Source organism: Candidatus Acididesulfobacter guangdongensis, assembly GCA_004195045.1.
Classification (GTDB): Bacteria; SZUA-79; SZUA-79; order Acidulodesulfobacterales; family Acidulodesulfobacteraceae; genus Acididesulfobacter; species Acididesulfobacter guangdongensis.
Genome location: SGBC01000003.1, coordinates 173,014 through 288,356, shown reverse-complemented (window position 1 = coordinate 288,356; position 115,343 = coordinate 173,014). Strand labels below are relative to the sequence as shown.

The window sequence follows — 115,343 nt, the reverse complement described above, 5'->3', positions numbered from 1 at the left end:
GATTCTGCTATTGAAAAATTAGAAGCCGGCATTACTTCATACGATGAAATATCGGAATATTTGTCGGAAGAAGAAAAAACGTCATAAATAAATATAAAAAATAAGATTTATTTTTCTACAATTTATATTTCTTCATGAGTCGAAATATTGTCTTTGCGGTATATTGCGGTTTTTTTATATCTTTCCTGTTTTTCGCTCTTATCTTCTGAGGCTTTTTTATAACCGTCTAAATAGCCCTTATTATATCCTTCCTGATAATTATTTTCAATCTTAAATAATCTAGTGATTAAAGTTTTAAAAAACATAATATCTGTTCCTCGTATTTTTCCGCTGCCGCACTTTTAGTTATGTATCCTTATTTTACAATATGTTTATGTTATTGAAGTATAATAATTTTTACTTATTAAATTATAAATCGTCACAATTGTCATTATTAAGCAAAGAATGAAATATTTTTTGCTTATCGCTGAAAATTACATCTACCGCAGGTTTTAATTCATCATATTCTAATCCGGTTCCTATGTCTCTCGCGTTTTGAAATAATTTAGAATCTGATAATATTTTCAAATAACCGCGGATTTTTTGGCTGCTGCTAATTTCAAATTTTATCAAAAGCGATTTAAAATTATTATCTATCATAATTATAGCGCCTAACTTTTGGTCATTAAAATTTTTAATAAGCGTTATGTCTGAATTTTTACCCGCAAAAGTATGCGACAGATAAATAAGGTTATCATCGTTGTTTAATCTGATAACCTGCAATAGAACAGGAAATTTTTTCTTATTTAAAACAATATTGCGTCCGCATACAAAATACTCTGCGTTAGGATTTATTAGAGAATCTATTACACAAGATTCTTCTTTTATTACTATAAACAATAAATCAGGGTCTTTAAAAATTTCGGAAACCGACGACTTGCTGTAAAGAAAATTTTTTACGATAATAAAATTTTTTATTTTTAACAATTTCAAATGTTCTACGATGTCTAATAATATCATATAGATTTTAAAATATTACATGCAAATATAATTTAGCTAATTTTTATTAACTGCTACGCTTATAGTTTATCTGTATTGAAACATCGCCGTTATCGCAGCCGCCAAATCGTTTGCGCAATGACGAAATTTAATCTTTTTCTATATGCTATTTATTTATTCAGAAGAGATCCTGCAGATATTTCGTTTTCTATGTGTTCGTCTATTATTTCCATTATTACCTTTTCTATATTTTCGGATATTCTTTTAATTATTAACGTTGTTTTTACGTCATATCCTTCCGTATTTTGTATCTTTTGAAATCTTGACGCTATGCTCTGTTTTATTTGCAGCAATAAATCAACGCTTACAAAACTCCTAAAATGAGTTTCTGCTGAAATTAAACTTGACATAACATCTTCTTCGCTGATATGCTCCGAGCTTTCGTCCTTTTTTAAAAAACCGGCTATATCGTGGGCGGCAAACTGTATTGACGCTGCGGTATTACATAACTGCTTCAGCTTATCTTTTAATTCTTCTTTCGAATATTTAATTTTATTATCTATAGTTATCATAGTAAATTATTTATTATATAAAAGGTTATTTTAATATAAATTATATATTATTGTTAATTAATTTTATAATATTCCACCAACGAATACAAATATTTTTTTAAAATTTTACAATCTGATTTTATAAATTATTATGTCTTGAGCATCAACTTAAAAGATATAAAGCTATAAAGGAAAGGAAAGGAAAAAGTGAAAGCAAGACAACTAGAAATAATGACAGAAATAAGAATAAAATAACAATAATAATAATTAAGCATACTCTGCTCAGTATGCAATTGCAAATGCGCAATTACATAAGCAAATATCATCAGTATTGCAATTTAATTTCTATTGTCGCCATTACTGCAGCTATAAATATAACTTATAAGCAGTATTACAATATAACATTATTATATTATAGCTGCGTGCTGAACGATTCGATTTTTATCATTAAAACTGCCCTTATCCATGAATATTTTGATTTAACCCTGTCGAAAATTTCTCCGGAATATACGAATTCGCCTTTTCCGAAAATGCTTATGCCCTGACCTGCGCCGTGAGCGCTTTGAACCTGCTTAGAACCTATTAAAACTTCTATATTATTTTTAAGTTTTAAATTTTCCTCTGTTTTGCTTAATCCGCCGGAAGGTATTAAAATTATTTCATCGTCGATTAGACCGATATTTTTTACATACTCACCCCATGTCGCCGACAGATGCACGCCGTCTGCGCCGCATGTCCCAATTACCAGCATTTCAGTTTTATCCAACACCTCTTTTACAATATTATTAATTTTAGCCATGATTTCTCTCCGTTATTTTTTATAGAAATTATTTTATTATACGCATATTATTATTATATCATATTATGTCATACAATATTACGGGAACAATTTTTCTATAAAATTAAATTAATAATAGCTGAATAATATTTTTATCGTCATCCGTACTTAATTTAAACCTTAAAAACCGCAACTAATTTCGACAGGTTCACGGCAAGATTTGCAAGCTCTTCACTTGAAGCCGAAACCTGTTTTGAACTGCTTGTAGCATTATCCTGAGCTACAAGAATAGCTTCGGAAGATTTAGAAATTTCTTCGGAAACCATAGACTGCTCTTCCGATGCCGTAGCTATGCCGGTTATCATCTCTTTCAGTTTGTTGGTTAAAATATTTATGCTTTGAATAGATTCAGAAGCCTTAGAAACCTTAAGGCTGCCGTTATTGACGTCTATTTTCCCTTTTTCCATAGATTTAACGGCTTTATGCGTTTGATTTTGAATATTTACCACTATTGATTCTATTTCTTTTGTAGCCTTTGTTGTTCTTTCGGCTAACTTTCTTACTTCGTCCGCCACTACCGCAAAACCTCTCCCCTGCTCTCCGGCTCTTGCCGCTTCTATTGCAGCGTTCAATGCAAGAAAATTAGTCTGGTCGACTATGTCGTTAATGACGGAAATTCTATACTTACACTATTATATAGTCGCACCAGTTATATGAACTGCTCTCGCCTGAGAACCGGAGTATTCTTTCTTTTTTTTGATAAAACCAACTTTATCAGTTATATAAATAAATTAAAATAATTAAAAAAATTAAAGTAACTAAAATGACTAAAATGACTAAAATAACTAAAATAACTAAAATAAGATACAATATAGCTTATTATAATAATATATGCAATAAAATATTTAGGACAATCATCAAACTTTGACGCATAGTTCATTAATAATTAATAATATAATATATTACCATAAAATTATGTGCACAATTAGCGGCAAAATTAGGGACGGTCACTATTTTTGCTGTAAATTTCCGTTTATTTTCTGTCCTTATTATTTTATTTCTATAAAATGTTTTTCTATTTATGATATAATATTTTACTATAAAATCTTGTATCGCAAGCTTGCCTATCTGAAATTATTTTTTTAAATGAATTCTTATAAAATTTCATCAGACACATTAAATTTCTTTAATTTAATGAATAAATACGGCGAAAAAAGAGTCGGCTTCGTATTTATTATTGATTTTGAATTAGAATATCCTTTGATATTTGAGCTGCCGAACACAAACGCCGCGGACGCAAACCCTTCGGATTGTCTGCAAAAGCAATGTAATCATGATAACGATGAAAAACATAATAATCTTGATAAATACCGCGCTAATAGATATACCGGCAATAATAACAACAGGTATGATTATTATGAAAAATACAATAACAATAAAAAAGAATATGATAAAGATGACAAATTTAAAAAATCTAAATATGATGATATTCTGCTTAAATACAATATAGACGGGTTTAAAAATTATAATTATAACCCATTTATGCATAAAGTCTGGAAAAATAAATATATGAAAAAATTTCCTATAAATTTTGAAACGTATAATGACTGTTTTAAATTGGTGGCGGATAATCAGAAAAACGGCAATTCATATCTACTAAATCTGACTTTTAAAACGCCTATAGAAATTTATAATTTTTCTTTAGAAGAAATTTTTTATCTGAGCTGCGCAAAATATAAGCTTTATTTTAAAAAAGACGATTATGAGTTCGTAGTTTTTTCACCGGAATCATTTATTAACATAGATGAGAATAACAGAATTTTTACATATCCGGTCAAAGGCACAATTAATGCCGGATTAAAAAATGCCGAAAAGATTTTAATAGATGACGATAAAGAATTAGCAGAACATATTACCGTTGTGGATTTATTAAGAAACGACCTGAATATAATCAGTTCGGACGTAAAGGTAAACAAATTCCGTTATACCGAAAAAATTAACACAAACTCGGGTTCATTATTCCAGACGGTTTCTGAAATTGAGGGCAAATTAAAAATTAATTATACCAATAAATTCGGAGATATCTTTCTAAGCTTATTGCCTGCAGGTTCAGTGTCCGGAGCGCCTAAAGACCAGACTTTAGAAATTATTAAACAGGCAGAATTAGAAACGAGAGGATATTATACCGGAGTTTTCGGCTATTACGACGGAATAAAAAATTGCCTTAAAAGTTCCGTTATGATAAGATTTATTGAAAATATAAACAACAAATTATACTATAGAAGCGGCGGAGGCATAACTGTTTACAGCACCGCTATAAAAGAATATAACGAGATGATACGGAAGATATATGTGCCGATTTATAGAAACAGTTAAATTAGAAAACGGAAACTACAAGCTAATAGACTACCATAACAAAAGACTGAACGACACTATTATTCATTTTTTTAAAAAAAACCTGCTGAAAAGCGAATTTATAGATATCGGAAAATTTCTTCCGTCCCCCGCAGCAGAGTTTAAGAAAGGAATATTTAAATGCAGGATAGTTTATTCAGATAAAATAGAAAGTATTGAAATTTTACCGTATATAAAAAAAAATATTAAAAGATTAAAGCTTGTAGAATCGGATATAGATTACAGCCTAAAATTTGAAAATAGAGATTCTATTAATAATTTATTTAACGAGTCTAAAATTTTCAAAAATAAAAATCAGTCAAATTTACCTGCAAATTTAATCAATAATAACAAAGATAATAAAAATTCGCGCAGCAGCGATAGTCTTCGTCGCGGCTATAACTCACACGACGACAATAATCCTTGCGGCGACGATTTTGATATTCTTATAGTTAAAAAAGGATTGATAACAGATACGTCTTATTCTAATATTATTTTGTATGACGGCAAAGAATGGGTGACTCCTGAAAGTTATCTGCTGAACGGAGTCAAAAGACGGTATCTTTTAAATGAATGTATAATTAAAGAAATTAAAGTTCGTACGGCTGATTTGAAAAATTTTAAAAAAATTTCTTTAATTAATGCGATGCTTGAACCGCATGACATAGAAATAGATATAGACAATATTGTCTGACACCTCTTAATCGCTATTAATTGATGCATATATTAATTGGAAGCGGACACTATTTTTTACTATTAATTAAGGATTAACTACATTTTAAATAAATATTGTCTATTCCCAATTATCCCTATTATCCCCAACTATCCAATATAATAAAGTTTCCATTCTAACCAATTTTGTTATTATCTGTTAATATATAAATATAAAACGAATAAAAAACATTGCCGCAAGATGATAATTAATTATTAATTGGCGATGTGGTATAATGTAAATAAGTATTGGAAATAATATGCGATAATAACAATCACAAGTCGTATGCAGCATTTTTTATACAATATATTAAAATATTAACGGCTAACATATTAATGGAAAAACGAATTAATAAACAACGAATTTTAATTTAATATAATTTTTTTATATGGAGAAAATAAAATGAGAAAAAATCTTATCTTATTGCTTTTCTTATTTATGATTGGCTTTATAACACTAAGTTTATCGGGATGTGCCGTCCGCGGCGGTTTTTATGGACCTCCGGTGCCTCAATCTTACGGACCTCCGCCCCCGCCGCCTCCTCAAGGACCTCCTCCTCCGCCACAGGGACCGCAGCCTCAATCTTACGGACCTCCTCCTCCGCCACAAGGACCGCCGCAGCCTCCTCAGGGACCGCAGTCTTACGGACCGTCGTTTCAAGGTCAAGTATATCCTTGAGTCGTATCGCTATATTTACGGATGCGTAATTATTATTTTATAGACATTGCAATGTATATAAATCGCAGCTATGTACATTGCAATCGTCATATATTAAAGACAGCGATTTAAAACCGCTTTATCTGCTCTTTATGTCTATTATTCAGTGATTTTTGCTAATCCTGCTCGCTCGATTCATCTAACTGCCGCAACTATAACTTTTCTGGTTCTGGGACCGTCAAATTCACATAAAAAAATACCTTCCCATCTGCCGAGAAGAAGTTTTCCGTTTAAAATCGGAACAATTCTAGAGTTGCCGATTATTGAAGATTTTACGTGAGCGTCTGAATTTCCTTCAGCGTGATTAAATTTGATGCCGGCGGGTATAATACTTTTTAAAAAGTTTTGTATATCTAAGACAACATCGGGATCGGCGTTTTCGTTTATTATTATTCCCGCGGTTGTGTGCGGAGTATATATCAGGCACAGTCCGCTTGTTGAAAAAGCTTCTTTATTGCCGGAGTCCGGTTTGTTAAAGCAGGAATTCATTGAATTTCTGACTTCATCCGTAATGTCGATAAAATTAGTCTTTTTTAACGTGTTAATTTCAAAATCGGATATCATTTTTTTAATAATTTTTTATAATTTTATAATTATTTGACAGGTTAATAATTAAATAATTTATAATTTAATTATTATTTTAAAAAATACAGTATGGGAAATTTATTGCCGTAGAAAACTAAAACCCTTTTATTTATATCCATCTTATATATAATAAAAATACATTTATTTTTATTGCTGATATTGAGAAAATATTTATCGTTCTTATTTTTATCTATAGCTTTAAGCGTCAAAACGATTTGATTATCTTTTGATATAAATTCTAATATTTTATTTTCAAAATCAATCGAAGTTACTTCAAGTTTTTTAAATAAAAACAAGTGCTCCGCAATATTAATTGCAATTAAGAGACTGAGAAAAGATAGCGATATATATAAATAGATAAACATAAGATTATTGTAATTATTTTGTTGTATTCTTTTATTGTTTTATCATTATACCATATTTATTTAATTTTTGAACTCCGCTAGATTTTAGTTTCTTTGAAATATAAAAATTCGAAATAATCATTAGAACAAAGGTATCCGATTTATTTATTAATTTATTTATTGCAACCTCGTCAAATGCTGTCAATGTAAATAGTAAGAATAAATAAATCTGACACTTTTTTACTTGACACCTTTTTACTCGGAATGAAAGCCCGCCAAGCTGATAAACAACTGCTCTGCGGCTTTATTTTTACACCTTTATTTTTGACACCTTTAATTTAATTTAAAAAAGATTATCAATACAATCCTTCTTCTTTAAGGACGGCAATAACGTTTTCTACTGTATAGTTTACGTTAAAAGCAATCTGTTCCGGAGTAGCTTTAAAGTTCCTGCGTAAGTTTATTATAAATTCCCTCTTGGCAGCTGATGCTCCTTCCGCTTTTCCTTCCGCTTTTCCTTTTTCAATTCCTTTTTCAATTCCTTTTTCAATTCCTTTTTCAATTCCTTCCTTATAGAAAGGATCATCTTCCAGTTTTATGGTAATAGGCATTTTATCCTCCAGTTCTTTAGCAGTCTGTATTAAATTAGGTCTTAGATGTAATAAGTTTATAAGCTTAAGTTTATAATCTTCAAGTTCCAACGGTTTAAGAGACGAAAGACGTGAAGTTACTTCCAATATTAAAGTTCTTTCATCTTTGGCGGAACAAAGCACGGAAAGAACAACATCGTTTAAATCGTCTGAACTTAAAAGTTCGTTGCAGTCTATGCTTTTTATGTCTTTAATAGAGTAGTTAAAACTAAGATGTTCTCTAATAATGGAGTTTTCCATGCTTAATGGTTTAGAACCTATATAAAGAACCGTCTGTTTTGGTTCTTTAGAGTAGATTGAATATATATAGGTATAATACTTAAGCATCCTTAAGGGCATCAAAGAATCGTTTTCCGTTTGAAGTTCAAGATGAAATATGCTGTCATCTTCAAGCCTTAAAAGAAGATCCGCCCTTAGCTCCTCTACCTTAGGAAAACTGACGTCTAAAGACTCAATCGCTTTCTTGCCGGTAAGTATCTCTACAAACTTTTTAGGATAACCTTTTAGTATATCCTTTAGAGTTCTGTCATACTTGAAGTTAAAATCCGGCATAGTGCTGTTAGATTATATTTTTTTATTTGTTTTATAGTTTCAGCATTTTAATATCTTTTCTTTATTATATCATAACATGTTGAAATTTGTAAAAAAATTATCTTTTAAAATTTAACCAAATTTTTATCCTTCGGTTAAGTTAATTATATAGTGTCATATTTTATTCCAGTCAATTGGGGGGGGCTGATACATTGGTAAGTCAAGTATTTTTTTGCATAAAATTTTCGCCCTGGAATTGCAATATTTTTTTACATTACAAGTTAAGAATACTTTATTTTATTTTTTTATTTATTATTTAATTAGATTATTTATACGATAATATTGCATTTAAATAATATTTTATATAAAATATTCTTATGCTGAATAATAAAAAAATAATAGTAGTTATGCCTGCTTATAATGCTGAAAAAACGCTTGAAAAAACCTATAGCGAACTGCCGAAAGACGGTATAATAGATGATATAATAGTAGTTGACGACGCAAGCACGGATAAAACAGCAAACGTAGCAAAACAACTTGGATTAAAAGTAATAGTTCACGATAAAAATAAAGGGTACGGCGGAAATCAGAAAACATGTTATAAAGAAGCTCTTAAACTGAATGCCGACATTATAGTTATGCTTCATCCCGATTATCAGTATTCCCCTAAACTCGTTACCGCTATGGCAGCTATGATAGCCTCGGATGATTACGATATGGTTCTCGCCTCAAGAATAGTCGGCAAAAGCAACGCTCTTACCGCAGGAATGCCTATATACAAATATATATCCAACAGATTTCTTACATATTTTGAAAATTTTGTATTTAATCTTAAAATGTCCGAATACCATTCCGGCTACCGCGCATTTTCTTCAAAATTGCTGCTCAAAGTTCCTTTTGAAACCAACTCTGACGATTTTATATTTGACAATCAGATTATAGCGCAGTCTCATCTTTTCGGCTTCAGAATAGGAGAAATATCATGTCCTACAAGATATGAGCGAGATTCTTCTTCCATAGGCTTCAGCCGCAGCGTAAAGTATGGTCTGGGCGTTATTAAAACGGCTTCGCAATTTATATTATGCAAATACAATATATATAAATGCGACTATTTAAATAAAAACAATAAAAAAAATAATATGCTGTAAATATAATTATAATGCAGTATAAATTCGGTCGATAATATTATATTATTATATATTAATATATTACGCATTATATATTATATATTCCGTATTTTATATTTCACGCTGCGCATTACAACATTACACATTGCAAATCGCGATTATATCGTTCAGTCTATGTTTATTCCTTTATTGTAAATTAATATAACATACGGCGGCATAGTATTTTTGCCCGCGGGTCTTCCGTAAGCTCTTCCTATAGTGCCTTGAAAATCTTCGATATAAATTTTGCCGGGTTTTCCAAACTCTTTAATAATAAGCCGTTTATTAATACTGCCGTATATAAAATGCTCCGAATATATCACAAAAAAACCTTTCTTTTTATACCATCCTGTTTTAGAGAGCCATTTATACTGGACTAATTTATCGGAATAGCTGCTATTAAACAGCGTCTGCCTCACTTTAACCTTTCCGTCAGTCATCAGGGTTATAATGCCGGCATCGCAGTAAGAACCGTAACCGTAATTCAGATGATGTTTCAAAAGCCATTTTCCAAGCGGTCGGAATGGGCTCTTCGGTATAGGATACATAGCTTGATTGATAAACGCAGCCATATAGACGACAATTATAAACGCCGCAACAATCTTAAACTTGGTTTTTTCAATATATTTAAATATATAACCCGGCACAATCCTAAAAGATAGAATCAAAGCGTAAACCGCCACGGGAGTGAGATATCTGGCAGAAGCCCTGCTTATGGCAATATCGCTTAGCAGAAAAGCAGCGCTTAAAAATATTACGGCTGCGGAAAGAGTAAAATCTATAAAATCTTTATCTGCTGCATCAAATTTTAAACTGCCTGCTTTGTCTTCACTTTTAAATCCGCTGTTTTCCGATTCTGACTTCGGCTTTAGCTTCGATTCCGGCTTCAACCCAGATTCCGACCACGACCCCGACTCCAATTTAGATCCTGTTCCTGACCCTGATTCCTGTTCAGGCTTTAATTCAGATTCTATATTTTTGGCTTCCGGTCTGACGATAGTTCCTGTTTTTTTAATTAAAATTAAGTTAATTGCATTAGAATAATTTTCTTTAATTTTGGCTATAAGAGCATAAATTACTAATCCAAAGACGGCTGCAAGAATTATAAACTTTGAAAGCGTCAGGAAGGCAGATTCGCTGAAAAGCATTTTGCCGAAGAAATTAATGTCAAAAAGCCTCAGCAAACCGTCAAAGTAAAAATAAATATTTTCAGATATTTTTCTTAAATGAATAAAAGCTACCGGAAGAGCTCGCGAAACCTTGAATCCTCCCATATTTGCGATAAGATGAACCGCTGCTTCTTTTATCAGTACCGCCGATATTATCGCTGCCATTGCATAAAAATAACGATTTTTTATATAAGAAAACGTCTGCTGCGCTGCGGCGGCAGTATTTTTGTAATAATATAAAAACAGAACCGCAAAAAGCGGCGCTGCGCATATAATCAGCGAAAGATTATCGTTTAAAGCATCGATTGCCAAAACAGCGGCGCCTGTCGCAAGAAATATAAATCCGCCTGATTTAACCTTCAGGAAGCGGTTAAAGAGCAGAATGGCTATCAGAGATATAACTATCGTTGAACCGTGAAGTTCCTGAAGCATAAAAAAAGCAAATGCTTTAACTGGTAAACCGAGAAACAGAAAAATCATCAGAATACCTGCCGCCGATATTTTCCGGTAATTTTTATCTTTATGCATATTTACTATTTTTAGTTTATTTACTCTGTTTATTGCATTTGTTTTATTTGTATGCGCATTGTCATTATGTATATCCGTATTATGTGTTTTTGTATTATTTATATTTGTATTGTTTATTTCTGAATTATTATATTTTTCGCCTGTTTTAATTCTATTATTATATGAAACATACGGCTCTCTTACATATAAATAGGCTACGGCTATCAAGGCAAGATATATAAAAAATGGAACTATATGTATTAAAAGGGGTCTAAAACCTAAAAGTTTTATGAATAGCGCGTTAAGATACAAATCAACCGGATAATATGTTACGAGAGAAGAAAGATAATATCCTTTAAGCAGAAAATTGCCATGCAGTATGGCATTTCCCGCTATAACCGGAAAAGCGTTGTCGCTGTCGCCCCTCCATAAATTTGATATATGAAAAAGACCTGTAAGCCACAGTCCGATAAAACCTGCCAAGAATATCAGGATAAAAATTTTATATAAAATATTTAAGGTTCTTTTCATTATTTGCAAATGCGTTCAAATTCAAATGTACTATATTGTATTGTGCCATTGCACTATTGTGCAATTATACTATTGTATAGCGTATATAACTATATAAAGGCTATAACGTATATAACTATATAAAGGCTGTATCAAAGTGCCGTATTATTCCCGAGTTATGCATAATTATGCTTATATCTTTATATGGATATTTTCTTCAAATCCGCAAATTTTCAAGTCTGCAAGGCTGCTGGCGTGCGTGCTGTTTTATTATTTTAAGATAAGTATCATAATATTTTTTCCGTTATACAGCACTCCGACTTTGCCTTTTTCCGCCTTTATAAATTTATTTATGTAATACAAAGATTTTTGTTTAATTTCCAAAGGCGTTAGATTTCTTTTTACCGCGCTGCCGTAAACTATCCGCTTAACAATGTTTTTACCGTCCGTACCGTTCAGGGAATTATGAATATCCCTATTATTTTGATGTTTTTTACCGTCTGTATAATTTGGGTTTGCAGCGTCGTTATAGACCCCCGCATAGCCGTCAAGCCTGTTTTTGAGTATTAAAAGATATTTCACCTTAAGTATTTTTAAATATTTAAAATTTCTTATCAAATAATTGGGCATACCGAGTCTGTAAATATCTACCTGATTATAATTTGTTTTGTAATTTTCTCCATAAGCGTCATAAAACCTGTAAGGCAGATATTTTTTATATAGATTATGAAAACCGTATCTTATGACGTATCCGGCATACATAGGCTTCTGATAAATTGTCTGCTGATACATCTTAAACCCGCCTTGAATAAAAGGAATAACAAGAACCGGACCGTAAGGCGCTTTCTTTAATTTATAAATTCCTTTCGTTATTTTAAAGTCGCGCATTTCAAAACCGAAAGAGCTGTATCCGGCTATTGTAAATATAAATACAGCAGCTATAAAGGAAATATAAGAGATTTTATCGTAAAGATTTTTTGAGTTTTTGCCTGTATTATTGATATTTTTTTCAATTCCCGTTTTTTTAGACGTTTCTGTTTTTATCGGCATTCCCGTTTCTTTCGACTTTTCAGTTTTTTTAGATTTTCTATCTTGTATTTTATTGATTATATAACGGCTCAAATTATATTTATATAACATTTCAGGATTTGATTTTACGCTTTCTAAAAAATATTTTAAACCGAAACCGGCGCATATGCCGAAAAAAAGCATCCCGATTATCATATACCTGCCTGACTCCTGCACGTCTTTTATTACTGGCAGAATATCGAGGATATAGACAAAAGGGTCAAATACTCTTATGTTGTCTGCTATATGGATTAAAGGAGACAACGCCATTAGCAGAAAAAATATAAAAGCCGTTAAATAAAATTTAAAATTATCTAATTCGTCTTTATCAATTTCTTTTTCGGCATTTTTATAAATATTATTTTCAGTTTCCGGCTGATTTTTTATGCCGTTATTTTTTATCTTATTATTATCTATATTATTTTCTATATTTCCGATATTTTTAACGCCTGAAGAGTTAAGAGGTTCAATAGATTTATTTTCAATAGATTTATTTATGTTATATATTTTCAAACCGCTTTTCTTTTTAAGTTTAAAATAATAATATATGCCCGCCGTAAAAAACAGAATTGGAACGTAGCCTAAAAAGTTATTAGAATTCATTCCTCTGTCGATAATGGGATAAAATTTATTAAAATAAATAGCTTTTGTTAACGGCAGAAGCGCATGGTTAAAGAACGGCGGTATAAATAAATTGATAAAAGTCGAACTGTAGGCTTTAGTCCAGAACAAAGTCGGATTAAGCTCCAATATTCCGGGTTTTAAATAAACGTAATATACGGCTGGAAACAAAAAAGGCGATGAAACTAAAACAAATAAACCGGTCATTAATAGCAGGCTTTTTATATATTTCCTATTAAATATTCTATTGCCGCGAATATTGTTTAAAAACCGCTGTTTTATATCCGCGCAAGTTAAACCGGCAAGAAATGTTTCGCGTATTTTACCGGATGCCCCGCTCTGCGCTTTTTCTACATAATGCGGCTTTTCTTTCCCTGTTTTGTAATTTTCTTCGATAAATCTATAAACTATGAAAAATAAAGAATAGACTAAAAGCATAGCGGTAAATTCGTAAAATCCCGCATAAGTGGCAAGAAACAGACCTGCTGCCGCGCCGACTGCGTTTTTTGTTTTCGGTTCTTTATAAAGCCTGTTGAAAAATAATATATATAAAGGAATGCCGTAACAAGACCAGATATTTATATCGCCCCATCTCATCTGTTCTATTAATACAGGAGAAAAAGCAAATATAAGTCCCGCAAAAAATGAAGCGGTTTTATTTTTTAAAACATCTTTTGCAAGAAGATATGCAAAATATCCGTTTAAAAGACTTGATAATAAAAATATTATATTAAACGCAAGCAGCAGATTATGAGAAAAATAATAGATAACGGAAGCTATGAAAGAATTAACCGGCATATCGGTCGTAACGTATAAAGGAACGCCGAAGGGATAATAAACTAAATGCGTAAAATAAGGAAACCTGTGAAGAACAAAGACGTAATGATAAAACTCCCAGAAAAACCAAGTCATTAAATACTGGTCTCCGCCGTTTCCGGGAATTGCAGAAGAAAAGCGAAGTATTAAAGGATAGGTCATAAAAACAAAGACGAGAAAATACAGGAATAAGATTAATAATGCAAATCCGGCTGTTTTTAATTTCTTTGTTTTCATAATCAGGCTATTTTGAATAGATTAAGTAAGGAGCAGATAATAAAATAAATCAGATACCTTAACTATAAAATAAATATTCCCCTTTATCAAGCATCTGATAAAGGGGAATAAAGCTGCACGCTACGCTCAAACGTTTTAAAACATCATTCCGTATTTCTATTAGAATGAATGACCCAGCGTTAGAGTAGGCGTCGTCGCATAATCGTTAATAGCGTAAATTTGAGGATTTGAACCTGCAAAATCCGTTCCGGCTAAGGCGGTTAAACCTCCGCCGCAAGATCCGTCGGTTGCCGTACTCGGAGACATTGAGGTAACACTAGTACCTGTCGGAGCTGTCGTGTTGGCAGCCGGGGAAGTTGAAACTTGATACCAGAAATACAAACTGCCTTTAGGAATGAAACCCATTGTGGCAAATCCGCCAGCACTCGGACCACCAGTTCCTGTATAAGGTGTTGCCGCAATTGCTACTCCATTAGTGATAGTATATGTGCTTGTAGGTACTAAAAGATTAGCTGTACAACTAAACGGTCCGTTTGAAGCGTCAACAGTTTGCCCAGTTGGGTAGAATGTGTGGACGGCTGTTGGAGTCGTCAAAGAAGAGGATATATCCGGCATTCCCGTCGATTCAGCATTTCCTGCCGAAATATAAACCGAATTTGTTGCGGCAAACGCCGTTTCCGACGTGAATATCGCGCCCAGATTAGTGTGAGCTTCCGAATCCTTTGCTCTGTTAACGTAATTCAAATACGTCGGAATAGCTATCGCCGACAATATGCCGATAATGGCGATAACAATCAAAAGCTCAATCAGTGTGAAGCCTTTTTGACTTTTGAGTCTGTTAATGTTCATTTTGTTGCCTCCTTTAATTAAAGTACTTTGTTTTTTATTCTTTTTATTATTTTTTCTTTTCATTATTATAATATGCAACTAATATGCCAATCTTAATTTTTTGTCTATTTAACGTTAATTTTAACGTATTTATTTTTAGTTTTTATATTTTTAATTGTCGTAATTATTTGAATTTATTATAAAATTTGTTTAAATTCAAATTATTTATTTGTTATATCGTTGATAAATTTTACTAAAAACAATATTAATATTTACAAATAATATAGTGGTTATTTTTAACATAGCTGACAAAAATTGTCAACATTTTTATAAAAATTAACCTATTATTTTAAAATTATTATAATTTATTCTATATTATCAATAAGTTATAAAATTATATAAAAAAGCGACAAAAATTGTCACCTATTGACAAAAATTGTCGCTCTTTTTAGTTTCTTCTTTCTAATCCGTTGCATAATTTGCAATTATATAAACTAAACTAATTTTTATAATTATAAATTTAAAATAATATAATATACTATGAAGAGGTTTTTTTATATATTAGCCCCCCCCCCCCCAATTGACTGGAATAAAATATGACACTATATAATTAACTTAACCGAAGGATAAAAATTTGGTTAAATTTTAAAAGATAATTTTTTTACAAATTTCAACATGTTATGATATAATAAAGAATAAAATATTAAAATGCTGAAACTATAAAACAAATAAAAAAATATAATCTAACAGCATGATGCCGGATTTTAACTTCAAGTATGACAGAACTCTAAAGGATATACTAAAAGGTTATCCTAAAAAGTTTGTAGAGATACTTACCGGCAAGAAAGCGATTGAGTCTTTAGACGTCAGTTTTCCTAAGGTAGAGGAGCTAAGGGCGGATCTTCTTTTAAGGCTTGAAGATGACAGCATATTTCATCTTGAACTTCAAACGGAAAACGATTCTTTGATGCCGTTAAGGATGCTTAAGTATTATACCTATATATATTCAATCTACTCTAAAGAACCAAAACAGACGGTTCTTTATATAGGTTCTAAACCATTAAGCATGGAAAACTCCATTATTAGAGAACATCTTAGTTTTAACTACTCTATTAAAGACATAAAAAGCATAGACTGCAACGAACTTTTAAGTTCAGACGATTTAAACGATGTTGTTCTTTCCGTGCTTTGTTCCGCCAAAGATGAAAGAACTTTAATATTGGAAGTAACTTCACGTCTTTCGTCTCTTAAACCGTTGGAACTTGAAGATTATAAACTTAAGCTTATAAACTTATTACATCTAAGACCTAATTTAATACAGACTGCTAAAGAACTGGAGGATAAAATGCCTATTACCATAAAACTGGAAGATGATCCTTTCTATAAGGAAGGAATTGAAAAAGGAATTGAAAAAGGAAAAGCGGAAGGGAAAGCGGAAGGAGCATCAGCTGCCAAGAGGGAATTTATAATAAACTTACGCAGGAACTTTAAAGCTACTCCGGAACAGATTGCTTTTAACGTAAACTATACAGTAGAAAACGTTATTGCCGTCCTTAAAGAAGAAGGATTGTATTGATAATCTTTTTTAAATTAAAGTCAGCTATATTATTTATTCTATGTGTAATTGCAATCAAAAATAAAAGCTATCCGATTTATTTATTCTATTAGTCCTGATTGCATTTGCCGGTTTCAAAAAAATAATTATTCTTGTCTTTATAATCTGTAAAAACAAATAAAGTAATTCTAAAGAACTATCGTCACCGAATGTATAATACCAAAAATACCGAATTAAAATTCTACAATGAACCAATAAATTAAGACAGCTTTTTTAAAATTAAACTTCCGCATCACAATAATTATAAAAATCCGTTAAAATTTATTATTATTATTTAATAAGAAAAATCGCAATATACGGCTAAGAATTTCATTAATAAAGACATGACGAAACTGAGCTGCCCGAACGTAACTCATTTGACGAATACGCTTGTTTTAACTAATATTGATTACAGACAAATAAAAAAAGCTAATACGCAAATAAGACTTGACAAAGTAAAATAGACTGGTGTATTATACAAATACAAACCGAACATTTGTTTTGTTATTTTGTTTTATAAAATTGATTTTATTATTGAATACTAATTATGAGAACAAATGAAGAAAGGTCGGCATCAACGCGCGAAGAGATTCTTAGAAAAGCAATGAAACTTTTTGTTGCTCGAGGTTATCATAATACTTCTATCAGAGATATAGCAAAAGAATCCAAGATAAGTACCGGTGCTATATATCACCATTTTAATAGTAAAGAAGAAATAGCCGTCGAACTTTTTAACAGCACGGTTTTATTTTTAAGCAACCTTTTTAATAAAATTATAGATTCTGAAGAAACGACAAAAAACAAAATAAAAGATTTAATATATAATCTTCTTAAAATAGCAAAAGATGATAAAGTAATTTTAGAATATGCCTTAAATGTTAAACATAAAGAATTTATAAAAGACGGCAAATCGATTTGTTCTTCTGAACCGTTTGAAACATTGCGAACATTTCTAAAAAATGAAATGGAAAAAGGAAACATAAGAAAAATGGATACGTATATTTCGGCAGTTTGTCTGACCGGTATTCCCGTAAGGCTAATCCAGATTAAATGGGACAATGTTATAACTAAACCATTAGATGAATACAAGAATGAAGTATTTGAATGCGTATGGAATGCTTTGAAAATAGACAACTCTTGATTTATATACTAATTTTAATACCGAATGTTCGGTATTAATTAAACAATAAAATTATAAAAGGAGGTATCATCATGAAAACTTTGGCTATTATTATTCAAAAAGATGCTTATGATTTAATTCTTACACCTTTGGCATTTGCTTATTTAGGAACTACTGTTTATGATGAAGTCAATATTTTATGCGTAAACTGGGCTGTTAAATTACTTTCGAAAGAAGGCGTAAAAATTAAATTGGATCATCAGGACGCTTCGCTTGACCTTATAAAAGAAAATGTAAAAAAAGCGGGGCTTCCAACTGATCTATATGAAATAGTAAAAGCTTTAAAAGCTACCGGAAAAGTTCATCTTTATGGATGCAGTCTCGCTGCAGCAGTTTTTGGAGTTGAAGAAAAAGATCTTATTCCTGAAGCAGATGGGATACAGGGAGCGACGTGGTTTCTTACTGAAAAAGCAGAAAAAGCTTCAGTTTTTATGCAGTATTAATAAATTAAAATTAATAAAATTAATAAATTGAGGACAGACAGCATTTAATTAGCACAGAAAAACTAAAAATAAGTTTTAAAATTTTAAATAAAAATACAGCAATCAAATTATAGCGGCATCGAAAAAGAGCATATATTAAATCTAATAAAATGCACCAATGAGGCAGCAGATTTTACATAGAATATATGCTCTTTTCCTTTATAAAAGATTGGAGCGCTCTTAATGATAGGTACAATATAAAGCTATCCGATTTATTTTATTTCCAAGTAGAAAGCTCACTAAAATATATTTAAATGAAGAGGTTTTTGAAAATGGGAAAGATTAAATATAAAAATTAAAGGGGTCTGATTTATTTATTCCTATACTCCCGCTTGTAGTTACCTGCTTTTCCATTTATACTTAAATTGATATAAAGATGTCCTGTTTATTTATTTTCTTTCCGCTTGCTAAGCATAAAGCGGAAAAGAGATAATCATTGAGATAAATTATTAAAATTATTTTAATAATTTAAGAAATGCAGTATAATAAATATAAAATCATTTTAGTGTTTTTTAACATATTTTTTAATATATTAACCAGATTTGAGATGTATATCATAAAAAAAAATAAATATCGCTTTTATTAAAACTCAACCCGCAAAAACTACATGCCGACATTATGTTTTCCGGCTTATTAACTGAGCGACGCATATTATTTACAACGCTTCTAGCGGAAGTTCAATTGTAAAAAATCTATCTTAATTTATATAATTTATGGGTTCATGATAGCTTGTTTCTTCCTATATTCCTGAGCTTCTTTAACAGCTATTTTGATTTGTATCGCATTCAGACGGCATTTGACTAAATTATTCAAAGCTCTGCGAAACAGGCAGTATTTTTTGTTGAATACAAAACCGTAAGAGGGAGCAATAATAAACCATTTAAGGGCTTTAATATAATTTTTAGCTATCCCGTTACCTTTATAATAGGCATATCCTAAAAATGCCTGTGCGGAGGAATCTCCCTGATTTGCAGAAAATCTAAACCAATAAACAGCCGATTTATAGTTTTTTTTAACACCTGTTCCGTAATAATACGATTTGCCTACATTATATTCCGCTGTAAAATTACCTTGATGCGCAGCCAAATTAAACCAGAAAAACGCGATTCTATAATTTTTCTTGATACCGTGTCCTAAAAAAAAACAAAGTCCCAAATTATTTTGCGCGCATGCGTCATTTTGTATAGCTGCCAGATTATACCAGTAAACAGCTTTTTTATATGCGCCGTGCATATAGTTATTATGATAAGCGGCATTTATTTCAGACCTGATAACTTTATGTCCCTGATTAATTGCATATCTGTACCAGTAATGCGTTTTTATCCATTTTTCAGATATTAATTTTCCGTTATAATACATATATCCGAGTGTATATTCTGCGTATTTTCCGTAAATATTGCTATGATTTGCCACTTGTTTATACCATCGCGCGGCTTTCTTGTAGTTTTTTTTAATTCCGTATCCGTAGTAATATATAAATCCAAGATTATATTCGCCGGAAACGTATTTTTGATTAGCGGATAATTTCCACCAGTAAAGAGCTTTTTTATAATTTTTAGGCATTCCTAATCCGTAGAAATAATCGTTGCCTAAATCCATCTGTGATACGGCATCTCCTTTTTTTGCCGCTAATTTAAACCAGTAATTTGCTTTCCGATAGTTTAACGGCACGCCGTAACCCATATAGTACATAAAACCGAGTTTTCTCTGAGCTGCGGGATTGCCTTTTAAAGCAAATACTTTGAGAATTGAGAAAGCTTTTTTATAATTATGCTTTGCCCAGTATGAATTTACTTTATTTATCATAACGCCGTACGGTTTCATAGCGTAAGAAGTTCCTGAATCAAAGAGCATGAGACAGAAAAACAGCGAAAATGATATTATTTTAACTTTATTCATTTATATTATGGCTCCAATAAATTATTAATTACGTATTTATTTTTTAATTTATATTATATTTTATATTTAAGAAAAAGATGAAAGGAATTTTTTATATTAAATTAATTTTTATGCAATAGCAATTATAATCATAAAGTATTTTTACAAATTAAAAATAAAATTTTGCTTGCATAATTTTTTAAAGAAATAATAGTGTACAATATTAAATGAGAATATCTATGATATTATTAAATTTAATAAAATTAAATAATAAAAATGATTTATATACAGGGAAACATTGATATTTGCCAATCTCTGAAATATTTAATAACAGCGCGGGTTCAAGAAATTTTAAATGTTGTTAATAATGATGCGATAGATTATAATACGGCTGAAAACTTTCATGAGCTGCGAAAGCAGGTTCGCGCATTGCGTGCCTTATTAATTTTCATTAAACCTTTAGACCGTGAACATCGCCTTAATGAAGATAGAAAAAAATTACGGGACTGGTTTATAGCAAGTAATATCCGCCGCGATTTAGACTCTCTTAACGATTATTGGAAAATATTGAAAGAACGGCAACCGTCGTCTTTCAGCGATGTTTCTCTTTTAAGTAAATATTTGCTAGACTGCAGCCTTTCAACAATAACCATTGCACCTTCTAATCAGTTAATTATGCCGCTTTTAGATATAAAGGCGGTTATGGAGCAATGCAACAAATGGAGCACGAAAAAAAAATCTCTTACAAATTTTGTTAAAAAACGGTTGCGCAGTTGGGATAGAACGATAAAAAATAAAGGGGATTCCTTTGATCTAATGGATAAACAAGAGTTGCATATCTTGCGTATCAAGTGTAAGAACCTTCGTTATACTGCAGAAGCATTTTTGCCGCTATGGACAGGAAAAGATAACGGCGCATCAATAGTTAAAGCGTTAACGAATCTTCAAGACATTCTCGGAGAAATTCACGATATAGATTACACCCCCGTTGTTATATCCAACGCTTTAAACGATCAAAATCCTCATTTAGCTTTTGAAATTGGATTTCTCCGCGGCTGGCAGACAGCCTCGCGCATAAATAATATACGCCTGTTAAAAAAGAAATGGAAACAATACCGTAAAGCTAAGCGGCCTTGGCGTAATGCTAATTAGCTATTTTTATTAAATTATTATTAAGTTAAATGAATCAATTCTTGATAATTATAAAAGCGATATCGGAGATTATCTGCGTTTAGGTATGAGGAGTATATCAAACTAATCCTGATTTTTTTACTTCTTCAAGATACATTAAAGCATTGGTATTTATTTCAAGAATATCGGAAATTGAGGCGTTAGGGTTAATTCTTTTAAGAACGGCGCCCGCCAAAATATAATTGCCGCTGTTATACTCGTCCATAAATTCGGCTAATTCTCCCAATTTGCCTTTATGATCTGCTAATGCTTCATAAATGACTGGAGCGACAGTTATTTTATTTAATAATTCTTCAAGGGATATTCCCAGAGCAACATTAACCAAAGAAAGCATTCCAGCCAGAAAGGCTTTATCGGAAAGATTTTTATTTATATATTTTTTGCATATATCTTCCATCATTCTTCCTTTTATTATAGCGCTTTCCAACAAAGGATCAGACCTGAAATCGCTTTTTTTGGAGGCAAGAATAATAGTGAGCATCCATCTTGAAACATTATCGTATCCTAATAGCGCTATAGCCTGTTTTACCGAGGATATTTTTGCCATAAATTCGTAAGCTACGGAATTTATAAGTATAAGCAGGCGATATATCAAGTCCGGGGTCATTTTAAAAAGCGATTCAATTTTCTCTATGTCCTCATTTGACTGAAAGGAATTAAATATATTAAGCAGTATTGCATAATCAGGGTCTAAGGTAACGGAAGAAATTATGGCAGGCTTTTGAAAAAAATACCCTTGAAAAAAATCGAAACCGAGGCTTTTATAAAATTGAAAATCTTCATCCGTTTCTACTTTCTCTGCCAAGAATTTTACTCCGTAATTTTTCAGAAGCAAAAGCATTTCCTTTGTTTCAGTTCTCGAATATTGTTTAACATCGAGTTTAACATAATCTGACAAAGGCAGAAGCGGCTCCCATTCCTCCGTATAAACGAAGTCGTCTAAAGCAATGCCGAACCCTCTTTTTTTAAATTCATTTACGATAGAAACGGCATTATCGTCAATTTTGCTTGTTTCAAGTATTTCAAGCACAATCTTATCTTTAGGCAAAAGCTCCATCATGCCTTTTTTTAAAATGTCCGGAGTTACGTTTATAAATGCCGGTTTTTCGCCCATTAGAGCTTTAAGACCCATATCGTATATATTCTCAAGCACATTTGCGGTAGCGCTTAAATTATCAGATACCGATACGCCGGAAGAGTTTTCTTCGGCTGTACTTCTGAACAGTATTTCATATCCGAATATGCTTTTGTCGCCGTTAATTATTGGCTGTCTTCCGATGAAGATTGGTTTGTTCATGTTCTCTCCGCTGCACATTCTTTTTAGACTGCGCTAATTTAAAACTAGATAATACGAAAAAGTAATATTATTTTTTACCGCTTTTCTTTGTATTGACCGTATTAACCGCATCTTTTAACGATTTGCCGGCTTTAAATTTAGGAGCTTTAGAAGCTTTAATTTGAATTGCTTTTCCTGTCTGGGGATTGCGTCCGTTTCTTGCGGCTCTTTCCATAACGCTGAAATTTCCAAAACCTATAAGTTTAACTTCGTCTCCTTTTTTAAGAGCGGCGGTAACGGCATTGACAAATGAATTTAAAGCCTTTTCGCTGTCAATCTTGGATAAATTTGATTCTTCTGCGATAGCGTCTACCAATTCTTTCTTTGTCATAATAACTCCGATTGTTAATTTAAATTTGTTTATTTTTTTAATACGTCAAATAATAAGGCTTTTAGGATATTTTAAATATTATACGGTAAACGGAGATTTGTCAATAAAATATTAAAAAAAATACAAAAGTTTATTTTAAAAAAAAATAAATTTAAACTCTTTTTAACCAAACATTCATCATTCCTTAACATTTCCGTCATAATCCCGCAACATTCGTTTGATATAATTATCTCTTAACCTTACATCAACGGAGACTATATGTTGTTTGCCGAATTATTATTTTTAACTTCAGAAATTATATTTTCATTTTATCTTTCCCTCAGATATAAAAAGCTTGCCGGCAAAGAAAAAATAGCAGACGAAGAATTATTATCTATCCGCAGTTAAAAAGAATCGCTCGCTGAGCTTGAAAAAATACTAAAAGAGGACTTATCTTCAATAAAAGCTCAACATTTTAGGTAGGTTTTGAACCTTTTATTACGCAATCGTTAATTAATTTTCCAATATTATTGTCAACAGGCATGAATTTTATTTTATTAGCTTCATTAATTTCTTTTCTTAAATGTTTTATAAACGATAATATTTTTATTAAATTCAAGAGTAAAAAATTAAAATTAAATCAGTAAAATTTAAATCATTTACCAAATATTTATTTTAAATTAACATTTATAGTATATAATCATTTTATAAATGATTATAGCAGGTTTTAAATATTGTTCGCTTTAATTATTAATTGAATTCAATTTTTAATTTTTTATAAACTATTATTACTACTATTACATTTTATGGCAAAAGTTATAATGATAGAAGACGACAAAGAAATTGCCGAACTCTTAAAAGAATATCTTCATAAATTCAATATAGAGCTGGTAAATTTTGAAACGGCCGAAAGCGGGCTTATGGCTTTAAAGGAGAACGCAGGCGGTTTTGACCTTTTAATTTTAGACCTGACCTTACCCGACGCTGACGGATTAGAAGTATGCAAATCGGTTTCGCAGCGTTACAGTCTTCCGATAATTATTTCTTCGGCAAGAGGCGATTATTCCGACATAGTGACGGGACTTGAAATAGGAGCAGACGATTATGTCGCAAAACCTTATAACCCAAGAGAACTTGTTGCGCGTATCAGAGCCGTATCGAGAAGGAAAACCAGAGATAATTACACCGGCAATAGTATTGGTAACAAAAACGGCGGTTTTGAAGTAGAAGAAAACAAAATGCTTATTAAAAAAAACGGGGAAGCCGTAGATTTAACCTCTGCGGAATACGAACTTTTTTTACTTTTATATAAAAACAAAGGAAACGTTATTACAAGGGACTATATCTTGGAAAACATTAAAACTATGAGTTATGAAAGCATTGATAGGACGGTCGATGTTTTGATAGGAAGAATAAGAAAAAAAATAGGGGACGATCCGAGAAATCCTAAATACATAAAGTCTATAAGGGGTTACGGATATAAATTTTACGTCGATGAAAATTAACAGACACTCCGTATTGTTTAAAATAAATTTAGTTTTTATTCTGTCTTTTGCGGTATTGCTGTTTTTTTATTTATTTGCGCATAAAATAATTAACCGTGTCGAAACTTTCAAATTTATAAGAAAAGCCGTATTTCTCGTTAAAAAAAATAAATTGAAAGACGCTAAAGTGTTCGGCGTTAATTTAATAAAAAATCAAAAAAATATCAATAAGATTTTAAAAAACGGCAAAATTATATTAAAGAGAAATCCTCCCCGTCTTGATTATACTTTGAATTTATTAAGCTTTAACGGAAACAAGTATTTATACTTCAAGTCGAAAACCGAAAAAATCAATCTCTTATTAGAAAGGATTTCCGGTATAAACGAAAGGCAGAATATTTTATTAGCCGCTTGGGTAGGTTTAAACGTTATACTTATTCTTTTGTATATCAGCATATTCCGCTCTATAAGACCTCTTAAAAAATTAAGGGACAATATCGAAGAATTTAAAAACGGAAATATAAACGTCAATTTAAGCAGCTATGCTTCAAGAAAGGACGAAATAGGATTTTTGGCAAAAGAATTTAAAGAAACTATAGACAATCTGAAAAAAACTATGAGTACCAGGATCTGGTTTATAAGAAATATAGCTCACGAATTAAAAACGCCTATTACTAAAGGCAAGATTGCACTCGAATTATTAAAAGACGAAGATGAAAATAAAAAAAGAATTTTTTCTGACATATTTAACAGGCTTGAAATGCTTATAAACGAACTGTTCGCAGCTGAAAAAATAGCTGCTGGAAATGAAATTTTAAATACAACTGCCTGCAGTTTAACCAGCATAATAAACAGGGCAAACGAACTGCTTTTCGTAAAAAACGACGGTGTTATAAACATTGTTTCCGATAATCCCGATTATACGGTTAAAGGGGACTGCGAACTGTTAAGCATCGGCATAAAAAATTTAATAGACAACGCCGTTAAATTCAAAACCAATGGGAAATCTCCCGTCACGGTAAGCATCAAAAAAGGTGTGTTAAGCATAATAAACGAAGGACCAAAGCCGCCTATTTCAGAAGACGTTATGTTTGAACCTTTTTCGAAAGAAATTAACGCAAAAAACAAAGACGGTTTCGGACTCGGTCTATATATAACAAAACAAATAATCGAAAAACACGGATTAAAAATTATATACGAATATACCGGAGGCAAAAATATTTTTAAAATCGATTTAAATAAAATTCTTTGCTCATAACATCTCATAACATATCTGATATTTTCCGGTTTTATTAACTTATCAACAACAACGTGAATCAGGGAATAATTTTCATTAACTGCAAACTTCTATGCCAAAAAATTGGAGAAACCGGATAGAATAAAGCGCATATTTTTATTCGAACCGCCAACGGTAAAATTTAAATCATTTACAAAATATTTATTTTAAATTTACATTTATTGGATATAATCGTTTTATGGATGATTTTAGCAGGTTTTGAATATTGTTCGCTTCAATTATTAATTTAATTTAATTTTATTTAACTTTTAATTTATTTAAAGGAGAAAATCAAAATGAAAAAGTCTAAGTTTTTTTTACTGTTTATATTTTTGTCGGCATTTATTTTTACGGTAGCGTATTTTGCTGTTAATGCTTCCGCATTTCAAGGTATGCGAAAACATAACTTTATGGGGCATAAATTTATGCGCCGCGACAATATGAATATGCGGATGAGAATTGGAGTGTTTAACGTTTTTATGCTTAAAAAGCAATTGCATTTAAATAAAAATCAAGTTCGTCAAATTATACTTTTTAAACGTCAAGAATTTAAATCTTTCAGGTCTAATATGGGAAACTTCAAAAATCCGCTGCTTTCGGCAATAAAATCCGGCACGTTTAACAAAAGCGTTTTCATATCGAATATTACAGATAAAGTTAAAAACATGGTTGAAATTAAAGCAAACTTTTTTCAAAAATTCTTTAACGTTTTAACGCCGCAACAAAGAAAGAAATTTGTACAAATGATGAAAAAAAGAATCGGCAATAAAATTAAACACCTTGAATTTATGAAACAAATGTTGAATAAAAAAATTAAGATTATGAAAGAAAACCTGTCCGAATAATATAGCTGTTTATTTACTTCTGTTTTTATTTTTTATAAATACTAATAACAGAAATCTAAAAATAATCCTTAATTCTTCTGATTAACAATCTCTGGAAAAATTCAACCATATCTTTTCGTAAAAAAACATATGCAAAGCAGGAAAAAAAGGAGAAACTAAGCTAACTAAAACCAAAGAAACTATATCTGTTTTTTAATATCTGTTTATATCTGATCTAATTACCGTTGTAAAATGGTGCGAGTGAGGGGAATCGAACCACCGGCGTTTGTCCCTGTCAAAAATTATAAATCCATCTTTATATCTTTCATCCTGCCACTCGCACAAACGCCGTTACAAACAATGAACGCATAAATAAAATATTCATAAGTACCTTCTGGTATAATGTTTACTACAATTTTAAAAGAATTCACATTGATGCCAATATATAAAATTTATACGGCATACGCTTCAACCTCCAAACGAACCATCTTTACATTAATACCGCCCGATTTGTCTGCCGGATGCTTAATTTTATAAGTTTCCGATATTGCGTCAAGAAAAGTTTCCCTTAACGCCTCCGGCAAGCGGTCGGTAAAAGGAAACCAAGTAGTTCTTAACCAGCCTTTAAAACTTTCTTCGCTTGGATGTTTAATATTTTTTTCAATCAGTTCCAAACGCAGAGGCTTAAAATGATTTTCCGAAAGCCATATCTCATAGTCTTTTATATCGTAAAAATAATACGGCGTAACGAAATTATCGAAATACATGCTCCAATTTTCTTTGCTGCTGACTAATTTTACGGCATTTAAGACTTCGCCTACATTGCCGCGTCCGCCCATCTGGAATAAAATCCTGCCTTTCGGCTCAAGGCATGCACGCACTTTTCCAAGAACGCCGCTATGGTCTTTTACCCAGTGAAGACAAGCGTTGGAAAAAGCAATATCGAATTTTTCAGAGAAGTTAATAGCGCATGCATCTATTTGATAAAATGTCAGATTTTGAAATTTATCGTTTGGAAATTCTTTTGATGCAAAATTTATTAAATTTTCTGATGCATCTATACCGACTACTTCTCCATTTTTTAAAATTTTCGATAATTTTGCGGTTATCTTTCCGTCTCCGCAGCCTATATCAAGCAATGATTCATTGCCTGTTAAAGAAAGTTTTTCAATAAGCTCTTCGCCTAATTGCAGCTGGCATTGAGAATTTTTTGCGTAATCTTCTGCATTCCAATTATCTTTCATTTTGATACCTCCTATTTTATTTAAATAGTGAAATAATGAAATTATTATAACTCTATAAAATATATAACCGCTTAATCTGCTTGAATATCAATTAACTATGAACTTAACCACAAAAAAAATATAGGAGCGTATAATTATAAAAATTAGAAACAAAATAAAAACTATAGACTTGAATATATTATAAAATTTGGATTATAATGAATCAAATGAATAATTTTTATAATTAAAATGATTATTTACTCATGACATTAACTCAATTGAATGTTTTAAAAACTCTCGTAGAATCACAAAATTTCACAAAAACGGCAGAAGCTCTTTATATAACGCAGTCCGCCGTGAGCCATTCCGTAGCATCGCTTGAGAACGAACTTGAAATAAAATTGGTTAAAAGCGACAAAAAGACCGTTTCCCTTACCGAAGCAGGCGAAAAAGTTTATAATCATGCCAAGGATATCTTGACCCGAATAGACCGGTTAAAAGAAGATATATCTGCATTAAAAAATCTGCAGGTCGGCAGTCTTAAAATAGGCTGTTTTCAAAGTGTTTCAATAAGAATTTTGCCCGGAATTTTAAAAGAATTCAAACGCAAATATCCGGGAATTGAGGTTTCATGGTTTGAAGGAACGGATTTGGAAGTAACGGATTGGCTGTTAAAAGGCGCAGTAGATTTAGGTTTTGTAGTGCTTCCGGCAGAAGGACTTGAATCAGTTGAACTCTTAGAAGACAAAATATTCGCAGTTTTTAACGAAAAACATCCGTTATGCTGCAGAAAAAGCATAAGTATAAAAGAACTTGTAAGCGAACCGCTTTTAACTTTCAAAGGGTCAAGCTGCGGAATGCTGGTAACATCTAATTTAATGAATTCTGCAAAGAAAACGGATGAAATTAAAAATATAGAAGCGCGCAACATAGGCACTATTATTGAAATGGTCAGGGAAGGTATCGGAGCCGCCGTTATTCCCAATCTTGCAATCCCGCTTAATTACAGCGGAATATGTTCCGTTCCTATAAAACCTGAAATAAAAAGAAAAATTGCGTTAGCGGCACAATCTTTAGACAACCTTTCTTTATCGGCAAAGGCTTTTATAGAAATCGCCGAAAAATTCGTAGAGAAATTTAAAGCTATGCGTGAGTTTGAAAATTATAATAAGGAAGGGGAATCAATAACTTCATAAAAAAAAATATATTTATAATAGCTGGGGCAAACGGAAGCGAAAAGACCACTGTTATTAATGTTTTCAATAAAAACAAAGGGCTCGCCTTCGTCAACGCCGACGAAATTGCAAAAGCCTTAAGTCCATCCGATTTAAATAAAAAAAGGATAGAAGCCGGAAAGATTTTCTTAAAAAATATTTACGATTATCTTTCCAAAAGCATTAGTTTTATGATAACTTATAAACAAGGTAAATTATAACAAAAAAGTGTCTTAATCTACTCCAACAATATGGGGGTTAGACCAGTATGTGTGGAGGATTTTGTGTCATAATTTCCTATTTTTTACCTTATTTTACCATTTTTAAGAAGAATGTCAAGGAATAGAATATTGCTAAGAAAGGCTTAAATCGCTTATTTAGTGCTGTTTTGAATGGAGCGGGAAACGGGACTTGAACCCGCGACCCTCACCTTGGCAAGGTGATGCTCTACCACTGAGCTATTCCCGCAAATTGGTAAGTAAATTGAACAGCAAAAAAACACATCAATAATATTAACGGCTACACCAAACTATCTACATGGTCTATTATACATAAACAAATACAACATTGTAACAGTGTGTTAACTTCAATAGTGCCAAAATCTATATTTAATTTATAAGAACGAAGTCAATAAAGTTCCTAATATTCAAAAATATCAGCACTGCATCTAATAATTTAACACAGCCAATATTACTCTATTTAATATATTTAAATATATTTCTTATAGAATGTCAATTGTAAAATTTAACTAATATTGTAAAATTTAAAAATTTAAAAAATATTGTCTAATATATATTGACTATTTTAATTTTATTGCCTCAATAATTTTATCATTATTTATAATTTTATTAAGATATTTTTATTTTACAATGCTTAAATTAAATCTGTTAAAATCACAGCCATCTTCGTTATATGGGCTATATGACATTATATGATATATAATACTTAATCACAATATAATCGAATTATTTAATTTTATTATATTATTATATTATTATTTTATTATATTTTCTATAATATTCTCAAGCTTTTTATAATATCTATATCTTGTTTATGCTCACTGTCATTTCCTGGGGTTTCAACAACCATAGGCGTGTTGTCGAACCTTTTATCGTTTATAATAAATTTAAATGTATCTGTGCCTATAAAACCTTTTCCGATACCGGCATGTCTGTCAATTTTAGAACTTAAATCTTTCATGGAATCATTCAGATGAAATGCGCTTAGCCTGTTAAGTCCAATCAATCTACTGAATGTTTCCATAAAATTATTATAGCCGTCTTCGCTTCTTATATCGTATCCTGCCGCAAATATATGACATGTATCTATACAAACTTTCATTCTATCGCTGTCTATAATGCCAATCATATCCCTTATATGCTCCAATTTATAACCGATTGCAGCACCCTGCCCTGCCGTTGTTTCTATTGTCAACGATACATCGCCGCCATATAACGCATTTGTTTCTTCTATTATTTTTTTTAAATTAAAAGAAATTTTTTTAACTGTTTCATCTTCGGTTAAATTTTTGTTAGAACCGGGATGAAATATAAGCTGATTAATACCGAGAATATGGCATCGCTTTATTTCTTCAATGAAAAGATTATATGACTTTCGTTCTACATTTTCATCTGTACTTCCTAAATTAATAAGATACGATATATGGGATATAGGCGTTATCTCCAGTTTATTAATACAATTTTTGAAATTTGCCGCAACGTCCTCCTTCAAATCTTTAAAATCCCACCTTACTTGATTTTTTGTAAATATCTGAATAGCATTTGAACCTGTCTGCACAGCGTGAACACACGAATTTTCTAAACCGCCTGCAATTGAAACGTGGGCACCTATTAGCATATTGATCTATTCTCATGTTTATTGGCGATCTGTTCCATAAAATAATTGGCTAATTCTTGAATACCTTCATTTGTTTTACACGAGATTTCAAATATTTTCAGTTTATTATTTATTGACAATGCATTTTCTTTAATTTTTTTTATGTTGGAATCCAGTACATTTAATAAATCAATTTTATTAATAATCATAATATCAGATTTATAAAATGCTGCAGGGTATTTTAACGGTTTATCGTCTCCTTCCGTAATTGACAAAACTACAATTTTAAAATCTTCGCCAAGATTAAAAGAAGTCGGACATACCAAATTGCCAACATTTTCTATAAATAAAATATCTGAATTAATTAAATCAAAATTTGAACTTACAAGTGCTTTATCTATCATTTTAGCATCAAGATGGCATGTGCCTTTTGTTACAATTTGGTAAGAAGGAATGCCTAACGCATCTATTCTTTTTTTATCTAAATCTGTTTCCACGTCACCCTCTATAACACAAACTCTAACGTTTGAATCTTTTAAAAATGGCACAATGCGTTCTATCATGGATGTCTTGCCTGAACCTGGAGAGCTTAATAAATTCACAACAAATATTTTACTTGCTTCAAATTTTGATTTATTAGATTTTGCAATATTTTCATTGGCTTCTAATGCATTTTTTTGAATTGAAATTTTTTTATGTTCAGGATACAATTTTTCAATCTCCGTTAATATTATTTAAGAATATAATAATACAATAATATAATAATATTTGATATTATCATTATTTTTTATTTCATTATTTATATTTATATTAAAATTCATATATAATTAATCCGCTATTATTTCATTAACTTTAATATCATCAGTCTCATTATAATCACAATTCAAAATAACTTCAGAAAACCTATCATCGCCTAAATTTTGAAAAGCAAATTCAAGATAATTTTTATCAATCCCTGAATAATTACCAATCGTTAAATTAATCGCATTAACGATTCTAATATCTTCTAAATAATTATTTTTTTCAAGCATTTCAATTACTTCTAATGCTATTGATAGTTCATGCATATAGACTGTATTATCATATCCAATGAATATTTTAGGAATATTTTAGGAATATTTTAATAAATAAATAGTAAATAAAAAAGTTAAATAAATAAATAATTAAATAAAAATTAAACATAAAAAAAAAATTAAAATCGTTATTTTTATACAATATTCAGAAAAAAAATTATATTAAATCAAATTTTGTAATTATAATATACCATTTTTTTTATTTTTTTGCATTTATTGTATAAATAAAAGCGTGTTTTATAATAATTTCAAAAATTTAGTATATTTGACTTTTATTTATATAGTTATATAATTTTTGTTATGCCGATTGAGATAAGCGATAAGTATAACGGAGTTATTTTTAGTATGCTATAAACATTCTATACTATACATTATATATTATAATTTTTATCGGTTATTATTAATTATTAGCCATTTATTATTGATTATTCATTATTGGTCATTAATTATTAGTCATTGATTATTTATTATTGGTCATTAATTATTAGTCATTGATTATTCATTATTGGTCATTTTTTATTAATTATTTCATATTCATTTTGGTTATTCATGATTTATTATCGATTAATTATTATTGATTGTTGATTGAAATATAGCACATTTATATCTAAATTTAGGAGGAATTAGCAATGGGAAAGAGTAATGAAAAAAATAACGGTGCTAAAGAAAAGAAAATAAAAATTACTAATAAGTCTTGTTCTGACGAATATTCTGAAAAATATGATGATAAAACCGATAAGACAATTTTTAAATGGGATCCTCTGAGAAATATTTCGGACAACCCGGATGAAGCTTTAAATATAGTAGATTCCCGCCTAACCAATCTTGAAAAAGAATATTTTAAAAGTCAAAAAGATATTGATGAAAATTTTAACAATGTATTTTCTGCGAGCAGCGTCTCACGAAGAGAATTCATTCAGTGGACCGCCCTTCTCACTTCAGCGCTTATGCTTCCTACGATTTTTGCGCCCAGGGTTGCAAGAGCGGCAAATATTTTAACGAGAACGCCCTTTATATGGCTCGACATGAGCGATTGCATGGGAAATACGGAAGCTTTTCTGAGAACTGCTCACCCTACTCCTGCAGAAATTATATTGAATTATGTCAGCGTCGATTACATGGAATCCATAATGGTGCCTGCGGGCTATCAGGCTGAAGCCAGAAGAGATGAAACTGTAAAAAAATATAAAGGTAAATATATTCTTGTCGTCGAAGGTGCAATTCCTACCGGTATGAACGGCAAATTTCTTACAATAGGCGCTAAAGGTAAAACGGGACTTGAAATTACTAAGTCAACCGCAAAAAATGCAGGCGTTATTGTTGCCGTCGGGAACTGTGCTTCTTACGGCGGCATTCCGGCGGCATACCCTAACCCCACAGGTTCAGTCGGACTAAGTTCCGTTACAAACAGGCAGGTTATTAATATACCCGCATGCCCTGCTAATCCTGTAAATCTAGTCGGCACATTAGTCGAATACATCTTGGTCGGGAAAGCGCCAATGCTTGACAGCTTAGGAAGACCGCTCTGGGCTTATTCAGGAAGACTGCATGACAACTGTTACAGAAGGGGTCATTTTGAAGCCGGCGAATATGTAAAACAATGGGGCGATGACGGAGCAAAAAAACAATACTGCCTTTATATGATGGGTTGCAAAGGTCCTTTTACATGGAATAACTGCACTGTTGCTCAATATAATCAGGATATGAGTTTTCCGATGAGAGCCGGACACGGCTGCATTGGATGTTCAGAACCGGCTTTTTGGGACAGAATGACGCCTTTTGAAAAACCAAATTTAGATGCTAAAATATTTATACCCGGCGTTGAGGCAACAGCCGATGAATTCGGCGTCGCATTATTTGGCGCTGCCGGCGTAGGAATGGCTGCCCACGCAATATACACAGGAGTCAAAAGAAGAAAGAATAATAAAGAAAAAGATGGAAAGCGGAACAAAGAAAAAGAAAAAGGGGGAAACAACGGCAAAGACAATGACAGCAACGAAAACAAAAAATAAATAATAAAGACAAAAAAATAATGAAATCGAAACTATAATCTATAATGAGGAACTTATATGTCTAAACGAATAATAGTTGACCCGATTACAAGAATAGAAGGTCATTTAAGAATTGAAGTAGAAATGAACGGAGATACAATAAGCGATGCATATTCTTCGGCAACACTGTTCAGGGGAATTGAACTGATACTTCAGGGCAGAGCTCCTGAAGACGCAGGTCTATTCGCTCAAAGAATTTGCGGAGTCTGCACATATACTCATTATGAAACTGCAACATGGGCAATAGAAAACGCCCTCGGCATTCATCCTCCAAAGAATGCGAGATTGGCTAGAAATATTTTAAAAGGTGCTCAATTTGTTCAGGATCATATGATTCATTTTTATCAATTAGCAGGATTTGACTGGGTTGATATCGTTTCTGCTCTTGATGCCGACCCTAAAAAAGCAATGGATTTAGCTTATGCATACACCGATAATCCTTATAATGCAAGTTTGGCAAGATTCGAAGATGTTAAAAAACGTTTAAAATCATTTGTTTCATCTGGTCAGCTCGGACCTTTTGCCAATGGGTACTGGGGAAATGCGGCATATAAATTACCGCCTGAAGGAAATCTTTTAATAGCGTCGCATTATTTAGACAATCTTGATGTTTTAAGAATTCCTGCTCAGATAATAGCGATTTTGGGCTCTAAAGACCCGCATTCCCAAACTATAGTCGTGGGCGGAATTTCGGTAGTTGCAGATTTACTAAACCCGCAAAGAATGGACGATATACTTTTCAGAACGCGTAAAATAACAGATTTTATTAATAACGCATATATTCCAGACATTCTGCTTGCCGCTAAATACTACAAAGAAGAGGCAATTGCAGGCATAGGCGGAGGACTAAAAAATTATCTGGCATACGGCGGTTTTCCTCAGACTGATGATGAAGACCCGAATAATTTTTATTTAGACAGAGGAGTGATTTTTAATAGAGATTTATCAAAAGTTCACGATGTAAATGAAAAAAATATAACTGAATTTGTCACGCATTCATGGTATAAATATCCTGATGAAAAAGTCGGTTTAAATCCTACCGTCGGTATTACAGATCCTGAATATACAGGCTTAAAGAAAGACGGCAGCGTTCAGGAAAAAGGTAAATACAGTTGGTTAAAAGCACCGAGATATGAAAATAAACCTATGGAAGTCGGTCCGCTTGCCAGAACTCTTGTTGCTTATGCTAAAGGCAATAAACAAATAAAATCATTAGTCGATTATGTACTGAAAACTTCCGATATGCCGGTAAGCGCCCTCTTTTCAACATTAGGCAGAACAGCTGCAAGGGCTATTGAAGCAAAATATTTAGCAGATGCTCTTGAACCATGGACTATGGAATTAATAAAAAATATGGCTATAGATCAGACTACTTGGACAAATTATGAAATGCCCGATAAAGAAATCATCGGCATTGGTCTCGATGCTGCTCCAAGAGGCGCAGTGGGACACTGGGTAAGCATAAAAAATAAGATGATTAATCATTATCAAATTGTTGTTCCGTCAACATGGAACGGGTCGCCAAGAGATGCGTTCAATCAAAGAGGCGCTTATGAAGAATCTTTGATAGGAGTAAAACTTGCTAATTTATCTCAACCTTTAGAAATTTTAAGGACGGTTCATTCGTTTGACCCATGCATAGCATGCGGAGTTCATATAATTGACCCTAAGACTAAAGAAGTAAAAAAATATAAGATAAGATAATATACAAGGGATAATACAAGTTAATAAAAATAATTGTAGCTATTAATTGTTGTTAGTTAATAAAAATAATTGAGGATATTGTTATGGGAAATATAAACAGTTCTGGAGACGATTCAGATTTAAAAGTTGTTCATAGAATGACCGTAATTAAAAGAATTATACACTGGACGCTTTTTCTATCTATAATAAATCAAATAATCACAGGCATGTACATAGCATATCCTTTTCTGATATTCGGCAAAACCCCGACGCAGGCGGATTCTCCCATAAGCGGCGTACTAAATTCCGGAGAAACTTATCAGGCATTTATAATGACGTGGATGCGTGAATTCCATTTTATAGGTGCGGTGCTGATCGATGTGTCATTTTTTGCGTGGGTTTATCTAGCCTTTTTTTCTACAAAAGAACCTTTATACAAAAGTTTTTTGCCTTTCGGAAATAAAATTAATGAAATGTACAAGATGATTAAGCATTATTTTACCTTGAAAAATAAACCGAAAACCGGCAAATATCAAGATCCTCTTAATGCAATTATATTTACCTTTTTTCATCTCCTGCTTTTATTGCAAATGGCGACCGGTTTTCAAATGTATGTTGCTTCTTTTACCGGAACATCTGCGGTAGGCGCATGGTGGCCGGCTATGCTTCACATTTGTACGGACTGGACGCTATGGGTCTTTGGCGGATTAACAGGAGTAACGTTAACACATTTATTTATAACATGGTTAATCATAATATTTATATTCTATCATATTTATATAGAAGTGTGGCGTTCTATTGTATGGAAAGAAGGTGATATATTGATTCCGTTTGGCGGTTATAAATATTCAAGGGATAACTTAAAAGAAGATGACGCAGACTAATATGTTAGCGACAACGCAACATTACTTTAAAAAAAATTATGCAACAGAAAATATAAACATATAAAAATATCAAAGAATAAAAATGGAGAAAAATATAATAGCGGGATATATTTATTACAGTCTTAAAGAAAATAGTTCTTACGATGAGAATTTAAAAAGAGAAGACTATAATAATTATAGCGAGTTTTTTGAAAATTGCGGATCGCTTGTCTTTTCCGGCGCTCGTGTCGATATTGAAGAATATGCTCTATATAGAAAATTTAAGGCTCAAAAAATTTATTACTGTTTTAAAACAGGAGAAATATTAAAAACTAATTTTTTTAACTCATCAAGAGAAGATATCCTTGATATTTCAGGGATAGGTGATTTAAACGATAAGGTAAAATTTGCTCCTTGCGTTATAAAAAAAAGTTGAATTGCAGATGTATATTAACATGAAGCATAAAGTATGATAAATATAATTCAAATTAAATTTTATATAATTTAACAATACAATTTAACTTAAATTTTATATAATTCATTGATATAATTCAAATTAAATTTTATATAATTCAACTTTAAATTAATACAAATAATACAAAAAGTTAAATGGTAGGAGTCATCGGAATAGGGAATATTTTGCTGCAGGACGAAGGGTTTGGCGTCCATGTAATAAATTTTCTGAATAAAAATTATTCATTTAATTCTGCTGAAGTTCAGCTGATAGACGGCAGCACAATGGGATACGGGTTGTTTGATACAATATTGAATCTGGAAACTGCAATAATTATAGATGCGCTTAAAACCGATGATAAGCCGGGCAGCATTTACAAATTTCATGATGGTGACCTGCCTGCAAATCTTATGAAAAAAACGGCACATGAGGTAGAATTTATAGATGTTATAACTATGTGCGGTCTTACCGGATTTACCCCAAAATTAATATTTTTTGCGGTTGTGCCTCAAAACTGCGATAATGTATCTATGGAGCTGACGGAGCCTTTAAAACTTTGCATTCCGTCGGTCGCAGATGATATTTTAAAAGAACTCGGGTTGTTTAATATTACTCCGCTGCGGAATAAACAATAGCTGATTCAATAGCTGATTTGCTGTCGCATACAGTTTAGCGCGTGTTCTAATTTTTTTCACCTAAACCTAACGGAAAAATATTGTACGTATTTGAAGGCATACAGTTTACTGCGTGTTCTAATCTTTTCCAAACACATCATTGTCATAATCATCATTATTATTATTAATATCATTCAAAATATTTACTTTTATGTGAAAAAAGTATATTTTTATCGTGTTCTAATTTATTCTGACTATTTTATTAATCTGCTTATATGATGCCGCCATAGAAAGCTTGACCTAATGAAATGCCTCCGTCATTTATCGGAACTTTTTGGTTTATAAAAACAGACAGCCCCCTTTTTTTTAATTCATAATATAATTTACCTGTAAGCATGCTATTCTGAAACACTCCGCCAGATAAGCAAATATATTTTTTTTTGGTTGGTAATGATACGTCTATAATGATTGAAACCAAAGTATTTATAAATTTGTAAGCTATAGTATTTAAATTTGCGTTACTATTGCTAATACTATCATTGCTGTCAGCATTGTTGTTGTTATTGCTGTTGCCATTGCTATCACTATTGTTGTTGCCATTGCGATAGGTATTAGTATTATTGTTATTATTATATGATTCAAAAATATTTTTATTTGATTTTTTTTTTAATTCAATCAGTTCATCAAAAATGTTTAAAATTATAGGACTCCAATCAATTATAAAATTAGCAGTATCTGTATTTTTAATATTAATTTTATCAGTAAGTGTATCATTAGCATAGACGATGTTATAATTATACTTATAATTGTACTTATTATAATTGTACTTCTTATAGTTATATTTATAATTATCTTGATACCCGCCGCTTTTTTTATTTTTAGTATATTCATTTTCTAAAAATTCGCCTGTTTCGCCTGAATCAGAAACCGATAAATACTTCGAATACTCCGATACCGGCTCTAATGACGATAACGCTAAATTTTCTAAATATATAGCAGCCTCCCCTTCATATGTAATTTTCCCTTTAAAACCGCACATACATGCTACGGCATCAAATAACCTTCCTACAGATGAAGTTTCAGGAGAATTAATATCATTTTTCCATATATGATATAATTTGCGAATTTCTTCTGAAGCAAAACCTGTAATCTCTTCAATTATTGCCTTTTTAATATTATCATTATTGCCGTACATATCAATAATTTTTTCGCCTAATATTTCAAATATAAGGCTTAAAAAAATTCTTTGCGGCTGTTTAATAGCCATTTCGCTTCCTATGAGTTTAAATTTTTTAAAATTTCCGATATGTTCAAGATTTAAATAATTACCCTCAAAAAACTCCCCTCCCCATATTGTCCGGTCTTCTCCGTAACCTGTTCCGTCCCATGAAATTCCGAGAATATCTTGTTTTAAAGATAATAAATTTTCTGCCATACAAGAAATTATATGCGCTTTATGATGCTGAAGTTTGATATGCGCAATGCCAAATTTCTTAGCAAATCCTTCTGCAAATTTCGTACTTTCATATCCCGGATGCATATCGCTGACGATAGCATCAGGTTTTAAATCATAAAATTTTATTGTTTCTTTAATACATTCGCAAAAGTAATCGTATGAATTTATATTTGTTAAATCCCCTATATGCGGACTTAAAATAATTTTATCATCGTCTTTTATGCCGTAAGCAAACGTATTCTTTAAATTTGAACCGACTGCAATTATATTTCTTTTTAGTCTGCATGGAACATTAATTGCAGCAGGAACAAATCCGCGAGAGCGCCTTACTGTTATATTTAATATATTTAATTTGTCATCTGTAATACTGTTGTTATTATCGTTATTATTGTTATTATAGTTATTACCGTTATTATAGTTATTATTGTTATTATTTTTATTATAGTTATTATTTTTATTATTGTTATTATTTTTATTATAGTTATTACCGTAGCCATAATTATTGACGGCAACTATTTTGATGACTGAATCATCGCATTTTCGGTATATCTGTCTTTTGTGAATCAATAGACCGTCTACAGACGAGCCCAATTTTAACAAGGCTTCATCATCATCTGATATTATCGGTTCATCTGAAATATTTCCAGATGTTGCTATTATGGGTATATTTACAATTGAAAAAATTATATGCTGAATAGGGGTATAAGGCAAAAATGCGCCTATAGCGGTAAGGGTGCAATTTATATTTTTTGCAAGACCTCCGTGATATTTAAGCAGCACAATCGGTCTTTCTTTTGAGTTTAATAAATTAATTTCATATTCAGTGGCCTCAGCATATTTTAAGACCTCTGAAATGTTTTTGAACATAACTGCAAACGGTTTTTCAGGGCGATTTTTTATTATCCTTAATCTATTCACCGCATTCTCGTTTGCGGCATCGCACATTATATGAAACCCCCCGATACCTTTAACGGCGACTATACCGCCTTTTTTTATCAGGGTTGCAACTTTATTAAAAATATCGTTATAATATTGTTTGCCGTTTTTATCGATAAATCCAATTTCCGGTCCGCAATTAAAACACGCATTGGGTTGAGCATGAAATCTTCTGTTGGAAGGGTCTGCGTATTCATCTTGACATTCATTGCACATTTCAAACTGATTCATTGTAGTATTAGCTCTGTCATACGGCAATTTTTTTGTTATAGTAAATCTAGGTCCGCAATCTGTGCAATTTATAAAAGGGTATAGAAATCTCCTGTCTGCAGGGTTTAAAAGTTCCGATATACAATTATCGCATGTAGCAACATCGGGCGAAACAGCTGCTTTTCTGCGTTGAACTGTCTTTTGAATATTAGGTTTCAGATATGTTCCGCAAGACGACTCATTATTGCAATGATTCATATCCAAATTTAAATATACGCCTGAACCTGCAACTTTATTTTTATCTCTATCTTCATAAGTATCTGCATTTACTGCATCATCTATACCATTCGTTGATTCAAGTATTGAAAAATTATTAAATCCCGAAGGCTCTTCATAAATATAATCAATGTCATAAATTACCGCCAGCGAAGGTTTTTTGACATAAATATCGTTAATAAAATCGTTTAATTTCTTCTCATCTGCTTCAGCTTCTATTTTGACACCGGAAATATTATTAATTACATATCCGTTTATAGAATACTTTTGAGAAAGCCTATATATAAAAGGCCTAAATCCGACACCCTGGACAATTCCAGTTATATTTATTACTACCCGTTTAATCATTTAATTTAACCCAACTTCACCACTTTCATTATTCTAAAATTATAACCTATTGATATTATTAGATTTTATTTTTTATTTTGTAGTCCCCATAGACATTTTTATTGCCCCATAAATATAGCAATATCAATCTGTTGCTGATAATTATGGTGAAGTTGGGTTAATAAAAATTAAAAAATATTAAAATTAAAACTTTTCGTTTTATATTATACCCTGTTCAGATATAACATGAAAAATATAGAATATAAAATATAAAATATAATGCGTCAGATATACATATAAATACAATGCGTCAGGAATATATATCAAGAAATATATACAATAATGCTGTAAATCGTAAAATAGAATTGACCCTTTTCGTCATTTAAAATTGACCCCTCTTTAAAGCTAAATTCATTAATAACTGACAATTAGATTATTAGATTGTTAGATTATTATATTATTGATAATCAAAATCTTTTTATTTTTATTATTATTTCAACAGATACGCGGAAGAAGCTCTCCCGATGGAACATCCAAGAATCTTGAGATTCCATAGATATTTTTAATAATAACTTTTTTACTGAAATTGCGATAAGCACGACCTATTATTTGCGATTTTTCCCCTAACGGATTAGATATGAGAACTTTTAGCAGCTTTTCAGCATCGTTATTGCTTACTGCAAAAACAACCCTGCCTTCACATGCAAATTGATAGGGCTCTAATCCTATGAATTCACAAAATCCTCTGACATTATCCTTAACAGGTATTGTTTCCTCATCTATAAAAATATTGACATTAGAGCTTTCAGCCCATTCATTAAGAACTGCTGCTAATCCTCCTCTTGTAGCGTCCCTTATTGCCTTAACATTAAATCCATTTTTCAAAACATCATCTATCATACTCCACAAACTTGTACAATCGCTTTTTATTCCGGTGTCGATATCTATCCCTTCCCTTAAAGACATTATAGCGGCTCCGTGGTCGCCGATTTCTCCCGAAACTATTATAACATCGCCGTTATCAATATTAGAGGCAGATAAATTTTCATAAATTACTTCGCCTATCCCTGATGTATTTATAAAAATACCGTCTACCTTGCCTTTTGGTACAACTTTTGTATCTCCGGTGACAATTTTAGCGCCGGACATTTTCAATTCATCTTTTATAGATAAAATAATTTTTTCCAGATCGCTTATTAAAAACCCCTCTTCTATAATTAAACTTAAACTTAAAAATAGCGGCTTCGCACCCATAACGGATAAATCGTTTACCGTTCCGGCAACAGACAACTTACCTATATCACCTCCATTAAAAAATAAAGGTGTAACAGTAAAACTATCTGTTGTAAAGGCAATTTTTTTTGAACCGTTTGACGATATAATAGCAGCATCTTCCATTTTCAGTAATATATCGTTTGAAATGTGCTTAAATAATATATCTTTTATTAATTCAGATGTTTCTTTTCCGCCGCCGCCGTGTGAAATAAGAATTTTCTCAAAATTATTATTGTTCATTATTATTATTGAATCATTATTATTTATTATTGTTGTTTATTGCTATTGTTGTTGTCCATTATTGTTTATTATTGTTGTTTATTGCTATTGTTGTTGTTCATTATTGTTTATTATTGTTGTTTATTGCTATTGTTGTTGTTCATTATTGTTTATTATTGTTGTTTATTGCTATTGTTGTTGTTCATTATTATTATTTATTATTATGATTATTGTTTATTATATTATTATTGTTGTTGTTTATTACTATTATTATTTAATTATTATCGAATCATTATTTTTATTTAATATAGGAGATTCATATTTACTGTTTAATGCGGTTCGTATAATTTATATATCGGCTGATCCTAATCTGATATAATAAATAATATATAACACCTGATATAGATATCTGATATAGTATATAACTATAATAACTTTAATAAATATTATAATAAATACAATAGGCAAATACCCATTGATTAGAAATCATCAAAATATTTAAAATAAGCAGCGCACGCTCCTTCATGCGACACCATACACGCTCCTATAGGATTATCCGGGGTGCATAATTTTTTGAAAAGCGGACATTCATTAGGTTTGAGTTTGCCTTTTAATATATCGCCACATTTGCAAACTTGATTCTCAACTACTTTATTGTTAGCAAGATTATCAAAAATATAATCCCTAAATAAACTTTCTGCATCAATATCTTTAAATTCTTCTTTTAATTTTAAGGCACTTTTAGGAATATAGCCTAATCCTCTCCATTCAAAACTATCTCTGATTTCAAAATATTTATTAACAAGTTCCTGAGCTTTTTTATTGCCATTTTGTTTAACAGCGCGCGTATATCCTATTTCAATTTTCGAAAATCTTCTATTTATTTGTTTTGCAATCATTAATACAGACATGAGAATATCAAACGGTTCAAATCCAGAAACTACAACAGGTTTTTTATATTTAACAGCAATATTGTTATATATTTCGACACCCGTTATAACACTGACATGACCTGGGCCCACAAAACCGTCTATTTCGGAATCGCATAAATCGAGAATTGCTTCAATAGGCGGAGGTACTAAAACATGGTTTATATAAAAATAAATATTTTTAATGCCGTGCGCTTTAATCTGTTCTATTAAAGCTGCCGTCATAGGAGCTGTTGTTTCAAATCCTATAGCGTAAAAAATTATTTTTTTATTTTTATTTTCTTGAGCTAATTTAATAATATCTAAAGGCGAATAGACCATTCTTATATCTGCGCCGTTTCCCCTTTCTTTAATAAGCGAACTTTTGCTGCCTGGAACACGCATCATATCGCCATACGTTGTTAATATGACGTTTTCTAATCTACTCAAGTATATTGCAATATCAATTCTGGAGACAGGCATCACACAGACCGGACATCCGGGTCCGTGTATAAAATCTACGCTGCGGCTAAGCATTTTATTAAGGCCGTATTTCATAATAGAATGTGTATGTCCGCCGCACACTTCCATTATTTTAAATTTTCTGTTATAACTGCCTACCTCTTCGTCTATAAGTGAAACCAATTTTAATACGTTTTCTTTTTCTTTAAAATCGTTATAAATATCAAACATAGTAAAAAGTGAAAATTTAACAATAGTATTCAGTAACGTCTTAATTTAGATTAATTATTTTACTGAATTTAATTTTATTTTATTTTTATGTAATTTTATGTAATTCCATTCTATCTGTATAATTTTATCTCATTGTATTCTATGCTATTTTATCTTAAATAAAAAAACACTTGACATTTGTATGCTATTTACTATAAATTATAGAATATATTTACTAAATTTTATTAAATATACTTGCTGTTATTTATATAGTATTTTATTTATTATATTATATATATTTTAATAATTATATCATCTATCATTATTATTTATCATTATTATTATAGATATATTATTAAATTAAATAAAGTAAATAAAGTAAATAAAGTAAATAAAGTATAATATCTCATTTTTGTTTTAAGATTGCGGATATAATATAATTGATTTTTGCTTAGCGGTATTTATAATGTAAGTTAAGTTAGTGTTGCCAATATATTTTATCTGCACTTCGTTTATGGGGCTGTAACTCAGTTGGCAGAGTGCTTGCATGGCATGCAAGATGTCGTCGGTTCGACTCCGATCAGCTCCACCAGTTAAAACCGCAGTAAATAAGCACTTTCAAGCAATATACTTTCTCTTGACAATATCCTTGAAAATGGTAAAATAAGGTCAAATTTAGTAAAATATTGTCCCAAATTTGTCCCATTTTTAAGGAGAGTAAAAATGTCAGAGAATATCAGGCTGCGCGGTAAATATTACTATTACGATATGATGATTGACGGCGTCCGATACAAAGGAACGACCAAAACGACCGATAAAAACCTTGCCGAAAAGATAGCCAGCACGATAAAGAGCGATATACTCAGGCAAAAGCATGACTTGCCGACAGTCGTTAATTACGCCAACAATTATACTTTTCAGGATTTATGGGAACAATACTTAAAATCGCAAGCGGTAAGCATAGAAACGGTAAAATTAAGGCAACACGTTGCAAAGCACTTTTTGCCGGTATTTACAGACAAGTCTATAAAAATTATAACGACGGATTTCATAGAAACCTATCAGCTAAAGCGTAAAATTGAAACAATGTCATTACCAAAAAACAAAGACAAAAGGGACTCGGAAATATCATACCGGCTTATCAATATTGAAATTGCTACATTATACAATTTCTTTGCTTTCTGCATTAAAAAAGGTTATCTTGAAAAGAACCCCGCAACCGGCATTAAAAAACTTAACGAATTATCCCGCCTTAAAACTTTATCCGACTCTGATATCGACAAGCTCATCGCCGGCGCTACTAATAAACTTACAAGAGATTTAATAACCTTTTTAATTTACACCGGTTGTCGTAAAGGCGAAGCATTAAACTTAAAATGGGACAATGTTGATCTTCAAAATAACATTATCGCAATTAAAGCTACTAAAACTAAATACGACAGATATATTCCTATATCAAAGCCCTTAAAAGAGCTTTTAACCGGCATTGAAAAGAAAGACGACTGTTCGTATGTCTTTAACAAAAATGGAGTTAAAATCGGCAATTTTAGAAAGTCTTTTATAACCGCCTGCAAAAACGCCGGAATTAAAGATATGCATATCCACGATTTAAGGCACGTATTCGCAAGTAAAATGGTAAAGAACGGGACGAGCCTTTATATTACGGGGGAGCTGTTAGGACACCGGACAACCCAGATGACGAAAAGGTATAGCCATTTAGTGCCGGAGACCTTGAAAAAAGCCGTTGACGACGTTTGGGGGAAGAAATAATTGGTGTTTTTATATTGCCTTGCATTTAATTAGTTTTTTAAAAAATACTCTTTCGTTATTATAGCAATGACTTCCACCAAAAGGGCATTTACCTTTCTATTTTTATAAGAATGTGCTTTCGGTTCGGTCTTAGCTAAAATTTTTCTGTCTTTATCAATTTTTATTCCTTTGAAGGGATAGTGTGGTCTAACAATTTTTTATTTCAATTTTTTTATATCGCAATATAATGTTTTCAAATGTTCATCAGACATATCTAAAATTGGTTCATACATAAATGAATTAAAATGAATATTTTCTGGGGTCATAAGGATCACTCGTTCTAGTATTTTGATATTCTCTTGTTCAGTGCGAAATTTAACCTTAAATCTCTCAAAAAGCTTCCTCGTTTGATTTTCTGCTGCTTCGCTTTTGCCATTTATCTTGTCTAACATAAACTTTTCTGCTCTTAGCCTGATGGCAATAGCGAGAACAACTTTATTTTCTAAATTTATACTTTCAGGCGCTATTAAACAGGCATCTGATATATTAAAAATAAGTTCTGTAATATTTTCGCTCTCATTTGTCAAAATTAACTTAGTTGACTTTAGATTAGGAAAGACATTACGGTAAATATTTTTCAGATCACTTTTAAGAACGGAGTCAGAATCTGATTTAGCGTGTAGCAGTGATGTTAATTTCAAATAATCAGGATCAGCATCGCCTTTAGTGTATTCAATAAGATTTCTTACAAACGGAATTGACGCTATAAGTTTTTTATCATCATCTAAATGCTCCATCCAGTGTTTAAATGGATTTTTTATATACTCTGCTTTTGTAATTTTTATTTCTTCAGCCGTCTTTTCAACCATTAAACAATTATCATATGGAACAAACCTGCTTTGAACAGTCCTGAAAAAGTCAAAATTATGGGTCAGAATTATCTGCTTAAAATTTGTTTCTTCTGAAATGTCTTTCAAATATTCAATGATTGCATATTTGTTTTTATAATCGAAAGAATCTGCTATATCATCAACAATAAATAGTGTCTCCAGATTTCCATCCTTTCTTGCTCTAACTTCAAAAATTATATTTAAAATATATAAAGCTCGCTTCTCTCCGTTACTTAATACTTGGAGTAGCTCTGATTTCTCTATGGAAGTTTCACTGATTGAGTCTTTAAATACGAAGCCAATACTGGGGACATCTCTTTTTAAAATAACATCATCCTGATTTCTCATAGTAAGCATAAATGGGACAAAAAACCTTTTATTAAAGATATCTATTACACTTCTCCATTGCGTTTCCTCTATTTTAGCTTGTTCTATTATCTTATCTAACCCACTTTTTCCATCGTTATACACTTTCAAGAAATTCTCATATAGGCTTTTTTGGCTTTTGAAATATGATACCCACAATTTTTGCCTGAAGTTATCAAGATTTTTTAACTCTGGCAGAATTTTAAGGTTATTTAATAAATAATCTCTAAAGTCGCGTAGCTCTTTATTTGCTTTTAGTTTGCCGTCTAACTCATCAAAAACTTTCACTAAATCAGGGTTAGTTAAAATGGCGGTTTTTTCTTCATCTATGACTTTTTCAAGTTCTTCTTTGGTGTGAATTTCGTTCTTACTTTCTTTTGTATTTAAAGAAACTGAATGCTTTGCTTCAAAAAATCCATTATCCATTAGACTTTTTGCGATAGCTGACGCATTATTATGATTAAAAACACCTTTTTTAAAATATTTTGAATCAATAATTAATTCATCATATTTTTCAATATACCGTTTAATTTTTTCTTTAAAATCCTTAGTGTTTAAAAAATTTAAAACCTTTTCATTAAAAATTTCTTTATAACTAATCTCAGAATATATAGGCTCTGAATAGTCCATAACTTCTTTTTCTACTCTTCCGAGAGAATCAAACAGTCTATTGTCTTCACTTGTAAAAGTTTTAGAAATTTCTTTCTCTATATTGTTCCTAAGTCCTGATAAATTTTTTAATTCTCTCAGCAACCTTTCTTTTTCTTCGTCAATTCCTAAATAAATTTTGTCATATTTATTTTTCAATTCCTTATTTACTAAAAGAGTGGACATTTTTTCTGATGTAAACGCCTCATTATATGCTTCTATAACAAAAATTTCCTCTTTAACCAAATCGCTTCCATCTTCTTTCTTGATTTCACGAATTGTTTCTCTTTCAGGAAATACTATATCCTCTGAATTTGATCCGAAACTCAAGTCTTGGAACGTTTTTGCAAATGAAGTTTTCATGACCCCGTTTGGAGCATAAATTGCGTATGTATTGTGATGCGATGTGTTGTCACCCGAAAAATCAAATTCTTTTTCTAACTTCTTAATTCCATAGCAATTTTTTAGTTTTAGCTGTATTTTTTCCATAACATTACTTTACTGCGCATTGCGTTTAATCGAACACTAGTTTAATTTTTAATTAAAAACAATTCAAAACGGTAATATCCTAACTTAAATAATTACCGTTGTTTTTTTATATAACAAAGGCAATTTGTCTTGTCTCATCCTGAATTTAGTTCCGTGATTATGTCCCGTACGGGCATCGAAATCTACTAAAACGTTCGCATTTTCGATTTGGTTTAAAAATCCTTCAAAATTGAATTTTTCTAACATCATAACCTTTGAATACCAATAAAACTCTTTTTTCTTATCAGTTTTAACTTCCGCTTGCACATAAAAACAATTTAGTAGTTTAGTTCCTGCTTTATGTTCTAAATCATCAAAACCCCAATATGGTTGCGGTTCTAATTCTTCTAATCCAATCCTATCCTCTACCGATTTTAACCATTCGGAATGTCTTGCATCAACGGCTTTTGAATCAAAAGAAATTAAAACTTTTCTTTCCTTCCTGTCAATAACAACCATAAAACCGCGATCGCTTCGAGATAGCCCATGGATAGTCTGCCGAAAACTCATTTCGCCCTCAGGATATTTTTTGCCAGATTCTCCATGCGCCCAACCGTATTTTGGCAATAAAATTTGAGGAACAAAACGAATTGCACGCGGTGAAGGTTCAATATGAAACAAAGTGGTTAAGGATGATGAGTTAATGCGTTGAGATTTTAATTCCCATTCCGCCGCATTCGGTATAGGCAAATTGTTTTCTTTAATACCAAGCAAGTCTTCTAACGTATTGCCGATTCCGCCGTGATTACCTTTTCTGGCATTCTGGATCCATCCCGATGCAGAAATTTCTTTTAATTTTTCGATTAATTTCGGCTTTGTATAAATTATAGGTTCAATCATAATTAAATAATAATTTTCCTTGTCGCAGATATGATTTAATTCGTTCTTCGGCCATATTGCAGTATTCGGGGGAATTATCAATCCCTATATAGTTCCTATCAAAATTTATTGCCGAAATTGCGGTCGTTCCCGAACCCATAAAAGGATCCAAGATAGTTTTTGCGTTAGTCGATGAAACTATCCTGTCAATTAGACTAATAGGAAAAGCGGCAGGGTGATAGTTTTTCATTTCTTGAGTGAATTCCCAGACATCGCCATAAGCATTTGCTTTTTTAGATAGTTTGAATTTAGGCTTAGCTATTAAATAAATAACTTCATAAGTCGGCAAGAAATAACCGGGGTTAAAATTAAATCCCCCTTTTCTTTTCCAGATAATAATTTGCCGGACTGGAAAGCCGCTAACTATATCTTGTCTATCCTGTAAAAGTCCGGCTTGCACCCGCCATTTATGATTATAAAAAATCGCGCCGTCTTCGGATAATATTCTCATCATCTGCGTTAGACAATTTCTTTGCCATTTTACGTATTTATCGTGAGGCATACAGTCGTCATGGTGCGAATATCCTTTTTGCAGGGCAGCATTTGCCCATTTTCCGGTTTTGCTATTTTTCATACCGTTGCCGGTAGAGTTCTTTAAATTATAAGGCGGTGATGTAATAACTAAATCAATGGACTTATCGGGGATTTGTTTCATTACATCGATAGTATCTCCGCATATAATCTTATTTATAAAATCCGTCGGGAATTCCATATTTTTATAAAATTTAAAAATATTTAATATTAAAAACATAAGATGAAGAATCCTGATATATTTTTAATATTATACCAATTGTCGGCAATTATGCAAGGATTTATATATTATTTCCAAAAGAATGTTATCTGTTTTATAGAGGATACATCAGGGAATAGAACGGCTAAGATGACATATAAACGACATATTTTTCTGCGCGTATTGAAAAAGCATGTCGTTTTCAGCAGAAAAATATGTCGTTTATGGGTATAGCTATTTAGTGCCGGAGACGCTGAAAAAAGCCGTTGACGATGTTTGGGGCAAGAAATAAAAAGGTTAATGGTTTTTATACCTGTTTGTCTTTTTCCGAGCCTTAAATCGCATTATACAAAGCATTTTTTACGGTTCTACTAATATAATCGTCAATATGTCCACTTTTTCTGCTTTCAAGTTTAGGACTGAATAATTTAATAGCATTAATTACATCGTCTGGTTTAAAACCTTTTCTCAAAGCATATCGTGCCGCCTTAAAATCCAAAGCCGATAAATCTCCGTCTTTATTTCCACTTTTATAGACCTTTTCAATATATGCGCCGCACCCCGAAACAAGCGTTTTTCTTTCTCCCAGCTTAGCGGGGGGCGTGGTTATATGCTTTTTAGGCAACAATTCGATAAAACCGTTATCTATGCCGGTTAAAATTCTTTCGACGTAGGATTCGCCTTTAGTGCATGTATTGCCGGTTCCAGCATAGAGTTTTACGAACGGGAATAGTCCGTTCTTGCTGTATTTCTGCTTTCGGTTTGTAAATCCCGCCAATCTAAAAAAATGACCAATATCCGCAGAGTTTGGATCGGCGTTGTATGTTTCAGCAAGCTGTTTGCTTGCAAAAGTTTGTATATCCTTATCAAGCGGGCTATCCGATAACTTTATAATAGCCTGAAAATTATCAGGACTTGTCTGTAAAAAATAAAACGGTTCAAAACCGTCCGTGAATAATTTATCTATAGCCGGCTTTTTAATATCATCAAGTAATATATACACGCCCCCCGCCTTACAGGCGGAGAGAAAGACGTTATAGCCGTTTGCGTTTAAATATTTAAGATATTTTAAAGATTTTTCATATTCGGATAAGTTAATATCATTAAGAATTTTAACATCGCCGGTCGAGAAGTTTTTCATTTTAATAATAAACCGCGTTTCCGGCGGATACAAATTTAGTTGTTGAGTTGATTTTTCCATTTTCATAAGATTTTTTTTCTCCGCCTTTGTATTTGGGGGGTGTGACAATACTATTTTTGCCGTACCTTCTATTTAATCCTTATACTTTATTCTACTTTTGATTTAATACTTTATAGGCATTGGCAAGGTGTTGAATTTACTACTGAATCTGGCGCCGAAAGCAAGTTTTATAATGCCTTTAGGCAAGTTTTATAATGTAATTAATGTCTATAGGCAAGTTTTATAATGTCTATAGGCAAGTTTTATAATGTAATTAAGAATAAAAGTCTTCAAAATATCCCCCGTATGCTTTTCTTTTCAGCCATTCTCCGATAAATTCCGTCCAATCCTTTTGCGTTAAATTTTTATAGTCACTTTTTCTTACGGCCCAATTTTCCATTTTCTTGATTTCTTCGTAGATGTTGATTTCTTTGTATTCTTCTTGGTAGCGCTTAATTAGGTTATCAGAGATAGCGAATCTTTTATTTTTTGCGTCAAATAATATTTTTTTAACATCGCTTCTAATTTTGGATTGTTTTCTTACTATATTGAATACAAGTTTTACAACCTTTTTGGATTGTTTTATTAATCCAATTTCTTCTATTTCTAAATCGGTTCCGGTCATATTTATTTTATTTAAAATCATCTGGTTAATTTCTTTAAATTTTTTATTTTCGATACTTAAAAGTTTTTTAAATTCATCTATTCCGACGCGCCAGCGGAAATTTAAATTTCCGCCCAATACCGACGTAAAAATTTCATATAATCTAATATTGTATTTGCTGTTCATTTGAATTATGTGATTTACAGGATATGCTGTGAAATTTTTACGTAAATTTAATAATAAGGGGTCAAGTTCTGGATTTAGACTTATTTCGACAATGCCCTTTTTACAGCTTGCTTTCGTAAACCAGCTATAAATCGTCCAGCAGTCTTCTTCTATGGTCTCTATAGGTTTGGAAAGAATTGCTTTAAATTCTTTGTTTAAATAATTTGAATTTTCTTTGCCGACGCCTATAATATTAAGAAATTTTTTAGCTGGCAGTCGTAAAGGTTTAAATGATATGTCGTCTTTAAAAATAAATCCAAGACATACGAGAATAATTTTCATTTGAACTAAGCTTAAATTGCATTTGGTAAAAACTAATTTGTTGTCTTTTTTAACAAGCAAGTTTTTGTTATCTTCTCTGATGTAATCTAATCCGTCGAATTCGTTTCTTTTTTCTTCTCCTATCAGATTTATTATTTTCATTTTTTAGCAACCTTTAATTTATATAGATAAAGCCTTTTTAACTTTTACAAGATCTATTCGGGCTTTATTATTTTTAAACACATTTTTTGTAATGACATTTACGGCCAATAGTTTGTTTCTGTCCATAAACGATTCAATGTCCGATAATTTAAACCGATAGCGTGATTTTTTTCCGCAAGAGGACGGAAGGCGATAGGCTGTAATCTGACCTGATGTTGCCAAATTTGCGAGCGTTCGCGGGCTGACTGATATAATTTCCGCCGTTTCTTTTAAAGTTAGATATTTAAGTTCTGTCATTTTTTCTCCGTATATTTTATATATACGGTTTTTTTTGAGATACTGAAAAATTAATTATTAATTTTTTTGTATATTTTTAAGAAATACGTTCGGGAGCAATTTATTTTGTATTTTTTTTCTGCATACTTTTTTAATTCTGCAAAATTCAAATTCCGTTCCTGTTTTATTAGATAAAGCTTAGGCATGAGCTTTATTAAACTTTCCAGCCGCGGCGATTCTTTAGATTTTCGGCGGAGTTTTTTAAGATGATTTTCAAAAATACCCAAACTTTTATAATCGCCGGCAGTTAGGATATATCCGGTAGTCCTTTTGCTTTGTGATTGCAATTTTAATAAATTTAAAACCTTGTCAATAGCCGTATTGATGGCATTATCTAAGACGTCGTCATCGATAATGCAGAGCTTGCCGGTAAGGCGCAGGACTTCCAAAAGCGCCGGGATTTTATCTTTTTTCTTTTTTAAGATTTTCTCCAATTTTTCCGTGTTTATCATTTTGAATACACCCCTTCGATTATTTCGTTTCTGTTATGTCCGAGTTCAAGGCTCGTTGCGTGAATGGCTTCAACGCGCGAATAGCCGGCTTTTTCAAATGTATTTATGCAATCAATCGCATAATTATGTCTTAGAGCGTGAATTGACCCGCTATCGCCTAAAACCGCCCTGATTTCATAATTTATTTTTGAGCCGGAAACGGCGTCCCCGAATTTCGATAAACTATTTTCTTTCAAAAATGCTTTAATATCTGAAATTAAAGACTTATCGTGTATCATAGATACAACCCTGTCTTTGCCTCCTTTTCCGCCCAAAATTTCAATCTTATTATTTTCTTTTAAATTACTTTCCGATAATTTAAGAATTTCAGATTTTCTTAAACCTGCCGACAAAGCGCACCGGACGGCAAGGCTTGTTGCTTTGTCCTGAATATTATTTAAAAGTTTATCTACGGTTCCTTTGTCGTAAGCCCGAATGTCTGCATGCTGTAAAGATTTATGCTCTGATTTAAAGGTTTCGTTCAAGGCAAAATTATATGTCCGGTTTAAATTATGCGACTTAGAATAAGCATTCAGGGCTGTTTCAAATTTATTTAATGAGGCTTTGTCGAGCTGAAATGTTTTATGCGCCACATCTGCTTTTATCCTGCTTTCAAGATAGCTTATAACGTGCTTGCTTTCTGTTTTTGTAAGGTCTTTTAATCCAAAATTTTCCTTTGCCCAATTAGCAAATCCGGCTACGGAATCACGATAATTATCCATAGTCGTTATTCCGTATATTCCTGTTTTTTCGGCGATTTCGTGAGAACCGTGCGCGCCTGAAAGGCGGGCAGATTCTTTAGCAGAATGTTTAGACTCTCCTATATATTTTATTTCCTTGAAAATTTCCGTAACTTGCCAAGATACCGTTCCTCTCATTTTAAACCTCCAAATTTAAGTTTTAGACAAGACTATAGCGTCATTTTCCGAGATACTCTTCGGAAAAAAGTTAAGACGGAACATTTTTTTAAAAGGTCGTTGTCCTTTTGTTTATTTTTTCTCAACTCTGAGAAATGAGCGCATAAACGGCGCATAGGTGAAGCAGCACAAATTAAAAAAAGCCCATGAGAGCTTTAACAGAAAAAAAATGGGATTGTGAAACTAAGGAATGACCGCATTAACTGGGTAATGCAGTTTTACTATATATGATATGTTTTGAATCTCGATTTTCCCGGATGTAGCACGGGCGTTAGGATGCAAATCTTTCTCAAGCGCAAGCGTAGCTTGCGGGAGGTGTGGCAATATAAAAGTTGTGAGATTTGCGAGTAGGCGGCGACATGAAGCAAACCGCAAAAAGCGATAATCCAAGAAAAATAAAAGTATTCCTACACCTGAAACAGGCAATAAAAATAAGTTTAAATTTAATTTAAAGGATTTTTTTAAAAGATATATTTTATTAATTTTTTTATCTTGCTCGTTTCTGCTTTTGCAGTGCAATTAATAAATAAATAATAAAATATTATAGTAGTATGCGATAAAAAATAAAGAATAAAGCTATCGCATAATTAGTGAAGTTAAATAATCCCTGAAATGAAACTGGCTTAATTATTTAACTTAAATTTCAATAGACTTTAAATGTTCCGAGAGAAAAAGTCAAAGTTTCTTTGGGTTTGGATCCAAAGGCTTATTGTGCTTTTTTGGTTAAATTTTCCGGCTGTTAGCTAATTATTAAATAAAATTTAATAAACATAATCCCAAAAAATTATGTGCATTGCCGGTAGTCAATTTTTTTTTCAGCTCAGAGAGCGATAAAAATTGAGAAAAAATCATAGATATATTTATAGGATACCAGATATTTAAAAGTTGTCAAGAGGAAAATTAAAATAAATTAAAATATTTTTCATTTTTAACGTTTGCTTAACTCTAAAATAAAAATCCTACCCCGCTAAATCATGCGGGAGTAGGAGAATAAATAAATAAGATATCTTTATTTTTGACAATATTTTTGCATTTCTATTCGTTAAGGCATAAAAGGAAACGGCGAGCCCGTCCCAGGCATTCTCGAAGAAAAATCCGATGCATTGGAAATCCTGCCGGTAAATGTGTTGTTAATCATAACATCGCCTATGGGAGCTTGCGCATATTTAACTCCAAGTTCGCAATTAAAATAATCGTTTTGCAAATAAACAGACCCGAAGCCGTAAACCTTTGCTCCCACCGGAGCAGAAATCTTAGAATCGATTAAAATCAATTTGCCGTGCACTATGAATCCGTACGAATTTGAAATTACATGAACATCTCTTAAGGTAGTGCGGCCATAAATTTCTATCGGTCCGTTCATTGTTTTTTTTGCATAACCTAAAGCGGGACTTAAAATAATAGATAAAGCAAAAATAATTAATAAGATTTTTTTCATTTTTTCTCTTTTAATAAATTAGATTAAACAAAGTAGTAGCCTGTTAATGCATGCGTCATCTAAAAAATAATTTAACGTCGCAATATGGAGGAAATAAATGTGACTTTATATCTTTATATCATTTACCCCCCACTCGCACATAGTAGCGAGAGCGGGGGGTAAAATAAAACTAATTAATTATTGCCTTTATTTGCTAAATCATATTCGCTAACCGCCTTCAAATCAAAATATAATTTTTTTGTTTAATATAATTTTTTTTTTATTTTGTTTACTATATTAAGGCAAGAAGACGCGTCCTTATTGGCACCCGCTTCTTTAAAAAACTTGTAAGCTTTTTCAAAAGATATCATCGCATTATTTAAGTTGTTCCCTTTCTTTAGATAACGGAATCCTAAAAAAAGGTGTCCAGCACCTATCATCAATTTATTGCCAATCCTTTTTTCTATATTTATACCTTTAATTATATAATTTTTGGCTTTAGAATAGTTGTTTATGTATGTATATGCACTTCCAAGCTTTAAAAAATATTCACCAGTTTCATAATGATTGTCTATATTTTCGTCCAAAATTAACGCCTTTTTAATAAATTTTATAGTTTCAATATAATTATTCATATCAAAATAGTCCGTACCTATATTGCCATATGAATTAGCTTTGTCTTTTTTGGTTCTTGCTAAGGCTAAAGATTTTTCATCATAATAAAGCGCTTTTTGATAATTATCTTTTTTACGATATGTAACAGCTATTTTATTATTTAAATTAGCACTTTCATTGTTTACATTTTTGAGTTTTCTTTCAAGCGTAAGCGACCTATTATAATATAAGAGTGCATTTTTTTTATCTCCAATATTAGAATATATCCTGCCTATCCAGTTATAAACAATCATTAATCTATTTTTTTTGTTTGTAAAAGAAATAGCTTTTTTAAAAGAGTTAATTGCGGGTGGATAAATTCCAAGTTTATAATAAGCCTCCCCTAAACATAAATGAGCATGAAAACTATGAGAATGTTTTTTTACAGCTCTGAGCCCATATCTTTTTGCAGTTCTATAAGACTGTCCTCTAAGATGATTAAAACATTGAGTAATAGAATTACGTGAAGCGTAAGACTTAACAACAAAAATAAACATAAGGAATACGGCAAATAGTAAAATTTTTTTAATCATAATCACTCCTTTTTATATTATTACTATTTTTAATAATTTTTAATTTAATTATCCTAAAACTTCATTGCGGCTTCTAACTTTATTCCATTTAGCACATACACGAATACAGTTCCTATATAAGCTCCAGTATTTGCGATAATCCTATATCCGTAATAATTAGCACTTGCTTTGCCGAATTGACGGGCTTGAACTATAGTATTCTTTATAACCGGCTTTATTCCCCTCGGCAAATTATTCCAACCTGCCATATTGGTATTTTTAACTTCCGCAATATTGCCGCCACATATCTTATAATTTTCAATCGCCCAGTATGCCGGTTTAGGAAAGCCCTGCGTTCGCCTTATTATGCTTATTAGCTTGCAGCCGGACATAGTAGTCGTAATAGGTATAGCATCATAGTTATAAGCTCCATGTGTGTAAATATAAGGACTGTTTGAGTTGTAAACCCGCATAGCAAGTTTATTGAAGTTTGAATCTGACTGGTTATATGGCGGATTCAGAATGCCAAAGGCGTATGCTGTATTTGCGGAAAAAAGGATAAAGATAAATATAAATATTTTTAATTTTGATTTATTCGCCATTAATATTAACCGCTATTTTTATTTAAAGTCAGCTATGGTATGCTCGTATGCCAGTCTGATTTTTGATTAATAAATTAAATAATAAATAAATTATGTTTATAATATTTTAATTTAACCTACGTAAATTAAAGCACCCCCCCCCCAGAAATGTCAAGAACTTTTTTTAAAATATTTTTTATTTTATCTTATACGGTTCTGTTTGTATTTGACTAAAAAACCCGTCAAATACAAACAGAACCTACACTTGCCGTATCCGGCAAAATTTGCTTATAGTGTCATGCAGAGTGTCATTTTAGGGTGGTTTTTGCTTGCTTCGTCCCTGTTTTTTCTTACTCCGTTATCACGCCTACGGCTTAATAACTCCGGCGAAAAAAGAGCGGGACTACGGCGCAAAAACTTTTAAGTGCATTATTAAGGGGGGTTCGCTTTGGCGACAAAGCTACCCACTTATACCCCCAAGAAATCGGGAATGGGTAGATAGAAAACCATTAATCTTTCTTAATCCAAGATTTAATTAATAATAAGTCTGCTATTTGATTAAGTTTTTCAAAGCTAAACGTTCCGTTTGAACGAACCGCTTGCTTCGTTAATTTTTCTTTTTCCGATTCAGAAATACCGATTTCAGAAGCAATTCTATAAAATCTTAATAATTTATCAACCGTTCTTTTAGACTTATCTGAAAAAGATTGCAATGTAAATTCTCTAAATTTATTTTTCTTCCTTCCGCGTTTTTGTATTATATTAGGATCACCTGTCCGGCGATTTCTGGCATAGTGCATAGAGCAATATCCGCTTGCTAATATTTCTTTATCACAATTTTCAATTTTACATTTCATACGGTTATTTTAACAAATTTTTTGCAATATTGCAATTATTTTGTTAAAATATTTTTACTCGTCAAAATAATATTATAACAAGTAACCGATACTTTTTTAGGAATTTAAAGCAGGGTTTTAATCTTAAAACTAATCCCTTTAGATAACTTTAGACGGCAACGTGGTTCCAGATTCTGGAATGACGTTGCCGTCTTTTGTTGACGACACAGTTATTAAAACAGGTAAGAAAAAAAGCGTAGTTTACGAAGGGCTTGACCGAGATAACAATATCTGCTCTGAAGCCAAAGAAGCCATTAAGGCTAAACAAATACCTAAGACGCAGGCTAATAAAATCGCCAAATTAAGCCAAGACGACCAAAAGAGAATAGAAGAGAAAATAAATATAATTATTTTATTTCATTCATTTTATTTTTCTTTTTTAAAAACTTTGGTATAATAACATTGTCTATTAATTTAATTACTTTTAATTACTTTTAATTACTGGAGCTTTAAATGTCCGCTGAGAGTATTAAAGAAAACGCTATAAGAAAAGTCATTCAGGAACTAATCGTCCCGAATTTAAGTAAAATCATAAACAAACAGGATATTCTTGAAGAAAAGATAAATTCTACTAATACAAGAATAGAAGCTATGGACATCAAGATAGATTCGCTTAAAAACAAAATAGACGACAACGACGAAAAAATAGATATAAAGATTACTGCCCTTTCCGAAAAAGTGAACTATATGAATAAAACAAACGAAAGGTTATTTGATATTATTTTTCATTCTACCGGCAAAGAAAATAACTGCCCAAAATAGCCCTTTTGTCTCAAATTTGTCCCATAGCATTTTTTATAAAGAAAATAACTTAATAATATTAATAAGTTATTAGTTGTAATAGCTTGCATGGCATGCAAGATGTCGTCGGTTCGACTCCGATCAGCTCCACCAGTTAAAACAAGCGATTTTAAGCCTTTCAAGCCTATTTCACCATTAAAAAATGTCTTGCCTTAAATGTTAAAAAGTGATAAATTTATGTAAAATTATGTAAATTTTAGATACAAAAACAGATACACTTTTTTACTTATGAATATATTCAAAAGAGGCAATATTTACTGGTGCAAGTTCAGAGGAATAGATGACAAATTATAGGTAATAATCGTGCTTATTTTGTAAAAACTAAATTATTTTAAATAATTTATATTTCTTTACCGTCCTGCAATTTTGCTTTCGATTTCCCTGAATAGGTTAAGGCTTTCCAGCGCTTCTTCTTCATCTATTTTTTGCATTGCGTAACCGACGTGAATAAGCAGATAATCGCCCATCTTGACCTGCTCTTCTAAAAGCATCGTAGAAACGAGCCTTTTAGAACCCATAGTATCTACAATGACGGTATTATCGTTTTTTATTTCTATAACTTTAGATGGAATCGCAAGGCACATTTTGATTTTAAACCTTTATTTATTTTATTGTATTTTTGATTTAATTTATTGTATTACCAACGCAAAATTAAATCAATTATAATGTGTTGCAATTTAGGTTTTCAGTTTTCAGCTTATCACCCCGTCCATGTATTAAAATTATTTTTTTAAGCATGGACGGCGGTTTATTTTTTACTATTTATACGGGTATAACCGTACGTTCCCACGATTCGTTATTGCTTTCAGCCGTCGCCAGATAAAACGCCAGCACGGCGGTAATAAGACCGAAATATCCGCCTATGACGGTATCATAGCAATTCCCGTCCAGAAGCCGACCGCAAGCAGATAAAAAGTCGCCGTAAGAAATAAAAAAATAAGCATAAGCGCCTTGGCTTTTTTTAAAGACGCAACCCACATAAAAGTGGTAAATAAACCCCACAAGAAAAGATACCAGCCGATAAAAGCTCCCGTTACTCCTTTTGAAAAGAATAAAACAAATAATGCAAAACTCCACCAGAACGCTCCGTAACCGCAAAACGCGGTCATGCCGAAACTGTTACCCCTCGGCATTTCCATAAGTCCGGCGGCAAACTGCGCCGCACCGCCGAATGCAAACGCACATCCAAGAACCATGGGCATATTTGCGCCGGTAAACCACCCGATGTTAATCATGCTAAGTAAAAACGTCGTTAGAGCAAATCCTGAAAGTCCCAGCGGAGCAGGGTTAGCTAATTTTATTTCCATAAATCTACCTCCATGAATTAATTAAAAGTTGATATGTAAAAATCCGCCTACATCATATATATTTTCCTTTCAGTTTCTAAGTTTAGGCTATACACCGTAGCCGACCCATATTCAGCCCCAGTGTTTACCGTCAATAAACATAGGAACGCCGACGTCGCTTATTACTTCTCCAGTATCTCTTGGATAAGTCTGAACTATAAGGTTATCTGTGTTTCTTGCTACCGCAAGACCGACCGGGTCATTGAATATCCTCATCGACCTGTTGCCGGTTATATCCTTTGCGTAATCGCCCGTAAGCGGCTTATCGTATATAGAATTATGCGCCGCCGCATATCCGTTCGCGTCAATCAGCAAAAAATATTTAAAACTGTGGTCCTTTCCGAGGTATTTATCTTCTATCGGCTGAATCCGTCTTTTTACAAAATCGGTAAATTTTGTTTTATATTTCTGGGGATTAGTATTTGCGACCGGAGCATAATTTCTGTCCCACAGGTCGTAAGACGAAACCTCGCCGTTTTTAATCGAATCCTCTATTATTTTAACTATTTCGCCAACAGCTTCCTCCGCTAATTCCGCAATTTTTTCGATATGTGCTCCGACTTTAACTTTTTTCAGGATGTTTTCGGATTTTTCTGAAATTTTGCTTATTTCTATACTTTTGGAACTTAAAACGTTTAATTTTTCGGAAATATCTTTCACGGATTGCGACATATGCAAGACGGTCTGCGAAACTGTATATTCCGCATCCAACTTAACACGGTTTACATTTTTAACTGAACACCCATTACGGAAATTACTGGACACCCTTTTCGTAATTAATTTGATATTTATTTAATAAAAAAGGGTTGGTTTTTTTATTAATTTTTTTTATTAAATAAACTTTTTTTATTAAATTAATTAAATTGATTTATTTTATCAAGTTATCAATAATTTATTGACTAAAGATGAATAGTATTATATGAAAAAATAATAAGAATTAACTCTGAGATAAGCGTCCAGTTAGAAACATAAAGGGTGTCCAGTAGTTCCCGTAAACGGCGTCCAATAAGAACGGAATACACAGTTGCTCTTAAAAAGATTTATAAGCTGGTCCGTTTTTCTTTGCATAATAACGTAACAAGGGATATTTATCTAAAACTTACGGTTCTATTGTTTCTATTTTGTCTATTTTGTCAAAATCGGTATCATAACTATAAATTTCAGTTATGCCTTTTGATTTCATAATTGAAGCATTAAAGGCATCGGCAAAAGGTATATTTTTTTCTGCAAATAATTTAAGAGCAAATATAAAAGCATCTTTAAATTCAACAACCAATCCGTCAAGATTGATAATGGCTGTCGTCATTTCTCCGATATCTTTTCTTGAAACTTTATAAAACTTATCAAGTATAAAAATTAATTCAAAAATAACTAGAGGGCTTGTCGTTACCTTTTCTTTGCCATCTTCTACTTTTTTTAAAAGCAAAAAAACCTTTTTAGCCTTTTTGGCGTCGTCGTTAGTGAGGTAACGAAGAAAAATATTCGTGTCTATAAAACGCATAATATTATTTTTTTATTCCCCCAGCGACACTTTCCTCAAACTCCTTCCTTATTTTTTTAAATTCCTCAGGTCTTTCTTTTGGTGTTACCTTTCCGAAATACTGAACTATATTTGAAGTAAACGGTATGACCTCTATTAAACCTTGTTTTATTCTAAAAGTAACGGTATCTTTAGATTTTAATTTTAACATATCTCTATATTTTTTTGGAATAGTTATCTGACCTTTACTGGTAACAGTTGTCTTTTCTATTATTTTTGGCATAAGCCTTTTCATCTCCCTTTAATATAATCTATATAATATAATCTTAATAATACTTATAAATTTAAGTATTATTTAATTTTATATCATACTAAAATAAAATGTCAACTTTAAAACAACACCTTAACCCTGCAATAGAAAGTTGTCTACTACATTCTATTTTAATCCGAATTCTTTAATAATCTTTGAAAATCCGGGAAGGTATATATAATAAACATCACTGCGTAACTTTTTCAGTATAAAACCAACGATGCTTTTTTTGCCAGCCGTCCTGTTAACCGATAGTTTCACTTATCGTTAATAGCCATTATTAAGTATTGCAAAAACGGGTTTTAAAAAAACGTTTGACATTAAATAAAGTTAAGGTTATAACTAAATAAATATAAATAAGCCTTATTGGCGGTTTTATTGGTAGTGTAAAATATCTTGTGTAAATTCTATCTGGTAAAAAAGGTGCGCCTCCTATAAAATAGTTATGTCCAAATAACATTAAAGAAAGACAACACCAATGGAAATCAACAAAGAAAGTTTAAATTCTCAAAATAGGTTTTTAACAATGGCCTAAAAAAGAAAGTGAATCCAAAAATAAGGCTTTTAGCGGTGTTGATTTCTGCGCTTTTAGCCACTTATTTTCTTAAGGCATATTTGACTTTGTAGATGCTAAGATCTTTTAGCGTCGTTCCGGTGCTTTTATTCTAGAATAACACCGTTATTTTGATTATCTTTGTGCGTATATTCATCGTTGTTTATGTGTGGCTATTATATAAGAGTATTGTATAGAATAGAATAGAATAGAATAGGCTTTAAAATGTGGAAATTCATAAATAAAAAATGGAAACATAACATGAAAAAATTTTATTTAATATAATGGCTACGGCAATTTTTTAGGATCAAAAAGGTTTACTGTGGACAACGGTTATGTTGCCGTTTTAATACAGATAGGTTTATTGGGATTTATATTGTGATTTTCATTTTTATTTGCAATATTCGGTTATATTCTAAAGAAGTTTTGTGAAAATGAAACGGTGGTGGGTCTTATGAGCGTTGCCGTGCTTAGCTCTATTTTTGTTTCTAATATGTTTGACAATACTTTTATGATTGCAATGCCGGCAGTTTACTTGTTTATTTTGTCGGACTCACGATAAGGAAAATTTGTTCAAGTATTGCCATATTTTTTTCGTAAAACTTTATACTATTTGTACATTTTTTCTTAAAGCATCCCCAGTTGCAGCTACCATAGGATGCAGAGAGGGCGTCAATCTTGGCTGGCTGCCGAACTGCATTGTTGCGATATCAGTGGCTGTAGCGTGCATCTGAATAGCCAAACCTATCGTATTTACAAGTTCGCCGGTAGTCTGCCCGCCGGTAATCTGACCTCCCAAAAGCTGCATGGATTCTTTAGAAAATATTAAGCGGCAATATATCTCCGTAGTATTCGGCATTGAAGCAGGATGATGATCCGGAAGTCGCGATTCACCGATCAATATATCAAAACCTTCAGCGGCTGCCTGCACTTGCGTTAAACCCGCTACTCCGAAAGCAAGCCCGTCTATTTCGCTTGAATATACGGAAACAGAACCCGCATTGTAACGTGATAAACGCAAGCTATAAAGATTCATACCTGCAATTCTGCCTTCTGCTGCAGCCTGCGATGCAATCATAGCATGATTAGCTTTTCTTGTAAAAAAATCCTGCTTATGAGCACAATCGCCTACGGCAAATATTTTATCATCCTCTCTGCTTCTCTGAAAAGCGTCAACCCATACTCCTCCTGATCTTGATAATGTCAATCCAATTTTTTTTGCAAGTTCTACATTTGGTTTCACGCCTATTGCTATTAAAACAGCATCGGCTTTAATATCTTCTTTGTCTTTTATGCGCAGTCCTGCAACTTTTTTTTCTGACGGATCAGATATTATTTCTTCAACCTGACAGCCTGTATGTACGGTTATGCCGCGCGATTTCAAAATTTCTTCTACCTTTGCGCAAACATCTAAGTCAAACGAAACCTGCATTAAATGCGGCAGCATTTCAACAATATGCACTTCAATACCCAGCTTTCTTATTTCATCGGCAAATTCAACCCCTATAAAACCGCCTCCTATAATAGCAAGTTTTTTTACTTTTGGAATAAGATTAGTAAAAAGATTCTCTAAATAGTTATAGTCTTTCTGGATACTGAACACGCCTTCAAGATCAGTACCTTTAATAGGAGGAATAAAATTTTTGCCTCCAGTTGCAAGCACCAGTCTGTTAAACTTAATTGAAACTAAATTACTATCTTTAGTTTTTGTCGATTGTTGTTGTTTATTTATATTTTCTGTTAATACCTGCGCTGAAATTTTGTCATCTGCTCCTGCTGCTATATTTTCATTTTGTTCGTCTTCACTATTATAATCTTGATTAATATATTCCATATATGCTATTTGTCTAACTTTATCTATTTCAACAATATTTCCTATTAAAATTTCTCCCCCAGCGGCAATTAAAGGCAATCTTCCGGCCATATCTTCGTCGGTGCCTCCAAGCGTTCCAAATATGTAAGGAATACCGCATGGTATAACAGCATCGGATTCTTTACGAACCACTAAAACTTTTTTACCCGGACAAAATTGTGCTGCCGTAATACCGGTCATCATACCGGCAGGTCCTCCGCCGACAATAAGAACGTCAGTAATTATTTCGTTATTTTCGTTATTTATGTTATTTATGTTATTTATGTTATTTATGTTATTTATGTTAACATTTTCATTTTCAGCCAAATTAATATTATTATCTGCTATATCCATGAATAGACCCCCAAAATTAAATTAAACTAAATAAGATAACATTAAAATAAATTAAACTAAACTAAATTAAGCTAAACTAAACTAAATTAAACAAAACTAAATTAAATTAAATTAAATTAAATTAAACAAAACTATATTAATTATTTTTTGATAAAGAAATAGTGCCTATCCCAAATTTAACTAATTTACTTAATTTATCTAGTTTCTAACTTAATTATTTTTCTATTTTCTGATTGATAAATTATTTTAAAACCAATACTCCGGATATTTTCTGTTTCCGGCAAGGTTATTTACTAAAAGCGCAATAATCAATAAAATTACCGCACCGAGGCCAATAGGAATTAAAGCATAAAGAAACCCCAGTCGATATATTGCGCGGCCTCCGATCACAGCAATAAGTGCCGTAGCTCCGCCTGGAGGATGAAGGGTTTTAGTCGCAAGCATTACCATAATGGCTAAAGATACTGCAAGAGCAGAAGCAAGTATAATGTCCTCACCGAAAAATTTATAGCATGCCACACCCACTAAAGCAGAAAGAACATGTCCTCCTATAAGATTTCTCGGCTGAGCTAAAGGGCTTTTTATAGCTGCATAAATCAGAACAGCGGAAGCGCCAAAGGAACCGATAACCAACATAATATCAAAAATGGGAATAAAATATTTTGCCGAGAGGTAAGAAATTGCAAAAATACCGACGATCTTCAGTGACAGAAATTATGTCTTTAGTCATAACGCTGTCAATGGAAATATTAAGCAGTCTATTTTTTGCATGCCTTAATGCATGCAGATAGATTTCCTTAAAATCTTCTATGGAAATATCTACATATGTATTTACTTCTTTAAATGCGGCCTTAATATCTTCGTCCGATATTTCCGGCATATTGTTATTTTCTTTCATAAATAAAATACCTTATTATAAATCTTATAGGTCTCTTTTCCAATAAACTCTCAAAAACAGCTCCCTTTCAGAGAATGAATATTCTATATCTCCCCGGTATGCTTTTTCTATATTTTTCCCTATTCTTTGAGCAAGATCTTCGCTTGTAGTGTATATTGTTATAATTTTTTTTTCATCATCTTCTTCAATATTTTCAATCTTTTCCAATGGGTCTATGTAATCAGCTCTTTCTACGGTATTTTTTACGAGATTTAAAATATCGTCTTTATGCTCAAACAGAAAACTGCCGCTTAACTCTACTACGCCATTGTAAAATTTTGTTTCTATTTTTAAACATGCCGGACAAATTACATAATTTATTTCTTCTTTATTCTTCAACATAGAATTATAAAGTTCATCGTCGTGAACCCATCTTTTATTATGATAAATATTGTGACATTTTTTGCATATTGACATATCTTTGTATGATAGCGCACTCTTATAAGAATCAGATTCGTCGGTTGCTTCATGTTTTTTGATGTTAGCCGGATTCCATCTTTTTGTGTCACGCATAATATAGCGTCTCCTTTTTAAATATTTAAATTAAAATTATACTATGCCGTTATTTCATTAATAAATTTTTCTAATTATAATTAACTATTAACTAAGCAAGATTTAATTTCTACTTAAAATAATTTGCGTTATTTAATTAATCAATCTATTTTTTTAATTATATCATAGTTTGCGTTATATAAAGTTTGCTTTATATAAAATTGCTTCAAACTTTTCTTTTATTATTTATTATATTTATTATATTTATTATATTTATTATATTATGCATTCAAAAAAAATTGCATATCCCGCAATACACTTATGAAAAATGGGGCGACAGATTATAACGCAATTTTTTTGTTCGCCAATTCTTTTTTCAAGTTCAACGAGAAACTTTATTTTAGATTGGAGAATGTTATCGTTTTTACCGGTTTCTATAAATATATCTAGAAATTAGAATATCCTTAATTTTTTTTCTATTTTTTTTAAAAAGTTTTTTAAAAAAACGGCAATGCATATCCCTTTTAATTACAATTTCTACCTATTACATATTCCATCCACTCTAATTTTTAAAAAGTTTTTTATCTCATTGAAATGTTTATCAAGCGTTAAAATTTTGCAATCATTTTCATTAGCGATAACTGCTATATAGCAATCGATCAAATTTACTGTTTTACCGCGCTTTTTCATTAAAAACGATAAGTTACCAGCATTTATCCAAGTGTTTTCAGAACTGTCTATGATAAAAAATGCATCTAAAAAATCTTCTATTATTGATAATTCTTTTTCAGACTTGCAACCCTGTATAAGTTCAGCAATGACAACTTTTGGAACGTAAATATTATTTTCAGTAATGATAGCATCTATAAGGGTTGCAATGTAATCGCTTTGTCCTTTAAAATAGTCTATCCAAACCGATGTATCGACCAGAACTTTATCGTCATCTTTCATAATGTCTTATCTCGTCGGCCGTCATATCAAAATCAACTTTACCTTTCATAGATTTTATTTTTTCCGCTTTCTTTTTTTTGAGATAAGAATCAATTGCTATTCTAACAGCAGAGGTCTTGCTTTTCACATGCGTTTCTTCAAGAAGAACATCAATTATATCTTTATCTATTGTGATTGTGGTGCGCATATACATACCTCATTAATATATTATTAAATTTATGCAAATTATATACATAAATTTTAATATAATTTTTATGCAAAATCAAGCTGTTTGAGTTAATGCTAATATAAATTCACCAGGCAAATTGCGTTTATTTTCACCCACCTAACATGGTATATTTATCTCTAAAATAATTTAATTTGTTTTTTAGTTTCGCCGAAAATATTAAAAAATATCATCGGCATCATGCACATTAATATTATATAAATGAAGTTTTATATATCAATGCTATAAGTAAATTAAATACTATTGTATTTTTTATAAATATAATCAACCCCATATATCCGCTCTAACTTTTTTATAGTAAAATGTGCCCCCGCTAATTTTTGAAACTGATCGATAAATAAATAATTTATAGTACCTCCGCCAATTGCTCCAATTATTGGAACAGCGGAAGCTGCAGCATCTATTGTAACATCTACCCCAAAAAATTCTGCAATACTAGCGATTAAACGGACGATAACAGGTGCTGATTCATCTATAACCGTATTCTCAGCAATATATTGAGCGGCTAATCTAACTGAAGATGCAAGAGCGAACCTTTTTGAAAAATAATTAGAACAGTTAGCATTATTGTTTTGATAGTTGCCGCCACCTAAAGCAAATATTAGTAAACATTCTAACTGTACTTCATGTTTTGTTAAATCTTCTCCGCATGAATTTGCTATATCTAATATTGACCTCATCATAACAGTTGTAGAAATTGGAAATTCGACAAGAAAACCAGGCAAACCAAAAACTCCCCCGATAGCACCCAATCCTGTAGTCGCAATTTTATGCCAAAAAGATGAAGTTTCTTTATTATTTAAGTCCATGGTACCCATTGCAACCTTTAAAGACGCTAAGAGTGCTTTTTGTATTGCTTCGCCGACTAAGTCCCGATAATTATCAGGCAACCGTTTCATTAAACTGTCGATGGGTTGCCCCAATTTATCAATAACCTGCATTATAAAATCTGGATTTTCTAAAACATTTTTCGATTTTTCAAGAATAACAAGGTCGGAATTAGTAATTTCCATAGTTTAATTTCCTCAAATGAATATAGTTATTTATGCGGGTAAACATAGGTTTAGGAAAAAGGGACATGATGCATTGCGTAACTTCCGCCTGAAATACCCTCGTATATGCAATAGCTGGATCCCATATATTTTCTTTATAAAACATAGTCTATCTAAACCGACAATGTATCGACCAGAACTTTATCATATCTCATAATGTATTATCTCGTCGGCCGTCATACTTGTGATTTTTCCATGCATCTTTGAATTTATCATAAATTAACTCTATTATATTTTTAATTTCATTAATTTGAGATTTAGATAATTCATAATTTTTAGTAATTCTATTTTTGGGCTGAGCCAGAATTTAGCCTCGCCGTTTTGGCACATAACATGTATACGCATTCGGTCTTCTTCTCTCGAAAAAAAAGAACCTATAATCCTTAAAATCGTCGGGCTCATACTTCTCTTCTTATATAATTAATATCTTCTAATCTTATATATAATACATTTTATAAATATTTCTCTCCGACTGGAGTATTTATACAGTTTTTGTAAAAAAAGTTCAACATCTATATCTATTTTAGATTTTACAACTATGTCTGGGTTTTGTAAAGTTTCTTGAATTTTACCTATCTGTCTGTACATTCCAGAGATACAAACAATAAATATTTTTTTAGCTTTATTCGCTTACTTTTTTATATTGAGCCCACACACACCTCCCCCCCCCAATCCGCAAATCTCAGCGGAGGACCTTCAGATGGTTAAATGGAATGAATAGGAGGTGATAGCGGAAATGTTCCGGTCAAAAAAGTTTAGTTTTTGCCGTCGTTTTATTTAATTTTAAATCGGCGTCGGCAAAGAAAAATTAATTTAATTTAACGATATAAAATTCCCCAGCAGGAGGGTAAAATTAAATTTCAAAAGCGAGGTTATTTTGATTACAAAATACATCTGGCCGTATCTTTCAACTTCAGGAGCAAATATATAGCATACTAAGAATGACTTTATTTCAGCGTTTAGATGTTTACTTAATCTTTTAAGCATTGAGTTAAACCTGTCGAAGTCGTTTCTTGAAAGCTGAGATAAAATAAATCAGATAAAGTTTTTTTATAAAAACCTATCCTTGGATAATATGATCACGCGTACATAAGCCGATATCCCTTTGGTTCGGGTATCGGGTCGTCAAATTCCTTAGCGGTATTTATCCATAATTCTATAGCTTTATTAACGTTATCAAGAGCATCGTTATATGTTTTGCCGTGAGCGACGCAGCCTGGCAATTCTGGAACATCGGCAATGTAAATATTGTCCTTGTTATCCCAGTAAATAATAATTTCGTATTTATACATCAAAACTTCCTCCCAAATTATATTTTAAAATTATATCCCTGACCTGGCGAACCTGGTATATTTTTGCCTTGCTTCCGTCGCTCTGTAGATTAATTTTTTATAATACCTTGTTTTCTGAAAACATGGTGGCTGCCTTTTATGCGTTCCTCGAAACCCAATTTTTTTTACAAGGCTGCAAATGTCTTCAAAAGATACATTGGAATCTGAATCGCCTTTCAGGATTTGGATTAATAACTTTTCGTATTTTGACATATAGTTAAATTGCTTTTTAATATTATATCATATTGCAAATATTTTCGTTCAGCGTTTTATTTAGTTTTCGTTCGGTATTTGTAATATTTAAAAATAATTGCAACAAACAAATTAATTATAAATTAAATGCTAAAAATAACATTAAAAAACCAATAAAAAATCCCTACGTATATTGGGAAATTTATTTTGCAAAATTGGGGATTTTTTGATTGCAAAATACATGCTGCCCCTATTTACCTAAATCACTGTCGAAATTAAGGATATCCATATAGTCCCATTCGCGGTATGCCATGGCATATATGTTATTTTTTGTAAGCTGATGAACGGTATTGGGTAGCATTGTCAAAGAAGCCATAATAGGAATAAGACACATGTCTTTATATTCGGGAAAAAAATCAGGAAATCTGGTTAGTTTATCTTTAAAATATTTAATATAGGAATCCTTCATAGTTGATTTAACTTCTATAAGAAATACTTTATCTGAAGTAGAAGCTATTATATCAAATTCATCCCTTTCGTTTTTATTGTTTCTCTTGGATATATTGGAATATATATCTATATTTTCTATATCTTCGCTAAAATAACGGCTGATTAGGGGTCTTGTTGCTGGATAGATTAAGTCTTCGACTATAGTTCCCATCTTATTAGATATTCTTCCAAGTTCCTGATTAAGTTTTCTTTGCTCGTTGCGGCTTTCTTCGCGATAGGCTTCAAGATCACGGCGGCTTCTTTCTTCATATTTCTCAAGATTAAATCGCATCTCTTCCTTGAATTCGGATAATTCCGCCTGAGTTTTTGTCTGGGCATCTGCAAGCCTTATAAGGGCTTCTTCGAGCCTGTCAACTTTATTGTATAAAAAAGAAGGATTTGTGCTCATGTTATATAATAACCTTTATAAACTATTTTTATTGGTTTTAACTATTAATTTTTGATTTAAATATTAACTTTTAGTTATTATATCATAAAGCATGAAAAAAATGGATAAATTTGGATCTATAAAGGCAACTATGTTGAATATTCTATGTGCATTATGTCATAAAGGGCACGAATAAATATTTTATCTATAAAGTAGTCTAAACGCTCTACGTTATATAATTTTTCCGCTGAGTAAACAGCAAACGCAGTCGGGAGTGAGGAGATAAATAAATCTGACACCTTTATTAGTTTTTGCAACCCTAAAATTAATTTTCCGCCATATTTTACTTGTCGGTAAACATTCTAATCTGTTCGCTGCATATTTCATAAGCATTTTCATTACTCTCTTTGCATCTTTTATAGTAATCCACGGTCAATTTTACGGCTTCGTCCGCATTTAATTTCGGCTTCCAGCCGAGAACGGAAACGGCTTTATTTATATTCAAATTTAACAGCTTGGCTTCGTGTTTGTGCGGTTCACTTTCGCTTTTGGCATCGAAAGCGGAACTTTCTCTACTTCCTCTTTTGGAAACATCCTTCCAAACCCCTTTGCCGTAATATTTAATTACTTTCTCGACTAATTCTTTAACGGTTATAGCAGAATCCGCCGCATCCGCCGACGGTCCGAAGTTCCATGCGCCGGAATATTTTGATGGGTCCTCGTTTATCACGGAAGCAAGAAGCAAATAGCCGTATAGCGGCTCAAGAACATGCTGCCATGGTCTTACGGCATCGGGATTTCTGACTTCGACAGGCTTGCCTTCTTCCAATGCCCTTATGCAGTCGGGAATAAGTCTGTCCTGCGCCCAGTCTCCTCCGCCAATAACGTTTCCGGCTCTGACGGTTGCCATTGCTTTGCCGTGCCTGTTAAAATCTTCTGGATTAAAAAACGATCTCATATATGCGGAAGAAATCAACTCCGCCGCTCCTTTGCTTGCGCTGTAAGGATCGTAGCCTCCCATAGGGTCGGTTTCACGATAACCGCAAATATTTTCTTTATTTTCGTAGCACTTATCGGAAGTTATAACTATGAGGATATTTGCGCTTTCCGACATCCTGAAAGACTCGAGAACGTTTGCCGTTCCCATAACGTTTGTTTCGATAGTTTCTCTCGGAATATCGTAGGATAACCTCACTAACGGCTGAGCCGCAAGATGAAATATTATTTCCGGTTTATACCCTTCTATAATGGAATTCAGCTTTTTAAAATCCCTTATGTCCCCTCTTATATCGGTCATCTTTTTGGACAGATTTGCAAGAACAAAATTGTCTCTATCGGTATAAGGGTCAAGGGCATAGCCTGCAGCTCCGGCACCGAGCCTCATAAGCCATATAGAAAGCCACGAACCCTTGAAGCCTGTATGTCCTGTGATTAAGACTTTTCTGTTTCTGAAATAACCGTTAAAACCGTTAAAATTATTATTATTTTTGATATCTTTCAATTATACGCCCCTTTAAATATTTAATTGTCTATCACATTATATTTTGCAATAATAAAATAAATTTTGTTTTTAATTTAAAAAAATTATATCATATTTATATTGCATAATCTTTTAATTATTTAACTAAAAATTTAATTTAAATCAATATATAACCGATAAATTATATATGAAAGTCGTGATTCTCGCGGGCGGACTCGGAACGAGGCTGTCGGAAGAAACCGAAATGCGTCCGAAACCTATGGTCAAAATAGGCGGCAAGCCTATACTCTGGCATATAATGAAAATATATTCAATCTACGGTTTTAACGAGTTTATTATATGCCTCGGATATAAAGGCAATATGATAAGGGAATATTTTGCAAACTACTTTTTATATCAGTCCGACATTACGATAAATTTATCCGATAACTCTATCGACGTCCACAACTGCAAAGCCGAACCTTGGAAAATTACTCTAGTGGATACAGGTTTAAACACACAGACCGGCGGAAGAATAAAAAGGGTAAAAAATTACATTGGCGATAAACCGTTCTTTCTTACCTACGGCGACGGCGTATCCGACGTAAACATCGGAAAGCTCCTGAAATTTCACAAAAAACATAAAAAGCTGCTGACTATGACGGCCGTCCAGCCGGAAGGACGCTTTGGTTCTCTTGACATTGATCCCGATACCTCAAGCATATTAAAATTTTTGGAAAAACCTAAGGGCGATAATGCATGGATTAACGGAGGTTTTTTTGTAGCCGAACCCAAAATAATAGACTATATTAAAAACGATATGACGATATTCGAGCGGGAACCCTTGGAAAAAATCACTAAAGACGGCAATCTCCTTGCATATAAGCATAAAGGCTTTTGGAAGTGCATGGATACCCAGAGAGACAAGTCTCAGTTAAACCAGATGTGGGAAACCGGCAACGCCGCATGGAAGGTGTGGGATGGAGAGGATTAGTGGAGATTGTACATGAAAAAGCAGACTAAAGAATCAAATGCTGAAACTATTTACAACAAAATAGAAATAGCTTATACGGAAAAAGAATTAATCGATATATTTGATTGGAACCCCTTTATATAACGACGAATGGAATGGTTTTCATATAGCATCTAAATTTTCATATGAATAATTTTATTTATACTGCCACAAAATTGAAAGGATTATATTTAATTACTCCAAAACCAAAAACAGATAGCAGGGGATACTTTGAAAGGTTGTATTGCATTGAAGAATTTAAAGAGGTTGGGCTTAAAAAGCCGCTTTGCAATATTAACCGTTCATTCACGAAACAAAAAGGAACCATAAGAGGCCTTCATTTTCAACATCCTCCATTTCAGGAAGTTAAAATAATAATCTGTCTAAAGGGAATAATTTATGATGTTGCCGTGGATATACGAAAAAATTCACCTACATTTTTGCAATGGCACAGCGAAATTCTTGATAGCAAGTCAAGAAAAATATTTTTAATACCTGAAGGCTTTGCCCATGGCTTTCAAGCAATGGAAAATGATGTAGAACTTTTATATTTACACACAAATTTTTACAACAAAGAATACGAATCAGGCATTAATTGTAAAGATCCAATGCTAAATATACAATGGCCGTTAAACGTTACTCAAGTTTCTGAAAGAGATAAAAACCATAAATTTATATCACATGATTTCAAAGGTGTAGACTTATGAAAGTTCTTATAGTCGGCTCTACCGGATTTATCGGCTCGCATATAATGGATAACCTTTGCAAACATTATGATATAAGTATTATAGCAACAACTAGAAGTATAGAGAAAGCACAAAAATTCCGTTGGTTTAACGATAAAAAAGTAAAAACAATAGAGTTTGATATATCGCAAGCAAATTCTGATGTTTACAACAGACTCCAAAGACCAGATATGATGATACATCTGGCATGGGACGGGCTGCCTGATTATAAAAATATGCTACATATCGAGCAAAACCTCTATAAAAATTATTTCTTCATCAGAGATATGGTATTAGGCGGACTTAAAGATTTGACTATTACCGGTACATGCTTAGAATATGGGCTTAAAAATGGGCAATTGGTAGAAGAGGCTGAAACTAATCCTGTAACTCCATATGGAGTTGCCAAAGACAGTTTAAGAAGATTTTTGCAGGAACTCCAAAAAACAATAAATTTCAATTTAAAATGGTTAAGACTTTTTTATATTCACGGCAAAGGACAATCGCCTAAAAGTCTTTTGTCACAGTTAGATGCGGCAATCAAAAATAACGAAAATATTTTTAATATGTCTGGTGGGGAACAGCTAAGAGATTATATTTCGGTAGAAAAATTAGCAGAATATATCGTTAAAACAGCTTTCCAAAACAAAATAACCGGCATTATAAATTGCTGTAGCGGTAAACCTATATCGATAAGAAATCTTATTGAAAATTATATAAAAGAAAAAGGTGTCGATATTGAGTTAAATTTAGGTTATTATCCTTATCTTGATTATGAACCAATGGCTTTTTGGGGGGATAATTCTAAACTTAAATTATGTTGCTCTAAAAATTAAAAATTTGCAAAAATAGTTATTTCAAGTAATAGCTTGAAGCATTAATGTGTATTCTTTAATATATGGCTCTAATATAGATTTATCGCCATCTTCGTAATAAATTATTGCATTTATTGCCCATAGTAATAAATTATAATAAAACCTAATATCAAAACTTAATGACATAGGAAAAACATTTTGTAAATCTTGCCTTCTATAATATATAGAAGATAATATAAGCCATGCTGTTTCGTATTGTTTGTTACTTTTGAATAATTCATGCAATTTTTCAGGTAACCTTATAAAAGAAGGCAAACTTTCACATGTTGTAACGTTATGTGCCCAAAAATCAAAATTCAATTTTTGACAATTTACACATTCTTTCTGAGAAGTCTTTAATTTATATATTTTTTCCAAACTTAGATCAAACAAATTACCTACAGAATAACTTTGGCAACCCTTTGGAATAACACAGCAAGTTAAAACATTACAATTTTCATCTATAGTTAGCATGTTGAACTGAGGACATGAATAATTGATGGGTTTTTTTGAAATAAGCTCATCTACGTAAAAAAGCATTAAATCTTTTGATGCTTTTTTTAATATTTTTCTGTCCAATGAGTTATCTATATAATCTTTAGCAAGTTCATAATGATTTATATAAGCGTAATATGGCCAGATATTTATATTGTAATTTTTTGCAAAATTTAATGCTTGATTATATTCTGCAATGTTAAACTGATAAATGTGATAATTAATTATAGGGGTTCCTTTGTGCCCAGCCTGTTTAAATCTTTCTATTATTTTAATTATGTTATTTTTTATTAAATTAAAATTAAATTGATGAATTTTATCATAAGACGATTGAGAAAATCCGCTCATAGAAAATCGCAATTCCAAAAGATTTTCCATAGATGTTGACTGTGCTAATTTGGGAAACTTTGAGGCATTAGTAGAAATACTGAACTTTATTTTGTGATTATTTAATATGTTAACTATACTATCGAATTCTGGATGAATAAGTGGTTCACCCCAATTATACAAATCAATAGAGCCATATTCTACATTAAATATTTTATTTATTATTAAATAATCAAGAGCTTTTTCAAAATTTTCTACTTTAATAAAAGAATTTTTAGTATCGTTAATATTTAGTTTATTTAAATTTAACAAACCTGTAACACAATATGGACATTTTGCATTACAAACACCTGAAATGTCAAAAATAATTTTATTAAACATAAATTATAATAAATCACAAATAATACTTTAACTGTTAAAATATTTTATGCAATAAACAATATCAACAACCTATAACGGCGAGTTTAGTTTTATAAAATTTCCAAATATGGAATGGCTAAAACAAACTTTCCGCCCCATCTACGTATATATGAAAGCTGTTTTATTATTTCGCTTTTTATATTCCAAGGAATAATTAAAATATAGTCAGGCTTTTCTTTTTTTAAAAAACCTTCATTTAAAACAGGTATATGACTTGCGGGAAGAAACTTACCTTGTTTATAAGGAGACTTATCAACTACAAAAGATATAAGGTCTTTTTTAATTCCGCAATAATTAAGCAATGTATTTCCTTTGGCAGCAGCTCCATATCCGACAACCATCTTTCCCTCTTTTTTTGCTGAAATTAAAAACTCTAAAAGATTATTTTTTACTTTTTCTACTTTTTCAGAAAAAGAGGAATAAGTAGTAATATTAGTAATACCAAATTTTTCTTCTTTTTTCAATAATAATTTCACCGAATCAGACGCCAAAATATTAAATTCTTCATGCGTTGCATATATTCTTAATGACCCTCCATGCGTAGATAGTTCTTCAACGTCAAAAATATTTAATCCATGTTTTTTAAATATTTTATTTACAGTATAGAATGAAAAATATGAAAAATGCTCATGATATATTGTGTCAAACTGGTTTTGTTCTATCAAATTTAAAATATGCGGAAACTCCATAGTAATAGTTCCATTATCCTTAATCAACTTCTTAAGTCCTATTACAAAATCGTTTATATTTGGAACATGTGCTAAAACATTATTACCCAATAATAAATCTACTCGTTTTCCTTCGGCAGCAAGATGTGTTGCTAAAGAAGCATCGAAAAATTTTTCTACAACATCTATACCTTTTTGTTTTGATACTAAAGATGTATTAATTGTTGGTTCTATACCGTAACATTGTATACCCATTTGTTTAAAGTATTGAAGGAGGTATCCATCGTTAGAAGCTATTTCGGCAACAAGGGACGACTCATTAAGTCCTAATCTTTTTACAATCATTTCTACATATTTCTTTGAGTGTTCCAACCAACTTTGTGAAAAAGAAGAGAAATAAGCATAATCAGAGTTAAATATTTCATCGGATTTCTTATATTCGTCAATCTGAACAAGAAAACATTTATCGCATACAAAAAGCTTAAGCGGATAAAATATTTCAGGTTCGTTTAACTGTTCTTCGCTTAAAAAAGAATTAGATGGCGGAGAATTTACTAAATCTATAAATTCATTTTTTAAATTGTTTCCGCAAAATCTGCATTTTATAGTCATGCTATTTGCAATTAAAATTTTTCATATTTAGGTTTATCAATTATTTTTTATTTTTTTATGCATTAATTTATACTGCACCCATTTGTCAAGTTGCTATATTAAAGTCAAGCAAAATTTTTAAGATTCTATTAAATTTTACTCCTGTGACAGCCAAATATTTTGATTTATCAAAAACCTGATTTTTAGTAAATAACGTATGGGCTATTATAATAATTTTTCTCATAATAGCTATAACGGCTACTTTCTTTTCCTTTCCTCTTTCAACTATACGGTTATATAAAATCTTAAAAGGAGTATTTCTATATATCATTGAAAGAACCGGCATAAAAAACATCATGCGTAAAATAACAGAACCTCTTTTAAATATCTTTGTTTTCTTCCTGACTGAAGTTCCCGATGTTGTTTCAACCGGATCAAGTCCGGCTAATGCAGTCAGTTCTTTTTTATTAGTATCGGGATAGTTAAGAAAAAACATAGTTGAGAAGAGAACTTTTATTGCCTATGCCGCTAACAGATTTAACGCATTTAAAACATTCGGAAAGTTCCTTGTCTTTATGAATCGTTTCAAGCATTTTTTCTATAACTTTATCCTGCTTTTTTTCTGTAGTTTTAAGCTCTTTCGCAAGTTCTTTTATAATCCATTTATTGCTTCTTAATATTTGGCTCTCAAGCCTGTTTTTTAACTCCACTATCTGTTTTTGCAGAAAATAGTAATAAGACATAAATTCTTCCAATTTTTGATTTAGCTTATTTAATTCTAATATCTTGTAATCATCTTCTTTGGCTATCTTCTGTATATCCCAGAGCATTTTAGAATCCAATATATCCGTTTTATTTCTGTGTTTAATCGCCTTGGAAAAATGTTTAGAATCTCTCGGATTTACTTTATAAACAGGTATTTCCGTTATTAATACATTCTAAATCTAAAACTAAAGGATAATGACCTGTCGCTTCATAAATGAATCCGGCATCTTTTTTTGCCACCTTAATTGCAAAAGCGGTAACGCTCTTCTTGTTATTTTGAATCTCAAAATAATTTTTGCCGTCAAAACACGAAAGCGTTAATTTTGAAACATCTATTCCTAATGATGTTCATTTTTTCCTCCGCTTGATAGATTTAAATTAATTTGCCCAAATAAACTTCATCTCGTTTCATACAGTCTTTTAAGACTCAGTTACTATCCAAGTTTTTGGTTGGGCTATCTGACTTGACATCAGTCTGCCGTTATAGAGCGACTCAGACAAATTAGATATGCCCTAAATTATAACAAAAATAATTAAATTTAATATAAAAAATATTAATATACGAGACCGATTTTTTATTTTCTTACTTCCTTTTTTTAATTCTTTTTCATTATCATTTTAATTATTAATTATCATTTATTTTTATTAGTATAATTTAAAAAGGGGTACCCTTTTTAAATTATACGCCGCTTTTTCAAAATATTTATTATAAACTTTTAGCGGCGGTTTATATCCTAAAGACGAATGCAGCCTGTGATTGTTGTATTTATACATAAAAGCGTCGATGCCGGCTCTTGCTTCTTTTAGCGTTTCATAGCCCGAAGGATAGATATTGTCCCATTTAATAGTACGCCAGAACCCATCTTCGCCTGCTGAAAAGTCATGCTTTTCAAAACTCGCAGGTGAAGATATGATAAATATGTTGTCTATCGCACGACCTTTAGAATCCATTGAAATAGATATATTGTGATTTAATAAAATATTAATGAAATTCTGAGCCGTATATTGCGAACCCTGGTCTGAATTAAATATTTCAGGCTTTCCGTATTTATATATAGCGTCATTTAATACATTCATAGTAAGCCTTTCGTCCATAATAGGAGATAGGCTCCATGACATAATACTGCGTGCTGCGTGTATAAAGGTCTATTACGGTGCCTGATAATAGATAAACAAAACCGTGATTAAGGCGGATATAAGTGATGTCTGACGCCCAGACTTGATTAGGCTTGGTTACCTTACGACCTTTTAGAAGATACGGATACTTTTCATGATTTGCGTTAGGCATTGAAGTGTTTTTCTTCTTTGCCGGATACAGCGCTTTAATACCCGGTATTTTCATATAACTTAATATTTGCTTAGGATTGACGTCTTTGCCTTCCTCAATTAAAGTATGATACATGCGGCGGTATCCGTAATACGGAAATTCCGTATATATTTCATCTAACCTGTTTAATATAATTTGATTTAAGAATCTTTCAGTATGTTCATAATAGATTGTAGTTCTATTTAACTGTAACAACTGGCACTGCCTTGTAATAGACAATGGTATAAACGCATGCCGTTTATGTCGGGTCCTGCACCCGAAGGGCAGCGCAGCTCACGCTTAATTTGTCAGTCAAGCCCAACATAAAAGCCAAGCCGTTGGCTTTTATACCTACTTTTTTTTGCAGCCACATAAAGGCATTTGGCTTTTATACTTCCCATTACAGTTCTGCCTAAAGTTTTTTCTAAGTTTTCTATTTTTTCTTCTTTTTCTTTTAGTTCGTCTTTGTATTTCTTAGAAGACACGGAATCTTCATAAATGGCGGAAGCATTCTCAAAAAACTGGTGAACCGCCGCAGGCGGTTAAAAAACGCGCCTCCACACCTGAACGCTTTTAGGCAGTATTTTGTATTGAACGGCTATTTCATTAGTCGTCCTGCTAAGATTCCAATAGTTCTAAGACGACCTTATCCTTAAAATCAGGAGAAAACTTCCTATGGCTTGTACTCATTATAACGCTCCTATTTTTAATTATAATTATTATTTTAATTATAGTTAAATTTATTATTTTTAATTTGCTAATTTTAATATGCTAATTTTTTAATCTTTTTTATTATTTTTCTTATTAGCTAATAATAATAAATTTTAACAGATTTTTATAATTATTGTAATGCGGAAGTTCAATTTTAAAAAAGCTGTCTTAATTTATGGGTTCATTATAGTTTTATTTCTTCCTTTTTAAAAATAGTTATATCTTTAGTAAAATCAACATTTTTGTGTTCAATCCAAATGGATTATGTGCCGAACCACCTATTTCCAAACACTCACCTTTACAATAGTAATGAGCAAGAGCGGATTCACGAAGCTTCATAATAATTCAATAGCAATAAATCATTATATTTTTCAGTTTAAAATTCCTTGTAATTCACCAGGTAGTTTTATTGAAAATAAATTATCCGGAAAACTCAGATTTATATTATATGCAAAATCATGCTCCAACAATTTACCCCATTTTGCTTTCAAATAATTTTTCTCTTTTTTAAATCTAACCTGTTTTTCTTCAGTATCTTCGTAGCCTCTGGTTCTGCTTTCATAATGATAAAGCATCGCGTAAGGCGTATATACATTATAGTACCCAAGTTGCATAACTTTCAGGCAAAAATCTACATCATTATATGCTACGGCTAAATTCTCATCCATTCCGCCTGCTTTTTCATATATATCCGTTCTCAGAGCCATGCAGGCGCCGGTAACCGCCGAATAATTCTGTAATAGCTGCGCTCTTCCGAAATAGCCGGAAGCATCTTTATTTATCAATTGATGAGAGTGAACTGCGATAGAGTTTTTTTCTCTGTCTGATCCGATTATTACTCCGGCATGCTGAATTGTATCGTCGAGATACAAAAGTTTGGCTCCGACAACCCCAGCCTCAGAACGTAATGCATTAGAAGCAAGCTCTCTTAACCAATCATCGTTAATTATCTTCATATCATCATTTAAAACAACCAGAACTTCGCCACCTGCGTATTTTACCGCCAAATTAACGACTTTAGAATAATTAAAAGGTTTATTGTAAGCAAAAACTTTAATTTTTTCATGCTCTTTTAATAATTTTAAATATTCCAATGTTTGTAACTCATCGCTATCACGGTTAATTAATATAATCTCAAAATTTTTATATGAAGTTTTTTCAAATATGCTTTCAATAAGGTCTTTAACTAATTGAAAGCCGTTATGAGTAATAATTATCAAACTGATTAAAGGATTTCCTGCTATATCGTAAATCACACGATTGTAATCCAATATCATTGGCGCTTCAACTACTTTTGCTTTAATATTTAATCTATCTAAATGATCCTGTACGGCTTTTCTCGCCGCAATAATAGCATAAGATTTACTGCTTGTTGTAATAGCCGTTGAACCTTCTACCATTCTCCAGTGGTATAGAATCCTTGGAATATGCCTTATTTCGTTATATTTAATTTTTTCAATAAACCGAAGTGCTAAATCGTAATCTTGAGAACCTTCATATCCTTCTCTAAAGCCATTTATTTCATCAATTACAGACTTTTTGTAAATGCCTAAATGGCTTATAAAATTCTGAGATAAAAAAAGGTCGGGATTCCAGTCGGATTTAAAATAAGGCATAAACCTGCTGCCGTCAATATACAGTTTATCTTCATCGCTGTAAAGCAATTTTGCATCGGGATGCTCGTTTATTTCTTTAACAACTTCAAATAACGCAAATTCTGCAAGCTCATCGTCATGGTCCAATAATGCGATATAATCTCCGGTTGCTATAGACAAAGCACTGTTGGATGCTTTTGAAATATGACCGTTTTCGGTTCTGTACGCAATTTTTATTCTTCCGTTTTTATCCTGTTCCTGATAATATTTTAATATTTCTTTTATATACGGCTTTGCAGAAGCGTCATCTGCAATACACAGCTCCCAGTTTTGATAAGTCTGATTAATAACAGACTCTATTGCTTTCCTTAAATATTCTTCAGGAGTGTTATAGACAGGCATAATAACGCTTATTTTAGGACTGTATTTAAATTTAAACGTCGTTTGCCGCTCAAGTTCAATTTCAGAAGGTTCATTATATTTAATCCATATCTTATAAATTTCATTCTGGTCTAACGATATTTTGACGTCCTTATTGGATTTAATAATGTTATTGATAATCGTACGATACGAAAAAAGCATTCTTTCTTTTTCTTCTAATAACAGATTAATATGTTTTTCTGATTCCGATTTTTTATTCTTTGTTTTTATTATTTCAAGCTTTATCTCTTCGTTTTTTTTACGGTTTTTAATATTATATTTATCTATAGTCAATAAGTGGTCGGAAAGTTTTATTGCTTCGTTATAATTTTTCTCGGCAATAAGGTCGTCTATTTTATTTTCTGTCAGCTTTATAACTGTAAGCGGGATAATTTTGTTAGGCAAAGTGCTGTCATTGCTCTCTGATTGTTCCATGTAAAGCAAATTATCCATTTTTGCAAATATATAATCATCGGCTTTATATTTATGCTTCCATTTTCTGTGAAAACGGTTAATGTTATCGATATCATATTTGTTTCTTCCATACGTTTTTTTTTCAAAATGAAAAACTATACTTTTAGGATTAAATATTAACTTATTGCCTGCTTCCCTTAATTTAAGACATAAATCTACGTCTTCGTATCCGTTAATATAATTCTCATCAAAACCGCCGACATCATAAAATATATCTTTTTTAACTAACAAACATGCTGCCGTAAGGGCGTTAAAATTTCGCAGATATATTATATTCTTAGCATCTGAATTCTTACATCCGGTTACATCGACTCCTGACAAAACATTTGGAATGAGGCGGCGTTCAAACATTATTCCCGCAGACTGAATTTTTCTGTCAGGATATAAAAGCAGCGGACCGGAAGCCGCTACGCCGGAAGATTTTGCATCTTCTGCTGTTAGAGAGCAATACAGCTCGTCTATTGCTCCTTTGGAAACAACCGTGTCGTTATTTAAAAAAAGTATATATGGCGCTTTTGATAAGCTCGCCCCAAGATTAGAAGCTTTTGCAAAACCTAGATTTTCTTTATTGGATATAATTTTGAAATTTTCGAGCTCCTGAAAACTTTTGAAAAATTCTCTGGTTTCATCCGTAGAGCCGTTATCAACGATAATTATCTCAAAATTTACCAGCGGATGATTTCTGAATATTGAAAAAACACACTGTTTTGTGTATTTAAAATTATTATAGACCGGTATAATTATAGATACATCGTAATTATTATTATCACCGGCATCACCAACGCTATCATCTTTTGCATTATTATGCGGTATTTTATAATTGATTTTATCTAAACTTATATTATTGGAAGAAACGCTCAGAGAATCAGCAAGAAAATAATTGAATCCGCCGCCGGCATAATATGAAGCGAGCTGCATCAGCAGCGCTTTATCTTTCAATGAGAGTATATTAAAATCATCTTCTAAAAATAGAATTTTAAAACCAATTTTGTATATATACGGAAAATAAACCGAAAGCATTCTATTAAAAAATTCTAATGCGTCTTTGGCATAATTGCCGCTGATGTCGCGGTCTGTCCAGCTGATAGCACAGCTTTTACCGCTGCCGCTATTATAATTATTGTTACCGGCGATGCTGTCCTCATCGTGAACATTGCTTTTATTACTAACGCTGCCGTTACTATCATTACTGCATATGAAAGCCGTGTCTAAAATACAAAATAAGTCATCCGGTCTTATGCCGTGTGATTTCAGAAACATACTAACATTTTCAAAATTTTCCCGAGAGAAAAAAACATCTGCTTTTCTGCTGTTTAGCGGTTTCAAAGGATAATCTACATCTGATGCAAAGTTATTTTCAGAATCGTCAAGATAAACGCCGTAATCAAATTTTTCGTTGGGCGGCAGCTTATCCGAACAATATTTTAAATAGATATTTTCATCATAAAATTTCCATTCATCAGACACTAAGTATAAATCCCAGTTGTTATATTTATTGTGCAAATCTCTTATAAAAACAGAATATTTTATTAAATTTTCCGGTTTTTCAGATTCTATATTTAATAAAACTTTTTTAGGTTTTTTTGATAAATCAGATAAAGACTCCTTTTTTGCAGATATTTTAATTTTACCGTATTCATATTCGCCAGGGGCTGACGCCGGATACACATCAATGAATCCGGCATATTCAAGATATCCCTTAAGCAAACGTTCCGAAAAAATTTCTTCTTTGTAGTTAATATAGAACGAAGACCCGCATGATATGACCCTGAAAGATTCAAAAAATAATTCTTCAAGATTTTTATAAGTAAGCTGAAAGTTAATGTCGTTTATCGTCAGTTTTTTAAGGGAAGAATCTGGGAAAAGAGACAGAATTTTTGTAAGCAGACGAAAATCTTTCAAGTTGCCAAACGCCAACGATTGAGCTTTTATATCTAAATCTATAACTATATTTTGATTTAAATTTGGACACAGATTTAAGTTTGGACCTGCGCTTAGAGTTTTTTTGCTGTCTTTATCCGTATCTGATATTAAACTGCTCAAACTATCGGATATGGAAGTTAAATCGAACAATTTTCTTACAATTATTTTTATATAATCATGGTATTCGGCTAATGCTGAAATTAAAAAATTATTTGCGAAAAGTTTTTCTTCCAATGATGGAAGACGAAGATAATTTTTTACGATAAAAAACTCAAAAATCTCTTCGTTAATTAATTTTTCGTTTATATGAAGAATTAATTCGTTTATTTCATTCTCATTTGCTATATTTACGGGTTTCATAGACATTAAAACTTTTTTATGCAGCAATACGTGACAATATTGCTCTGTATTTTTATTTTAGTTTTATATATATCTATCATAAAATAAAAATACCGTTAAAGTTTTATATTTTTCTTCATTTCTTCCATTATGCCTAGCCATACATCAATATCCGGTTTTAATTCAAATTCTATTATATCGGTTAGCAGCGTATAATCGGCATCTTTCTGCGTTGACATGATAGACGACAGCACTTTTTCTAAATCGCTAAAATGAGATTGTATAGATTTTCCTTTGTAAGTAATATTGCTATAATCAAGCTTTGCAAATTGAGCAATCTTATCCATTATCTGAACAAAAACACTTAATCCTGTGAGATAGCTGGCAAAATCGGTAAATCCTCCGGAATAATTGCCCCACCTTATGCTGTCTGCTGTTTTATCGATACCTTTTTTAAATTCGTTAAAAAAAAGTATCACAGAATTTATTGACCCGTCAAGCATTTCTTTATGGCTCATGGTTGTAATTTTTATATTATCGCCGTTCGATATAATCACGGCTTTTGATTTTTCCGAATCTGCCATAAGTTCGCTGTAATCGTTTCCGTTAACGTCTATTTTCTTAATCAGTCTGCCTTCAGGTAAAATATCTTTAATGCTGCCGTATAAAATATCATTCATAGTCTTCCACTGAGGTAATATCTGTACCTGATTATCATCGACTAAAAGCTGCATTTGACTCCTCCGAATATAAATAAATATAAATCAATTAATAACTATAATATAAATAAATATCAATAACTAAATAAATAATAACTATAAATAAATATCAATAAAGTTTTTTAACTAATTTGACTAAAATTGAACATATCAATTATAATATAAATTATAAATTTAACAACTCATTTTTTTTAATATAATCAATAATTTTTCTCACGGCTTCTTCAAAACGTATATTCGGCGTCTTGATGTGTAAATCTGCAGACAGCGGCTTTTCATAAGGCGAATCTACCCCTGTATAATTATCTATTTCACCGTCAAACGCCTTTTTATACCAGCCTTTAGCGTCCCTTGCGGCACAGTCGCAAAGCGGAGCATCTATAAAAACCTCTACAAAATCATCTTCTCCGATAATTTCTTTTGCATATTGTCTGCCGTCCCTGAAAGGCGAAATAAACGGCACTATAGTTATGAGTCCTGCATCTGCAAAAAGCCTTGCTATTTCGGCAGTTCTTCTGATGTTTTCATTTCTGTCAAAATCAGAAAACCCTAAATCAGTATTAAGCCTATGTCTAATGTTATCGCCGTCCATAAGATATGTATGAAATTTTTTTTTGTGCAGTTCTGCTTCCAGCAAACCGGCGATAGTGCTTTTTCCGCTTCCGCTGAGTCCGGTAAACCATAAAACAAACCCTCTGTGTCCGTTTAGTTTTTCCCTATCTTCCCGCTTTATAATATGTTTTTGCCAGACAACGTTTGAAGTCATTCTTTATTTTTCCATTTCCATTTTTATTTTTATTTTTATTTTTCTTAATTTTTATATTTATATTTGTTTTTATTTTTCTTTATTATTTTTCTTTTTGTTTTTATCTTTCTTTTTATTTTTCTGAGAGAGCGTCAATAGTTTTGCCAAGCTCCGCTATTTTATTTTCTTTGTCAATAAGCACTTCATTCATGGCAAGCAAGGTATTATAAGAAGCCTGCATAAAAAAAATAGTGGAGCTGAGTTCTTTAAGCCATATTTTAATTTTTGTAAATTCTCTGGCAACATTCGAATCTGTTATAGAAAAATCTTCTAAGCATAATTTTCTTAATAAAATATAAAATTCTGCAACCTTCGGCGGTATATTCTTGTCAATTCTTAAATCTTCAATAGTAAAAGCGGCATGCCTCATGCTATTTGTTAAAAAATCCGCCGTATATTCTTTGAGAGCAGGATTATTTTTATTGTCTATTTCAAGTTTTAGCCGTAATGCAATTTTTAGAAGCTGCGCCTCAGGGTTTTCAAGCATATCGTCGTAATCAACGAAAACAGCGTCAGAACTAGACATAAACATAGGGTTTAAAATACAGTCTAAAACAGAAACCATACCGCTCAGCCATATATAATACGCAATGATAATATCCATATTTCCCCGCTTAACCATAGAAAGGGCGGAGCTTTTCGGATTTCTGCAGGCAACAACATACGAAACATTCAATTTAAGTTCGTTGAAGATTTCCTGCCATATTGGCAGCAGTTTAGCAATAAACGGGTCTTTAAAACCAAAAATATCCGTATTGCCTAATCGTTCTTTAAGAATATCTTTAGCAGCACTTTTAAAGATACTTATAGCTTGATCCGGTATGTTTTTCAAATTTATTAAAATTGCATTATCCGGTTTGCCTGTTAATATTTTTAACAATCCGTAATTAAGCGAATTAATATCGGCATCCTCAAAGAAACCTTTTTCATTTCCGATATCCGGCGGACTATAACGAGCTTTCCCTATATATATGCCGAGCGCATCAAGTCCCTTAGTGATAGCGCTCGTTCCGCTTCTCGGCACTCCGACTACTGCTATAATGCGTTTTTCTGTTCCGTTGCGTTCATTATTCATAATTCAGAATCTTGTAATAAACCTATCTGCCATGTTTTATTTAACTTATTATATCTTATTATATTTGCGTATATCTTATTTATATTTGTTATATCTTATTATATCTCTGCACATCTTCTTAATATTTGCTATAAATAAATTACAGAAGATTTAATTATTATTTAATTATTATTTATTTAATTATAGATTTAATCTAAAAACTTTAAATTTATTCCTCTTTTTTGCCAGTTCTGCTGGTTCCATATTTTATTAAAAGTTTATCAAAAAAGAGCGACCATATTTTCTTGAATATAATCAGCTGGTGTTTATAACCGCTATAATTTTTTAACGAATCCACAGCCATACCGAATATATCATAACTGACGGTACTGTTTAAATTTATAACATGAATATAGTTTATAAGGCATAGTTCATCATAAGGCGATGAAATATGCTGCAGATTATAATCTATAGATTTCATAACGGTCATGACTTTATCTATTTTTTCCAAGTTAAGAGGGTCGTTTAATGCTATATTCACCAAATTCTTTGCTTCATTCATGCCTTCCACACATAAACAGAGCATATCATCAATGACGCTAAATTCATCGTCAACGCCGCCTTCAGCACCGTAAGAATCATATATGTCTGTGAATTCGCTGAAACAATCAATAAAAAGGTCTATTTCATGGTGTATGCCGCCGCTATTCTTGCCATAAACGCCATTATTATTATCGTTGTTATTATTATTTTTTTTATTACTGCCGTTATTATTATCATAACCGCTATTATTGTTGTTATTGTTGCTATTGTTATTATTGTTATCGTTGTTGTTAGTATTGTTGGTATTGTTACTTTTTTTATTACCGTTGTTATTATTTTCATCACCGCTGTCTTCAGTTTTGTCTTTCCTGTCTGAATTAAGTTTAAAATCTTGTATATAAAAATATTCAAGCGAAAGTTTTAAAATTCTCAGTTTTAGAGCTTTAAGCGTAAGTCTGCCTCCGGATGCAGGCAAAAAGTCGATAAATCCGTTCGCATCAAATCTTGAAATGTACGGTATTATACCGCTTTTTTTGTATTTTGAAAAATAGTCTTTAGCATCAACAACGTCTGAAACATCATGTATTCCTGATGTATCTGAAAAATCTGCCGAAACTTCTAAAATTTCTGAAACTTCTTGAACATCTTGAACATCTGGAACATCTGGAACATTAGAAACATTCAATTTATTAAGACTCTTTTCTAATTTAGTTTTTGCAATATCAAAAATATATTCAGGTTTAATAAGATTTTTACATACAGGATTCATGCATTTAATATGAAAATCGCATGGAAAGCAGCCGATATCCGGCGTGACAAGCGCCATATTTTCGGCGTAAGGTCCGGTTTCCATAAATCCGACGTGTCCGGTATAAATAACCACAAGGTCTATTTTTAAACCGACACCTATATGCATTGTTCCTGTATCGTGGGTAATAAGGAGTTTGCTCGCTCCGACGGTATAAGCTAAACCTGCGATAGATGTTTTGCCAGTAAGATTTATGAGTCTTCGGGCTGCTAAAAATTCTTCGCCGGTTTCCGTTTCGGCAATTTTTTTTTCTATATAGAGTCCGTTTTCTATATCATAAGGGGCGCCCAGCAGCGCTATTTTTATTTTTGCGTTGTAATTTAAAAGCATACCGGCAAGCGCAGCAAAATAATCCATATGCCATTTCTTTGACTTCATCGAAGCGCCTATAGCAAAAGATACTATTACATCTCCTGCTTCAGGTCTTATGCCGTATTCTTGTAAATTATTTTTGAATTCTGCAATAGTTTCATTCTTAAAAGATAATGCTATTTCATTTCTGTCTGCCTTATAATATTTATTTCTGTTTTCAGGCAGTCCGTCAAGGCATCTTGCATAAATATCTACAAGATTTAAAACGCTTGCCTTTCTATTTCTGACAGCAGAAAACAAGTATGCTATCATTTTATCGTTAGAAACTATATTTCCTTCGCGGGTTATGGAAATACCGATATTTCTTTTAGAATTCAGCATATAAAGAAAATAGACGCTGAATTCGTCATGCGAAAGATTTATAGCTATGTCGTATTTTATATTTTTAATTTCATCCGAAATCATAGCATTAACGGCTTCATATATAGCAGAATTAAATTCAAAATTTGCAGATTTCAGCATTTCGGTTAATCCTTTTAACTTCACCTGCCTTATATCGTCTATATAGGACAGAAAAGGCGTTATTTCATAAAATTCAGCCGAAATAATAAGGGTGACAATACTTTCGGGGTAAAAAAACTTTATTTTTTTAAATAAGGCGGTTGACTGTATAATATCGCCCATTCTGGTGAGATTTAATATTATAATCCTTTTCATTTTCATAAAACTTTTAATCCTGTTTTGCCGTCATTTTTTACAGTCATTGTGTTTTATTTTAATCATGGTCTTTATCTAATTTTGCGGCGCGGGCTTTCAGCGACCACAGCATAAGAATCATAGACTCTGTTTTTGACAGCCTGCCCTTGCCTCTCCTGATATAATCAACCAGCTCGGCTATAGAAACTGAGCCCTTGTCTCTGAATATCTCAATCAGACTGTGCAGCTCAGGTTCTTTTTCCGTTTCCTTAAGAAGTTTTAATATATTTTCGCGTCTTGATACTAATTTATTTTTTATAGCATCATAAGAATTTAAGAGTATTATATTCATTATTTCGGAAACACGCCGTTCGTAAGTATGATGTTTTCTGACGGTATTGTAGCCGTGTTCGGCGATAGCCGACCGTTCAGCTTCGTTATCTAAATAATAGCGTATTTTTTTTCTTAAATCTTCCACGCTATCAAATACTACTAAGTCTTTGCCGTCTTCAAAAATACCTTTTAAATATCTGCGCCTGTCAACGAGCTGAAATCCGCCGCAGCCAAGTATCTCGTAAACGCGCGGATTTAAAAAATCTCCGTCGGGATTTATATCCCAGTGCCACATTGATGAATGAAGATTGATATTTATCTTTGAATAATTATATATCTTTACGGCTTCTTCTTCGGTAAAACGTTTTCCGCCGTCCTGTATTAAAAGGCTCAAAGGCATATCGGCTATCCAGTCATTGCCCCATATTTTAAAATTAAAATCGGTAAGTTTTGCAAATACGTTTTTCCTGTTAAAATAGCCTGCGCCTGCAAAACTCACATCGCTGCCGTATTTTTTTTCATCATCGTCATATTTATTGACGTTATTATCTGCATCATTTGCATCATTGCTGTTATTACGCTTATTGCTGACATCATTATTATCTATAATAGTATCATCATCATTATTATTATAACTAACACTATCGTAATTATTATTAGCAGTATTATTTTTATTATAGTTTTTATCGGCACCTTTAATATCTGCATCATTATTGCTATTTTTGGCGATTCTATCATGAAATGACGGAAGACAGGCAAGAGGTATATAGTAAAAATTGTGCAGACCCATATTCTCCAATTCTTTAAAAAAATCATCCTTCTGGATTGTGAAAAAATAATCGACATGTTTGGCTATGCCGCTCCAGTAGGTGAGCGTTCTGAAATCTTCTACAAACCAGTATGCCGTGATTATTCCCATACTCCTAAGTCTTAAAATAACCCTCTCAGTCGCAGGCGACTGTGCCATAAAAAGTACCATATCGGGCGGATTGTTCATCACTGCCGAAAGCAGAGCTTCGGACATAAGATTTGAAAGCATCTGCCTTAATGAATTAATATGGTCTTCGTTCTGGGTAAATTCGTTCAGATACTTATACCCATCGTAAAATCTGGAAAAATCCATAATATCGGCGTTATATCCGCAATTCAGAAAAGCCCTGTATATATAATTTCCTATTGTAGAAGAACCGCCGTACATAGGCTGGGCTATAAGAACTCTGAAAGAAGAAGGGCTGAAAAACTGATTTATGTTAAATATCTTATGTATGCGGGTATATTCGTTTTTAAAAATATTTTTATATGAAATAAGTTCAAATAATTGCCGGTCAGTTTCGCCGAATACAATATCCTTTTCAGGCACGGAAAGCAATATTTTATTATACAGCAATTCTGAAAAGTCGCAGCTGCTCAATATAAAATTAAGAGACTCTATGGACGGTTCAAGTACGGAAATTTTAAGCGGATTTATCTCTCCGTATCTGTTTTCAAGCAGCTTTATAAGCTCTTTTATATGATAGCCGAAACCGAGTCCGAATATAATAATATTTTCCGGCTTTTCGTGCTTTTTAGCGTACTTTTCAATTACGGACGCTGCCCATTTTTTCCCTTCCGCAACCGGATCATACACTGAATGTACGGTTATGCCGTTAATTTTAAAAGTCGAGCCGCCGCAGCATTCATGCGGCATACCTGTTCTCGCGGGCAGAAGTTCAAATGTTAGTTTTGTGTTTTGTTCTAAATTTATGCCTGAAGTTTTACGAAAAGCTAAAATCTTTTCTAATAAAACGGGATTGATTTTCTTTAAAATTTCAGCATTCTTTTCAAAACAATTGTTAGCATCCATATCTATTAAACTCATATTATTATATATCAGTACTTATTCCTATACTATGCAAATTGCGCTAACTTAATTTTTGCAGCAATACAATACCGAATAATATCAGGTAATCTCGGTTATATCAAGCAATATCAGACTATAACGATTAATATCAGGTATATTAAGCAATACAAAGTTGTACCAAATAATACTGACCAATATCAGATATATCAGGCAGTATCAGATAGTACTAAGTTAATATTTAGACTGCATCAAGCTATTCGGTCAATAGCGGCAAGCTGAGTTAAAATATCTACCGCCGTGTCTAAAAGCAAAACTATATCGTTAAAAGTTTTTTCTATAAAGTCTGAACCGGCATCAGAATCTGCATATAGGTTTTCATCTATGCTTGAACCTGAACCGGAATATGGGTTTGAATCTGAACTAGAGCCGGAATTTTTATAGAAATCTATCTCATCGATAAAATAATCCGTAACAAGTTTTAAATATCCATAATTACGTCCTATTTCTTTTACTGCTTTCTTAAACCTGTCAAAATACTTAGCGTAAGAACTGTTTTCCTGACTATCCGAACTATTTGCCAGTCCGCCGCCGACTAGCCTTGCGAAAGAAAGTTTTCCGTTTTCAAAAACGGTTATAACAAAAGAAATATCCGACTGTAATTCTTCTATTAATGCCGTGCTTATTTTATAATATTTTTTACAATTTTTCAAAATATTGTCAATGTCAGGCTCAACACCGCACCCTGAAAGAATATAAATCCAGCAGTATTTTAAAATTTCAGATGCCAATTCATTTTTATTTATATATTTTTTTACTAAAGGATAGTAATGGATAGAACCTGCATTGGCGCAGAAAAAAACCTCAGAATTACCTTTCTTGATATTAGAGATAAGCTCTTTTCTTGCAGAACCGCTTTTTCTCAGCGTCATAACAGCCAGCGAAAATACATCCTCGGGCTTTATATCATTTTTGCATGAAAAATTATATCTGCACAGGTCATGCTCCAAGCACGGATAACAAGCTGCCTTAGAGCATATCGCATAAGATTTATTTAAATGAGGACCAGTTTCGTAAAAATTTGCGTTGCCGATAAAAATAGAAACTGCCGGCACTTGTAAAATCTGGGCTATATGAAGCGTGCCAGTGTCTGTCGAGATTATAAGGTCAAAATCTTTAATTATATAAATAAGCTCGCTTAATGAGGTTTTTCCGGTTATATCTATTATTTTCCTTTCAATATTCTCTTTATTGTACAAATTACCTGTATTGTCGGTAATATTTATATTATCGGGGTCAGATAACCGAGAAAACAGCAAATCTTTAATTGCCGCAGCAGCGGGAACATCTTCCTTGGTGCCTATAAACGTTATTTCGCAGTTAAAATGTTTCAGCAGCAGTTCTGCAAGTCTTGAATAATTTTTTGTGCTCCATAATCTTTTTTCTGACGAAGCGCCTGTTGATATGCAGATTCTAAACTTGCTTCTATTGTTTTTATTTTTTTTATTTTTGTTTTCGGTGTTAAATTTTAATTTTAAAATATCATAATTTATTTTTAATTCAGCAGGCTTATTCAGACCTATAAGAGAAAATATATCAATTATATTGAGCTTATTGAGTTTTCTGTTTTTGACAGAATTATAAAAATAATTAGCCGCTCCGTGGCGCAAAAGCGCTTCAGAAGTTTTAAGGGATTTATTAATACATATAAAGCCTTTTTTATTTGCATTATCGAAAAAATCCAATAAAAGACCGCTTAGGATATCATAATTGAGATTTGCAGCCAGACCGTACCGACTAAATAGAGGGAGAACGCAGTATCTTATATTATCAAATAAATTAAAAAAATCTGAATCATTCCGGCGGATATAATCTTCGTCCTCCGCCGGAAACAAATCTTTAAATGTTACAAGCTTAACATCGTCGATTAAAAAATCTTTTATAGCCGTAATATTAATATCGGCAAATATATCGATTTTTACTTTCTTTTCTATTTCTTCTTCTTTTTCTGATTTCTCTTTCTCTCTTAATTCTTCTTTATTTCTCGATTCTTCTTTATTTTTTGCTGTTTCATTAATTTTTTTTATACCTGTCTTCGCATACAGACCGTCTATTAAAGGAATCGACTGAAAAAAATCGCCGATTCTTCTCATCTGAAAAACAAATACAGCGCTATTACCCATTCATTTACAATATAATTAAGTTATGTATGATATATATAATTTTTATCTAATTCATTTTGTTTATCTATGATGCAACTGCAATCATATTGGAAAAGGTGTCAGATTAATTTTTTTGAAAAAAATGAAATCTGACACCTTTTCCTTATATAATGCATAAACCTTTTCTATTGCGGATTAAGGTATTATATGCGGCTTGACACCGATGATACTGCTGCGTTTACCGTATCGTTAGCAACCGAACTTTCGGGTATAGCATTAGCTGACGCCGCCGCACGCTGTTTTTCTTTCTCTAAAATTATTTTCCAGCCGTTTACAAGATTTTCTAAAACCACTAAAGATTCATCAAGTTTATGAGAATCTTTCTTAAGATTTGCGGTAGTGAGATGATATGATAAAAAAACATAAAGCTTGCTAAGATTTTTTGCGGTTTCTCCGCCTTTTTCCATATTAAGATTTAAATTCAACTCATTTATTAAAGCAACGGCATTGGATATAGCAATAGATTTTCCAGCATAATCATTCTGAGCAAGTTTTTCTTTTGCCTGTTGAATAAAAGTAATGGCTCCTTCATATGCCATAAGAATAACAGTTCCGTTATCTATTGTAGAAGCTGCGACATTTTGATATTGATACGCACCAGTGTTAAGCATAATCTTTTTTGCTCCATTTTAAAAATACATTTTTTTTCATTTATTTAATAATTTATTTAATATTAGACGACATCGGTTCTTCTACACTTTATTTAGATTTATTCCGTATTTAAATTCATCTCATATTTAAATTTGTTCTATATTTAATTTAAATTTGAAATATTTATCCCTCAAACTTGATTAACCGCCTGTGGTTGTTGACGGCATCTGACCTATCTGGCTTGCCAATGCGGCACTTGTAGTTTTCATCTCTCCGACGTACTGTTCTAAAGCTGCAAACTGTTTTACATACATCCCCATCTGCTGCTGCACCATTGCGGTTTGAGAAGCAATCTGCTTGTTCATGTTTTTAAGCTGCGAATTAATCTGCTGCTGCTCAAAATAAATAACCCCGTTTGCAGGATTTGTGTAAGAATTTAAAAAATTGGTCATTCCTCCTTTTTCGGAAACACCGTCGGCTGTCGGAGACCCGTTTGCAAGCGCGCTGAAAAATTGCTGAACCTGCTGAGGATTCGATGTCAGCATACTGTTTAATGTCGTTGCATTAAGCTGCAGTTGACCGGAACCGTCTGCGTTTTCGGTAATTCCGTAGGTCGAAGGAAGTCCGCTGCTGCCTGTCATGCCCGGAGCTTCGCTTCCCATAAAACTGTATAAACTGTTTACAAGACTGGCGAGCGCAGGATTACCGCCGAGCGGTCCTGTTGATTTAGTACTCTTATTGTATGTCTGCTGAGCCGACGCATCGCTTAGCAGTTTATTATAAGAAGATACAAAATTATTCACGGCAGAATCTATCGCGTTTGTATCAAGCCCAACCGTAATAGTAGCAGAACCTGTAGAAGCCAGATTTAATGTGACACCCGGAATGACGTCATTAACCGTATTTGACTGGCTCGTAATACTTATTCCGCCGTAAGTCAAAGCTGCATTTTGAGCTGCTTGCGTCGTTGAAAAAGTAAGGGCAGTAGCGGTAGAAGACGTAGCAAGCGTCGGATCAGTTACAGATATATCGTTATTCGTTCCGGTATTATTACTGGTCAGAACAAGCTGATACGGATCGGTAGAGCTGCCGTTATTTATAATCGATGCGCTGACTCCGGCACCTGAATTGTTTATTGCTTGAGAAAGATCGGCAAGCGTATAGCCGGTGGAAGAATTTAAAGCCACATCGGTTGTTTTTCCGTTTACCGTTATATCATAAGTTCCTGTAGCTCCTGAGCTGGACACCGCGGTTGAAGTTGCCGCAACTCCCTGAGAAGCCATAACATCCTGAGTAGCAAGAGCGCTGACGCTTAGACTATAAGTTCCCGGAATCGCCGACGATGAAGCAGTTGCCGTTGCAACCGAAGAATCGCTTGATGTAGCAGAATATGTATTAAACAGCGAAGTCTGACCTAACGCAGCAGCGGCAGAATTTAAATTAGACACAGCTGAACCTATCGTGCTCCATGCGCTCAATTCATTGTTTAACGGCGACTCCTGGTCTTTCATAAGCGTAATAGGCTCTGAAAGACTCTTATCTATTGCATTGAGCAAGGTAGTATAATCTATTCCGGAAGACAGTCCCGTACCGGCGACTATTAACCCCTGATTAGGGTATGAAATAGGAGTGCTTCCGCTGCTTGCGGCACTGCTGCTTAATGAAGGGACAGACATTTATATCGCCTCCTTAACGTCATCTTTATAATATATAAATAATATAAATGAAATTAGAATAAAAATAATAAAACATCAAAAAAACTACAGGTAAAACAATCAAACTAACTATAAACCTATAAACTTTATATTCAGTATTATAATGGAATACCGATAATCTGCAATTTTTATAATTTCTCGTTCAGCAATGCCCCTTTCTGGTAATGAGACATCATGTACTTTATAAACTCCTCGGACGGAATCTGCGACTCGACCTTTCCGGTTTTAGAGTTAACTATATCTATAACAGTTCCGCCGGCTTTCGGGTCCCATTTAAAAAGGGTTAATGTTGAAAGCGCAGGAACAGGATTTAAACTTTCTTTGATCTCAGCCTTAAGAACCGTCTGTAAATTTTTATTTGCCTCAACAACAGGCACAGCCGTATCTTTCACTGCAGACTTGACGCTGCCGGTATTTTGCGTTCCGTTTGCGGAGACAAAAACCGCACCTGCAGCCTCAGAATTTACTTTTGCTAAATCGCCCGCAACACTTTGCGAACCGCCGGCATGAGGAACAGCGGCGTTACCAGAGAAACCTCCCTGTTGAACATTTATCGAATTTAGACTGTCCGCTATATTAGTCATAGCACACACCGCCTCTTTTTGTGTCTTCTATCTGCAACAAAAAATATGAAAACACTGTTTATGGAATCAGCCCCGCGGTTTTTACGCCGCGGGCATCATCCTATTAATTATTAGCATACAAAATATTCACTGTAATATCAAAACCAACAATTAAAACCGCACAATCATAATAATAATTTCCATGTTTCATCCATTTCAGACGTCATGTCGCTGTTTTATATTGCCCTTACTAAGTTTAAAAGCCCCTGATTGACAGTAGAAGCCTGGGAAAGCATAGCCTCGCCAGATTGGGCTAATGTTGAAAGCAGCGTATATTGCGATGTCTGCTTAGCAAAATTAACGTCCATAATATTATCGTACGCTGCAGAAGTATTTGTGCCTTCCGTCTGAAGATTAGCCATAATCTGCGTAACCCTGTTCTGATAAGAACCGAGCTGACCGCTTATACCCGAAACCTGGTTTATAGCAGCCTGAACAGCGGAAAGAGCGACTAACGCAGAAGTATTGTCGGTAGTTGAACCAACAAGAGTTACATTATTTAAAGACGAGTTAATAATAGTACCGCCAGAAGATGCCAATCCGAGAAGACCAGCGGCTACACCCTGTATAGATACGGAAATCTGGCTTGTAGCAGTGTCTGAATTGGTACCTATCTGAAATGTAAAATCACTTACACCGATAGTGCTGCCGCTTCCGCCGGTCAGAAGATTGAGACCGTTAAACGACGTAGAACTCGCTATCTGGGTAATTTCTGAAGCAAGCTGAGAAAATTCGCTTTCAAGCGCCTGCAAATTTTGAGTACTGTTAGTACCGTTCGCAGCGTTGGTAGCAAGCGTCTGCATAGTGCCGAGCATGCCCTGAATCGTCGACAATGCGCCCGACGCGATGTTAATTAAAGAATTGCCGTTGTTGGCGTTTGCCGTTGCCTGCGAAATACCCAGACCTGTTGCATTTAATCCCTGAGCTATTTCATAGCCTGCTGGATTAACCCACGCACCCGTAATTTTAAGACCGCTGGAAAGTTCATTTAACGACTGGCCCAACTGGTTATTAGTATTTTGAAGGTTTGTTTCTGCGATAACCGCAGACTGATTTGAGTTGATAAATAGACCGTTGTACATTTTTTTATCCTCCGTGATAAATTATTTTGCCTTCCGTGGCAAAACTTTTAATTAATTTAAACCGCTTCAATTTTGAGCTGTCAACATTAACAGCTTTTTATTTTTCTCTTATTTATTTATCGTCACTAACCAAAAAAAACTTTAATTTTTTTAAACTTATTTAATTTAATTATTATTTCATTAGTTAATTAGAAACTTTTCATCCATATGTCAGCCATTGCGTTCTCAAAGTCTTTAGCAAATCTTGCGCCGTCAAACAGGGACGACCTAAGAGAGATATTCCTGAGATTTGCCCGTAAATCTGCAAGTTCGGCGATATCTAAGCTGTTATCTTTTGCCTTTTTTATGTACTCTTCTTTATTTTGCGCTATAAACTTGGATAAACCGACGTTATTCGCAATACTTTCACCGACTCTTGATACAAATCTGTCTCCTTTTAGCGTTAATATCGGCACACCCATATATACCGATTCCGCGCCGGTAACACCGCCATTATAAGGAAAAGGGTCAAGTGCTATGTCTATTTTATTATAGGAAGCAAGGAGTTCTGCCCTCGGTGAAGCTCCTTCTAAAATTAATCTTTTTGCAGGTTCTGCTACACCATTGTCGTTAAATTTTTTAAATAAAATATCCTGTACATTTTTATTTCCTAACTGCTTTGTCTTTAGAAACAGCCTTGCAGCAGGAATTTGCAGGAGTATTTCAGACCATATGGCTATAACCTCATCGTTAATCTTGGCAAGATTATTAAAACAGCCGAATGTTATAAAACGGTTCCTCAATGCCGGCAGCATTCCTACTTTAGGCGCTTCACAGGGAGGCGCAAGGCATATACATGAGTTTTGAAACCTGTATATTTTTTCGTTGAAATGGCTTTCTTCGCTTTTCGGCGACGTATAATAATCTCCTATAAAATAATCAATTTCTTTTACTCCGGTGCTTGCAGGATATCCAAGCCAGCTTGCCTGCACCGGAGCAGGCTTATACGCAAAAACAGGCAGCCTGTTGAATCTCGTATGTCCTGATAAATCTAACAGAATGTTAATGCCGTCTTTATAAATTATATGCGCGGATTCTTCATCGTTCTTGTCATAAATAGCCGTCCACTTTTTAAAATAAGGTTTTATTCTCCAAGTCAGTTCGTCTTCTGCGTTATGCGCGCTGTAAGCATACAGTTCTATATTTTTTATACTGCCAAGCATATTTTCCAGCAAAAGGCCTACCGCATGATTCCTAAAATCTCCGGATACAAAACCTACTTTCAGTTTATCTCCTGATTTCGGCATATTATGATTTGTAAATTTGCGGTTAACGCGAGAACTTATTAACGTGCCATATTTTTCAGCCCATTCTTTATAATATGATATGCTGAAATCAGGATTATAATTCATACCCATAAGTATATTGTCATAAGCCTGCAAACTGTCCGGCATTAACTCTATCGCACGCAGATAAGAAAGCTGAGCTTCCGGCTGAGCGCCTATTTCATTAAACGAATTACCTAAATTGTAGTAGGCTTCTGCGAAATCAGGTTTAAGTTGAATAGCTCTGAGACAAACAGCCTGCGCGTCCAATGGTCTGCCGAGATTATTCAGCACGCTGCCGAGATTATGATATGCTATGGCAAGGTCAGGCTGCAGTTCTATCGCTTTCAGGCAGTACATCTGCGCTTCCCTATATCTGTTTATGTCCTGCAGCGTAGCCGATAAATTGCTGTATATAATAGCATCGGCGGGATCTAATTCTATTGCTTGCTGCATAGCCCCTATTGACTCAAGAGTTTTGCCGAGCATTTTTAAGATTGCGCCAAGCGCTTTCCAAGCAAAAGCGCAATCTGGAAATTTTTCTGTCATATTGCGGGCAACAATCTGTGCTTCGGCGTAATTTCCGCTATCAAAAAGCGCAACTACCGCCTCTTTATACTTATTCTTATTATCGAAATATTCAACAGCTGCCGCCCTGTAATTTTTCATCATTATAAATAGGCGTCGAACAACCTTTATTTATTTTTTTAATAATTTTATCTATTTTTTTGGTATTTCCTTAATCCTCCTGCGATAGAAAATATTTATGCATTTATTTGCTCGGTTAAGCAAAATATGAGGAAAAGGTGTCAGATTTTATTTTTTTGCATATGGAATAGTTCAATTAACAAAGAAAATATTTGCAAAAAAATTAATCTGACACCTTTTCCGAGCAAATAACTTTCTATTGCAGGATTAAGGTATTTATTTTATATTTTTTTATTTAATCAACTATGCTAATTTATTATATATTTAATTATAAATTTATTTATTATATGTTTATTTTGCTATCTGCTATAGGTTTATGTATTATATGCGCTTATTTTAAAAAAATTTTAATTTCATCTGCCGCTCCCTCGGGCGATATTCCGTCTGTATATATGATTAAATCTGCCTGAGTATAAAATGGCTCCCGCTTATTTAATAAATTTTCAATATCAGATATTGAAAAATCTGTTTTATTTAAGACAGGTCTGTGTTTTTCTTCTTTTATCCTTGAGTAAATAGTGTCCGGTCTTGCCTTAAGATAAACAACGGTTCCGATGTCTTTCAAAAAATTAATATTCCTATTAAAACATGGCATTCCGCCGCCTGTAGCAATCACGCAATGTTCATTTTTATTACTGGCTGTTTTATTATCGGCGAAATCAGAGTTTGCGCAATTTGCGGCAAAACTCTTGATAAACTCGGTTTCTAAATTTCTGAAATAATTTTCGCCTTTTAGCTTAAATATTTCAGTAATCGTATTCTGTTCGTTATTTTCTATTATATCGTCGGAATCTATAAAATTATAATTTAATTTCTTAGCCAAAACTTTTCCTATTTCAGTTTTACCTGCTCCCATAAATCCAATTAAAAAAAGATTATTCTTCATTCTTTGGTCTTGCCTGCTCCAATAAGTCCAATTAAAAAAATATATTATTTTTCCTTGAAAATCTGCCCTGTATATCCTTCGTAATTACGTTTTATTTCTTCAACGCTGTCGCCGCCGAATTTTTTAAGAAAGAAAAGGCATATTGTAAATGCAAGGGCTGATTCGCATACTATTGAAGCAGCCGGAACAGCGCAAACATCACTTCGCTCAAGAAAAGCTTTTTCCTGTTCGCAGGTCGTCAAATTAACAGTATCCAAATACGGTTTCATAAGTGTCGGAATAGGCTTCATTGCGCATTCAACGGAAATAATCTCGCCGTTTGACATTCCGCCTTCTATACCTCCCGCATTATCTGTTTTTCTATAATATTTTTTTCTTATTGTTCCCTCGTCGGAACACTTTTTAATACCGGTACGGCTGCTGCAATAGATAGAATCTTGAAAATCAGAACCGAGCATATAACCTGCTTTTGTGCCTGCGCCTATTTCCACGCTTTTTATCGCCTGAATACTCATCATGGACATCGCAATATGCGCGTCTAATTTTTCATCCCATTGGGTAAAACTCCCGAGACCTATAGGAACATTTTTAGCCTGTACCATAATAATACCGCCAGTCGTATCGCCTTCTTTTTTTAACCCGTCTATTAATTTCCTTACTTTCTGTTCCTGCTCCGGAAAAGGCATTCGCAAGTCAGAATTACGGATATTTAGTAAAATTTCATCGTCAAATAAATCAATGGATAATTCAGCGGCATCTTCATCGACGTCCATTATTGCTCTTCCTTCAACTTTACTTTTTTCCGCATCGTTGTTATCGTCTGTGCAGCTTTTTCTGCAGTCTGCACGGTTTGTATTATCTTTTTTATCTAAACTTGCATCTGTACATCCTATACCGCCAATGCTTAAAACGGCTGAAGAAAACCGTATGTCAAACTCCATTAAAAGAAGTTCGCATATAGCGCCTGCCGCAACCCTGGAAGCCGTCTCTCTGGCGCTTGAACGCTCTAAGACGTTTCTTATATCATCGAGATTGTATTTTATGGAACCTGCAAAATCAGCATGACCCGGTCTCGGAATATGTATTTTAATATCCTCCGGAACAGGTTTGCAAATATCCATTCTATCCTTCCAATTTTCATAATCCCTGTTTTTAATGAAAAAAGAAATGGGCGAACCGGTTGTAAACCCGCCTCTGACACCGGATATAAACTCTATCCTGTCCGTTTCTATCTTTTGCCTTGCTCCTCTGCCGTAGCCTGACTGTCTCAGAGATAACTTTTCATTTATAAAATTTTCATCTATTTTAACACCTGAAGGAAAGTTGTCTATTATCGTGACAAGCCCTTTTCCGTGAGATTCGCCTGCCGTCATAAGCCTTAGCATATTTTTTTAAGCCCCGTTAGATTTTATAATTTATGATTTACAATTTAATCTTCATATCTGCTTTCCGTCATTGCATAAGCATTATGATTATGAATGCTCTCAAAGTTTTCAGCCTCAACCCTGAACCATTCGATATTCTTATTTTTCTTTAATATATCTGCCACGCATCTCACTATATCCTCCACAAACATAGGATTCTCATAAGCATGTTCGGTTAAAAATCTTTCGTCAGCTCTTTTTAAAAGAGAATATATGGGAGCGCTCGCGCATGATTCCACATCGTTTATTATATCCTCGAACCATATTAGCTTCGAAAATTTAAGTGAAACGGAAACGACCCCTCTTTGATTATGCGCTCCGTATTTAGATATTTCTTTAGAACATGGACATAAGGTATTTATTGGTACTTTTATACCGATTATAATAATGCTTTCATCCTCATTATTATTGTTGTCATTGGTAGTATTGTTGTCGTTGCTGTTATCATTGTTGCTGTTATTGTTGTTATTATTGTTGCATTCTGCTTTTTTATTTTTTATTGTACCTTTATAACTGCAGATATACTCCATAAGGCTTTTTTTTCCGCTGACAGGAGCGGTTTTTTCGATAAAATAAGGAAATTCAATTTCGACGGATGCCGAGCCTGCATTTAAAACTTTTTTAATTTTTCTTAAAATATCCGGAAAACTGACTATGCTTATCTCGCCTCTGTACTCGTTTAAAACCTCTAAAAAACGGCTCATATGAGTTCCTTTAAAGTAATGAGGAAGATCAACGTACATATTTATATCGGCTACGGTGTGCTGAAAAGACTTTTTTTTATCAAGAACGGATATGGGATAATGCAGGTTTTTTATCCCCACTTTATCTATGGGTATGCCTCTTTTATCCTTTGAATTTTGAACATCGGTCAACATTAAATTGAATTAATATAATTTTTAAAGGCTTGATTATGAGTTTATAACGTTAGTATCCCGCTAATACTAAAAGTATATTGTATGTACAGTACAAAATCAAGCGCAAAATAGAAACAACTCAGCCTTTTATAATCTTAGGCGTAATGAAAATCAACAACTGGTCTTTTGAATAGCTGATGCTTCTGGATTTAAAGAGCCAGCCTAAAAGCGGAATATCCATAAGTCCGGGAATACCGCTCGTCGATGTGCTTTTGTTTAATTCATAAACTCCGCCTATGGCTACCGTATCATTGTTATTAACTATAACGGTAGAATTTGCGCTTTCCGTGTCTAATGTCGCCTGAGCCCCTGAAACGGGCGGCGCAACAGAGTCATTTGACGAATTTATCGTAAGCTTCACGCTGCCGTTAGACATAATATGCGGTGTTATTGAAAGAGATATCTGCGCTGTAATAGCCTGAGGAGCCGCAACTGCTCCTACGCCTGCTACAGAGGGCAGATATAATGTTTCTCCTTTGGCGATGGTAGCCGTCTGATTATTAAGAACTATGACTTTAGGCGACGCAATACTTGTAGCTTTGGCTAAACTTTCCAGAGCCTGCAGCGTTGCGGTAATGCTTGCATATTGATTTACTATTCCTACCGAAAAAGTTCCCGGCGACGGCGTTGTTAATGTCGGAGCGCCTGCAGTCGGAGTAATAAGTCCTGGTCCTGCCGGCGTACCAGCCAGCTGACCGGCAAAATAATTTGGCGCAGCAGCCATATTTGTATTGCCCGGAGTAGCGGCTGCATAGCCCCCTTCCCAGTTAATACCCAATTGCGTAGAATATGACTGGTCAACTTCAACCATTTTGGCTATAATTTCAACCTCAGGGGTTCTTCTGTCAAGCTCCTTTACGAGATTTTCGGCTTTTATAACATTTTGCTTAATATCGGTCACAATAAGCGCATGCATTGACTTGTCGACCATAACCTTGCCTTCAGGACTCAGCACTGTTTTCACTTTAGGAATTAAACCGGCAACATTTACATAATTTACAGGAATAATTTTAGTTATTTTCTGTCCCGATATAGCCTTTGCTCTTTTTTGCGCTGAAACGACGGAAGCAATAGAACTTGACGAATTAATGTAATATATACCGTCTTTTTTGACTATTCCAAGTCCATAGGCGTCAAGTATGACTGAAAATATGTCCTTTAGAGGAACATTATGCATTTTCATGGTAACTGAGCCTTTTACGTCAGAACCGATCAAAACATTCATATTTGAAACTTTTGCAATCATTCGTATGACATCAACCAAACTTGCATTTTGAAAATCAAAACTCACACGCATAGTTGAGGGGTCGACAAATAATTTCCTTACCGTTTTCTGTCCTGAAATGCCTGCAAAATTTTTGGCAAATGAATTTGCCTGAAATAATATAAGTGTTAAAAATAAAAAGACCGATAGAAATACAGCCGATAGAAAAATAAGTCCCTTCGCCGTAAATATCGCTTTAGTGTTATCATTTTCATTCTTCTCTATGTTTTTTTCTGATGCTTCTTTATTCATCATGCCTCCAGCGCTCCTTAACCGTTCCTATTTCATACTAAATTTATATACGCTATTTTATTTCATGTACATTATTTATCGACAGCCGACTGTGTATAAATTGCTCTCTCCATGCATTATATCATTATAATTATATATATATTATTATTATATTATAATTACTGCCAATATTACTGTTGTCTTTATCTGAACATTTCAACATTTTATTTCATGCTCATTACATAATTAACTGTGCGCATCTGCCCTAACTGATTATATGTTTTTTCAGATAAAACAATAGAATTTTCGGTAATATCCGTTATTCTTGCTCTATTGACGCCCATAATAGAACCTGCGGTTACTATATATGACCTTCCGTCAGGCGTCGAAACCATAGCGTAATACTTTCCGCTTTTTTCCATTATGCCCACGATATGAAGCGACGACAAACTGTATTGCAGCAGCGGCAGTTCGCCGTATTTGAAAGATACATTCGGTTTTTGCGCATATAAAAACGTCCTAAACGGATTCCTGGCTAAATTGTACGGATACGGATTTACCGTTAAATTCTTATGCTTTAACAGTTCTATTTTTTTCGCCAGACTACTGTTTCTATTAATATTGTTATCGCTTTTGCTTGTTATGTTTTTGTTCTTATTATACTCATACTTTAATCCTTTATTGTTCCCATTACGGTGTTTTATAGTGCCTGCGCCGCTTTTTTTGATATTTCCGGTAGTTAATAATTTTGGCATAACGCCTATAAAAGAAAAAGTCGTACCGTTAAAACTCACCGCAACGTTATGTTTAGAAGCACTGCCGGCAATAGACACATTGTGAACATCAACGATTCTATTCATATCCGCAAGTTTGTAAAAAAATTTATAGACGTTGAAAAATGACCCGCTTATACTCATTGAAAAAGGCACTGCTTCATAAAAACTCTTAGGAGCTACCTTTTCAGGTTTAAACATATCTAAATTTAAATGCAGAGCTTTAGCATAATTTGAAACTTCCATTAAAAGACCCGGTATATTCTTTTTAGAAGGAAGTTCAGCCAATAAACTTAAAAATTCTATTTCAAGTCTTTTCTGTTTCTTTACTAAAGCCGGATAAGTCCGAACTTCCGTTATATAAGAGGCATATCTGGTTTTGACGATATTTAGCGACGACTGTTTTTGATTTAAGGAAGTCTCCAGCGATGAAAAAAACATAAAATAATAAATAGCTAAAATCGCAATAAAAATAACAGCGCCCGCAACAATTCCTATAAATATTTTACTTTTCAAATTTATATTTTTAACATTTAGATTCATTATTATCTGCCTATTTCCGATTACGCTTGTTTTATATTTTTATTATTGTTTGCCTATTTATATTATTGCTTGCTATTTTTTATTATTGTTTGCCTATTTTTAATAATTGACCTGCCGAATTAAAAAAATTCTTTACTTAAGGCTATTTAACAACAGATTTTTTTACTATATTTTTAGAGTTTAGCTTAGATTCAGGTTTTTTATATTTACTTTTCATAGTAAGGCTAAAATTTTGTAAGTTTAAATCCTGTTTTTTGGTCTGAGCTGTCTGTATCAAGTTAATAGAATTAAAAAATCCGGTTTTCTTTATTTTTTTCATAAACATGGACACTACCTGACCGTCTAAAGCCACCCCGCTTATGCTGATATTGCCGTTATCTGATTTCAAAGAATTTATCCACGCAAATTTTGGAATAGCACCTGTGAGAGAAAACGTATAACCTATAGGTCCCTGCTGCTCTTTTTTTAATGTTTTAATAATATTAATTTTTTGAAGTATCTGGCTCTGTACTTTTCTTATCGCAACAACTTTTTGAACTTTTGGCATTAATACGGAGATTTTTGAATTATATGAAGCAATATTATTCGTTACATTATTTATTTTATTCTGAACGAAAGACTGCATAAAATAAACTGCCGCCGCCGCCGCTACTATCGGAACGACTATGTAAGGAATAAAAGAAATAATACTGCTTTTATCAACTTGCGGTTTGAATTTTTTGGACTTCTGTTTTTTATTTAGATTTATTTTTATAATCATGGCTCTAACCCTCTGACTGCCAAACCGACTGCAACGCCGAAAAGCGAATATTTAGATTCTATAAAACTTGTATCGCCGATATTATTGCCAAAAACAATTTTTCTAAACGGATTAATGATTGAAACTGGTATATTAAGTTTAGATTCTATATCTCCGGAAAGACCTGAAAGCATAGCAGAACCGCCCGTGAGAAATATTTTTTTAGGATACTGTTTATCGTTATTAGCCGCAAAATAGTCTATCGTTCTCTGTATCTCTGATGTTATTCTTGCAACAATCATATTTATATATATCATATAATTGGTTTTGAAATTTTCGTCTCTTTTTTCAATGCCGCCGGTTTTAACATTTTCCGCCTCATTAAAATCCATCTGAAATTTTTTTGCTATTTCTTCGGTAATATTAACCCCTCCGATGGGTATGTCTCTTCTAAATAGGTTAAAACCTTTATTGACAATATGAACATTGGTCTCAGTCGCTCCTACTTTTATAATTCCGGCCATCTGATCCGTTTCTTCGGGATAATTAAAATTAAACATATTTTCCGTAGCTATGCAGTCAACATCCACTATAGGCGAATACAAACCGCATTCATTCATTAAATCGACCCTATCATTTATAATATCTTTTTTGCCGGCGATAATCATTATCAGATTGCTGCCTGCATCTGCGGCAGAATCGCCCAATATTTCATAGTCAAAAGATACTTCCTTAATGTCGTAAGTTATATATTGCTGAGCTTCGTAAAAAATAGCGGAATCAAGTTCCGATTCTTTCATTTTAGGCATATCTATATTTTTTATAATAACATGCTTGCAGGGAATAGATATAACAACATTCTTGTCTTTCATGCTGTGATTAGCAAAAGAACTTTTAATGTATGAAATAGCCGACGCATGGTCTTTCAGAAATCCGTCGGAAACAATTCCTGACGGGAGGTTGATTAAATCTATGGAATCTAATGTGTATTTGCTGCCCGCTCTGGATAATTCCAATATTTTAATAGAACTATATCCTATATCTATGCCGACCATTTTTTTTGATGATAAATTAATTTTAAAACCCATTAGACATTTACCGTATAAAAATAATCATTATTATTATAAATTATGACATAATTAATTAATTAACTAGCTAACTAAAAGCATTATAACATAATTAACCAGTTACAAAACTACACAATTAATTACAATATTAAATTAATTACAAATTAATTACAATATTAAGATAAAATAAGTCAAAACAAATGTCAAGCTATTTTTGTTATTCTTGCTATTCTTATTATTTTTTATTAAAATCTTTAAATTTTGCGCACATTAAATAAAAAGAATAGACCTAAAATAAAAAAAATAGACCTATACGTTTAAATATGTTTAAAAAAATAATTCTGCATTTTTTTCTTTTTTGTTTTGAATTTTAAATAAAAATCGTATATGATATTTATTTTAGCTGTTTATACAAATAGCTGTCTGTATAAAAGACATAATAATGTACTTATTAATACATTTACATAACAATAATCATAATTACACCATAACATCCTATTACTGATGTATTATCATTCAATTTTTATTAATGAATAAAAACAAACTAATCACAAATTTTCTATTCGGTTTCTTAATTGTTCTATTTATTTTCAGGATTATCTTTATTACCCATATCGACCTGATTCCGGAAGAAACTTATTACTGGCAGTGGTCGCGGCATCTTTCGCTTTCATATTACGATATGTCTCCCATGATTGCATATATTATTGCGTTAACAACTTTTTTCGGAAAACTTAATTCTCAATTTTTTGTAAGATTGGGCGCTCCCGTAATTTCACTGCTTATCTCACTGTTTGTTTATATTATACTGCAAAAATTAACATCCAATAAAACATACAGCCTCGGCGCTGCGGTACTGCTTAATGTCATACCGATATTTAATATAGGTTCAATCCTTATAGTTTACGGAGACGCACAGCTTTTATTTTTTTCGCTTTCCATTTTTTTTTTAATTTACCTAATACTCTTTAAAAAAGATTATTATATTTATTTAATTGGAGCTGCCACAGGACTTGCACTGTTAAGCAAATATACTGCGGTTTTTTTATATCCTATTGTTTTTTTATTCTTTCTGCTAAGCAAAAATTATAGAAAATACTTATTGAGAAAAGAGCCGTATATTGCTTTTTTAATATCTTTGCTTTTGTTCTCTCCTGTAATTATATGGAATTATTTAAATGATTATGCATCGTTAAGACATTTATTTACTTTATCCGGAAATCACGTAAATTTTAATGCATTTATTCATAATCTGCTTTTATTTATAGGCTCTCAGGCAGGCATTTTTTCACCGTTTATTTTTATTATTTTAATATTTTCTATGTTTTACGGATTTTACAAGGGAATAAAAAATAAAGACGATATATATCTTGCGCTTTCTGTTTCAGCCCTTGTACCGTTTGCATATTTTTTATACCAGTGCACAAAAACGGAGGTACAGCCTAACTGGCCTGTTTTTTTATATTTTCCGGCATATATAATGGCAAGTCTGTTATTTTTTAAATATTACAGCAACAGACTTAAAAAAAACATTTCAAAAAAACTTGCGGCTTCTGCGTTATCTTTTTCTATTATTGTAGGACTTTTATTTTCGGTATTAATTTTCATTGAACCGTCTTATCCGATAATAAAATTCAAATTAGACAAAAGTCCTGTGCGTGATGTTCTGGGGTGGAGAAAATTAGCCTTTGACGTTGATAAAATCGCAGCGGCTGATAAAAAAGACAATTTTTTAATTTCTGCAAGAAGATTTCAAGTTGCAAGCGAACTTGCCTATTACATGAAAGGACAACCGGAAACATATTCTTTTAATTATTTCAAAAGAAATAACGAATATAGTTTATGGAATAATTTTAAAACAAAAAAAGGACAAAATTTTTTATATGTTATAGATACGAAATACGGCAAACATATAGAAAAAAAATTGTCCTCCAATTTTAAAAGATATAAACTGCTCAAGACAATAACTATACGCCATCAAGGACAAAAAGTCAGGACCGTAAAGATTTACGGTCTATACGATTTCCTCTATAAAAATAAATATTTATTTAAGAAATTCGCATCAAAAACATTCTGATAGATTTACATTTAAGCAGATTGTAGATTTAATGATTTAAAAAATATTTCTTATATAATTATTATACGTATATTTTTTATTTACATTTAATAAATTTAAAAAATATTTCTTATTTAATATTATCAGTCGTATATTTTTTATTTATTTAATGTCGTATATATTATTAATATTTTTACCTAATATTTTATATATTATTTTATATATTATTTATTTTTAATATTGTTTATTATTCAATTTCTGCTAAAACTTTTTCAAAAGCTTTCATATGTGCACTTTCTGCCCTTCCCACCATGTCAAACCATTTTGCAATTTCTTCCAGTCCTTCCTCGCGAGCTTCTTTAGCCATTCGCGGATACATTTCGCGTACTTCGTACTTTTCCCCTTCTATAGCTTTTTTTAAATTTTCCGGCGTAGTTTTTATACCGTTCATATGATTAAAATGACCTAAAGCGTGGGCTGTTTCCCCCTCTGCTATAGACCTAAAAAGTTCGGCAACCTCAGGGTAACCTTCGGCGTCTGCCTGCCTAGCCCATGCGGTATATTTTCTGTTTGCCTGAGATTCGCCTGCGAATGCTTCCGTAAGATTTTTTTCTGTATTTGTCATAATTGAACACCTTACCTTTTTAAATTTTATGTTTATTTTGCGTTTTATTCGTCAGTCCTTAAATAAAATGACCCTTCTCTTTTAATACTTCTAAGGGGTTTGATATCATATCGCTAAATTGGACTTCTTTTTCGGAAAAACCGAAAGCAAGCGCCATCAACTGCGTAAGATACACAACCGGAAGTTCGGAATCTTTACCGAATTTTTCAACAATTTTAGGTTGATTAACGTCTAAAGCTCCTGCGCATTTCGGACAGATAACTACCAGAACATCTGCTCCGGCTTTCTTTGCTTTCGAAAGCGTCTGAGAACAAAGAGCAAAAGATGTTTCTTCATCCTGAACTACATTTCTGCCTCCGCAGCATTGCACTTCGTTGCCGTACTGAACAACCTCGGCTCCTATACTTTCAAGAAATTCATGCATAAAACGCGGTCTTTCAGAATTATCCATACCCGGTTTCTTATCCGTAAACGTATACATTGACGGTCTCGAATATAAACAGCCGTAATATGGTGCAACTTTCAGTCCTTTTAACGGTTTGACCGTATTTTTTTTAGCTTCGCCGGGTCCTTTCTCGTTGTATAAAAATTCTAGAATATGACGCGCGCCGCCATCAGGAACGTACTCTTCCTCATCGGCTTCTTTCAAAATGGAATTAACTTCATCAAGTAATTTTTTATCTTCTTTTGCCCGTTCAATAGACCTCGTGAATTCATGATAGCAGACTGAGCATGCCATAACAAGGTCTTTACTCCCGAGTTCAGATTTAGCTATTACCATATTTCTAAGAGGCAGATATAAAGACACGGCGCCCTTAGATTTCATTTCTCCGATGCCGCAGCAATTATAATCAGGTATATCAACTAATTCTATACCCATCTTTTTAGAAACTAATTTAGAGCTGTTGTTATAAGCTCTGTCAATCGTTAATAAAGCGCACCCAGGATAATAAGCAGCCTGATTTTCTTTTAAATTTCCCATTTTATATACCACCTTATTATTTAGTTATTTTGATTACTCCTACAATAACGTGTTTAATTATTTTCCTTAGTCCTGCGAAATCTTTTCTTTCTTGAAAGAGAGATGAAAGTAGCCTATAATAACGTGTTTAATTATTTTCCTGTTCAAGGGTTCCCGCGTGCCTTAAATAATTATCTATAGCATCCTTAGATTTATGCCATTTATGTGGTTTTCCGAGTCTTAAAACAGACAATGCACGTCCGTCTTTCATCATTTTAAAAATAGCGCCCCTTTCATCTTTATCACTCAACAGTTCGGTAGTCTTCCCCATTTTTCTCATAGCCGTCGTGTGCAGATTGGCAAGGTCTAATCTGCCGTGTCCCAATATCATGCCTTCGTATATCGCCTTAACTTCTTCATCGATTGTAAGCTGATGTTTAGATTTAATTTCTTCAGGAAAATATTTTTTTATTAACAGAGCCAACGCTTCCATCATTTCTGCAGGATTAACCTGTTTAGGACATCTCTGCGAACATTTGTAGCATCCTACGCAGCGCCATGCGACGTCTACATATTTTTTCAATTGTTTTAAATTTCCGAGCTGCATCATATATATAAAAGCGCGCGGATTAAATCTTCTATATAGAGGTGTTACGGTACAGCTTGCAGTACACATACCGCATTGCCAGCATCTGTTAATTCTTGAACCGACGACAGTTTTTTGAATTTCGTCAAAAAAACTCCTGTCGAATTCTGAATCCACCCTTGTTTCAATAAAGGTATTCCATCTGCCTGAAACATCAACGCCGTCAATAACAAGATTTTTTTCTTCTTTGATTGCATCATCGTCTATCAGATGTCTTGCTATTATATGTTCGCCTTTTTCGGCAACGGGTCTTTCGCTATTTTTATTATGCTCTTCAGCCATAGTGCCTCCAATCTTGATTGCAATATTAATTTAAATTAAATTACTTACTTAATAGTTGATTGCTTAATTACTACTTATTTAATTACATAATTACTTAATTAATTAGTTGATTACATAATTACTTACCGATTTAATTAATAAATTAGTTATTGCTTAGTTAATTAATTAATGGATTAATTTGTTGATTGCTTCGTTATTCACTTCGTTGCTTAATTAATTGTCCAATTAATTGATTATACTTCTATGCTATTAATTGCCATTAATAATTACAAATTATCCAAACCATTATTTATAATGCTGCTGATTATAACTCATTATAATAATTATTTATATCGTTAATAATAAATGAATTATAATCATAATTTTTCAACTCCCAGCAATTTTTTCATTAAAGTATATCCATCCGGAACGCCTACGGATAAAGACTTAGATTCCGCATAGACCATTTTAAAAACATAGTCCGCATACATATAAGCCATCAAAATATCCGCTCCGAACGGAGGTTTAATATCAAAACCGTTTTTATACGAAAGTTCATATAAATAATCTGTTTCATCCCGCATCTCTCTCAGGGTAAACGGCATGATATAAGCATTTCCGTCCCACGTTCTTTTTAAAAAATCCGCCATATAAGGCAGCGAACCTGTTCCGTTATCCGGTTTATAAATCCATGTCGTCCACAAAATATTGTTTTCGGGTTCGAGAAAATGCAAAATTTCAAAAGCAAGATCCCTCTTGACCAATACATTGTCATAGGCAAAAATCTCAAGAAATTTTCCCACCTTTATTTCTTGCGTTTTCTTTCCCTTGAAAACACTGAATGCCGCAATTAAATTTTCGCTGCTTATTGTGTCTAATATTTTTTTCTTATGCCTTCGTATAGAAAATACCAGAGATAAAATATCTTCAAAATTCTGACTATCTGAGTTTAACCCGCTAATAAAATTTTTTATTATGCCGGATTTTTTATCTAAAAGTTTATAAAGCTCACCTAATTTTTCAGTATTTAAATTTTCTCTGATTATTTCAAAAAATTTAATTTCGTATCTTGAATCTATTTTATTATTCTTTAATATATACGGCATAAAATTTTAATAGGACCCGCAAAATTTAAATTAAGCTGAAACCAAATTAGATTAAAAATTTTTTTCGCCTTACTTATATGATGCGTTATATAAAATCAATAAAATAAGCCGAAGCCAAATTAGATTAAGAATTTTTTTTGGCATATATATAAGCATTCATTGCAGCTGCTCCGCCTTCTACTATTGCATCCGCAATAGCTTTAGGACCTGTGCATGCTCCTGCCAGAAAAATACCGTCTTTGTTTGATTTAAAAGGTGACAGCGTAATATTCGCCTGTTTCAGAAAACCATGTTCGTCAAGCTCTATACCGAGTTTATCCGCCATTTCAGGAGACTGCGGACCGCCTTCCATACCGGAAGCAAGAACCACCATATCGAACGGTATTTCGAAAGGACCCCTGAGCAGTGTATCTTCACCCTTACATATTACGGTATTGTCAGGTCCCGATGTAATTTCTGCTACCCTGCCTTTGACTATCTGCACATCGTGTTCTTCCATGGCTTTCCAGTATAAATCTTCATAAAACCCGTATGTTCTTATATCCATATAGAATATATAAACCTCTGTTTCAGGAAAATGTTCTCTCAGCTCTATAGCCTGTTTAACAGAAACGGTACAGCATACTCTTGAGCAATATTGATTGCCGACATGCCTGTCCCTTGAACCTACGCATAAAATTATTGCCACGTTTTTAGGCGGTTTGCCGTTAGAAGGACGCGTAAAATTTCCTTCGCCCATCATTCTTTCTAAATCTTTAATGTCTATAACATCGTCAAATAATTGATATGAATATTTTGAATCTTTGGCAGGGTCAAAGTGTTCAAAACCTGTCGCAACAATAACAGAATCAAATGTCTTAGTTTCGCTGCCGGCACTTGATTTTATAACGGCATTAAATTTTTTGCCGTCTTCCTTAAAGCTTTCAATATTTGCCGAAAGATATTTTTTTATATTATTATTAGATTCAGCACGTTTGATCAGTTCACCTATAACGTTATCTGCCGGCTGAAGGTCTGGAAATAAATATTTGTATTTAAATTTTTTCGGATTTCCTCCAAAAAAGGTGTCTCTTTCCACTAAACTTACATTTACGCCCAATTCGGCAAGTTCGATAGCAGCATGAAGTCCTGCGGGTCCTCCGCCTATTACAAGAATATTTTCAGCCATATAATGCCTCCTCTATTTTAAATATTTAAATATAAAAACAAGTGATATTATATTATGTTATATTATATTGTGTTATATATTTACATATAATATATTAAACAATAATTATGCAAAAAGCTAACAAAGCGACTATAGATTATTACGCATATTCATACAGATTTTCAGGTTTTTCGCCGGCTCTCAATTTCTCTAAATAGGCGTTATATTCTTCTTCTGATTTCTTCCAGTCGATTCCGATTTTTTCGCATAACGGTCTCCAATCGGTCGTATGCCATTGAAGCTGAACTATTTTATAAACATCGGCTCCGCATACGAGAGCGGCAAACATAACGTCCGCCATAACCGGCACCTGTTCGGTATAGCCCATAGCTTTGCCTATCCATTGATTTTTATCGAGCGTTGTGGTGCATCCGGTATCCTGAGTTATGCATACGTCAGAATTAGCTTCGAGCA

Annotated in this window: 102 protein-coding genes, 2 tRNA genes and 4 pseudogenes (2 of these 108 only partly in view); 26 read left to right on the top strand and 82 right to left on the bottom strand. The window is 32.6% G+C overall.

Features of this window, described 5'->3' with window-relative positions; translation table 11 throughout:
- A protein-coding gene (locus EVJ46_07690) for a type II/IV secretion system protein (GenBank protein ID RZD16064.1) crosses the window boundary here: on the top strand, positions 1 to 87 show its final stretch. It extends 1,677 nt beyond the left edge of the window; 87 of the gene's 1,764 nt are visible here — the last part of the coding sequence; its start codon lies off the left edge, out of view; it ends in the stop codon at positions 85 to 87.
- Positions 88 to 122: 35 nt separating this feature from the next.
- On the opposite strand, the gene EVJ46_07685 is transcribed toward EVJ46_07690, so the two are convergent.
- From EVJ46_07685 to EVJ46_07665, 5 genes are all read right to left on the bottom strand, one after another.
- Positions 123 to 305, bottom strand: a complete 183-nt coding sequence (locus EVJ46_07685; protein ID RZD16063.1) for a hypothetical protein — start codon at positions 303 to 305, stop codon at positions 123 to 125.
- Positions 306 to 408: 103 nt separating this feature from the next.
- Positions 409 to 972, bottom strand: coding sequence for a hypothetical protein (locus EVJ46_07680; GenBank protein ID RZD16062.1), 564 nt, complete (start codon positions 970 to 972; stop codon positions 409 to 411).
- A gap of 176 nt (positions 973 to 1,148) precedes the next feature.
- Complete coding sequence (locus EVJ46_07675; GenBank protein RZD16061.1) at positions 1,149 to 1,550, bottom strand: hypothetical protein; 402 nt, start codon at positions 1,548 to 1,550, stop codon at positions 1,149 to 1,151.
- A gap of 391 nt (positions 1,551 to 1,941) precedes the next feature.
- Positions 1,942 to 2,328: a pyridoxamine 5'-phosphate oxidase family protein gene (locus tag EVJ46_07670; protein ID RZD16060.1), complete on the bottom strand. Its 387-nt coding sequence runs from the start codon at positions 2,326 to 2,328 to the stop codon at positions 1,942 to 1,944.
- Positions 2,329 to 2,480: 152 nt separating this feature from the next.
- Positions 2,481 to 2,984, bottom strand: a complete 504-nt coding sequence (locus tag EVJ46_07665) for a hypothetical protein (protein ID RZD16059.1) — start codon at positions 2,982 to 2,984, stop codon at positions 2,481 to 2,483.
- A gap of 469 nt (positions 2,985 to 3,453) precedes the next feature.
- Here EVJ46_07665 and EVJ46_07660 point away from each other — a divergent pair, with 469 nt between their 5' ends.
- The 3 genes and pseudogenes from EVJ46_07660 to EVJ46_07650 all read left to right on the top strand — a co-directional run bounded on the left by EVJ46_07660 (position 3,454) and on the right by EVJ46_07650 (position 6,091).
- Positions 3,454 to 4,683, top strand: a complete 1,230-nt coding sequence (locus EVJ46_07660; protein RZD16058.1) for an aminodeoxychorismate synthase component I — start codon at positions 3,454 to 3,456, stop codon at positions 4,681 to 4,683.
- Complete coding sequence (locus tag EVJ46_07655) at positions 4,658 to 5,395, top strand: hypothetical protein (GenBank protein RZD16057.1); 738 nt, start codon at positions 4,658 to 4,660, stop codon at positions 5,393 to 5,395. The genes EVJ46_07660 and EVJ46_07655 overlap by 26 nt, the downstream gene beginning before the upstream one ends.
- 510 nt (positions 5,396 to 5,905) lie before the next feature.
- A pseudogene (locus tag EVJ46_07650) lies at positions 5,906 to 6,091 on the top strand (CPBP family intramembrane metalloprotease).
- A gap of 174 nt (positions 6,092 to 6,265) precedes the next feature.
- Here EVJ46_07650 and EVJ46_07645 read toward each other — a convergent pair.
- From EVJ46_07645 to EVJ46_07635, 3 genes are all read right to left on the bottom strand, one after another.
- Positions 6,266 to 6,691, bottom strand: a complete 426-nt coding sequence (locus EVJ46_07645) for a YjbQ family protein (GenBank protein RZD16238.1) — start codon at positions 6,689 to 6,691, stop codon at positions 6,266 to 6,268.
- A gap of 74 nt (positions 6,692 to 6,765) precedes the next feature.
- Entirely contained in the window at positions 6,766 to 7,011 is a 246-nt protein-coding gene (locus EVJ46_07640; protein ID RZD16056.1) for a hypothetical protein, read from the bottom strand.
- A 404-nt stretch (positions 7,012 to 7,415) separates the two neighbouring features.
- The gene (locus EVJ46_07635; GenBank protein RZD16055.1) at positions 7,416 to 8,261 is read right to left on the bottom strand and encodes a hypothetical protein; all 846 of its coding nucleotides are present in this window, start codon (positions 8,259 to 8,261) and stop codon (positions 7,416 to 7,418) included.
- 356 nt (positions 8,262 to 8,617) lie between these two features.
- Here EVJ46_07635 and EVJ46_07630 point away from each other — a divergent pair, with 356 nt between their 5' ends.
- Positions 8,618 to 9,388: a glycosyltransferase family 2 protein gene (locus EVJ46_07630; protein ID RZD16054.1), complete on the top strand. Its 771-nt coding sequence runs from the start codon at positions 8,618 to 8,620 to the stop codon at positions 9,386 to 9,388.
- A 146-nt stretch (positions 9,389 to 9,534) separates the two neighbouring features.
- Here the strand turns inward: EVJ46_07630 and EVJ46_07625 are convergent, their stop codons facing one another.
- The 3 genes from EVJ46_07625 to EVJ46_07615 form a co-directional block, all read right to left on the bottom strand.
- Positions 9,535 to 11,613: a hypothetical protein gene (locus EVJ46_07625; protein ID RZD16053.1), complete on the bottom strand. Its 2,079-nt coding sequence runs from the start codon at positions 11,611 to 11,613 to the stop codon at positions 9,535 to 9,537.
- Positions 11,614 to 11,862: 249 nt separating this feature from the next.
- Positions 11,863 to 14,334 (bottom strand): hypothetical protein, encoded by a 2,472-nt coding sequence (locus EVJ46_07620; GenBank protein RZD16052.1) that lies wholly within the window; start codon positions 14,332 to 14,334, stop codon positions 11,863 to 11,865.
- Positions 14,335 to 14,493: 159 nt separating this feature from the next.
- Positions 14,494 to 15,183 (bottom strand): prepilin-type N-terminal cleavage/methylation domain-containing protein, encoded by a 690-nt coding sequence (locus EVJ46_07615; GenBank protein RZD16051.1) that lies wholly within the window; start codon positions 15,181 to 15,183, stop codon positions 14,494 to 14,496.
- 730 nt (positions 15,184 to 15,913) lie between these two features.
- On the opposite strand from EVJ46_07615, the gene EVJ46_07610 reads away from it, so the two are divergent.
- The 3 genes from EVJ46_07610 to EVJ46_07600 all read left to right on the top strand — a co-directional run bounded on the left by EVJ46_07610 (position 15,914) and on the right by EVJ46_07600 (position 18,379).
- On the top strand, positions 15,914 to 16,738 hold the full coding sequence (locus EVJ46_07610) for a hypothetical protein (protein ID RZD16050.1): 825 nt from the start codon (positions 15,914 to 15,916) through the stop codon (positions 16,736 to 16,738).
- Positions 16,739 to 17,303: 565 nt separating this feature from the next.
- Positions 17,304 to 17,897, top strand: a complete 594-nt coding sequence (locus EVJ46_07605; GenBank protein ID RZD16049.1) for a TetR/AcrR family transcriptional regulator — start codon at positions 17,304 to 17,306, stop codon at positions 17,895 to 17,897.
- 71 nt (positions 17,898 to 17,968) lie between these two features.
- Complete coding sequence (locus EVJ46_07600; protein RZD16048.1) at positions 17,969 to 18,379, top strand: hypothetical protein; 411 nt, start codon at positions 17,969 to 17,971, stop codon at positions 18,377 to 18,379.
- Between the two features lie 750 nt (positions 18,380 to 19,129).
- Here EVJ46_07600 and EVJ46_07595 read toward each other — a convergent pair.
- Entirely contained in the window at positions 19,130 to 20,317 is a 1,188-nt protein-coding gene (locus tag EVJ46_07595; GenBank protein ID RZD16047.1) for a hypothetical protein, read from the bottom strand.
- 255 nt (positions 20,318 to 20,572) lie between these two features.
- Here EVJ46_07595 and EVJ46_07590 point away from each other — a divergent pair, with 255 nt between their 5' ends.
- Positions 20,573 to 21,448, top strand: coding sequence for a CHAD domain-containing protein (locus tag EVJ46_07590; GenBank protein RZD16046.1), 876 nt, complete (start codon positions 20,573 to 20,575; stop codon positions 21,446 to 21,448).
- 97 nt (positions 21,449 to 21,545) lie between these two features.
- Here EVJ46_07590 and EVJ46_07585 read toward each other — a convergent pair whose 3' ends face one another.
- On the bottom strand, positions 21,546 to 22,802 hold the full coding sequence (locus tag EVJ46_07585; GenBank protein ID RZD16045.1) for an EAL domain-containing protein: 1,257 nt from the start codon (positions 22,800 to 22,802) through the stop codon (positions 21,546 to 21,548).
- Between the two features lie 49 nt (positions 22,803 to 22,851).
- A complete protein-coding gene (locus tag EVJ46_07580; GenBank protein ID RZD16044.1) occupies positions 22,852 to 23,154 on the bottom strand; it encodes an HU family DNA-binding protein in 303 nt (100 codons plus the stop codon).
- A gap of 785 nt (positions 23,155 to 23,939) precedes the next feature.
- Here EVJ46_07580 and EVJ46_07575 point away from each other — a divergent pair.
- The 3 genes from EVJ46_07575 to EVJ46_07565 all read left to right on the top strand — a co-directional run bounded on the left by EVJ46_07575 (position 23,940) and on the right by EVJ46_07565 (position 26,738).
- Positions 23,940 to 24,638 carry a response regulator transcription factor gene (locus EVJ46_07575; protein ID RZD16043.1) on the top strand — a complete coding sequence of 233 codons (699 nt, stop codon included), beginning with the start codon at positions 23,940 to 23,942 and terminating at the stop codon, positions 24,636 to 24,638.
- A complete protein-coding gene (locus EVJ46_07570; GenBank protein RZD16042.1) occupies positions 24,628 to 25,875 on the top strand; it encodes a HAMP domain-containing histidine kinase in 1,248 nt (415 codons plus the stop codon). The genes EVJ46_07575 and EVJ46_07570 overlap by 11 nt, the downstream gene beginning before the upstream one ends.
- A 314-nt stretch (positions 25,876 to 26,189) precedes the next feature.
- Entirely contained in the window at positions 26,190 to 26,738 is a 549-nt protein-coding gene (locus EVJ46_07565) for a hypothetical protein (protein ID RZD16041.1), read from the top strand.
- Positions 26,739 to 27,169: 431 nt separating this feature from the next.
- On the opposite strand, the gene EVJ46_07560 is transcribed toward EVJ46_07565, so the two are convergent.
- Positions 27,170 to 27,961 (bottom strand): methyltransferase domain-containing protein, encoded by a 792-nt coding sequence (locus EVJ46_07560; GenBank protein RZD16040.1) that lies wholly within the window; start codon positions 27,959 to 27,961, stop codon positions 27,170 to 27,172.
- 242 nt (positions 27,962 to 28,203) lie between these two features.
- On the opposite strand from EVJ46_07560, the gene EVJ46_07555 reads away from it, so the two are divergent.
- Complete coding sequence (locus tag EVJ46_07555) at positions 28,204 to 29,136, top strand: LysR family transcriptional regulator (GenBank protein RZD16039.1); 933 nt, start codon at positions 28,204 to 28,206, stop codon at positions 29,134 to 29,136.
- A 411-nt stretch (positions 29,137 to 29,547) separates the two neighbouring features.
- Here EVJ46_07555 and EVJ46_07550 read toward each other — a convergent pair.
- The 4 genes from EVJ46_07550 to EVJ46_07535 form a co-directional block, all read right to left on the bottom strand.
- Positions 29,548 to 29,622: transfer RNA gene (locus EVJ46_07550), tRNA-Gly, on the bottom strand.
- A gap of 543 nt (positions 29,623 to 30,165) precedes the next feature.
- Complete coding sequence (locus tag EVJ46_07545) at positions 30,166 to 31,011, bottom strand: deoxyribonuclease IV (GenBank protein ID RZD16038.1); 846 nt, start codon at positions 31,009 to 31,011, stop codon at positions 30,166 to 30,168.
- Positions 31,005 to 31,679 carry a hydrogenase accessory protein HypB gene (hypB, locus tag EVJ46_07540; protein ID RZD16237.1) on the bottom strand — a complete coding sequence of 225 codons (675 nt, stop codon included), beginning with the start codon at positions 31,677 to 31,679 and terminating at the stop codon, positions 31,005 to 31,007. The genes EVJ46_07545 and hypB overlap by 7 nt, the downstream gene beginning before the upstream one ends.
- 138 nt (positions 31,680 to 31,817) lie before the next feature.
- On the bottom strand, positions 31,818 to 32,057 hold the full coding sequence (locus EVJ46_07535) for a hypothetical protein (protein RZD16037.1): 240 nt from the start codon (positions 32,055 to 32,057) through the stop codon (positions 31,818 to 31,820).
- Positions 32,058 to 32,692: 635 nt separating this feature from the next.
- Here EVJ46_07535 and EVJ46_07530 point away from each other — a divergent pair.
- The 5 genes from EVJ46_07530 (at position 32,693) to EVJ46_07510 (ending at position 37,749) form a co-directional block, all read left to right on the top strand.
- Positions 32,693 to 34,075: a hydrogenase gene (locus tag EVJ46_07530; protein ID RZD16036.1), complete on the top strand. Its 1,383-nt coding sequence runs from the start codon at positions 32,693 to 32,695 to the stop codon at positions 34,073 to 34,075.
- A 57-nt stretch (positions 34,076 to 34,132) separates the two neighbouring features.
- Positions 34,133 to 35,818 carry a nickel-dependent hydrogenase large subunit gene (locus EVJ46_07525; protein RZD16035.1) on the top strand — a complete coding sequence of 562 codons (1,686 nt, stop codon included), beginning with the start codon at positions 34,133 to 34,135 and terminating at the stop codon, positions 35,816 to 35,818.
- A gap of 83 nt (positions 35,819 to 35,901) precedes the next feature.
- Positions 35,902 to 36,681, top strand: coding sequence for a Ni/Fe hydrogenase (locus EVJ46_07520; GenBank protein RZD16034.1), 780 nt, complete (start codon positions 35,902 to 35,904; stop codon positions 36,679 to 36,681).
- An 82-nt stretch (positions 36,682 to 36,763) separates the two neighbouring features.
- Positions 36,764 to 37,096, top strand: coding sequence for a hypothetical protein (locus EVJ46_07515; GenBank protein RZD16033.1), 333 nt, complete (start codon positions 36,764 to 36,766; stop codon positions 37,094 to 37,096).
- A 173-nt stretch (positions 37,097 to 37,269) separates the two neighbouring features.
- Positions 37,270 to 37,749: a hydrogenase maturation protease gene (locus tag EVJ46_07510; protein RZD16032.1), complete on the top strand. Its 480-nt coding sequence runs from the start codon at positions 37,270 to 37,272 to the stop codon at positions 37,747 to 37,749.
- A gap of 250 nt (positions 37,750 to 37,999) precedes the next feature.
- On the opposite strand, the gene EVJ46_07505 is transcribed toward EVJ46_07510, so the two are convergent.
- The 3 genes from EVJ46_07505 to hypD all read right to left on the bottom strand — a co-directional run bounded on the left by EVJ46_07505 (position 38,000) and on the right by hypD (position 44,028).
- Positions 38,000 to 40,954 carry a carbamoyltransferase HypF gene (locus EVJ46_07505; protein RZD16031.1) on the bottom strand — a complete coding sequence of 985 codons (2,955 nt, stop codon included), beginning with the start codon at positions 40,952 to 40,954 and terminating at the stop codon, positions 38,000 to 38,002.
- A 474-nt stretch (positions 40,955 to 41,428) separates the two neighbouring features.
- Positions 41,429 to 42,448 carry a hydrogenase expression/formation protein HypE gene (gene hypE, locus EVJ46_07500; GenBank protein RZD16030.1) on the bottom strand — a complete coding sequence of 340 codons (1,020 nt, stop codon included), beginning with the start codon at positions 42,446 to 42,448 and terminating at the stop codon, positions 41,429 to 41,431.
- 458 nt (positions 42,449 to 42,906) lie between these two features.
- Positions 42,907 to 44,028, bottom strand: coding sequence for a hydrogenase formation protein HypD (gene hypD / locus EVJ46_07495; GenBank protein RZD16029.1), 1,122 nt, complete (start codon positions 44,026 to 44,028; stop codon positions 42,907 to 42,909).
- A 495-nt stretch (positions 44,029 to 44,523) separates the two neighbouring features.
- Between hypD and EVJ46_07490 the strand changes: the two genes are divergently transcribed.
- Positions 44,524 to 44,599 (top strand) — tRNA-Ala (locus EVJ46_07490).
- Positions 44,600 to 44,730: 131 nt separating this feature from the next.
- Positions 44,731 to 45,777: a site-specific integrase gene (locus EVJ46_07485; GenBank protein ID RZD16028.1), complete on the top strand. Its 1,047-nt coding sequence runs from the start codon at positions 44,731 to 44,733 to the stop codon at positions 45,775 to 45,777.
- Between the two features lie 197 nt (positions 45,778 to 45,974).
- Here the strand turns inward: EVJ46_07485 and EVJ46_07480 are convergent, their stop codons facing one another.
- From EVJ46_07480 to EVJ46_07425, 12 genes are all read right to left on the bottom strand, one after another.
- Positions 45,975 to 48,149 (bottom strand): hypothetical protein, encoded by a 2,175-nt coding sequence (locus EVJ46_07480; protein RZD16027.1) that lies wholly within the window; start codon positions 48,147 to 48,149, stop codon positions 45,975 to 45,977.
- Positions 48,150 to 48,233: 84 nt separating this feature from the next.
- A complete protein-coding gene (locus EVJ46_07475) occupies positions 48,234 to 49,028 on the bottom strand; it encodes an MvaI/BcnI restriction endonuclease family protein (protein ID RZD16026.1) in 795 nt (264 codons plus the stop codon).
- On the bottom strand, positions 49,021 to 49,779 hold the full coding sequence (locus tag EVJ46_07470) for a site-specific DNA-methyltransferase (GenBank protein RZD16236.1): 759 nt from the start codon (positions 49,777 to 49,779) through the stop codon (positions 49,021 to 49,023). Before EVJ46_07470 ends, EVJ46_07475 begins: the two co-directional genes overlap by 8 nt.
- Before the next feature lie 352 nt (positions 49,780 to 50,131).
- Positions 50,132 to 51,004, bottom strand: coding sequence for a hypothetical protein (locus tag EVJ46_07465; GenBank protein RZD16025.1), 873 nt, complete (start codon positions 51,002 to 51,004; stop codon positions 50,132 to 50,134).
- Between the two features lie 247 nt (positions 51,005 to 51,251).
- Entirely contained in the window at positions 51,252 to 52,229 is a 978-nt protein-coding gene (locus tag EVJ46_07460; GenBank protein RZD16024.1) for a RepB family plasmid replication initiator protein, read from the bottom strand.
- An 18-nt stretch (positions 52,230 to 52,247) separates the two neighbouring features.
- Complete coding sequence (locus tag EVJ46_07455; protein RZD16023.1) at positions 52,248 to 52,526, bottom strand: DNA-binding protein; 279 nt, start codon at positions 52,524 to 52,526, stop codon at positions 52,248 to 52,250.
- Positions 52,527 to 52,576: 50 nt separating this feature from the next.
- Positions 52,577 to 53,017, bottom strand: coding sequence for a hypothetical protein (locus EVJ46_07450; GenBank protein RZD16022.1), 441 nt, complete (start codon positions 53,015 to 53,017; stop codon positions 52,577 to 52,579).
- Positions 53,014 to 53,934, bottom strand: a complete 921-nt coding sequence (locus tag EVJ46_07445; protein RZD16021.1) for a hypothetical protein — start codon at positions 53,932 to 53,934, stop codon at positions 53,014 to 53,016. The genes EVJ46_07450 and EVJ46_07445 overlap by 4 nt, the downstream gene beginning before the upstream one ends.
- A 1,081-nt stretch (positions 53,935 to 55,015) precedes the next feature.
- Positions 55,016 to 55,411 carry a hypothetical protein gene (locus EVJ46_07440; GenBank protein ID RZD16020.1) on the bottom strand — a complete coding sequence of 132 codons (396 nt, stop codon included), beginning with the start codon at positions 55,409 to 55,411 and terminating at the stop codon, positions 55,016 to 55,018.
- 242 nt (positions 55,412 to 55,653) lie between these two features.
- Positions 55,654 to 56,577 (bottom strand): tetratricopeptide repeat protein, encoded by a 924-nt coding sequence (locus EVJ46_07435; protein ID RZD16019.1) that lies wholly within the window; start codon positions 56,575 to 56,577, stop codon positions 55,654 to 55,656.
- Positions 56,578 to 56,630: 53 nt separating this feature from the next.
- The gene (locus EVJ46_07430) at positions 56,631 to 57,158 is read right to left on the bottom strand and encodes a hypothetical protein (GenBank protein RZD16018.1); all 528 of its coding nucleotides are present in this window, start codon (positions 57,156 to 57,158) and stop codon (positions 56,631 to 56,633) included.
- Between the two features lie 488 nt (positions 57,159 to 57,646).
- Positions 57,647 to 57,994 (bottom strand): hypothetical protein, encoded by a 348-nt coding sequence (locus EVJ46_07425; GenBank protein RZD16017.1) that lies wholly within the window; start codon positions 57,992 to 57,994, stop codon positions 57,647 to 57,649.
- 160 nt (positions 57,995 to 58,154) lie between these two features.
- Here EVJ46_07425 and EVJ46_07420 point away from each other — a divergent pair, with 160 nt between their 5' ends.
- Both EVJ46_07420 and EVJ46_07415 read left to right on the top strand, forming a co-directional pair.
- Positions 58,155 to 58,430 (top strand): hypothetical protein, encoded by a 276-nt coding sequence (locus EVJ46_07420; GenBank protein RZD16016.1) that lies wholly within the window; start codon positions 58,155 to 58,157, stop codon positions 58,428 to 58,430.
- A 56-nt stretch (positions 58,431 to 58,486) separates the two neighbouring features.
- Positions 58,487 to 58,795, top strand: coding sequence for a hypothetical protein (locus tag EVJ46_07415; GenBank protein RZD16015.1), 309 nt, complete (start codon positions 58,487 to 58,489; stop codon positions 58,793 to 58,795).
- Positions 58,796 to 59,184: 389 nt separating this feature from the next.
- Here the strand turns inward: EVJ46_07415 and EVJ46_07410 are convergent, their stop codons facing one another.
- The 17 genes and pseudogenes from EVJ46_07410 to rfbG all read right to left on the bottom strand — a co-directional run bounded on the left by EVJ46_07410 (position 59,185) and on the right by rfbG (position 72,279).
- Positions 59,185 to 59,418 (bottom strand): HypC/HybG/HupF family hydrogenase formation chaperone, encoded by a 234-nt coding sequence (locus tag EVJ46_07410; protein RZD16014.1) that lies wholly within the window; start codon positions 59,416 to 59,418, stop codon positions 59,185 to 59,187.
- A 178-nt stretch (positions 59,419 to 59,596) separates the two neighbouring features.
- Positions 59,597 to 60,141: pseudogene (locus tag EVJ46_07405) on the bottom strand (transcriptional regulator).
- 111 nt (positions 60,142 to 60,252) lie between these two features.
- Positions 60,253 to 60,852 (bottom strand): hypothetical protein, encoded by a 600-nt coding sequence (locus EVJ46_07400; protein RZD16013.1) that lies wholly within the window; start codon positions 60,850 to 60,852, stop codon positions 60,253 to 60,255.
- A 427-nt stretch (positions 60,853 to 61,279) separates the two neighbouring features.
- Entirely contained in the window at positions 61,280 to 61,681 is a 402-nt protein-coding gene (locus EVJ46_07395; GenBank protein ID RZD16012.1) for a type II toxin-antitoxin system VapC family toxin, read from the bottom strand.
- Between the two features lie 4 nt (positions 61,682 to 61,685).
- Positions 61,686 to 61,943 carry an AbrB/MazE/SpoVT family DNA-binding domain-containing protein gene (locus EVJ46_07390; protein RZD16011.1) on the bottom strand — a complete coding sequence of 86 codons (258 nt, stop codon included), beginning with the start codon at positions 61,941 to 61,943 and terminating at the stop codon, positions 61,686 to 61,688.
- 1,184 nt (positions 61,944 to 63,127) lie between these two features.
- Positions 63,128 to 64,729: an FAD-binding protein gene (locus EVJ46_07385; protein RZD16010.1), complete on the bottom strand. Its 1,602-nt coding sequence runs from the start codon at positions 64,727 to 64,729 to the stop codon at positions 63,128 to 63,130.
- Positions 64,730 to 64,975: 246 nt separating this feature from the next.
- Positions 64,976 to 65,365, bottom strand: coding sequence for an HPP family protein (locus EVJ46_07380; GenBank protein RZD16009.1), 390 nt, complete (start codon positions 65,363 to 65,365; stop codon positions 64,976 to 64,978).
- Positions 65,366 to 65,369: 4 nt separating this feature from the next.
- Positions 65,370 to 65,627 carry a hypothetical protein gene (locus tag EVJ46_07375; GenBank protein ID RZD16008.1) on the bottom strand — a complete coding sequence of 86 codons (258 nt, stop codon included), beginning with the start codon at positions 65,625 to 65,627 and terminating at the stop codon, positions 65,370 to 65,372.
- Between the two features lie 24 nt (positions 65,628 to 65,651).
- Positions 65,652 to 66,179, bottom strand: coding sequence for a hypothetical protein (locus EVJ46_07370; GenBank protein ID RZD16007.1), 528 nt, complete (start codon positions 66,177 to 66,179; stop codon positions 65,652 to 65,654).
- 516 nt (positions 66,180 to 66,695) lie between these two features.
- Positions 66,696 to 67,109 carry a PIN domain nuclease gene (locus EVJ46_07365; GenBank protein RZD16006.1) on the bottom strand — a complete coding sequence of 138 codons (414 nt, stop codon included), beginning with the start codon at positions 67,107 to 67,109 and terminating at the stop codon, positions 66,696 to 66,698.
- On the bottom strand, positions 67,099 to 67,302 hold the full coding sequence (locus EVJ46_07360; protein ID RZD16005.1) for a DUF2191 domain-containing protein: 204 nt from the start codon (positions 67,300 to 67,302) through the stop codon (positions 67,099 to 67,101). The genes EVJ46_07365 and EVJ46_07360 overlap by 11 nt, the downstream gene beginning before the upstream one ends.
- 266 nt (positions 67,303 to 67,568) lie before the next feature.
- Positions 67,569 to 68,348: an EcsC family protein gene (locus EVJ46_07355; protein ID RZD16004.1), complete on the bottom strand. Its 780-nt coding sequence runs from the start codon at positions 68,346 to 68,348 to the stop codon at positions 67,569 to 67,571.
- Between the two features lie 190 nt (positions 68,349 to 68,538).
- A pseudogene (locus EVJ46_07350) lies at positions 68,539 to 68,789 on the bottom strand (DUF4160 domain-containing protein).
- Between the two features lie 677 nt (positions 68,790 to 69,466).
- Positions 69,467 to 69,679, bottom strand: coding sequence for a type II toxin-antitoxin system HicB family antitoxin (locus EVJ46_07345; GenBank protein RZD16003.1), 213 nt, complete (start codon positions 69,677 to 69,679; stop codon positions 69,467 to 69,469).
- 89 nt (positions 69,680 to 69,768) lie between these two features.
- Positions 69,769 to 69,931 (bottom strand): annotated as a pseudogene (locus tag EVJ46_07340) (type II toxin-antitoxin system HicA family toxin).
- 229 nt (positions 69,932 to 70,160) lie between these two features.
- Complete coding sequence (locus tag EVJ46_07335; GenBank protein ID RZD16002.1) at positions 70,161 to 70,808, bottom strand: hypothetical protein; 648 nt, start codon at positions 70,806 to 70,808, stop codon at positions 70,161 to 70,163.
- 322 nt (positions 70,809 to 71,130) lie between these two features.
- Positions 71,131 to 72,279: a CDP-glucose 4,6-dehydratase gene (rfbG, locus tag EVJ46_07330; GenBank protein ID RZD16235.1), complete on the bottom strand. Its 1,149-nt coding sequence runs from the start codon at positions 72,277 to 72,279 to the stop codon at positions 71,131 to 71,133.
- A gap of 175 nt (positions 72,280 to 72,454) precedes the next feature.
- On the opposite strand from rfbG, the gene rfbF reads away from it, so the two are divergent.
- The 3 genes from rfbF to EVJ46_07315 all read left to right on the top strand — a co-directional run bounded on the left by rfbF (position 72,455) and on the right by EVJ46_07315 (position 74,819).
- Positions 72,455 to 73,240: a glucose-1-phosphate cytidylyltransferase gene (rfbF, locus tag EVJ46_07325; protein RZD16001.1), complete on the top strand. Its 786-nt coding sequence runs from the start codon at positions 72,455 to 72,457 to the stop codon at positions 73,238 to 73,240.
- Positions 73,241 to 73,404: 164 nt separating this feature from the next.
- A complete protein-coding gene (rfbC, locus tag EVJ46_07320) occupies positions 73,405 to 73,965 on the top strand; it encodes a dTDP-4-dehydrorhamnose 3,5-epimerase (protein ID RZD16000.1) in 561 nt (186 codons plus the stop codon).
- Positions 73,962 to 74,819, top strand: coding sequence for an NAD(P)-dependent oxidoreductase (locus tag EVJ46_07315; protein RZD15999.1), 858 nt, complete (start codon positions 73,962 to 73,964; stop codon positions 74,817 to 74,819). Before rfbC ends, EVJ46_07315 begins: the two co-directional genes overlap by 4 nt.
- A 21-nt stretch (positions 74,820 to 74,840) precedes the next feature.
- Here the strand turns inward: EVJ46_07315 and EVJ46_07310 are convergent, their stop codons facing one another.
- The 25 genes from EVJ46_07310 to pilM form a co-directional block, all read right to left on the bottom strand.
- Entirely contained in the window at positions 74,841 to 76,040 is a 1,200-nt protein-coding gene (locus EVJ46_07310; GenBank protein RZD15998.1) for a hypothetical protein, read from the bottom strand.
- 89 nt (positions 76,041 to 76,129) lie between these two features.
- The gene (locus EVJ46_07305; GenBank protein ID RZD15997.1) at positions 76,130 to 77,359 is read right to left on the bottom strand and encodes a methyltransferase domain-containing protein; all 1,230 of its coding nucleotides are present in this window, start codon (positions 77,357 to 77,359) and stop codon (positions 76,130 to 76,132) included.
- An 85-nt stretch (positions 77,360 to 77,444) separates the two neighbouring features.
- Positions 77,445 to 77,834, bottom strand: a complete 390-nt coding sequence (locus EVJ46_07300) for a hypothetical protein (protein ID RZD15996.1) — start codon at positions 77,832 to 77,834, stop codon at positions 77,445 to 77,447.
- Positions 77,821 to 78,267, bottom strand: coding sequence for a hypothetical protein (locus EVJ46_07295; protein ID RZD15995.1), 447 nt, complete (start codon positions 78,265 to 78,267; stop codon positions 77,821 to 77,823). Before EVJ46_07295 ends, EVJ46_07300 begins: the two co-directional genes overlap by 14 nt.
- Before the next feature lie 481 nt (positions 78,268 to 78,748).
- The gene (locus EVJ46_07290; protein ID RZD15994.1) at positions 78,749 to 79,222 is read right to left on the bottom strand and encodes a hypothetical protein; all 474 of its coding nucleotides are present in this window, start codon (positions 79,220 to 79,222) and stop codon (positions 78,749 to 78,751) included.
- Positions 79,164 to 79,697, bottom strand: a complete 534-nt coding sequence (locus EVJ46_07285) for a hypothetical protein (protein RZD15993.1) — start codon at positions 79,695 to 79,697, stop codon at positions 79,164 to 79,166. Before EVJ46_07285 ends, EVJ46_07290 begins: the two co-directional genes overlap by 59 nt.
- A gap of 794 nt (positions 79,698 to 80,491) precedes the next feature.
- A complete protein-coding gene (locus EVJ46_07280) occupies positions 80,492 to 84,898 on the bottom strand; it encodes a glycosyltransferase (protein ID RZD15992.1) in 4,407 nt (1,468 codons plus the stop codon).
- Positions 84,899 to 84,987: 89 nt separating this feature from the next.
- On the bottom strand, positions 84,988 to 85,605 hold the full coding sequence (locus EVJ46_07275) for a hypothetical protein (protein ID RZD15991.1): 618 nt from the start codon (positions 85,603 to 85,605) through the stop codon (positions 84,988 to 84,990).
- A 151-nt stretch (positions 85,606 to 85,756) separates the two neighbouring features.
- Positions 85,757 to 86,356 carry an adenylyl-sulfate kinase gene (cysC, locus tag EVJ46_07270; GenBank protein RZD15990.1) on the bottom strand — a complete coding sequence of 200 codons (600 nt, stop codon included), beginning with the start codon at positions 86,354 to 86,356 and terminating at the stop codon, positions 85,757 to 85,759.
- 112 nt (positions 86,357 to 86,468) lie between these two features.
- Positions 86,469 to 87,470 (bottom strand): hypothetical protein, encoded by a 1,002-nt coding sequence (locus EVJ46_07265; protein RZD15989.1) that lies wholly within the window; start codon positions 87,468 to 87,470, stop codon positions 86,469 to 86,471.
- A gap of 208 nt (positions 87,471 to 87,678) precedes the next feature.
- Positions 87,679 to 89,835 (bottom strand): hypothetical protein, encoded by a 2,157-nt coding sequence (locus EVJ46_07260; GenBank protein ID RZD15988.1) that lies wholly within the window; start codon positions 89,833 to 89,835, stop codon positions 87,679 to 87,681.
- Positions 89,836 to 89,887: 52 nt separating this feature from the next.
- Positions 89,888 to 91,999 carry a hypothetical protein gene (locus tag EVJ46_07255; protein RZD15987.1) on the bottom strand — a complete coding sequence of 704 codons (2,112 nt, stop codon included), beginning with the start codon at positions 91,997 to 91,999 and terminating at the stop codon, positions 89,888 to 89,890.
- A gap of 230 nt (positions 92,000 to 92,229) precedes the next feature.
- The gene (locus tag EVJ46_07250; GenBank protein ID RZD15986.1) at positions 92,230 to 94,161 is read right to left on the bottom strand and encodes a hypothetical protein; all 1,932 of its coding nucleotides are present in this window, start codon (positions 94,159 to 94,161) and stop codon (positions 92,230 to 92,232) included.
- A 182-nt stretch (positions 94,162 to 94,343) separates the two neighbouring features.
- Complete coding sequence (gene fliS / locus EVJ46_07245) at positions 94,344 to 94,811, bottom strand: flagellar export chaperone FliS (protein ID RZD15985.1); 468 nt, start codon at positions 94,809 to 94,811, stop codon at positions 94,344 to 94,346.
- A 180-nt stretch (positions 94,812 to 94,991) separates the two neighbouring features.
- Complete coding sequence (locus EVJ46_07240) at positions 94,992 to 96,467, bottom strand: hypothetical protein (GenBank protein ID RZD15984.1); 1,476 nt, start codon at positions 96,465 to 96,467, stop codon at positions 94,992 to 94,994.
- Positions 96,468 to 96,634: 167 nt separating this feature from the next.
- On the bottom strand, positions 96,635 to 97,090 hold the full coding sequence (locus tag EVJ46_07235) for a hypothetical protein (protein ID RZD15983.1): 456 nt from the start codon (positions 97,088 to 97,090) through the stop codon (positions 96,635 to 96,637).
- A gap of 215 nt (positions 97,091 to 97,305) precedes the next feature.
- On the bottom strand, positions 97,306 to 98,211 hold the full coding sequence (locus EVJ46_07230; GenBank protein RZD15982.1) for a hypothetical protein: 906 nt from the start codon (positions 98,209 to 98,211) through the stop codon (positions 97,306 to 97,308).
- 188 nt (positions 98,212 to 98,399) lie between these two features.
- Positions 98,400 to 100,187, bottom strand: a complete 1,788-nt coding sequence (locus tag EVJ46_07225; GenBank protein ID RZD15981.1) for a tetratricopeptide repeat protein — start codon at positions 100,185 to 100,187, stop codon at positions 98,400 to 98,402.
- A 367-nt stretch (positions 100,188 to 100,554) separates the two neighbouring features.
- The gene (locus tag EVJ46_07220) at positions 100,555 to 101,109 is read right to left on the bottom strand and encodes a shikimate kinase (GenBank protein ID RZD15980.1); all 555 of its coding nucleotides are present in this window, start codon (positions 101,107 to 101,109) and stop codon (positions 100,555 to 100,557) included.
- Positions 101,110 to 101,153: 44 nt separating this feature from the next.
- Entirely contained in the window at positions 101,154 to 102,494 is a 1,341-nt protein-coding gene (locus EVJ46_07215; GenBank protein RZD15979.1) for a chorismate synthase, read from the bottom strand.
- A gap of 44 nt (positions 102,495 to 102,538) precedes the next feature.
- Complete coding sequence (locus EVJ46_07210; GenBank protein RZD15978.1) at positions 102,539 to 103,411, bottom strand: GTP cyclohydrolase I FolE2; 873 nt, start codon at positions 103,409 to 103,411, stop codon at positions 102,539 to 102,541.
- A gap of 118 nt (positions 103,412 to 103,529) precedes the next feature.
- A complete protein-coding gene (locus tag EVJ46_07205) occupies positions 103,530 to 104,969 on the bottom strand; it encodes a hypothetical protein (GenBank protein RZD15977.1) in 1,440 nt (479 codons plus the stop codon).
- Positions 104,970 to 105,169: 200 nt separating this feature from the next.
- Entirely contained in the window at positions 105,170 to 106,261 is a 1,092-nt protein-coding gene (locus tag EVJ46_07200; GenBank protein ID RZD15976.1) for a hypothetical protein, read from the bottom strand.
- A gap of 142 nt (positions 106,262 to 106,403) precedes the next feature.
- Positions 106,404 to 107,021: a hypothetical protein gene (locus EVJ46_07195; GenBank protein ID RZD15975.1), complete on the bottom strand. Its 618-nt coding sequence runs from the start codon at positions 107,019 to 107,021 to the stop codon at positions 106,404 to 106,406.
- The gene (gene pilM / locus EVJ46_07190; GenBank protein ID RZD15974.1) at positions 107,018 to 108,088 is read right to left on the bottom strand and encodes a type IV pilus assembly protein PilM; all 1,071 of its coding nucleotides are present in this window, start codon (positions 108,086 to 108,088) and stop codon (positions 107,018 to 107,020) included. The genes EVJ46_07195 and pilM overlap by 4 nt, the downstream gene beginning before the upstream one ends.
- A gap of 508 nt (positions 108,089 to 108,596) precedes the next feature.
- On the opposite strand from pilM, the gene EVJ46_07185 reads away from it, so the two are divergent.
- Complete coding sequence (locus tag EVJ46_07185; GenBank protein ID RZD15973.1) at positions 108,597 to 110,144, top strand: phospholipid carrier-dependent glycosyltransferase; 1,548 nt, start codon at positions 108,597 to 108,599, stop codon at positions 110,142 to 110,144.
- A gap of 226 nt (positions 110,145 to 110,370) precedes the next feature.
- Here the strand turns inward: EVJ46_07185 and EVJ46_07180 are convergent, their stop codons facing one another.
- The 6 genes from EVJ46_07180 to EVJ46_07155 all read right to left on the bottom strand — a co-directional run.
- Entirely contained in the window at positions 110,371 to 110,748 is a 378-nt protein-coding gene (locus tag EVJ46_07180) for a rubrerythrin (protein ID RZD15972.1), read from the bottom strand.
- Positions 110,749 to 110,806: 58 nt separating this feature from the next.
- On the bottom strand, positions 110,807 to 111,730 hold the full coding sequence (locus EVJ46_07175) for a disulfide reductase (GenBank protein ID RZD15971.1): 924 nt from the start codon (positions 111,728 to 111,730) through the stop codon (positions 110,807 to 110,809).
- A gap of 127 nt (positions 111,731 to 111,857) precedes the next feature.
- Entirely contained in the window at positions 111,858 to 112,637 is a 780-nt protein-coding gene (locus EVJ46_07170) for a 4Fe-4S dicluster domain-containing protein (GenBank protein RZD15970.1), read from the bottom strand.
- A 356-nt stretch (positions 112,638 to 112,993) separates the two neighbouring features.
- Positions 112,994 to 113,722 (bottom strand): hypothetical protein, encoded by a 729-nt coding sequence (locus tag EVJ46_07165; protein ID RZD15969.1) that lies wholly within the window; start codon positions 113,720 to 113,722, stop codon positions 112,994 to 112,996.
- A 124-nt stretch (positions 113,723 to 113,846) separates the two neighbouring features.
- Positions 113,847 to 114,890, bottom strand: coding sequence for a CoB--CoM heterodisulfide reductase iron-sulfur subunit A family protein (locus EVJ46_07160; GenBank protein RZD15968.1), 1,044 nt, complete (start codon positions 114,888 to 114,890; stop codon positions 113,847 to 113,849).
- A gap of 139 nt (positions 114,891 to 115,029) precedes the next feature.
- Positions 115,030 to 115,343 carry the 3' portion of a heterodisulfide reductase subunit B gene (locus tag EVJ46_07155; GenBank protein ID RZD15967.1) on the bottom strand. Its footprint extends 883 nt past the window's final position, so only the last 314 of its 1,197 coding nucleotides appear in the window; the start codon falls outside the window, past its right edge; the stop codon is at positions 115,030 to 115,032.

Coding starts and splice junctions, on each gene's coding strand:
- EVJ46_07685 (RZD16063.1), bottom strand. CDS start 305: ATGTTTTTTAAAACTTTAATCACTAGATTATTTAAGATTGAAAATAAT.
- EVJ46_07675 (RZD16061.1), bottom strand. CDS start 1,550: ATGATAACTATAGATAATAAAATTAAATATTCGAAAGAAGAATTAAAA.
- EVJ46_07670 (RZD16060.1), bottom strand. CDS start 2,328: ATGGCTAAAATTAATAATATTGTAAAAGAGGTGTTGGATAAAACTGAA.
- EVJ46_07660 (RZD16058.1), top strand. CDS start 3,454: ATGAATTCTTATAAAATTTCATCAGACACATTAAATTTCTTTAATTTA.
- EVJ46_07655 (RZD16057.1), top strand. CDS start 4,658: ATGTGCCGATTTATAGAAACAGTTAAATTAGAAAACGGAAACTACAAG.
- EVJ46_07635 (RZD16055.1), bottom strand. CDS start 8,261: ATGCCGGATTTTAACTTCAAGTATGACAGAACTCTAAAGGATATACTA.
- EVJ46_07630 (RZD16054.1), top strand. CDS start 8,618: ATGCTGAATAATAAAAAAATAATAGTAGTTATGCCTGCTTATAATGCT.
- EVJ46_07625 (RZD16053.1), bottom strand. CDS start 11,613: ATGAAAAGAACCTTAAATATTTTATATAAAATTTTTATCCTGATATTC.
- EVJ46_07620 (RZD16052.1), bottom strand. CDS start 14,334: ATGAAAACAAAGAAATTAAAAACAGCCGGATTTGCATTATTAATCTTA.
- EVJ46_07615 (RZD16051.1), bottom strand. CDS start 15,183: ATGAACATTAACAGACTCAAAAGTCAAAAAGGCTTCACACTGATTGAG.
- EVJ46_07610 (RZD16050.1), top strand. CDS start 15,914: ATGATGCCGGATTTTAACTTCAAGTATGACAGAACTCTAAAGGATATA.
- EVJ46_07605 (RZD16049.1), top strand. CDS start 17,304: ATGAGAACAAATGAAGAAAGGTCGGCATCAACGCGCGAAGAGATTCTT.
- EVJ46_07600 (RZD16048.1), top strand. CDS start 17,969: ATGAAAACTTTGGCTATTATTATTCAAAAAGATGCTTATGATTTAATT.
- EVJ46_07595 (RZD16047.1), bottom strand. CDS start 20,317: ATGAATAAAGTTAAAATAATATCATTTTCGCTGTTTTTCTGTCTCATG.
- EVJ46_07590 (RZD16046.1), top strand. CDS start 20,573: ATGATTTATATACAGGGAAACATTGATATTTGCCAATCTCTGAAATAT.
- EVJ46_07585 (RZD16045.1), bottom strand. CDS start 22,802: ATGTGCAGCGGAGAGAACATGAACAAACCAATCTTCATCGGAAGACAG.
- EVJ46_07580 (RZD16044.1), bottom strand. CDS start 23,154: ATGACAAAGAAAGAATTGGTAGACGCTATCGCAGAAGAATCAAATTTA.
- EVJ46_07575 (RZD16043.1), top strand. CDS start 23,940: ATGGCAAAAGTTATAATGATAGAAGACGACAAAGAAATTGCCGAACTC.
- EVJ46_07570 (RZD16042.1), top strand. CDS start 24,628: ATGAAAATTAACAGACACTCCGTATTGTTTAAAATAAATTTAGTTTTT.
- EVJ46_07565 (RZD16041.1), top strand. CDS start 26,190: ATGAAAAAGTCTAAGTTTTTTTTACTGTTTATATTTTTGTCGGCATTT.
- EVJ46_07560 (RZD16040.1), bottom strand. CDS start 27,961: ATGAAAGATAATTGGAATGCAGAAGATTACGCAAAAAATTCTCAATGC.
- EVJ46_07555 (RZD16039.1), top strand. CDS start 28,204: ATGACATTAACTCAATTGAATGTTTTAAAAACTCTCGTAGAATCACAA.
- EVJ46_07545 (RZD16038.1), bottom strand. CDS start 31,011: ATGCTAATAGGTGCCCACGTTTCAATTGCAGGCGGTTTAGAAAATTCG.
- EVJ46_07535 (RZD16037.1), bottom strand. CDS start 32,057: ATGCATGAACTATCAATAGCATTAGAAGTAATTGAAATGCTTGAAAAA.
- EVJ46_07530 (RZD16036.1), top strand. CDS start 32,693: ATGGGAAAGAGTAATGAAAAAAATAACGGTGCTAAAGAAAAGAAAATA.
- EVJ46_07525 (RZD16035.1), top strand. CDS start 34,133: ATGTCTAAACGAATAATAGTTGACCCGATTACAAGAATAGAAGGTCAT.
- EVJ46_07520 (RZD16034.1), top strand. CDS start 35,902: ATGGGAAATATAAACAGTTCTGGAGACGATTCAGATTTAAAAGTTGTT.
- EVJ46_07515 (RZD16033.1), top strand. CDS start 36,764: ATGGAGAAAAATATAATAGCGGGATATATTTATTACAGTCTTAAAGAA.
- EVJ46_07510 (RZD16032.1), top strand. CDS start 37,270: ATGGTAGGAGTCATCGGAATAGGGAATATTTTGCTGCAGGACGAAGGG.
- EVJ46_07505 (RZD16031.1), bottom strand. CDS start 40,954: ATGATTAAACGGGTAGTAATAAATATAACTGGAATTGTCCAGGGTGTC.
- hypE (RZD16030.1), bottom strand. CDS start 42,448: ATGAACAATAATAATTTTGAGAAAATTCTTATTTCACACGGCGGCGGC.
- hypD (RZD16029.1), bottom strand. CDS start 44,028: ATGTTTGATATTTATAACGATTTTAAAGAAAAAGAAAACGTATTAAAA.
- EVJ46_07485 (RZD16028.1), top strand. CDS start 44,731: ATGTCAGAGAATATCAGGCTGCGCGGTAAATATTACTATTACGATATG.
- EVJ46_07480 (RZD16027.1), bottom strand. CDS start 48,149: ATGGAAAAAATACAGCTAAAACTAAAAAATTGCTATGGAATTAAGAAG.
- EVJ46_07475 (RZD16026.1), bottom strand. CDS start 49,028: ATGATTGAACCTATAATTTATACAAAGCCGAAATTAATCGAAAAATTA.
- EVJ46_07470 (RZD16236.1), bottom strand. CDS start 49,779: ATGGAATTCCCGACGGATTTTATAAATAAGATTATATGCGGAGATACT.
- EVJ46_07465 (RZD16025.1), bottom strand. CDS start 51,004: ATGAAAATGGAAAAATCAACTCAACAACTAAATTTGTATCCGCCGGAA.
- EVJ46_07460 (RZD16024.1), bottom strand. CDS start 52,229: ATGAAAATAATAAATCTGATAGGAGAAGAAAAAAGAAACGAATTCGAC.
- EVJ46_07455 (RZD16023.1), bottom strand. CDS start 52,526: ATGACAGAACTTAAATATCTAACTTTAAAAGAAACGGCGGAAATTATA.
- EVJ46_07450 (RZD16022.1), bottom strand. CDS start 53,017: ATGATAAACACGGAAAAATTGGAGAAAATCTTAAAAAAGAAAAAAGAT.
- EVJ46_07445 (RZD16021.1), bottom strand. CDS start 53,934: ATGAGAGGAACGGTATCTTGGCAAGTTACGGAAATTTTCAAGGAAATA.
- EVJ46_07440 (RZD16020.1), bottom strand. CDS start 55,411: ATGAAAAAAATCTTATTAATTATTTTTGCTTTATCTATTATTTTAAGT.
- EVJ46_07435 (RZD16019.1), bottom strand. CDS start 56,577: ATGATTAAAAAAATTTTACTATTTGCCGTATTCCTTATGTTTATTTTT.
- EVJ46_07430 (RZD16018.1), bottom strand. CDS start 57,158: ATGGCGAATAAATCAAAATTAAAAATATTTATATTTATCTTTATCCTT.
- EVJ46_07425 (RZD16017.1), bottom strand. CDS start 57,994: ATGAAATGTAAAATTGAAAATTGTGATAAAGAAATATTAGCAAGCGGA.
- EVJ46_07415 (RZD16015.1), top strand. CDS start 58,487: ATGTCCGCTGAGAGTATTAAAGAAAACGCTATAAGAAAAGTCATTCAG.
- EVJ46_07410 (RZD16014.1), bottom strand. CDS start 59,418: ATGTGCCTTGCGATTCCATCTAAAGTTATAGAAATAAAAAACGATAAT.
- EVJ46_07400 (RZD16013.1), bottom strand. CDS start 60,852: ATGTCGCAATCCGTGAAAGATATTTCCGAAAAATTAAACGTTTTAAGT.
- EVJ46_07395 (RZD16012.1), bottom strand. CDS start 61,681: ATGCGTTTTATAGACACGAATATTTTTCTTCGTTACCTCACTAACGAC.
- EVJ46_07390 (RZD16011.1), bottom strand. CDS start 61,943: ATGCCAAAAATAATAGAAAAGACAACTGTTACCAGTAAAGGTCAGATA.
- EVJ46_07385 (RZD16010.1), bottom strand. CDS start 64,729: ATGGATATAGCAGATAATAATATTAATTTGGCTGAAAATGAAAATGTT.
- EVJ46_07380 (RZD16009.1), bottom strand. CDS start 65,365: ATGTTGGTTATCGGTTCCTTTGGCGCTTCCGCTGTTCTGATTTATGCA.
- EVJ46_07375 (RZD16008.1), bottom strand. CDS start 65,627: ATGAAAGAAAATAACAATATGCCGGAAATATCGGACGAAGATATTAAG.
- EVJ46_07370 (RZD16007.1), bottom strand. CDS start 66,179: ATGCGTGACACAAAAAGATGGAATCCGGCTAACATCAAAAAACATGAA.
- EVJ46_07365 (RZD16006.1), bottom strand. CDS start 67,109: ATGAAAGATGACGATAAAGTTCTGGTCGATACATCGGTTTGGATAGAC.
- EVJ46_07360 (RZD16005.1), bottom strand. CDS start 67,302: ATGTATATGCGCACCACAATCACAATAGATAAAGATATAATTGATGTT.
- EVJ46_07355 (RZD16004.1), bottom strand. CDS start 68,348: ATGGAAATTACTAATTCCGACCTTGTTATTCTTGAAAAATCGAAAAAT.
- EVJ46_07345 (RZD16003.1), bottom strand. CDS start 69,679: ATGTATAAATACGAAATTATTATTTACTGGGATAACAAGGACAATATT.
- EVJ46_07335 (RZD16002.1), bottom strand. CDS start 70,808: ATGAGCACAAATCCTTCTTTTTTATACAATAAAGTTGACAGGCTCGAA.
- rfbF (RZD16001.1), top strand. CDS start 72,455: ATGAAAGTCGTGATTCTCGCGGGCGGACTCGGAACGAGGCTGTCGGAA.
- rfbC (RZD16000.1), top strand. CDS start 73,405: ATGAATAATTTTATTTATACTGCCACAAAATTGAAAGGATTATATTTA.
- EVJ46_07315 (RZD15999.1), top strand. CDS start 73,962: ATGAAAGTTCTTATAGTCGGCTCTACCGGATTTATCGGCTCGCATATA.
- EVJ46_07310 (RZD15998.1), bottom strand. CDS start 76,040: ATGTTTAATAAAATTATTTTTGACATTTCAGGTGTTTGTAATGCAAAA.
- EVJ46_07305 (RZD15997.1), bottom strand. CDS start 77,359: ATGACTATAAAATGCAGATTTTGCGGAAACAATTTAAAAAATGAATTT.
- EVJ46_07300 (RZD15996.1), bottom strand. CDS start 77,834: ATGTTTTTTCTTAACTATCCCGATACTAATAAAAAAGAACTGACTGCA.
- EVJ46_07290 (RZD15994.1), bottom strand. CDS start 79,222: ATGTCATGGAGCCTATCTCCTATTATGGACGAAAGGCTTACTATGAAT.
- EVJ46_07280 (RZD15992.1), bottom strand. CDS start 84,898: ATGTCTATGAAACCCGTAAATATAGCAAATGAGAATGAAATAAACGAA.
- EVJ46_07275 (RZD15991.1), bottom strand. CDS start 85,605: ATGCAGCTTTTAGTCGATGATAATCAGGTACAGATATTACCTCAGTGG.
- cysC (RZD15990.1), bottom strand. CDS start 86,356: ATGACTTCAAACGTTGTCTGGCAAAAACATATTATAAAGCGGGAAGAT.
- EVJ46_07265 (RZD15989.1), bottom strand. CDS start 87,470: ATGAATAATGAACGCAACGGAACAGAAAAACGCATTATAGCAGTAGTC.
- EVJ46_07260 (RZD15988.1), bottom strand. CDS start 89,835: ATGAAAATGAAAAGGATTATAATATTAAATCTCACCAGAATGGGCGAT.
- EVJ46_07255 (RZD15987.1), bottom strand. CDS start 91,999: ATGAGTTTAATAGATATGGATGCTAACAATTGTTTTGAAAAGAATGCT.
- EVJ46_07250 (RZD15986.1), bottom strand. CDS start 94,161: ATGGGTAATAGCGCTGTATTTGTTTTTCAGATGAGAAGAATCGGCGAT.
- fliS (RZD15985.1), bottom strand. CDS start 94,811: ATGCTTAACACTGGTGCGTATCAATATCAAAATGTCGCAGCTTCTACA.
- EVJ46_07240 (RZD15984.1), bottom strand. CDS start 96,467: ATGTCTGTCCCTTCATTAAGCAGCAGTGCCGCAAGCAGCGGAAGCACT.
- EVJ46_07235 (RZD15983.1), bottom strand. CDS start 97,090: ATGACTAATATAGCGGACAGTCTAAATTCGATAAATGTTCAACAGGGA.
- EVJ46_07230 (RZD15982.1), bottom strand. CDS start 98,211: ATGTACAACGGTCTATTTATCAACTCAAATCAGTCTGCGGTTATCGCA.
- EVJ46_07225 (RZD15981.1), bottom strand. CDS start 100,187: ATGATGAAAAATTACAGGGCGGCAGCTGTTGAATATTTCGATAATAAG.
- EVJ46_07220 (RZD15980.1), bottom strand. CDS start 101,109: ATGAAGAATAATCTTTTTTTAATTGGATTTATGGGAGCAGGTAAAACT.
- EVJ46_07215 (RZD15979.1), bottom strand. CDS start 102,494: ATGCTAAGGCTTATGACGGCAGGCGAATCTCACGGAAAAGGGCTTGTC.
- EVJ46_07210 (RZD15978.1), bottom strand. CDS start 103,411: ATGTTGACCGATGTTCAAAATTCAAAGGATAAAAGAGGCATACCCATA.
- EVJ46_07205 (RZD15977.1), bottom strand. CDS start 104,969: ATGATGAATAAAGAAGCATCAGAAAAAAACATAGAGAAGAATGAAAAT.
- EVJ46_07200 (RZD15976.1), bottom strand. CDS start 106,261: ATGAATCTAAATGTTAAAAATATAAATTTGAAAAGTAAAATATTTATA.
- EVJ46_07195 (RZD15975.1), bottom strand. CDS start 107,021: ATGATTATAAAAATAAATCTAAATAAAAAACAGAAGTCCAAAAAATTC.
- pilM (RZD15974.1), bottom strand. CDS start 108,088: ATGGGTTTTAAAATTAATTTATCATCAAAAAAAATGGTCGGCATAGAT.
- EVJ46_07185 (RZD15973.1), top strand. CDS start 108,597: ATGAATAAAAACAAACTAATCACAAATTTTCTATTCGGTTTCTTAATT.
- EVJ46_07180 (RZD15972.1), bottom strand. CDS start 110,748: ATGACAAATACAGAAAAAAATCTTACGGAAGCATTCGCAGGCGAATCT.
- EVJ46_07175 (RZD15971.1), bottom strand. CDS start 111,730: ATGGGAAATTTAAAAGAAAATCAGGCTGCTTATTATCCTGGGTGCGCT.
- EVJ46_07170 (RZD15970.1), bottom strand. CDS start 112,637: ATGGCTGAAGAGCATAATAAAAATAGCGAAAGACCCGTTGCCGAAAAA.
- EVJ46_07165 (RZD15969.1), bottom strand. CDS start 113,722: ATGCCGTATATATTAAAGAATAATAAAATAGATTCAAGATACGAAATT.
- EVJ46_07160 (RZD15968.1), bottom strand. CDS start 114,890: ATGGCTGAAAATATTCTTGTAATAGGCGGAGGACCCGCAGGACTTCAT.